The 115,343-nt window shown below is 60.8% G+C and carries 92 protein-coding genes and 4 tRNA genes (2 of these 96 only partly in view); 57 read left to right on the top strand and 39 right to left on the bottom strand.

Translation table 11 applies throughout. The features are described 5' to 3' along the window. The 3 genes from HB376_RS06560 to HB376_RS06550 form a co-directional block, all read right to left on the bottom strand. Positions 1-1,876 carry the 5' portion of an autotransporter outer membrane beta-barrel domain-containing protein gene (locus tag HB376_RS06560; protein WP_213762607.1) on the bottom strand. Its footprint begins 1,535 nt before the window's first position, so the window shows 1,876 of its 3,411 coding nt (coding positions 1-1,876); the start codon lies at positions 1,874-1,876; its stop codon lies beyond the left edge, outside the window. A gap of 414 nt (positions 1,877-2,290) precedes the next feature. Further along, complete coding sequence (locus HB376_RS06555) at positions 2,291-3,625, bottom strand: nitrate/sulfonate/bicarbonate ABC transporter ATP-binding protein (protein WP_213762606.1); 1,335 nt, start codon at positions 3,623-3,625, stop codon at positions 2,291-2,293. A gap of 84 nt (positions 3,626-3,709) precedes the next feature. After that, the gene (locus tag HB376_RS06550) at positions 3,710-5,497 is read right to left on the bottom strand and encodes an ABC transporter permease subunit (RefSeq protein WP_213762605.1); all 1,788 of its coding nucleotides are present in this window, start codon (positions 5,495-5,497) and stop codon (positions 3,710-3,712) included. 639 nt (positions 5,498-6,136) lie between these two features. On the opposite strand from HB376_RS06550, the gene HB376_RS06545 reads away from it, so the two are divergent. Then, positions 6,137-7,813 carry a sensor domain-containing diguanylate cyclase gene (locus HB376_RS06545; protein ID WP_213762604.1) on the top strand — a complete coding sequence of 559 codons (1,677 nt, stop codon included), beginning with the start codon at positions 6,137-6,139 and terminating at the stop codon, positions 7,811-7,813. Positions 7,814-7,947: 134 nt separating this feature from the next. Further along, positions 7,948-8,211: a hypothetical protein gene (locus HB376_RS06540; RefSeq protein WP_213762603.1), complete on the top strand. Its 264-nt coding sequence runs from the start codon at positions 7,948-7,950 to the stop codon at positions 8,209-8,211. Positions 8,212-8,324: 113 nt separating this feature from the next. On the opposite strand, the gene HB376_RS06535 is transcribed toward HB376_RS06540, so the two are convergent. Then, on the bottom strand, positions 8,325-9,677 hold the full coding sequence (locus HB376_RS06535) for an ATP-binding protein (protein ID WP_213762602.1): 1,353 nt from the start codon (positions 9,675-9,677) through the stop codon (positions 8,325-8,327). Then, on the bottom strand, positions 9,661-10,383 hold the full coding sequence (locus tag HB376_RS06530; protein WP_031362548.1) for a response regulator: 723 nt from the start codon (positions 10,381-10,383) through the stop codon (positions 9,661-9,663). Before HB376_RS06530 ends, HB376_RS06535 begins: the two co-directional genes overlap by 17 nt. Before the next feature lie 220 nt (positions 10,384-10,603). On the opposite strand from HB376_RS06530, the gene HB376_RS06525 reads away from it, so the two are divergent. After that, entirely contained in the window at positions 10,604-11,185 is a 582-nt protein-coding gene (locus HB376_RS06525) for a periplasmic heavy metal sensor (protein WP_213762601.1), read from the top strand. 345 nt (positions 11,186-11,530) lie between these two features. On the opposite strand, the gene HB376_RS06520 is transcribed toward HB376_RS06525, so the two are convergent. Next, a complete protein-coding gene (locus HB376_RS06520; RefSeq protein WP_213762600.1) occupies positions 11,531-12,229 on the bottom strand; it encodes a pirin family protein in 699 nt (232 codons plus the stop codon). A gap of 680 nt (positions 12,230-12,909) precedes the next feature. Between HB376_RS06520 and hisQ the strand changes: the two genes are divergently transcribed. The 4 genes from hisQ (at position 12,910) to HB376_RS06500 (ending at position 16,916) form a co-directional block, all read left to right on the top strand. Further along, positions 12,910-13,599 (top strand): histidine ABC transporter permease HisQ, encoded by a 690-nt coding sequence (gene hisQ / locus HB376_RS06515; protein WP_213762651.1) that lies wholly within the window; start codon positions 12,910-12,912, stop codon positions 13,597-13,599. A 122-nt stretch (positions 13,600-13,721) separates the two neighbouring features. Further along, positions 13,722-14,435 (top strand): ABC transporter permease, encoded by a 714-nt coding sequence (locus HB376_RS06510; RefSeq protein ID WP_213762599.1) that lies wholly within the window; start codon positions 13,722-13,724, stop codon positions 14,433-14,435. A gap of 32 nt (positions 14,436-14,467) precedes the next feature. Further along, the gene (locus HB376_RS06505) at positions 14,468-15,247 is read left to right on the top strand and encodes an ATP-binding cassette domain-containing protein (protein WP_213762598.1); all 780 of its coding nucleotides are present in this window, start codon (positions 14,468-14,470) and stop codon (positions 15,245-15,247) included. A 538-nt stretch (positions 15,248-15,785) separates the two neighbouring features. Next, positions 15,786-16,916, top strand: coding sequence for a porin (locus HB376_RS06500; protein ID WP_213762597.1), 1,131 nt, complete (start codon positions 15,786-15,788; stop codon positions 16,914-16,916). Between the two features lie 704 nt (positions 16,917-17,620). Here HB376_RS06500 and HB376_RS06495 read toward each other — a convergent pair. The 3 genes from HB376_RS06495 to zwf all read right to left on the bottom strand — a co-directional run bounded on the left by HB376_RS06495 (position 17,621) and on the right by zwf (position 21,906). After that, on the bottom strand, positions 17,621-19,549 hold the full coding sequence (locus HB376_RS06495) for a bifunctional transcriptional regulator/glucokinase (protein ID WP_213762596.1): 1,929 nt from the start codon (positions 19,547-19,549) through the stop codon (positions 17,621-17,623). Next, positions 19,527-20,249 (bottom strand): 6-phosphogluconolactonase, encoded by a 723-nt coding sequence (gene pgl / locus HB376_RS06490; RefSeq protein WP_213762595.1) that lies wholly within the window; start codon positions 20,247-20,249, stop codon positions 19,527-19,529. Before pgl ends, HB376_RS06495 begins: the two co-directional genes overlap by 23 nt. Positions 20,250-20,445: 196 nt before the next feature. Then, positions 20,446-21,906 (bottom strand): glucose-6-phosphate dehydrogenase, encoded by a 1,461-nt coding sequence (zwf, locus tag HB376_RS06485; RefSeq protein WP_213762594.1) that lies wholly within the window; start codon positions 21,904-21,906, stop codon positions 20,446-20,448. Between the two features lie 528 nt (positions 21,907-22,434). Here zwf and HB376_RS06480 point away from each other — a divergent pair. From HB376_RS06480 to ugpC, 4 genes are all read left to right on the top strand, one after another. After that, positions 22,435-23,688, top strand: a complete 1,254-nt coding sequence (locus HB376_RS06480; protein ID WP_213762593.1) for an ABC transporter substrate-binding protein — start codon at positions 22,435-22,437, stop codon at positions 23,686-23,688. A gap of 184 nt (positions 23,689-23,872) precedes the next feature. Then, positions 23,873-24,796 (top strand): sugar ABC transporter permease, encoded by a 924-nt coding sequence (locus HB376_RS06475; protein WP_346730451.1) that lies wholly within the window; start codon positions 23,873-23,875, stop codon positions 24,794-24,796. Then, positions 24,786-25,643 (top strand): carbohydrate ABC transporter permease, encoded by an 858-nt coding sequence (locus HB376_RS06470; protein WP_213762591.1) that lies wholly within the window; start codon positions 24,786-24,788, stop codon positions 25,641-25,643. The genes HB376_RS06475 and HB376_RS06470 overlap by 11 nt, the downstream gene beginning before the upstream one ends. A gap of 117 nt (positions 25,644-25,760) precedes the next feature. After that, complete coding sequence (gene ugpC / locus HB376_RS06465) at positions 25,761-26,879, top strand: sn-glycerol-3-phosphate ABC transporter ATP-binding protein UgpC (RefSeq protein ID WP_213762590.1); 1,119 nt, start codon at positions 25,761-25,763, stop codon at positions 26,877-26,879. 94 nt (positions 26,880-26,973) lie between these two features. Here ugpC and HB376_RS06460 read toward each other — a convergent pair whose 3' ends face one another. Both HB376_RS06460 and HB376_RS06455 read right to left on the bottom strand, forming a co-directional pair. Beyond that, complete coding sequence (locus HB376_RS06460; RefSeq protein WP_213762589.1) at positions 26,974-27,789, bottom strand: hypothetical protein; 816 nt, start codon at positions 27,787-27,789, stop codon at positions 26,974-26,976. Between the two features lie 313 nt (positions 27,790-28,102). After that, a complete protein-coding gene (locus HB376_RS06455; protein ID WP_213762588.1) occupies positions 28,103-36,829 on the bottom strand; it encodes an autotransporter-associated beta strand repeat-containing protein in 8,727 nt (2,908 codons plus the stop codon). Between the two features lie 892 nt (positions 36,830-37,721). Here HB376_RS06455 and HB376_RS06450 point away from each other — a divergent pair. Then, positions 37,722-39,845, top strand: coding sequence for a prolyl oligopeptidase family serine peptidase (locus HB376_RS06450; RefSeq protein ID WP_213762587.1), 2,124 nt, complete (start codon positions 37,722-37,724; stop codon positions 39,843-39,845). 180 nt (positions 39,846-40,025) lie between these two features. Here HB376_RS06450 and HB376_RS06445 read toward each other — a convergent pair whose 3' ends face one another. After that, complete coding sequence (locus HB376_RS06445; protein WP_213762586.1) at positions 40,026-41,249, bottom strand: Bcr/CflA family multidrug efflux MFS transporter; 1,224 nt, start codon at positions 41,247-41,249, stop codon at positions 40,026-40,028. Positions 41,250-41,663: 414 nt separating this feature from the next. Here HB376_RS06445 and hemL point away from each other — a divergent pair, with 414 nt between their 5' ends. The 3 genes from hemL to HB376_RS06430 are packed head-to-tail and all read left to right on the top strand — an operon-like array spanning position 41,664 to position 44,766. After that, on the top strand, positions 41,664-42,947 hold the full coding sequence (gene hemL / locus HB376_RS06440; RefSeq protein ID WP_213762585.1) for a glutamate-1-semialdehyde 2,1-aminomutase: 1,284 nt from the start codon (positions 41,664-41,666) through the stop codon (positions 42,945-42,947). Between the two features lie 11 nt (positions 42,948-42,958). Beyond that, entirely contained in the window at positions 42,959-44,095 is a 1,137-nt protein-coding gene (gene ribD, locus HB376_RS06435; protein ID WP_213762584.1) for a bifunctional diaminohydroxyphosphoribosylaminopyrimidine deaminase/5-amino-6-(5-phosphoribosylamino)uracil reductase RibD, read from the top strand. 29 nt (positions 44,096-44,124) lie between these two features. Continuing rightward, positions 44,125-44,766 carry a riboflavin synthase gene (locus HB376_RS06430; protein WP_213762583.1) on the top strand — a complete coding sequence of 214 codons (642 nt, stop codon included), beginning with the start codon at positions 44,125-44,127 and terminating at the stop codon, positions 44,764-44,766. 8 nt (positions 44,767-44,774) lie between these two features. Here the strand turns inward: HB376_RS06430 and HB376_RS06425 are convergent, their stop codons facing one another. After that, positions 44,775-45,995: an MFS transporter gene (locus tag HB376_RS06425; RefSeq protein WP_213762582.1), complete on the bottom strand. Its 1,221-nt coding sequence runs from the start codon at positions 45,993-45,995 to the stop codon at positions 44,775-44,777. A gap of 12 nt (positions 45,996-46,007) precedes the next feature. After that, positions 46,008-47,117, bottom strand: coding sequence for an alkene reductase (locus tag HB376_RS06420; protein WP_213762581.1), 1,110 nt, complete (start codon positions 47,115-47,117; stop codon positions 46,008-46,010). A gap of 152 nt (positions 47,118-47,269) precedes the next feature. On the opposite strand from HB376_RS06420, the gene HB376_RS06415 reads away from it, so the two are divergent. The 4 genes from HB376_RS06415 (at position 47,270) to HB376_RS06400 (ending at position 51,206) form a co-directional block, all read left to right on the top strand. After that, positions 47,270-48,154, top strand: coding sequence for a LysR substrate-binding domain-containing protein (locus tag HB376_RS06415; RefSeq protein ID WP_213762580.1), 885 nt, complete (start codon positions 47,270-47,272; stop codon positions 48,152-48,154). 252 nt (positions 48,155-48,406) lie between these two features. Beyond that, positions 48,407-49,543 (top strand): Gfo/Idh/MocA family oxidoreductase, encoded by a 1,137-nt coding sequence (locus HB376_RS06410; protein WP_255631181.1) that lies wholly within the window; start codon positions 48,407-48,409, stop codon positions 49,541-49,543. Positions 49,544-49,635: 92 nt separating this feature from the next. Next, complete coding sequence (locus HB376_RS06405; protein WP_213762578.1) at positions 49,636-49,935, top strand: helix-turn-helix domain-containing protein; 300 nt, start codon at positions 49,636-49,638, stop codon at positions 49,933-49,935. A 194-nt stretch (positions 49,936-50,129) separates the two neighbouring features. After that, positions 50,130-51,206 (top strand): alkene reductase, encoded by a 1,077-nt coding sequence (locus HB376_RS06400; RefSeq protein WP_213762577.1) that lies wholly within the window; start codon positions 50,130-50,132, stop codon positions 51,204-51,206. A 214-nt stretch (positions 51,207-51,420) separates the two neighbouring features. On the opposite strand, the gene HB376_RS06395 is transcribed toward HB376_RS06400, so the two are convergent. After that, positions 51,421-52,875 (bottom strand): MATE family efflux transporter, encoded by a 1,455-nt coding sequence (locus HB376_RS06395; protein WP_213762576.1) that lies wholly within the window; start codon positions 52,873-52,875, stop codon positions 51,421-51,423. Beyond that, positions 52,872-53,027 (bottom strand): hypothetical protein, encoded by a 156-nt coding sequence (locus tag HB376_RS06390; protein WP_213762575.1) that lies wholly within the window; start codon positions 53,025-53,027, stop codon positions 52,872-52,874. Before HB376_RS06390 ends, HB376_RS06395 begins: the two co-directional genes overlap by 4 nt. 174 nt (positions 53,028-53,201) lie before the next feature. Here HB376_RS06390 and HB376_RS06385 point away from each other — a divergent pair, with 174 nt between their 5' ends. Beyond that, on the top strand, positions 53,202-53,783 hold the full coding sequence (locus tag HB376_RS06385; RefSeq protein ID WP_213762574.1) for a TetR/AcrR family transcriptional regulator: 582 nt from the start codon (positions 53,202-53,204) through the stop codon (positions 53,781-53,783). A gap of 43 nt (positions 53,784-53,826) precedes the next feature. Here the strand turns inward: HB376_RS06385 and HB376_RS06380 are convergent, their stop codons facing one another. Then, positions 53,827-54,474, bottom strand: coding sequence for a TetR/AcrR family transcriptional regulator (locus HB376_RS06380; RefSeq protein ID WP_213762573.1), 648 nt, complete (start codon positions 54,472-54,474; stop codon positions 53,827-53,829). 184 nt (positions 54,475-54,658) lie between these two features. Between HB376_RS06380 and HB376_RS06375 the strand changes: the two genes are divergently transcribed. From HB376_RS06375 to HB376_RS06350, 6 genes are all read left to right on the top strand, one after another. Further along, complete coding sequence (locus HB376_RS06375) at positions 54,659-55,861, top strand: MFS transporter (RefSeq protein WP_213762572.1); 1,203 nt, start codon at positions 54,659-54,661, stop codon at positions 55,859-55,861. Positions 55,862-55,878: 17 nt separating this feature from the next. Beyond that, positions 55,879-56,991: an NADH:flavin oxidoreductase/NADH oxidase gene (locus HB376_RS06370; RefSeq protein WP_213762571.1), complete on the top strand. Its 1,113-nt coding sequence runs from the start codon at positions 55,879-55,881 to the stop codon at positions 56,989-56,991. 259 nt (positions 56,992-57,250) lie between these two features. Continuing rightward, positions 57,251-58,426 (top strand): bifunctional 3,4-dihydroxy-2-butanone-4-phosphate synthase/GTP cyclohydrolase II, encoded by a 1,176-nt coding sequence (gene ribBA, locus HB376_RS06365; RefSeq protein ID WP_213762570.1) that lies wholly within the window; start codon positions 57,251-57,253, stop codon positions 58,424-58,426. Between the two features lie 45 nt (positions 58,427-58,471). Beyond that, the gene (gene ribH, locus HB376_RS06360; protein WP_213762569.1) at positions 58,472-58,972 is read left to right on the top strand and encodes a 6,7-dimethyl-8-ribityllumazine synthase; all 501 of its coding nucleotides are present in this window, start codon (positions 58,472-58,474) and stop codon (positions 58,970-58,972) included. Then, positions 58,969-59,406 (top strand): transcription antitermination factor NusB, encoded by a 438-nt coding sequence (gene nusB, locus HB376_RS06355; RefSeq protein ID WP_213762568.1) that lies wholly within the window; start codon positions 58,969-58,971, stop codon positions 59,404-59,406. Before ribH ends, nusB begins: the two co-directional genes overlap by 4 nt. Positions 59,407-59,426: 20 nt before the next feature. Further along, positions 59,427-60,629 (top strand): pyridoxal phosphate-dependent aminotransferase, encoded by a 1,203-nt coding sequence (locus tag HB376_RS06350; RefSeq protein WP_213762567.1) that lies wholly within the window; start codon positions 59,427-59,429, stop codon positions 60,627-60,629. 178 nt (positions 60,630-60,807) lie between these two features. Here the strand turns inward: HB376_RS06350 and HB376_RS06345 are convergent, their stop codons facing one another. Then, entirely contained in the window at positions 60,808-61,977 is a 1,170-nt protein-coding gene (locus HB376_RS06345; protein WP_213762566.1) for a transglycosylase SLT domain-containing protein, read from the bottom strand. A gap of 661 nt (positions 61,978-62,638) precedes the next feature. On the opposite strand from HB376_RS06345, the gene HB376_RS06340 reads away from it, so the two are divergent. From HB376_RS06340 to HB376_RS06330, 3 genes are all read left to right on the top strand, one after another. Further along, positions 62,639-64,246 carry a UbiD family decarboxylase gene (locus HB376_RS06340; protein ID WP_213762565.1) on the top strand — a complete coding sequence of 536 codons (1,608 nt, stop codon included), beginning with the start codon at positions 62,639-62,641 and terminating at the stop codon, positions 64,244-64,246. Further along, positions 64,243-65,277 carry an asparaginase gene (locus HB376_RS06335; RefSeq protein WP_213762564.1) on the top strand — a complete coding sequence of 345 codons (1,035 nt, stop codon included), beginning with the start codon at positions 64,243-64,245 and terminating at the stop codon, positions 65,275-65,277. Before HB376_RS06340 ends, HB376_RS06335 begins: the two co-directional genes overlap by 4 nt. 111 nt (positions 65,278-65,388) lie before the next feature. Further along, entirely contained in the window at positions 65,389-66,066 is a 678-nt protein-coding gene (locus HB376_RS06330; RefSeq protein WP_213762563.1) for a LysE family transporter, read from the top strand. Between the two features lie 10 nt (positions 66,067-66,076). Here HB376_RS06330 and HB376_RS06325 read toward each other — a convergent pair whose 3' ends face one another. Together HB376_RS06325 and HB376_RS06320 are read right to left on the bottom strand one after the other, a co-directional pair. Continuing rightward, complete coding sequence (locus tag HB376_RS06325) at positions 66,077-67,042, bottom strand: threo-3-hydroxy-L-aspartate ammonia-lyase (protein ID WP_213762562.1); 966 nt, start codon at positions 67,040-67,042, stop codon at positions 66,077-66,079. Positions 67,043-67,270: 228 nt separating this feature from the next. Further along, positions 67,271-67,594 carry a hypothetical protein gene (locus HB376_RS06320; protein WP_213762561.1) on the bottom strand — a complete coding sequence of 108 codons (324 nt, stop codon included), beginning with the start codon at positions 67,592-67,594 and terminating at the stop codon, positions 67,271-67,273. Between the two features lie 779 nt (positions 67,595-68,373). Between HB376_RS06320 and HB376_RS06315 the strand changes: the two genes are divergently transcribed. The 5 genes from HB376_RS06315 to trmB all read left to right on the top strand — a co-directional run bounded on the left by HB376_RS06315 (position 68,374) and on the right by trmB (position 71,636). Beyond that, entirely contained in the window at positions 68,374-69,291 is a 918-nt protein-coding gene (locus HB376_RS06315; protein ID WP_213762560.1) for a DUF2520 domain-containing protein, read from the top strand. Between the two features lie 306 nt (positions 69,292-69,597). Beyond that, a complete protein-coding gene (locus HB376_RS06310) occupies positions 69,598-69,921 on the top strand; it encodes an EthD family reductase (protein ID WP_213762559.1) in 324 nt (107 codons plus the stop codon). Between the two features lie 111 nt (positions 69,922-70,032). After that, a complete protein-coding gene (locus tag HB376_RS06305; RefSeq protein ID WP_213762558.1) occupies positions 70,033-70,605 on the top strand; it encodes a YggT family protein in 573 nt (190 codons plus the stop codon). Between the two features lie 75 nt (positions 70,606-70,680). Next, positions 70,681-70,754, top strand: a tRNA-Gly gene (locus HB376_RS06300). A 114-nt stretch (positions 70,755-70,868) separates the two neighbouring features. Then, positions 70,869-71,636: a tRNA (guanosine(46)-N7)-methyltransferase TrmB gene (gene trmB, locus HB376_RS06295; RefSeq protein WP_213762557.1), complete on the top strand. Its 768-nt coding sequence runs from the start codon at positions 70,869-70,871 to the stop codon at positions 71,634-71,636. Between the two features lie 156 nt (positions 71,637-71,792). Here trmB and HB376_RS06290 read toward each other — a convergent pair whose 3' ends face one another. From HB376_RS06290 to HB376_RS06280, 3 genes are all read right to left on the bottom strand, one after another. Beyond that, entirely contained in the window at positions 71,793-72,626 is an 834-nt protein-coding gene (locus HB376_RS06290) for an undecaprenyl-diphosphate phosphatase (protein WP_213762556.1), read from the bottom strand. Positions 72,627-72,703: 77 nt separating this feature from the next. Further along, positions 72,704-73,291 (bottom strand): DUF1439 domain-containing protein, encoded by a 588-nt coding sequence (locus HB376_RS06285; protein ID WP_213762555.1) that lies wholly within the window; start codon positions 73,289-73,291, stop codon positions 72,704-72,706. 53 nt (positions 73,292-73,344) lie between these two features. After that, positions 73,345-73,638 carry a YkgJ family cysteine cluster protein gene (locus HB376_RS06280; protein WP_213762554.1) on the bottom strand — a complete coding sequence of 98 codons (294 nt, stop codon included), beginning with the start codon at positions 73,636-73,638 and terminating at the stop codon, positions 73,345-73,347. Positions 73,639-73,774: 136 nt separating this feature from the next. Here HB376_RS06280 and hemN point away from each other — a divergent pair, with 136 nt between their 5' ends. Continuing rightward, positions 73,775-75,148 (top strand): oxygen-independent coproporphyrinogen III oxidase, encoded by a 1,374-nt coding sequence (hemN, locus tag HB376_RS06275; protein ID WP_213762553.1) that lies wholly within the window; start codon positions 73,775-73,777, stop codon positions 75,146-75,148. Between the two features lie 119 nt (positions 75,149-75,267). On the opposite strand, the gene HB376_RS06270 is transcribed toward hemN, so the two are convergent. Continuing rightward, a complete protein-coding gene (locus HB376_RS06270) occupies positions 75,268-75,735 on the bottom strand; it encodes a DUF2442 domain-containing protein (RefSeq protein ID WP_213762552.1) in 468 nt (155 codons plus the stop codon). Then, on the bottom strand, positions 75,719-75,970 hold the full coding sequence (locus tag HB376_RS06265; RefSeq protein ID WP_158936452.1) for a DUF4160 domain-containing protein: 252 nt from the start codon (positions 75,968-75,970) through the stop codon (positions 75,719-75,721). The genes HB376_RS06270 and HB376_RS06265 overlap by 17 nt, the downstream gene beginning before the upstream one ends. Positions 75,971-76,368: 398 nt before the next feature. Here HB376_RS06265 and HB376_RS06260 point away from each other — a divergent pair, with 398 nt between their 5' ends. The 9 genes from HB376_RS06260 (at position 76,369) to HB376_RS06220 (ending at position 88,528) form a co-directional block, all read left to right on the top strand. Further along, positions 76,369-77,745 carry an amidase gene (locus HB376_RS06260; RefSeq protein ID WP_213762551.1) on the top strand — a complete coding sequence of 459 codons (1,377 nt, stop codon included), beginning with the start codon at positions 76,369-76,371 and terminating at the stop codon, positions 77,743-77,745. 132 nt (positions 77,746-77,877) lie between these two features. Then, entirely contained in the window at positions 77,878-78,390 is a 513-nt protein-coding gene (locus tag HB376_RS06255; RefSeq protein ID WP_213762650.1) for a disulfide bond formation protein B, read from the top strand. A 443-nt stretch (positions 78,391-78,833) separates the two neighbouring features. Next, positions 78,834-80,345, top strand: coding sequence for a xanthine dehydrogenase small subunit (xdhA, locus tag HB376_RS06250; protein WP_213762550.1), 1,512 nt, complete (start codon positions 78,834-78,836; stop codon positions 80,343-80,345). A gap of 28 nt (positions 80,346-80,373) precedes the next feature. Then, positions 80,374-82,806 carry a xanthine dehydrogenase molybdopterin binding subunit gene (xdhB, locus tag HB376_RS06245; RefSeq protein ID WP_213762549.1) on the top strand — a complete coding sequence of 811 codons (2,433 nt, stop codon included), beginning with the start codon at positions 80,374-80,376 and terminating at the stop codon, positions 82,804-82,806. Between the two features lie 18 nt (positions 82,807-82,824). After that, entirely contained in the window at positions 82,825-83,850 is a 1,026-nt protein-coding gene (gene xdhC, locus HB376_RS06240) for a xanthine dehydrogenase accessory protein XdhC (protein WP_213762548.1), read from the top strand. Positions 83,851-83,878: 28 nt separating this feature from the next. After that, positions 83,879-84,916, top strand: coding sequence for an adenosine deaminase (locus HB376_RS06235; RefSeq protein ID WP_213762547.1), 1,038 nt, complete (start codon positions 83,879-83,881; stop codon positions 84,914-84,916). 11 nt (positions 84,917-84,927) lie between these two features. After that, the gene (locus tag HB376_RS06230; RefSeq protein ID WP_255631180.1) at positions 84,928-86,289 is read left to right on the top strand and encodes an NCS2 family permease; all 1,362 of its coding nucleotides are present in this window, start codon (positions 84,928-84,930) and stop codon (positions 86,287-86,289) included. A 35-nt stretch (positions 86,290-86,324) separates the two neighbouring features. After that, the gene (guaD, locus tag HB376_RS06225) at positions 86,325-87,656 is read left to right on the top strand and encodes a guanine deaminase (RefSeq protein WP_213762545.1); all 1,332 of its coding nucleotides are present in this window, start codon (positions 86,325-86,327) and stop codon (positions 87,654-87,656) included. Positions 87,657-88,057: 401 nt separating this feature from the next. Continuing rightward, on the top strand, positions 88,058-88,528 hold the full coding sequence (locus HB376_RS06220) for a hypothetical protein (protein ID WP_213762544.1): 471 nt from the start codon (positions 88,058-88,060) through the stop codon (positions 88,526-88,528). A gap of 93 nt (positions 88,529-88,621) precedes the next feature. Here HB376_RS06220 and aepY read toward each other — a convergent pair whose 3' ends face one another. The 7 genes from aepY to HB376_RS06185 form a co-directional block, all read right to left on the bottom strand. Further along, entirely contained in the window at positions 88,622-89,797 is a 1,176-nt protein-coding gene (aepY, locus tag HB376_RS06215; RefSeq protein ID WP_213762543.1) for a phosphonopyruvate decarboxylase, read from the bottom strand. Continuing rightward, positions 89,794-91,494 (bottom strand): phosphoenolpyruvate mutase, encoded by a 1,701-nt coding sequence (aepX, locus tag HB376_RS06210; protein ID WP_213762542.1) that lies wholly within the window; start codon positions 91,492-91,494, stop codon positions 89,794-89,796. The genes aepY and aepX overlap by 4 nt, the downstream gene beginning before the upstream one ends. Beyond that, positions 91,491-92,258, bottom strand: a complete 768-nt coding sequence (locus HB376_RS06205; RefSeq protein ID WP_213762541.1) for a phosphocholine cytidylyltransferase family protein — start codon at positions 92,256-92,258, stop codon at positions 91,491-91,493. Before HB376_RS06205 ends, aepX begins: the two co-directional genes overlap by 4 nt. Positions 92,259-92,279: 21 nt before the next feature. Then, positions 92,280-93,287 carry a flippase-like domain-containing protein gene (locus HB376_RS06200; RefSeq protein ID WP_213762540.1) on the bottom strand — a complete coding sequence of 336 codons (1,008 nt, stop codon included), beginning with the start codon at positions 93,285-93,287 and terminating at the stop codon, positions 92,280-92,282. After that, a complete protein-coding gene (locus tag HB376_RS06195) occupies positions 93,284-94,102 on the bottom strand; it encodes a 2OG-Fe(II) oxygenase (protein ID WP_255631179.1) in 819 nt (272 codons plus the stop codon). Before HB376_RS06195 ends, HB376_RS06200 begins: the two co-directional genes overlap by 4 nt. Continuing rightward, on the bottom strand, positions 94,099-94,803 hold the full coding sequence (locus HB376_RS06190) for a CDP-alcohol phosphatidyltransferase family protein (RefSeq protein ID WP_213762539.1): 705 nt from the start codon (positions 94,801-94,803) through the stop codon (positions 94,099-94,101). The genes HB376_RS06195 and HB376_RS06190 overlap by 4 nt, the downstream gene beginning before the upstream one ends. A gap of 194 nt (positions 94,804-94,997) precedes the next feature. Further along, the gene (locus tag HB376_RS06185) at positions 94,998-95,744 is read right to left on the bottom strand and encodes a DUF4136 domain-containing protein (protein WP_213762538.1); all 747 of its coding nucleotides are present in this window, start codon (positions 95,742-95,744) and stop codon (positions 94,998-95,000) included. Between the two features lie 253 nt (positions 95,745-95,997). On the opposite strand from HB376_RS06185, the gene pepN reads away from it, so the two are divergent. The 5 genes from pepN to HB376_RS06160 all read left to right on the top strand — a co-directional run bounded on the left by pepN (position 95,998) and on the right by HB376_RS06160 (position 101,752). Beyond that, positions 95,998-98,706, top strand: a complete 2,709-nt coding sequence (pepN, locus tag HB376_RS06180; RefSeq protein ID WP_213762537.1) for an aminopeptidase N — start codon at positions 95,998-96,000, stop codon at positions 98,704-98,706. 216 nt (positions 98,707-98,922) lie between these two features. Next, a complete protein-coding gene (locus HB376_RS06175) occupies positions 98,923-99,948 on the top strand; it encodes a class 1 fructose-bisphosphatase (RefSeq protein WP_213762536.1) in 1,026 nt (341 codons plus the stop codon). 54 nt (positions 99,949-100,002) lie between these two features. Beyond that, positions 100,003-100,078: transfer RNA gene (locus tag HB376_RS06170), tRNA-Thr, on the top strand. Positions 100,079-100,733: 655 nt separating this feature from the next. Continuing rightward, positions 100,734-100,883: a hypothetical protein gene (locus tag HB376_RS06165; RefSeq protein WP_213762659.1), complete on the top strand. Its 150-nt coding sequence runs from the start codon at positions 100,734-100,736 to the stop codon at positions 100,881-100,883. A gap of 296 nt (positions 100,884-101,179) precedes the next feature. After that, positions 101,180-101,752, top strand: coding sequence for a chorismate mutase (locus HB376_RS06160; protein ID WP_255631204.1), 573 nt, complete (start codon positions 101,180-101,182; stop codon positions 101,750-101,752). On the opposite strand, the gene HB376_RS06155 is transcribed toward HB376_RS06160, so the two are convergent. Beyond that, positions 101,749-102,897, bottom strand: a complete 1,149-nt coding sequence (locus HB376_RS06155; RefSeq protein WP_346730448.1) for an exonuclease domain-containing protein — start codon at positions 102,895-102,897, stop codon at positions 101,749-101,751. The genes HB376_RS06160 and HB376_RS06155 overlap by 4 nt on opposite strands. Positions 102,898-103,261: 364 nt before the next feature. On the opposite strand from HB376_RS06155, the gene HB376_RS06150 reads away from it, so the two are divergent. Continuing rightward, positions 103,262-103,486 carry a hypothetical protein gene (locus tag HB376_RS06150; RefSeq protein ID WP_255631202.1) on the top strand — a complete coding sequence of 75 codons (225 nt, stop codon included), beginning with the start codon at positions 103,262-103,264 and terminating at the stop codon, positions 103,484-103,486. 555 nt (positions 103,487-104,041) lie between these two features. Further along, the gene (locus tag HB376_RS06145; RefSeq protein ID WP_213762533.1) at positions 104,042-105,193 is read left to right on the top strand and encodes a porin; all 1,152 of its coding nucleotides are present in this window, start codon (positions 104,042-104,044) and stop codon (positions 105,191-105,193) included. Positions 105,194-105,290: 97 nt separating this feature from the next. Here the strand turns inward: HB376_RS06145 and greB are convergent, their stop codons facing one another. Continuing rightward, positions 105,291-105,851 (bottom strand): transcription elongation factor GreB, encoded by a 561-nt coding sequence (gene greB, locus HB376_RS06140; protein ID WP_213762532.1) that lies wholly within the window; start codon positions 105,849-105,851, stop codon positions 105,291-105,293. A gap of 139 nt (positions 105,852-105,990) precedes the next feature. Here greB and HB376_RS06135 point away from each other — a divergent pair. Both HB376_RS06135 and HB376_RS06130 read left to right on the top strand, forming a co-directional pair. Next, a tRNA-Arg gene (locus tag HB376_RS06135) sits at positions 105,991-106,067 on the top strand. Between the two features lie 77 nt (positions 106,068-106,144). After that, positions 106,145-106,221: transfer RNA gene (locus HB376_RS06130), tRNA-Arg, on the top strand. Between the two features lie 147 nt (positions 106,222-106,368). On the opposite strand, the gene HB376_RS06125 is transcribed toward HB376_RS06130, so the two are convergent. The 5 genes from HB376_RS06125 to HB376_RS06105 form a co-directional block, all read right to left on the bottom strand. Further along, positions 106,369-106,860, bottom strand: coding sequence for a phage protein NinX family protein (locus HB376_RS06125; RefSeq protein ID WP_213762531.1), 492 nt, complete (start codon positions 106,858-106,860; stop codon positions 106,369-106,371). A 117-nt stretch (positions 106,861-106,977) separates the two neighbouring features. Then, positions 106,978-109,410, bottom strand: coding sequence for a bifunctional (p)ppGpp synthetase/guanosine-3',5'-bis(diphosphate) 3'-pyrophosphohydrolase (locus HB376_RS06120; RefSeq protein WP_213762530.1), 2,433 nt, complete (start codon positions 109,408-109,410; stop codon positions 106,978-106,980). A 62-nt stretch (positions 109,411-109,472) separates the two neighbouring features. Continuing rightward, positions 109,473-109,676, bottom strand: a complete 204-nt coding sequence (rpoZ, locus tag HB376_RS06115) for a DNA-directed RNA polymerase subunit omega (RefSeq protein WP_031359151.1) — start codon at positions 109,674-109,676, stop codon at positions 109,473-109,475. 57 nt (positions 109,677-109,733) lie between these two features. Beyond that, a complete protein-coding gene (gmk, locus tag HB376_RS06110) occupies positions 109,734-110,399 on the bottom strand; it encodes a guanylate kinase (RefSeq protein ID WP_213762529.1) in 666 nt (221 codons plus the stop codon). Positions 110,400-110,406: 7 nt separating this feature from the next. Then, a complete protein-coding gene (locus HB376_RS06105) occupies positions 110,407-111,339 on the bottom strand; it encodes a YicC/YloC family endoribonuclease (RefSeq protein WP_213762528.1) in 933 nt (310 codons plus the stop codon). Between the two features lie 348 nt (positions 111,340-111,687). Between HB376_RS06105 and rph the strand changes: the two genes are divergently transcribed. The 4 genes in view from rph to HB376_RS06085 are tightly spaced (at most 40 nt apart) and all read left to right on the top strand, a layout consistent with a single transcriptional unit that may run on beyond the window. Further along, positions 111,688-112,434, top strand: coding sequence for a ribonuclease PH (gene rph / locus HB376_RS06100; RefSeq protein WP_255631201.1), 747 nt, complete (start codon positions 111,688-111,690; stop codon positions 112,432-112,434). Beyond that, a complete protein-coding gene (rdgB, locus tag HB376_RS06095) occupies positions 112,427-113,056 on the top strand; it encodes an RdgB/HAM1 family non-canonical purine NTP pyrophosphatase (RefSeq protein ID WP_213762526.1) in 630 nt (209 codons plus the stop codon). The genes rph and rdgB overlap by 8 nt, the downstream gene beginning before the upstream one ends. Beyond that, a complete protein-coding gene (hemW, locus tag HB376_RS06090; protein ID WP_213762525.1) occupies positions 113,053-114,300 on the top strand; it encodes a radical SAM family heme chaperone HemW in 1,248 nt (415 codons plus the stop codon). The genes rdgB and hemW overlap by 4 nt, the downstream gene beginning before the upstream one ends. 40 nt (positions 114,301-114,340) lie before the next feature. Then, positions 114,341-115,343, top strand: partial view of an MFS transporter gene (locus HB376_RS06085; RefSeq protein ID WP_213762648.1) — the 5' portion only. 188 nt of this gene lie beyond the right edge of the window; 1,003 of the gene's 1,191 nt are visible here — the first part of the coding sequence; its start codon is at positions 114,341-114,343; its stop codon lies beyond the right edge, outside the window.

The following is a 115,343-nucleotide window of genomic DNA, read 5'->3' as shown; positions in this document are numbered from 1 at the left end:
CCGGCCCGGCGGCCATGATTGCCGATGACCCGCCACCGTTCCACGCAAGCGTGCTCGTCGAATCGATGCCGAGCACACCGGTTTGCGTCGCGGCATCGCCGAGCGTCAGGCCCTGGCCGTCGAGCGTGAGCCGGCTGGCGTTCGTCACCGCGATGCTTTCCCAGTTCACGAAACGGCTCAGGCCGCTGGCTTGCGTGTGATCGAACGTGAGGGTGTCGTGGCCTGCGCCGCCGTCGAATGTCGATAACCCGGCAAGGTTGGCATCGCTCAGATTCGACAACGTGGCGGTGACCGCGCCCGCTCCGAACGACACCGATCCACCGATCACGCCCCCGCCCAGCCATCCGAAGGTCGTGGTCCCGTCGCCTGATGCAAGACCCTGCGCAATCGATCCGCCCGTGACCGTGATGGCGTTCGTGCCGTTGCCAAGCGTGACCGTGCCGCCGATCGTCCCGCCCGATAGCGTCAACGCCGTATCGCCGGCACCTGCCGTCAGGTTTGCATCGAGCTGCCCTCCGGACATCGTGAAGGTATTGCTCGCGGCCGTCAGCCCCACGCTGCCAATGCGCCCGCCGGTGATCGTGACGGCGCCGCCGTTCGTCAGGCCACCCGTGACGACTCCGCCGTTCAGCGTGAAGCGCGGCTGCGGTCCGCCCTGATCGACGGAATCGACTTGGCCCGCCTGCATCACGAACGTGTTGACGCCGGCGCCTTGCCGGATCAGTCCGGTGACTGTGCCGCCGTCCATGTTGAACGTGTTCACGCCGGTATCGGTCCATACGGCAACGCCACCGCCGCCCGATATCTGGCCGGTATTCGTGATGGTGACGACGTACGGGCCCGTGGTCGAGATGCCGAGATTCGTGCCGCCCGCGATCACCCCGCTGTTCACGATCAGCGTGTTGCCCCCGACCACCGACATCCCTACGTTGCCGCCCGAGATGGTCCCGGCGTTGGTGAACGTGCCACCGCCGTTGGCGTCGATACCGTTGTCCTGATCGCTGGCAATACGTGCCCCCGCGGCGTTGACCAGGGTGACCGTGTTCGCGAGATATGCGCCGAGCGCGTTCGGCCCATGCGTCACGATCGAACCCGTGTTCGTGATGAGTCCCGGCGTGGCGTCGAGGGAGATGATGCCGTGGCCGTTCGGTCCGGATGTCTCGACGGACCCGTTGTTGGTCAACGTCGTTCCGACGCCGCTGCCGTTCGCGAAAAGACCATAAGAACTGGCTCCCGACGTCGTAATCGTGCCGTTGTTGACGATCGTGTCTCCGGAAGTCTCGGCGGCCATGCCGTAGGAACCGTCGCCGGAAGTGGTAAGCGCGCCGTTGTTGGTCAGCGAGCCGCCGCCGGCGTTGGAAAAGTCCAGCATGGCTGCCGCACTTGCACCGCCCGTGGAAATCACCCCGCCCGCGGCGTTCAGCATCCTCACCGCCGCCGATGTATTGAACATGCCCTCGGACTCCGCTCCGCCCGTCTGGATCGAGCCGCCGTTGGTCAGCGAGTTGTGCCCGAGGCCGTTTGCGCTTCCCCCGGACGAGATGGCATCGAACGTATCCCCGTTGATTTGCAGCGTTCCAAGGTTCGTCACGGTGCTCGAATCCCGAACGACGATGCCGTTGATATTGGTCACGCTGATGCCGGAGCCGGGCAGCACGACCACGGTGACGCCCGTGCTTCCGTTGGCGGCTACCACGGGCAGCGTCGATGGATTCGGCGCATTGGTGTTGCATGTGGTGGTTTCTCCGCTTGCGGGCGCCAGGTTGTCGCATACAGCGAGCGCAGACGGAACGCGCAGCAAACACGTCACGCCGATAGACAGGCGGGTTAGCCGAGCGGGTTTGAAGAGCCAGTTGGGCGGCAACAGCGAGCGCATCTTTTGTCTCCACGTTTCGGGCTGACGACGCGTCTGCCCTGCCGTGTGTGATCGTCCCGCGCCGGTTTTAGCCAGGCGTGTCGACGGGTGCGTGTCCGGTTGGGGATCAAAGCGTAATCCACGATTTCCGCTGGAGCAATCTTGCGCAAAGCGATTCAATGGCGCGGTATCGAAACGTTCGAAGCCATAATAGGCCTGGCTCTCAGCGCAATATGAAACAATCCTTCGGAGTCCTTCCATAACTGCATGCAATCACGCGCTTACCGGCCGGAAACCTCGTGATGACCGAACCAGAACCGCAGATCGATAACTAAAACAAAGACGTGCAAACGCAAAAAACGCGGCATCCGTTTCTGGATAAGCCGCGTTTTTTTTAAAAGCCGCACCGTTGAACCGGTGTTTTGTCTCCGTCCGTCAGGACTCGACATCCTCCAGGCTGAAAATCTCGGTCTGGTCGTTGTACGAGAAAATCTCGCCGTAACGGCCCCAGTTGATCACCGCGTCCAGCGTTTCCTCGGCGGCTTTATCGGAGAGGAAGTCTTCCAGTTCCTGCTCGAAGCGCACGCGCGGTGCACGATGCCCAGGCCGTTCGTTCAGCACCTTCTTGATCCGGGCTGCGAGCGGCACGTGCCGCAGCAAATGCTCCGCGAACATCATCTTGCGCTCCTGCGTACCAAACTCGGCGAACACGCGCGCCGGCGGCGTCAGGAAAATATCGCCTTCGCGCACGTCGGCGAAACCCAGATGCTGCAGCACTTCGGCCACTGGAAACAGATCGTCCACTTCCAGATGCAGCGACCGCGCGATTTCCGGCATGTCGGCGCGGCCGTGATACGGATCGGCGGCAAGCGTTTCGATCAGACCCGCCATCAGGTTGGTCGACACCTGCGGCAGCCAGCTGCTCAGTTCCAGGCCCTTTTTCTTCTCTTCGCCGAACTGCCGCGCGGTCATCTTGGCGTAGATGTCATCGACCAGACGACGGAACGCCGGATCAAGACGATTGCGCGGGTGCTTGAACGGCACCCGGATCTCAGCCATCACGCGCCCCGGATTCGACGACAACACGAGGATCCGGTCACACATGAACACCGCTTCCTCGATGTTATGCGTCACGATCAGCACCGACTTGATCGGCATCTTGCCCTGCGTCCAGAGATCGAGCAGATCGGTACGCAAGTTCTCCGCGGTCAGCACGTCGAGCGCGGAAAACGGCTCGTCCATGAGCAACAACGTCGGGTCGACGACCAGCGCGCGCGCAAAACCCACCCGCTGGCGCATGCCGCCCGACAACTCACGCGGATACGCGTTTTCGAAACCGTCGAGACCGATCAGGTCAATGGCGGCCAGCGCCCGCTCGCGCCGCAGCTTCGACGGCACGCCCTGCGCCTCCAGCCCCGCTTCCACGTTCTGCAGCACGGTCAACCACGGAAACAGCGCGAAGGTCTGGAAGACCATGGCCACGCCTTTGGCCGGGCCGTGCAGCGGCTCGTTCAGATAGGTGACCTCACCGCCTGTCGGCTCGATCAGGCCGGCGATGATCCGCAACAGCGTCGACTTGCCGGAACCCGAACGGCCCAGCAACCCGACAATCTCGCCTTCGTTGAGCGTCAGGTTCACGTCTTCGAGCACGAGCAGTTCGCCCTGCGTCTTGTTGAAGCCGCGACTGACTTTGTCGACGCGCAGGATTTCCTGGCCGAGGCGCGGCGGGATCGGCGGCGTTTGGGTGGTCGTATTCGTCTGCGTTGACATAGGCGCTCGCGTGTTGCTGATTACAAAAATTTCACGGTGTGGGCCGTTGGCGGCGGGCGTTCGGCCGGATGACGGGCTTCGGACTCAGTCCAGCCTCAGGCGCGCTTCAGCGAAAGCGAACAACGGCCGCCACAGGAGCCGGTTAAAGAGTGTGACGAACAGCGACATCACGGCAATACCGAGGATGATTTTCGGATAATCGCCGTCGGCCGTACTTTGCGCTATGTACGCGCCAAGCCCGTGGGCCACGATTTTCGTATGACCCCACGACACCGCTTCCGCCACGATGCTCGCATTCCACGCCCCGCCCGATGCGGTGATCGCGCCCGTCACGTAGTACGGGAAAATGCCCGGCAGGATGGCCTGGCGCCACCACTGCCAGCCTTTGATCTGGAAATTGGTGGCCGCTTCACGGTAATCGTTCGGATACGACGTCGCCCCGGCAATCACGTTGAAAAGGATATACCACTGCGTGCCCAGCACGATCAGCGGCGAGAGCCAGATATCCGGGTTCAGGTCGAATTTCACGATCACCACGACAAACACCGGGAACAGCAAGTTCGCCGGGAACGCGGCCAGGAACTGCGCGAGCGGCTGGATCTTGCTGGCCAGGGCGGGCCGCAGCCCGATCAGCACACCGATCGGAACCCAGATCACCGAAGCCAGCGCGATCAGCACCATCACGCGAAACAGCGTGATCAAGCCCAGCCAGAAGACGTGCCAGACTTCGCCCCACGTGACGCCGGTGCTCACGAAAACCGTCACTTTCCACACCAGGAACACCGTCAGCGCGAGGACGATGATCGCCCACGCGATATCGCCGGCACGGGACGGATTACGGGACTTGTTGCGCGCCGCGGGCGTCGGCCCGGACGCGCCTATCGGGAATTTCGGCAGGCGGCCTTGCAGCGACGGCAGCTTCAGCGGCACCCGCGCCATCTTGCCGATCATCCAGCCCGCCGGCACGAGCAACTGGTGAATCAAGCGCGTGCGGCGAATCAGGTCGAGCAGCCACGACTCCGGCACGTTGCCCGAACTCGTGTTTTCCATGCGGAATTTGTCGGCCCAGGCAACCAGCGGACGGAACATGAGCTGATCGTAGGCCAGGATCACAACGGTCATTGCCAGGATCACCCAGCCGATCGCGCCGAGATTGCGCTCGCCAATGGCCGTTGCCAGATACGCGCCGATACCCGGCAATACGATGGTGCGGTTACCGACCACGATCGCTTCGGAGGCGACGACGAAGAACCAGCCGCCCGACATCGACATCATCATGTTCCAGATGAGGCCGGGCATCGAAAACGGCACTTCGAGCTTCCAGAAGCGCTGCCAGTTGGTCAGGTGAAAACCGCGCGAGACTTCATCGAGATCGCGCGGCACGGTCCGCAGCGACTGATAGAAGCTGAACGTCATGTTCCACGCCTGGCTCGTGAAAATGGCGAAGATCGCCGCCAGCTCGGCGCCGAACACGCGGCCCGGGAACAACGCGAGAAAGAACGTGACCGTGAACGAGATATAACCGAGCACCGGCACCGACTGGAGAATGTCCAGGATCGGCACGAGCACGACGGACGCCCGCCGGCTCTTCGCCGCGAGCGTGCCGTAGATCAGCGTGAAGACCAGCGACGCCACCATGGCCGCAAGCATGCGCAAGGTAGTGCGCAGCGCGTATTCGGGCAGGTTCGCCGGGTCGAGCGAAATGGCCTGCGTTTGCAGTGTCGAGATGGGCGCCAACGTCTCGTGAAAGCCGACTACGGTGAGCGCAAGCACGCAGATAATCAGCGGGAACGCGACGAAGTCCCATCGATTAGGCAACAGACGCAACGCCGAAGCGTTCGCCGTTCGAGTCAGGTTAAAGCCGAAATCCATTCCACGCCCTTCCCGTTGAGGCTCGTTGCAGCAGGCCGCCGTTGCGCGAGGCAGCGTCCGGCGCCTGTGTTATTGCCTGTATTCTTGTTTCCCAAGCGGATACTCCGCCCTTCCCTCATCCGCCAGGCGCGGGCGCGGCCTGACCTCGCCTCTCCGTCAAACCAGCGGAGTCCTGCGCGTTCCAGGCAGAACCCGGCGCATGGTGGTGCGGTGCCATTGAACACTCGCCCACCCGGCCGACACACAACTTGACTATTTCGGAAACGCACGACACTACACCAACCTTTGTTTCACGCACAACCTCGGCCGGCGGGTCTGTTGCCGGTTTTCCTGATCCACCGCGCTCAGCACCGCCCCTGGGTTAAACGGCTGACCCGTGGCGAACGTGGACACACGGTTCAGAAACGCGCGCTCGTGCCGATAACACCTTGATGGCCGGGAGAAAACGTCGTCCAATCGAGGCGTGAAGGCGTGGGCCAAGTGGGTGAACCGGAGCGAACCTGGGCAAATCGGACTGCGGTTGGGCGAACTACCGATATACGCGCGGCTGCGCCCGGTAAGATGCTCATATGCCGGTAAAACACTCATAACATGCTCGTGACGCGCGGTCGCGCCACAGTCAGACAGGCCAGAGGATCGATGAACAAGACAACCTTCCACCGCGCCATCGCGACGCTCGCCTTCGCGTTGCTCGCATGCGTGTGCTGGGTTGCCGCCGGGATGGTGTCGGACCGAATGGTACAGCAAGAACTGACCGCGTCGGTACGCGTGGAGCAGCAAATGGCTGCGTCGATCGTCGACAACACCGCGCAGATCATTGCCAGCGACATCGCCATGTCCCGGGCGATTCCGGCCACTATCGCCGAAATGGACATGATCCAGCTGGCGCTCGCCCAATCCCACGGTTCCACGGAAGAAATCAGGCAAACCGAGCCCGAGCGGCGGGCAAAATGGCTCGCCGCGCCGGCGCTCGCCAAACTCGACAACTTCCTGCGCAACGCCCGCGGCTTCACGGGCCTCGACTATGTGTGGGTCGTCAATAGCGATGGTTTTTGCGTGGCGTCGAGCAACGGGAATGACTCGAACAGCTTCGTTGGCATCGACATGCGCATGCGCGGTTATATCCAGAAAGCGCTGCTCGGCGCGTTCAACGAAACTTACGGCGTCGGCCGGATGAACGGCGACCCCGGCATCTTCATCGCGACGCCGGTGTATCGCGACGGCTTCCTGGTAGGCGCGGTGATCGCCAAAGTGAGTATCGACCGCTTGCGCCACTGGGTAGCGCGCGCGGGCACATTCGTCACCGACAGCAACGGCGTGATCATCATGGCTCACGAAAGCCGGCTCGAAAACCGCGTGCTGCCAGATTCGCCCGTGCTGCAAATGTCGAGGGCGGAGCGGCTGGATGCGTATCGGCGGGTCGATTTCCGTACGCTGCCGCTGACCAACATTGGGGACCGCGTGCGGGCGGACGCGCCCTGGCTGCCGCCTTCGCTCGCACACTCGTTTTTCTCCTCCGGCGACAGCAACACGCCCTCTCTCTACGACGAACGCACCGGTCTGAACTCGGGGCTTGCCGCGCATATTGTCCATCCGCTGCCGAACTGGACGGAAATCGTGAGCAATCAACGTCGCGACAGGCTGCTGGTGTTCCTGACGACACTCGGCGTGAGCCTGCTGGCCATTGTGATCACCGTGTCATACCTGCGCGAACGGCGCTTGCACCGGGCCACGCGCCATCTGGCCAACCAGTTGCAGTCGGCCAATGCGCTGCTGTCCGCCGAAGCCCGGCACGACGCGTTGACCGGAGCGCTGTCACGACGTTATTTCCTCGATACCTTGCGCCGCGAAGTCGATCTGGCCCGCTCGGGGGGCATGCCGCTGTCAGTTGCAATCGCCGACCTTGACCACTTCAAGCAGGTGAATGACCGCTTCGGCCACGCCACCGGTGACCGCGCGCTCGAACATTTCGTGCGGATGTGCGAAGGGCAACTGCGCGCGAGCGACGGTGTCGGGCGCCTGGGCGGTGAGGAATTCGGTCTGCTGCTGCCGCATACCTCGCTCGCCGATGCCCACACGGTTCTCGAACGCCTGCGCAAGCGCTTCAACCAGGAGCATTGCGCTTATCTCCCCGACGACTCCACGCTGAGCGTGAGCATTGGCATCACGGAAATGAGCGACGGCGACACGGCCGAAAACCTGCTCAAGCGCGCGGATCTGGCGTTGTATGCGGCGAAATCGGGAGGGCGCGACCGCAGCGAAGTGCGCCCGGCCGATACCCGCCCCCCCATGCCGCTGCATCCTGAAACGGTCTGACGCAAAGTTAAACCGGCTAAAACGGCAATTTAGCGAGACGTTGGCTGAAAGGCGTGGTGCGGCAGCGGCACGACAGCAGGTATTATCGATCTTCGAGTTCGATATCTGCCGTTATCAAGAATCAGGAGGGGTGCATGAAGGGAAATCTGGTCATTGTCTGCCGCGATCAGGACGCTGAAGCGTTCGATCACTTGCTGGCCGAGTATGGTGCGTTCCAGACACGACTCTCTTCGACTGCCTGGTATTTGCGTCTTGAGGTCGCCCCCGAAGTGATCCAGGAGGAAATCCTGGCGCGGTTCGGCAAATACACCACGCACTATATTTTCGAAGCCGCGACCGTGACGTACAACACGGTCGACAGCGAAGCGGCTTCCGCGCTCAATACCTTGTTCGACTAGGGATTTCGCCTGACGCCAGGCTTGGGTTCGCTGGCGCTGCGGGGGTTTGGCGGCGGAGTTTTGGCCACGCGCGAAACCCGCCGCCCGAGGACGCCAAGCCCCGGGCTGGCCAATCACATCATGCGCGCTTCATGCAGCACGTCGCCATGCAGCATCTCGGCCGAGCGCGCCACCACATCGAAAGGAAAGGTCATCACGGCCTGCAGGCCGCCTTCGGGGCGATTGCCAATTTCGCATTCACCGCCCGCCCGCCGTACCAGCCGCTCAACAATCGCAAGCCCCAGCCCGCTGTGGCCACTGCCGCCGCGCGCCGGATCGAGCCTGACGAACGGCCGGCTCGCCTTCACCAGATCGTGTGCCGCGATCCCGCTGCCGCTGTCCATGACGCGCAAAATCCAGCCATTCGTCCCGCGCAACGTTTCGATCACGATCGGCGGTGCGCCGTACGCGTGAGCGTTATCGAGCAGGTTCGACAGCAAGCGGTCAAGCGTCGCCGCGGGCAACGCGAAATCCCGCCCCGCTGTAAGCCGGGTCTGAATAGACGGCGCGCCCACAGTGACAGCGCGATAACTGCGCGCAATGCGCTCGCACTGCTGATCAACTTCGGCTGGCTCGCTGCGATCGGCGCCGTCGTGTGCGAACACCAGGAACTGGTCGACGATATGCGCCATGGAATCCACGTCGCGCACCACGCCGTCCCGTAGTTTCGCTTCATCCATCATTTCAGCACGCAGGCGCAAACGCGCAAGCGGCGTCTTGAGATCATGGGCGACCCCAGCCAGCATGACCGCGCGGTCGCTTTCCGTCTGCTCCACTTCGCGCACCATCTGGTTGAACCCGTGGGTCAACTGCCGCAGCTCGCGCGGACCACGCTCGGGCACCGGCGGAGTAGGTTCACCCCGGCCGAAGCGGCCGACCGCCTGCGCCAGCGAACGCAACGGCGTCTGTAATTGCCACGCGGCAAAGAGTGCAGCCATCACCGCCGTGGAAAAAATAATCGCGAGCCAGAGCAGCATCCGGTCGCGCGAACGCGGCGGCCGCAAAGGCTGAACCGGCACGACAATCCAGCTGGCGTCCTTCGCGCCTCGCACCCACAGGCGCGGCGGGCCGCCCGGCTCGCCGATGCGGATGTCGGTGCCATCCGGCAAGCGATCCCGCAAGTCGTCGATAAATCGCCCGAACTGCGGCGGCACGCGGCTGCTGTCAGCGTCGGTGAAGGGTTTGGGAACTTCATGACTGTTGGGCTCAACCACGCTCACGCTCGACGGCAGCGGCTGATCCGGCGAATTCGCGATGTGCTGGCGCACGGCGTCGACCAGGAACGCGGCCTCTTCTACTGCGTAGCGAGTTTGCGTCTGATCCCGCTCGAGCCGGATGACCGTGAACCAGGCGACGTGCGACAACACCAGCACGCCGATGACCAGGACAACCAGCCGGCCGAACAGTGAATCAATGGGCCGACGCATTTTGCTCGCCGTCCGGCACGAACACATAACCGCGTCCGCGCACCGTCTGGATGAAGCGCGGCGTGGACGGATCGGTTTCGAGAATCCGGCGCAGACGCCACACCTGCACGTCGATACCGCGGTCGGTGCCGTCGTATTCGGGACCGTGCAGCAGTTCGAGCAGGCGCTCGCGCGTCAGCGTGCGCATGGGGTGATTAACGAAAATCTTCAGCAATGCGAACTCGCTGCCCGACAGCGTGAGCGGCGTTTCGTCCTGATGAAGCGTGCGCGACTGGAAGTCGAGCCGGAAACGCCCGAACGAAAACGGTTCGCGCTGCTCGGGCGCCGCCGACGGAATCGTACGGCGCCGGCGCAACACTGCCTGCACGCGCGCCAGCAATTCGCGCGGGTTGAACGGTTTGCCCAGATAGTCGTCAGCGCCAAGTTCCAGTCCGACGATGCGATCCACGTCGTCCGCGCGCGCCGTCAGCATGATCACCGGAATGTCGTCACCCGAAGCGCGCAACTTGCGCAACGCGGTCAGTCCGTCCACACCCGGCATCATCAGGTCGAGCACGATCAGGTCCGGGCGCTCGCGTTCGAGGCGCCGTTCGAGCGTACCCGCGTCATGCAGCACCGATACTTCGATGCCTTGCCGGACCAGGTAGTCGCGCAGGAGGTCGCGCAGTTCAGAGTCGTCGTCGACGACAAGTATTTGAGTAGCCATGCGACGCAGTTTAACGCCAGTCCGCGGCCTCCACGTTGCAAACACACTGGAAACGTTTACTGGGTGTTACCGCGAAAGGCGGAAGTAAACCGGCGTAATAACGAGGCCCCTGCTCGTAACACGCGCTTCGCGGCGACTGTCTACGCTGTGTCTTACCGAAGGCGCGACCACCGAAACGGCGCAGCCAGATCGGCTCTGGAAATCAAAAAAGGAGTAAACCATGTTGAAGCAGTCCCGATTCCTCGCCACCGCCGCCGCTGCGCTCGCCCTGTCGATCGGCGCGGTCAACGCCGCCAGCGCCGCCGCGCCCGACGCGCCGCCGCCCGGCGGTGCAGGCATGATGGGCGGTCCCGGAGGCCCGGGCGGGCATCATCGGGGAATGCAGATGAAGAAAGAGTTCGACAAGTTGCACAGTCAGCTCAATCTCAACGCAGACCAGGAAAAAGCGTGGCAGGCCGCGCTCAGCACCATGAAGCAGAATCATCAGGCCATGCGTGAGAGCCACAAGCAGATGCACGCACAACTAGCTTCAATGAAGCAGCAGCCCATTCTCGATCTGAACGCCATGTACGCGGCGCATCAGAAGATCGAGCAGCAGAATGCCCAGTTGCGCGACCAGACCAGCGCCGCGTGGCTGAACTTCTATAACACGCTGAATGACCAGCAAAAGACCACGGTCAGTACAGCGCTCAAGCAGCGCTTCGCGAGAATGGAAGCGCGCCGGGAAAAGATGCATGAGCGCTGGAGTCAGCATCGCGGCATGCACGGTGCGCCTGCTGGAGCATCGGCCGTTAATCCGTGAGCGCCGCCTGAGCATTGGCTGAGGTAGGCGCCCGGAGCCTGCGATTGAAGCGGCGTGGCCCGCCGGTTCAATCGCAGGGAGCCCGACAGGCCGTTCCGGCTGACGTTGGAACGGTTTTTTTGCATTGCCCGGATGTGACATTACTTTTAGCGTTGAAACGACGGGCGACGCGATTGATCGATACAAGCCAGTTCCGTGTTGGTCCAGCGGGCGCGCGGCGCGGTGTTATCCGGGCGCCTCCGGGAAATTCAAAGCGCGCTAACCAATACAAAAGGCCGCGGAATCGCTTCCGCGGCCTTTTCTCGTCCCTTCCCCCAAAGACGGGAAAGATCAGCAAGTAACTGTTTACGCCAGGTCGAACAGGATCACTTCAGCGCCGGCGCCCTGATCCAGCGTGACCTTCGACACCCCTTCCAGCTTCGCGGCATCGCCCGCCACCAGCGCTTCGCCGTTCACCGAAATCGCGCCCCGCGCCACGTGCACATACACTCGCCTCCCGGCCGGCACGTCGAATTCCGCGCATTCATCGCCGTCGAAAAGACCTGCGTAAAGCTCGGCATCGGCGCCCAGCTTGACCGCGCCGTCCCGTCCCTCCGGCGACGCGATCACCCGCAGCCGGCCACGCTTTTCAGCGTCGTCGAAACGCTTTTCCTCGTAGCCCGGTGCATTGCTCGCTGCGTCCGGGATGATCCAGATCTGCAGGAAATGCGCGGTTTCAGTGGCCGAGCCATTGAACTCGCTATGCCGCACGCCCGTGCCGGCGCTCATGCGCTGGACGTCGCCGGGACGGATGGTCGAGCCGTTGCCCATGCTGTCCTTGTGCGACAGTGCGCCCTCGAGCACGTAACTGATGATTTCCATGTCGCGATGGCCGTGCGTCCCGAAACCCTGGCCACCCGCCACGCGATCCTCGTTGATCACCCGCAGCGCGCCGAAATGCACGTGCTTCGGGTCGTCATAGCCGGCGAAAGAAAAGCTGTGATACGAATCAAGCCAGCCATGGTTAGCGTGGCCGCGTTCGTTGGCGCGTCGAATTTCAAACATATCGAACTCCCGGTGATATTGCGATGGAGAGAATGTAAGGGCGCTCACCACGCTAAACAATCGCCTGTGCAGGCACCACACCGTCCTGAAAATGCGTGCAATCTCGATAGTGCGCGGGCATTGCAGGGAAAATCGAGCAACGGGACGCTCGAACCGGCGCGCGGCGCGCGGCCTCGGGCACCGGTCGGCTTCGGGTAGAATACCGGCCTTTTCAAGGGTCAGCGGCCGCCTGAGATGTCGGCGCCCCGCCGGAAAGGCGCGCCGGGAAAGCCGCACGGTGCGTCCGCGGACTTTAGCCGAGGTCGCATATTTTCGGGCGAAAGGTCTTTGTCGACAAAACGCACCAATTTTGGACACCTAGAATAAGCACCGCCGAAGACGGTCGGTTGACAGCAGTCCCTCTGGGCGCGGTCGAAGCGGCGGTGACCGGACGTGACCGCAGTTTGTTTGCCGGGGAGCGGGCGAGAGGTAGAACGAAGCAGAAAGAAGCAGCGCGGCTGCTGACGGCGGGTGTAGATAAACCAGGAACCAAGCACGGCGAGAGGCCCGGGTTCACCGAACACCCGAAGCAGGCCGCGAGACAGCGGTTATGTGAATTCAGGAAAAAAAGCGCGGCTGAACAGGCAACAGCGAAAAAAAGCGAAGGCCACGGCACACGCGCACGTCATCAAGGAATCACCATGTTTCTGCAAGGCTACGGGCCGCTTATCCTCTCGGGCACATGGCAAACCGTCAAGCTGGCGGTCTTGTCGCTCGTGTTCGCATTCGTGATCGGGCTCCTCGGCGCGGCGGCGAAACTGTCGAGGAATCGCATTTCTTCGGGCGCGGGCACGATCTACACCACGCTCGTGCGCGGCGTTCCGGACCTCGTGCTGATGCTGCTCCTGTTCTACAGCATCCAGATCTGGCTCAATCACCTCACCGATTTCCTGGGCTGGGATCAGATCGATATCGATCCGTTCGTCGCCGGTGTCATCGTGCTCGGTTTCATCTATGGCGCGTATTTCACCGAAACCTTCCGCGGCGCGTTCCTCTCCGTGCCACGCGGCCAGCTTGAGGCGGGCGCGGCTTACGGCATGACCCCATGGCAAACCTTCTCGCGAATCATGTTCCCGCAGATGATGCGTTTCGCGCTGCCGGGCATTGGCAACAACTGGCAGGTGATGGTGAAAGCGACCGCGCTGGTATCGATCATCGGTCTGGCGGACGTGGTCAAGGCCGCCCAGGACGCCGGCAAGGGCACGTTGCGGTTCTTCTTTTTCACGCTGCTCGCGGGCGCGGTCTATCTCGTGATCACCACGATATCGAATCTCGTGCTGATGTGGCTTGAACGGCGGTACTCGTCGGGCGTGCGCAAGGCTGACCTCTAGCCATGAGCAACATGAGAAGCCGAAAGCAGTCGCAGCCGGCATGCGGCGCATGTGCGCCAAGCGCCCTCGCTTGAACCCAGACATTACCGGCAACCCCAGGTAACCCCCACGCGGCGGAATCCATGCTCGAAATCATCCAGGAATACTGGCGCAACTATTTGTTCACCGACGGTTATCGCATCACCGGCCTCGCTATCACCCTATGGCTGCTGGTTGTATCGATCGTGCTCGGCTTCTGCCTGTCGATCCCGTTGTCGGTCGCGCGGGTGTCGAAGAACAAGTTCCTGTCGCGCGGCGTCTGGGTCTACACGTATATCTTCCGCGGCACGCCGCTCTACGTGCAACTGCTGCTCTGCTACACGGGCCTCTACAGCCTGCAAGTGGTCCGCGATCACGTGCTGCTCAACCAGTTTTTCCGCGATGGCATGCACTGCACGCTGCTCGCGTTCACGCTGAACACCTGCGCGTACACCACCGAAATCTTCGCCGGCGCGATCCGGGCGACGCCTTACGGCGAGATTGAAGCAGCGCGGGCGTACGGGATGTCGTCGTTCACGCTGTACCGGCGCGTGATCCTGCCGTCGGCGTTGCGCCGGGCGCTCCCCTACTACAGCAACGAAGTGATCCTGATGCTGCATGCGACCACCGTCGCGTTTACCGCCACCGTGCCGGACATCCTCAAGATTGCCCGCGACGTGAATTCCGCGACTTATCAATCGTTCCAGGCGTTCGGCATCGCCGCCCTGCTCTATTTGTGCATTTCGTTCGCGCTCGTGTGGCTGTTTCGCCGTGCCGAGTATCGCTGGCTCGCCTACTTGCGGCCGCAGGGTAAATAAGCCTCAAGGAACAGGAACAGGATCGGCACCTCATGAACACACCGGCATCCAAGCTTTTCGTCGATAACCTGCACAAGCAGTACGGCGACAACGAAGTCCTCAAGGGCGTCTCGCTAAGGGCGAAAGCCGGCGATGTGATCAGCGTCATCGGCTCGTCCGGGTCGGGCAAGAGCACGATGCTCCGCTGCATCAACTTTCTGGAGCAGCCAAATCAGGGCCGGATTTTTGTCGATGGCGAGGAAATCCGCACGCTCAAGGACAAGTACGGCGCGCTGAAAGCGGCTGAACCCAAGCAGTTGCAGCGCATGCGCACGCGTCTTTCCATGGTGTTCCAGCATTTCAACCTTTGGTCGCACCTGAGCGTGCTGGAAAACGTGATGGAGGCGCCGCTGAAAGTGCTGGGGCTATCGAAGCAGGAAGCGCTTGAGCGCGCGCGCACCTATCTCGAGAAAGTGGGACTCGCGCCGCGGCTGGAACAGCAGTATCCGTCGCATCTGTCGGGCGGCCAGCAGCAGCGCGTGGCGATCGCGCGAGCGCTGGCGATGCACCCGGACGTCATGCTCTTCGATGAACCGACTTCGGCGCTGGATCCCGAGCTGGTGAGCGAGGTGCTGAAGGTCATGCAGACGCTCGCCGAGGAGGGCCGCACGATGATCGTGGTCACGCACGAAATGGCGTTCGCCCGCAACGTGTCGAATCACGTGGTGTTTCTGCATCAAGGACGGATAGAAGAAGAAGGACGTCCCGACGACGTTTTCGGCAACACCCGCAGCGAGCGGCTCAGGCAATTCCTGTCGGGCAACCTGAAGTAAAACTACAGACTGACCACGCCGCAAAACCGAAAGCGCCCCAAGGGGCGCTTTTTTAGTTGGTATATCTAAACAGACACGGGGTCTTTAAGCCCTCGGTGCATTAACCGCACGCGCATCGTCCGTCAATAGAGGCAATCCATAGCGTTAAGGGGCAAGATCACCCACACCCTTATCCCACAAGGGTTTGCGCCTTTTTTTGCCCACCTCGTGCAAACCCGCAACACACCGATCATTGCATTTTCGAGACAGAAAGTGGGTTGGCAACAATTTTCTTGGCGGCACAAAGGTATTTTGCTAAATTAGTAATCAAAGTACGGAAACGAAGTTCATTAAAAGTAGTTTTACTTCAAAAAGAACTGAGGAGACACCGATCCCAAGTCGGTTGTGACACGGGCAGCCACTCAACGTGGCATCCCGGACGTCACGGACACCCGTCCTTCGGGTGTCATCCCTCTAAATAGTTTCCGGTTCGGTGCGCTGGCGCCGGACCAATACCGCCGCTTTTAGGCTTCTATTTTTGACAGGGTTGGAGGAGATGATGAAGAAAGCTTTGCTCGCGGCTTCGCTGCTGACGGTCGGCGTTGTGGCGCACGCTCAAAGTAGCGTGACGCTCTACGGCCGGCTCGACGCCGGTCTGGAATACATGAATGGTGCCCCGACAGGCGGGGCCAATGGCGTTACCACCGGCAGCTCGAACCGTTTCCGCGCGGAAAGCGGCGACTGGGGTACGAGCCTGTGGGGCATGAAGGGCGTGGAAGACCTGGGCGGCGGCAACAAGGCCGTGTTCCAGTTGGAAGGCAGCTTCAGCACCACGACGGGCGCAGGTCCGGGCAACAACGAGATCTTCAATCGCTGGGCGACGGTAGGCCTCGCCAACGATCAGTTCGGTACCTTGTTGCTGGGTCGCGAACTGTTCATCGCCAACGGCGTGTGGGACTTTGACCCGTTCGGTCAGTCGAACTGGTCGTCGGCTTCGTTGGTGCGCGGTCGTAACTGGACGCAATCGAGCAACAACATTTCGTACCAGTCGCCGAAGTTCCAGGGCTTGGACTTCTACGGCCAGTACGCGTTCTCGAACGCGACGTCCTTCAACGGTAACGGCACGACGCCGCAAGGCCGCGAAGCGGGCGCTCAGGTCACGTACACGACGTCGCTGTTCCAGTTGCGCGGCATGTACGACGAAATCCGCGATCCTAGCAACGGCCAGCTGGACGGCACGGCATCCACGTCGAATTTCGGCGCGTTCTCGGCCTCGCGTGAATACACGGCGATGTTCAACGTGTTCCTCGGTCAGTTCAAGATCCAGGGCGCCTACCAGGCAATCCGTACCGCAGGCGCTGGTTCGTTGCCGCTTGGCACGCCGACCACTCTCGATCACGAATGGGGCGGCGTAACGTGGCAAGCAACGCCGGCAGCAGCGTTGATCGCAGCGGTCTATCACGTCAACGCCAACAACGGTGCCGGCAATGCGACCATCTATACGGTCGGCGGCTCGTACAACCTGTCGAAGCGCACCTTGCTGGATATCCAGGTCGCAACCACGCAGAACAGCAAGACGGCAAACTTTGGCCTGAACGCCAACAACCCGGGTAATACGGTTTCGACCGATAACCCGCTGCCGGGTCACAGCCAGAGCGGTGTGTACGCAGGCATCCAGCACTCGTTCTAAGCCGAACGAATCAGCCGGAGCAAGTACGACAGAGAGAGAGTTATAAGGTTTTCACGCTGCTGCGAGAGGCGCGTATCGGTGCGGTGTTCGAAAGGGCATCGCACCGTTTTTTATTGTTCGCACCGGTGGACGGGTTTTGGTCTTCTTTTAGGGGTGTGGGTTGTTTTAGATCTTCGGGGGTTGTGGGTTGAGATTGTTAGGTTTCCTCTCGACTGGTTGTGGTTGGTGGTGTTGGGGCTATGTCAGGTTGTTGGTGGTCGGGGTTTATGCTTTCGGTGTTAGTGGTCGGAGTCAGTGCCGGGTTGGTGCTTTCCGCCGTGGTGGCCTGCCTGAGTTGGATTTTCTCTTTATCACTATTAGCCACTGTGCGTGGCGGCACGTCATTTCTTTGTCCAAAGCGACAAAGAAACGAAGCAAAGAAAACGCTTTTAAACCACGCTACCCTAAGTGTCCACAGCGTGCAGTTTTGATTCATAGGTGCCCCAAAAGCACGGTGCTCGCCAGAGCGAAGGATATTTGAACCCCTCCTTCTCGCGAATCCTGACACGAACACGCTTCGCCCCCAACGCTCTCGGGCAAGCTCCTGCCCCCACGGATCAGCGCAGCCCTCAGTTATCCTTATCGTGCCGTGACCCCTAACTAAAAAGCCCCCGATGCAAACTTCGCATCGGAGGCTTTTTATCGCCACAGTCACTCATGCCCCACTAATCGCGGGCTATGCCTGCCGCGCCGTGACTCAGCCAGTCAAGCACCGCGCCCGTCTCGTCATCGCCCGCCTCCCGGACCTTCGTCATTGCTTCGCTCACGTCTGCGCTAGCGTCCGGTACCGCTCGGCGGATCGCCACGCCTACCGCAAGAATGTCGATCATCACCAAATGCAAAATGCGCGAAATCATCGACATCTGTGATTCGCGAATCTCAATGTGATCCGTCTCCAACGCGACAGTTGCACGCTTGGCCAACGGCGTGTTGCTCGACGTGATCGCCACCACCGTCGCGCCCTGCTGCATCGCAATTTCAAGCACACGCAACAACTCCGGCGCACGCCCCGACTTCGATACCGCCACAATCACATCGCCCTTGCCCAACAACGCCGCCGACGCCGCCTGCATGTACAGATCACCATAAGCAATGGTCGGGATGCCAAAACGGAAGAACTTGTAATGCGCATCCTGCGCCACGATGTTCGAATTGCCCAAGCCGTAAAACTCGATCCGCCGCGCACCATTCAAAATGTCAATCGCACGTTCCACATGGTCGAAGTTCAAATGCTCACGCAGTTGCAGAATCGCAGACACCGTGTTGTCCAACACCTTCGCGCCAAAATCAGTGGCAGTGTCGCCCAGATGAACCTGGCTGTGACTCACCGGGATCGTACCGGTCAAACCCGTCGCCAACTTCAACTTGAAATCCGATAGCCCCTGGCATCCCAACGACCGGCAAAAACGAATCACCGTGGGCTGGCTGACGTCGGCCTTGCGCGCAATATCGATGATCGGATCATTGATGATCGAACGCGGATGATTCAACGCAAGATCCGCCACGCGGCGCTCGGCAGGCGTCAACGCATCGCGCATCTGGCGAATCCGCTCGAATACCGCGGACGAACCGCCGTTCGCACGATTCGACAATTGCTCCGACAAAATGGCCGATACCCCAAGAAACGCCGGATATTCCGCCGTGATGATGAACGTGGGAACGCTCGACAAATACTGCTGGAAACGCCCCTTCGCCTCGAACCGCTCGCGAAACGGCGACTTCGTGAACAACTCGCCCAACTTCAACACCACCCCGCCGCCGATAAAAATCCCGCCCAACGCACCCAGCGTCACCGCAATATTCCCGGCAAACGTACCCAGAATGCCGCAGAAACAGTTCACGGCTTCAAGCGCCAACGCCTCGCCATCGTGAGCGCGCTGCGTAATGCTGGCCGACTCGAGATCGTCCGGCACCGTCACACCATCGCGTTCGGCAAGCGCCTCGTAAATCAGCAACAAACCCGGTCCCGCCGCCACGCGCTCAAACGACACATGCGGCCATTTCGTGCGCGCAAAACGCATCACCAGGTCTTCACGTTCGTTCGACGGCGCAAAGCTCGCATGACCGCCCTCGCTGCCAAGCGCAATCCAGCGGTCATCGGCGGGAATCAGGCCGGACACGCCCAGGCCCGTACCCGGCCCCAGCAAGCCGATCACGCTGTTCTGACGGCGCGAACCACCACCCACTTGCACACGCTGCGCGTCGGTCAAGCCGGGTAACGCCATCGCCAAGGCGGTGAAGTCGTTGACGACCAGCAAGGTGTCGAAACCCAGCGCCCGGCGCGTGGCTTCGATCGAAAAGCTCCAGTCGTGATTCGTCATCGAGACGTGATCGCCGTCCACCGGATTCGCAATCGCCACCGCCGCATGGTTGACGCGGCTCACCTTGATGTCCTTCAGATACTGCTGCATCGCCTCAGCAATGCCCGGATAGTCGCGGCCGGGATACACCCGTATTTCGCCAATCACGCCCGGCGCCATCTCAAGTGCAAACCGCGCGTTGGTGCCGCCAACATCGGCCAAAAGCCTGGGTCCGTCGGCGTGCTGACTTCCGGCCGCTACCGTTACGGCCTTACTTTGCACACCAGTAGACATCGAGCCTGACTCCCTGAGCATTTGCCAACGTGGAGATGGCGTTTTTTTGCGGTGCGGCAAGCGCAGCGTTCAGTACATCCAGCTTCTTCTGGCCACTAATGAACAGATAAAGCTGCTTGACACCCTTGAGCGCGGACATGGACAACGAAACACGCGCGTGCGGCGCGCTGCCCGGATGAACCGAGATGAACCGGTCAGCCGTCGATATGGCAAACGCCCACTCGGGGGCATCGGCGAAAATGGACGCCGTATGGCCGTCCTCGCCCATGCCGAGCACGGCGACGTCAGGCACCCGGCGCTGCGGATCGGCGTTCAGGTCCGCAATGTGCGCGTCCAGCGGCCGTGCCGTGTCCACCAGCGGCAGGAAATACGCGCCGCTCGCTGCGTTCTGCAACAGCGTTTCACGCGCGAAGCGCGCATTGCTTGCGCCGTCCGTCTCGGGCACCCAGCGGTCATCGACCAGGGTGACGTCGATATGCGCCCAGTCAAGCGCGCGGGTCGACAGGGTTTGCAAGAATGGCTTCGGGCTCGTGCCGCCAGATACAGCGAGCGTTGCGTGCTGGATGGGGTTGCCAGCCACAGCGGCATCAGCCGACGCCGCTCCGCGAGCCGCGAGCGTTGCGGTAAGCGCATCGCCTACCGCTTCTGCCAATGCGTCGGATTGGGCGCTTGGCTCATCAAAAGTATGAAGCTGGATCACTGCTCCTCCATGCTGCCTTGTTTTGGTTTCATTTCGCCCGTTACGACAACGCTTGAACCACTGCTTGAACCACTTTCAGCGTCGCGCAACAGGATTTGTCTCGGCTTTAATTGCAACATGTCTACAGCGCGTACGTCCTAGAACACGTTCCACCGACCCAGTACCACGGTCTGACTACTAATCTTGCTTCCCGGCTTCAATTCTCTTCTTCCAGCCAGCACGTTCCGTGCTGCGCCAGCATCGCGCTTGCGGCCGCCGGTCCCCAGGTGCCCGATGCATAAGGCTTCGGCGGTTTAGCAGACGCCGCCCATTCGTCCAGGATCGGCTCCACATAACGCCACGCAGCTTCCTGCTCGTCACGCCGCACAAACAACGCGAGACGCCCATTGATCACGTCGAGCAGCAAGCGCTGATACGCCTCCATCTGCCCTTCCTTGAAAAACTTGTCGAAGGCGAGATCCAGATGGACGCTCGCGAGATTCATGCCCTCGCCGGGCTGCTTGGCCAGGCAATACAAGCGAATGGTTTCGTTCGGCTGCAAGCGAATCACCAGCCGGTTCGCACCGGCACGCAATGCGTTCGCACCCAGCGCCGAATGCGGCACGGGGCGGAAGTTCACAACAATCTCCGCCGTGCGATCCGCCAGCCGCTTGCCTGTGCGCAGGAAAAACGGTACGCCAGCCCAGCGCCAGTTTTCGATTTCCACCTTCAACGCAACAAACGTCTCGGTATTGCTATCCGGACGCACGCCTTTTTCGGTCGCATACGCCGGCACCGATGTTCCCTTGATCACGCCAGCATGATATTGGCCGCGCACGGCAACCTTGCTGATGTCGCGCGGATCGACAGGTTTAAGCGCGCGCAGCACGCGCAGCTTTTCGTCCCGCACGGAATCCGAATCCATGGAATGCGGCGGTTCCATCGTCACGATGGAAAGCAGCTGCAGCAAGTGGTTCTGCACCATGTCGCGCAATGCGCCGGTGTTGTCGTAGAAGTCGCCGCGCGCTTCCACGCCAAGCTCTTCCGCAATCGTGATCTGGATGCTCTCCACCCACTCGCGGCGCCACAGCGGTTCGAACAGCGCATTGCCGAAGCGCAGCGCGAGCAGGTTCTGCACCGGCTCCTTGCCGAGGTAATGATCGATCCGGTAAATCTGTTCTTCCGCGAAGATCTCGCCCACTGCGTCGTTGATTGCCTTCGACGACTTCAAGTCGTAACCCAGCGGCTTTTCCAGCACGATCCGCGCGTTTTCGTTCAGGCCGACATCGGCGAGCGCCCGGCAGATCGGTACGAACAACGACGGTCCCGTCGCCAGATAAAACACCCGCGTGCCCTCGTGCTCGTTCACCGCATCGCGCAGCAACTTGAAGTCTTCCGGCTTGCCAAGGTCGAGACGAACGTAGACGAAACGCTCCAGGAAACGCTTCCACACGCTTTCGTCGACGCCATTCTTCGACACGTGCGGCTTGACGTGTTCTTCGACCCAATTCAAATACGCCTCGCGATCTTCGGCGGCGCGCGCCACCGCGACAATCTTGCCGCCTTCAGCGAGCATGCCGCCACGGTGCGCTTCGAACAGCGCCGGCAGGATCTTGCGCATCGACAGATCGCCTGTTCCGCCGAACAGAACAAAGGTGAAATTAGAGTCGTTTTGCATGTGTCTCCGCAGGGTTCAGGAGGACCGTAGTCCAATAAAATTTTTTTTGACACTGAATTGTAGTTTAACTACAATTCAAATCAAGGGGTAACGTGATCCCGGAAAAAAACACTTAGTCAATCAGAACATGCGTGTTTTCCCGGAGATTCATGTCTAGTTGCATGGTAATTGACCTCAGCCGATGACGCTTTTGCCAGATAGGCAACGGTGCGGCAAGGGACAAAAGCCGCTTGATGCAAAACCCCGGACGCACGCCGCGCTGGTTCATGCCAGTGTGAACGGGCAAAAATCAAAAGAGGAGACACAGTTGCGATTCGACACACTCATCTCTTGAGAGCCGTGCGGCCGTGGTTCGGTCTGCCGGCCAGGCTGGCGTGCCCAAGGTTCCTTGCCCTGGACAACGCTTGGCCTTTTCCCGCCGACACCGCCGATAACCGGCCACTTCAGTTTGTTCATGTTCCAGCCATCGCTTCCTGGCGGCATCAGGGGCCAATCGTTTTTTGTTCAGGTGTTCGGAGGAGATAAACAATGAAATTTCGCAAGCTCATCGGCGCGCTCGGCGCCGCAGGTCTGTTGTGCGGCGTGTCGGCGCAGACGGTTCAGGCGGCTGAATCCCTGTCGGTACTGCACTGGTGGACTTCCGGTGGCGAGTCGAAGGCTGTTGGCGTGTTGAAAGACGACATGACCAAAGAGGGCTACACCTGGAAGGACTTCGCCGTTGCAGGCGGTGCGGGCGCGGCGGCCATGACGGCGCTCAAGACCCAGGTCATCTCGGGCAACGCACCATCGGCAGCACAGATCAAGGGTCCGCTGATCCAGGAATGGGCTGAACAAGGCGTGCTCGTGCCGATCGACTCGGTTGCCGGCGACTGGAAAAAGAACCTGCCGCCCGAAATCGACAAGACGATTCGTGCCGATGGCCACTACGTCGCCGCGCCCTTCTCGGTGCATCGCGTGAACTGGCTGTGGATCAACAAGGCGGCACTGGACAAGGCAGGCGGCAAGGTTCCGACCACGTGGCCGGAATTCTTCGCGCTGGCTGACAAGATGAAGGCCCAGGGTATCGTTCCGGTGGCAGCAGGCGGCCAGCCGTGGCAAGACCTGACCTTGTGGGAAGACGTCGTGCTGTCGCAAGGCGCGGACTTCTACAAGAAGGCGATTGTCGACCTGGACCAGAAGACGCTGACGTCGGACCAGATGGTTGGGGTCTTCGACACGGTGCGCAAGATCGAAACGTATTTCGATAACGGCCGCACCGGCCGCGACTGGAACCTGGCGACCGCCATGGTCATCAACGGCAAGGCCGGCATGCAATTCATGGGCGACTGGGCCAAGGGCGAGTTCGCGGGCGCGAACAAGACCGCCGGTACGGACTATGTCTGCGCACCGGTGCCGGGCACCTCCAAGCAGTACACGTTCAACGTCGACTCGTTCGTGTTCTTCCAGCAGAAGGGCTCGAAGGAAGCAACGCCGGGACAACTGGCGCTCGCCAAGACCATCATGTCGCCTGCGTTCCAGGAACAGTTCAGCCTGTACAAGGGCTCGATCCCGGTTCGCCTGGGTGTATCGATGGCCAAGTTCGACGCCTGCGGCAAGCAGTCGTACGCCGATGAACAGACGGCCATCAAGGCCGGCGGTTATGTGCCGTCGCTGGCACACGGCATGGCGCAAGGCGACGCAACAGCAGGCGCGATCACTGACGTCGTGACGAAGTTCATGAACTCGACGCAGGATTCGAAGAGCGCAGTTGCCGCTCTCGCGAATGCCGCGAAGACGAAGTAACCGCGCGAAGTAAGCGAGAAGTAATCGTTTCGTTTGACACCGGGCGCGCGGCTTTTTAACCGGCCGCGCGCCCGGGCAAATCCCAAGCATGAGTTGGCGTAAAAACTGCTGTATCCCTGTTCCGGCCTGAGACTCTTGCCGGCAAATTTCCAGGAGTCGAGAAGTGGCTGCCTCCCCTAGCGGTATCGCGAGCAAGACATCGCGCACCCCGCCTCGCCGCACGTCGCCTCTGGCGGCGCTTGCCGATACATACATTCCGAAGCTCGTACTCGCGCCAAGCGTGCTGATTGCACTGGTGTTCGTGTACGGCTTTATCCTTATCACCGGCTGGCTTTCGCTGACCAATTCGCGATTGATGCCGCGCTATGAATTCACCGGCTTCCAGCGCTACACCGAGCTGTTCTCGAACGACGTCTGGTGGACGTCGGCTGCGAACCTCGGCTGGTTCGGCATTCCGTTCATTGCGATCTGCGTCGGGCTCGGGCTGTTCCTGGCCATCCTGCTCGACCAGAAGATCCGTAACGAAGGCGCGTTGCGCGCGATTTTCCTGTACCCGATGGCGTTGTCGTTCATCGTGACGGGTACGGCGTGGCAATGGATCCTGAATCCCGGCCTCGGATTGGAAAAGGTCTTCCACGACTGGGGCTGGACGAGCTTCTCGTTCGACTGGCTCGGCAACCCCGACAAGGCGATCTTCTGCGTGGTGATCGCGGCCGTGTGGCAATCCACCGGCTTCGTGATGGCCCTGTTCCTCGCCGGTTTGCGCGGCGTGGACGCGGAGATCTTCAAGGCCGCGCAGATGGACGGTGCATCGTTGCCGCGGATCTATCGCAAGATCGTGATCCCGAGCATGCGGCCCGTGTTCTTCTCCGTGCTGCTGATTCTCTGCCACATCACCATCAAGACCTTCGACCTCGTGGTTGCGATGACCGCGGGCGGTCCGGGCACGTCGTCTTCGCTGCCAGCCATGTTCATGTACACGTTTTCGTTTAACCGCGGGCAGTTGGGCCTGGGCGCCGCTTCATCCATGATGATGCTCGCCACCGTCGTCGCCGTGCTGGTGCCGCTCATGTATCTGGAATCGAGGAGCACGCGCAATGGAATCTAAGATGACGATCAGCCGCGCCGTCATCTATGCGGCGCTGGTTCTGTTTGCCCTGTATTTCCTGTTCCCGATCTACGTGATGCTCTCGACGTCCTTCAAGGACCTCGACCAGTTGCGCACCGGCAACCTGCTCACGCCGCCGACCTCGTTCACGTTCGCACCCTGGATCAAGGCGTGGTCGCAATCGTGTACCGGCGTGCGTTGCGACGGCATGGAACCGTTCTTCATGAACTCCGTGCGCATGGTGATCCCGGCCGTGCTGATCTCGTCGATAGTCGGCGCGTTCAACGGTTACGTGCTCACGCACTGGCGCTTTCGCGGCGCCGACGCCGTGTTCACCATGCTGCTGGTCGGATGTTTCATCCCGTTCCAGGCCATCCTTTTGCCGATGGCGCGTTTGCAAGGTTTGCTGGGACTCGCTAACACCACGACCGGTCTCGTGCTGGTGCACGTGGTCTACGGTATCGCGTTCACCACCATGTTCTTCCGCAATTTCTACGTGAGCATTCCGGCGGAACTGGTGAAGGCGGCACGTATTGACGGGGCGGGTTTCTTCACCATCTTCACGAAGATCCTGCTGCCGGTGTCGCTGCCTATTTTCATGGTGTGCCTGATTTGGCAATTCACGCAGATCTGGAACGACTTCCTGTTCGGGATCGTGTTCTCCGGCGTCGATTCAATGCCGATCACCGTCGCCCTGAACAACCTGGTCAACACATCGACGGGCGTGAAGGAATACAACGTCGACATGGCTGCCGCGATCATTGCCGCCCTGCCCACCCTGCTCGTCTACATGGTCGCCGGCCGGTTCTTCGTGCGTGGCCTGACAGCGGGCGCGGTGAAGGGCTGATTTCCGGGGCTGATTTCCGCGGAGCGCCTTCAGTTGCTGAACGGCGCTCGCGACAGAAGATCAACTGAAGCGCGGAAGAACATTAATTCGGCGCAGAGACATTAAAGGATTCACAGCATGGCAAGCCTTTCTATCCGTGACGTGTACAAGACTTATGCGAACGGCGTGCCCGTTCTGAAGGGCGTGAACATCGACATCGAGGACGGGCAGTTCCTGATCCTCGTGGGCGGTTCAGGCTGCGGCAAGTCCACGTTGCTCAATATGATCGCCGGGCTGGAAACGGTCACCAAGGGCGACATCATGATCGACGGCAAGACGGTGAACAACCTCTCGCCGAAGGATCGCGACATTGCGATGGTGTTCCAGTCGTACGCGCTGTATCCGTCCATGACGGTGCGCGAGAACATCTCGTTCGGCCTGAACATTCGCAAGGTGCCGAAGGACGAGCAGAAGGCGATCGTCACGCGCGTGTCGGACACATTGCAGATCCAGCATTTGCTCGATCGCAAGCCCGGTCAGTTGTCGGGCGGTCAGCGTCAGCGGGTGGCCATGGGGCGTGCGCTGGCGCGTGATCCGGTGATGTTCCTGTTCGACGAGCCGCTGTCGAATCTCGATGCCAAGCTGCGGATCGAGATGCGCTCGGAGATCAAGCTGCTGCATCAGCGTCTTGGAACGACGATTGTGTATGTGACGCACGATCAGATCGAAGCCATGACGCTCGGCGACCGGATCGCGGTGATGAAGGACGGCGTGGTGCAGCAGTTCGGTGCACCGCAGGACATCTATGATTCGCCGGCGAACTTGTTCGTGGCGGGTTTCATTGGCGCGCCGCCGATGAATTTTATCGATGGCAAGCTGGTCGATGCCGGATCGGGTGTCGGACTTGAGGTCGATACGGGCGTGACGCGCACCGTGCTGAACCTGCCGTTCGATGCCACGGCAATGCGCGGCAAGATCGGTCAGAACGTGATTCTTGGTTTGCGGCCGGAGCGGATTACCGATGCGCGCAGCGCGCATAACGTTGAAGACGCCCGGTTGCAGCCTATTGAGGTGAAGATCGATGTGATCGAACCTACGGGTCCGGATACGCTGGTGTTCACGCAGGTGAACGGCAAGCGCGTGGTGAGCCGCGTGCATCCGGCATCGAACCCGCAACCGCTGACGAACATGACGCTGTTGTTCGATGTATCGAAGGCGGTGTTGTTCGATTCGAAGAGCGAAGAACGGCTGGCTTGAGGTTGAACGTTTTGCTTGGAAAAAGCCGCTGCCCTCACGGACAGCGGCTTTTTGTTTTGGATGCCTGGCGTTCGCGCGCCCGTTACTTAATGGCTTACTGCCCTGCCCCACCCGCGTGATACTCAGCGCGCTGGCGCTCCAGGCTGCGGCCCAGATCGCCCTCGAACACGGCGGAGCCTTGATGGCTCAGATTCGATTTCGTATCGATGGCAGGCGTAATGCCGATCGCCGCACACCGCCGGCAAAACGCATAGTCCTCCGAAAGATAGCTCCCGGACTGCGGGTCGATCATGGTGTCGAAGAACGCGTAGTGGTTCCCGGCGATTTTCCCGGTCTTATGGTCCGGCCGATCAACCAGGTCAGCCCGGTAACGAAGCTCTGGAAAGCTGCTTGCGAGTTTCAAAAATACCTCGCGTTTGATGAGCATGAATCCAGTCGGTGCGTCGATGACATCGAGAAAACCGTTTTCGTCCGGTTCCAGTTCGGCCGAAACCGAGGTGGCCGGATAACGGGCAAAGCGCGCGCGGAAATCGACTTTCTTCGTGCCAGCCGGCAAAGCCTCGGGCAAACCCTCCGATGGCCAGCCATCGGTTTTCAGCGGATAGACGCCCGCCACCAAAGGACGATCTGCCTGAAGCAGCCGAACGACATCCGAACCCTTGAAACCGATATCGCCGTCGATCCACATCAGGTGCGTGAACCGATCGTCCGCAAGATATTCCGCGACCATCGTGTTGCGAGCACGCGTGATCAGGCTGTCGAAGCTATTGAAATTTACCCAAAGACCAAATCCGTGTTCGTCAGCGGTGTCGTACAGATCGAGAAGCCCATGGACATAGCTGGTGGTCACGACGCCACCGTAACTGGGCGTGGCCACAAATACATTGGCTTTGATTTTTACATCAGTCATCAAGCTTGCTCCAGATAGGGTGAGAATTTATGTCGGCCTGATGGTCCGAGAAGGGTCCGAGACCTCGATACGCTCCCCTGTTTCAATCAATGAAGCAGCGGGTTGCGAAGGCATCCTATCGGAATAATTCATCTCGAAAAACCAGCCCCGTGTGGCCCGTTTGGCCCGTGTGGCAATTCACCGGCTTTATGAGGGAGCGGTTCCGTGCCGATCCGCGTGGCGTGGTGCGGAGATTTTCCACGATATCGGGCCGATGAGATTGGGACGAGGATGCTTGCCTCGCCGTACGGGGCGGATCGCATGGTTTGACGCATCACCACGCGTACTTGAGGCCGAGACGCACGACATAGGCGTGGTAACTCTGCGCGCCCCATGCACCGCTTACATTGCTCCAGGCGCTCCAGTTCTTTCCGAGATCGCCATTCAGTCCGAGCTTCGCCTCATAACGATTGGCGGGGTACAAACTGCCCACCGACACTTGATCGAACGAGATGGTGCTGTCCGTGCTCGTGTGCCACCAGTTGGCCGTTGCATAGAACTGCACTTTCTTGCCCGCGCTGCGCTCGAAGGTGCGTTGCAGACGCAGCCCCAGCCGTGTGATGGCCCCGCTGGAACTGGCGTTATCCACCTGCGTGCCGTTCGGCTCGGTCAGCGAATTCTGGTGATAGTCCACGTAAAGCAACTGGCCTTGCGGCTCGAACACCCAGTCGTTGATCAGCGGGAACGCATAGCCCAACTCGCCCGATACCGCCCAGCCGTGCGCGTTGTAGTTCACCGTGGGCAACTCGTCGCCATCGACGCTGTTATTGAACCAGCCATACTGGAGCCAGGTGTCCGCGTAAGCGCCAAGCCGGCTCGCTTCATTCTGGTACCAGGTGCCATAGGCTCCGACGCTATAGCCGGCCACGTTGCCGCTTGCTTGCGCCGAGTTGCCGGCAGCCTCCACGTTGCTTCGGGCTGTCTCGTAAGTAGCCATCAGCCCGAGATGCAGAAGATCGGCATTGGAGATCAGCTTTTTCTGCGCCACCTCGCCGCCGCCTTGCATAAAGAACGAATCGGTGTTCACGTGGAAGGTGCCATCGCTGCTGTTGCTGCCTTCGTTACGTCCTTCCATCCGAAGCCAGACCGAACCTGGCCCGCTCGATCCGCTCCCGGAAGTCTGAGAGAGCCCACCGGTGCGGTCGTCCAGGCTGTGAACGAACATCTCTCCAGCCACATGCTGGTTAGCCAGGTAAGCCGCCACTTCTGGCCGAAACATTGGCTGCGGTGGTGCGGGAGGCTCAGGGGGTGTGGGCGGCGTGGGGGGCGTTGGAGGCGTAGGTTCAAGCTCGGTGCGCAAGTACCAGTTGCCGTCCGAACTCTGTACGCCCCCCTGGAACAGTTGATATTCATACGGACCCGCCACCGCCCGGCCGCTTAACGAGAAGGCGCCCGTTGCAGAATGCGTGGGGTCCTGAACCTGTACCACCATGATGCCGTTATCTACCGTCGTCGCCCCGGCGCCACCGACGTTCGTCACCACTAACTGCGTGGCGCCCTTCGCTCCAACCGCGGTGCCGCCCACCACCAGCAAATCGGAATTCGACGCGGCTCCGCCCTGGTTCAGGACAGTATCGATCAGGACTTTGCCGCCGTTCGAGGTATAGATGCCCCCCGTGAACATCCGGTCACCGGCGATACCGTTGGACATCGTCACGGTGCCGCTATTGTCGAGATTTCCCGCGATAGTGAAGCTGGCGTCCGGACCACTGGCGAAAGCCGGAAGCGCGTTACCTACGGCAATCACGCCGTTGTTGATCACGGACCCGGCGACCTTGCCATAACCACCCAGTGCGGCCGCAGCACCGACTGTGATCGACCCGCCGCCGGCTAATTCGGCGCCGGTATGGGATGCATCCCCGATCGCCAAGGTGCCCGCGTTGATGTTGGTCGTACCGCTGTAAATTTGCACGCCATTGAACAGCACCATGCCGCTGCCGGCTTGCGTTACCGATCCGGTGCCGCTAATGGTTCCATCGAAGGTCAGGTTGTCGGAGCGGTCGAATGCCAGCATTCCGTTGTTACTGACATCGCCGACGATGCCACCCGCCGTTCCGCCATTGCCGAGTTGCAGGGTGCCGGCGCTGATTGTCGTGCCGCCCGTGTAGGTGTTGTTGCCCGTCAGGATCAAGGCGCCACTGCCTTGTTGGGTCAACGAACCCGTGCCGCTGACCACGCCGCCATAGGTCGCGGTGTCGCTGCGATCAAACGCCAGCGCCGCGTTGTCCGTGATATCGCCGCTCACCGAGCCAGTCGTTCCGCCATTGCCGAGTTGCAACGTCCCCGCGTTGATGGCCGTGCCGCCGCTGTAGGTGTTGTCACCCGTCAAGACCAGGGTGCCGCTGCCTTGCTGGGTCAGTGAACCCGTGCCGCTGACTATTCCGCCATAAGTCGCGGTGTCGCTGCGGTTAAACGCTACTGCAGCGTTATCCGTGATGTTGCCGGCATAGCTGCCAGCGGTGCCGCCATTGCCGATCTGCAACGTCCCCGCGTTGACCGTCGTGCCGCCGGTGTAGGTGTTGTCGCCAGTCAGGATCAGCGTGCCGCCGTTGGCGTTCAGCGCGCCACTGGTGCCGCTGATAACGCCACTAAACGTACCGCCGTTGTCGATCGTCAGATTGCCGGCATCGATATTGAGGGCACCCGCCCCGCCGAGCGCGCCTATCGCCTGGGTCTTGCCGTTGATATCAGCAGTGGCGCCCGTACTCACGTCGAGTAAAGCGGTGTGACCCAGCGCGTTGTCGCTGCCGAGCAGGAGCGTGCCGCTATTGAGGGTGGTCGTACCGGTGTAGTCGTTGGTGGCGTTGGCGAGAATGGCGGTGTTGACTGCGTCGATGAAAAGGTTGCCGCTGCCGGTGATCTTGGCGATCAGGGTGTTGTCGACAGCGTTGGCGTTGGTCAGATCCAGCGTCTGGCCGGCTTGCAGGTCGAGTTGCAGAAGGTCATAACCGAGCCATACACCGGCGTTGGCGCCGGCCAGGACATTGGTGGCGTAGTTGTAGCTGGCTATCGCGACGGTCGCGCCATTTTCGCTCAGCGTGACGTTCTGCGGGGCGGCAACCGGGGAGCCGTCAAATTTAGTGAGTGCGAGCTGGGAGCCGGCTCCGGTCACGGTGCCGGTAGCGGCAATGAGTTGCAGCTGGATGTTGTCGTCCTGATCGAACAGCGAGGGTTGCGGGGGAAGCGCGTGGACCGGGAAGTCACTCGGGATGCCAAGGGCGACGGTGCCACCGGACGCAACGTTCAGGTCGCCAACAGTGAGTTTGCCGTCGGGGATAAAACCGGTGGCGGTGATCTGGAACGTGCCGCCGTTGAAGGTGAGGTTGCCAATCGTACGATTGGCGTTGATCTGCGCCAGTCCGCCGGTGTCCAGGCGCAGTGTGGTGCTGGGCATCGCGCTCTGGGCATTGTTGTCCAGGGTGAATGTGCCGCCGGAAACGGCGATGGTGCCGGCAAAAGCGCTGCCAACCGTATTGCTTAGGGTGAACGTGTCGGTGCCGTTGCCAAGCAAGACCTGCATGGTGCCGCTGCCGGTTAATGCGTTATTGAAGGTGTAGTTGCCGCTGGCCGGGTTGTTGATCAGTAAGGTACCGGCGTTGGCGAGATTGGCATTGCCGCTGCCGATGCTGCCCGCGCCGCTAAGTTCCAGCGTACCGGCGTTGACGTTGGTCCCGCCGCTGTAGGTGTTGGTACCGGTCAGGACGGTTGTGCCGCTACCTTGCTGGGTCAGTGAACCCGTGCCGCTGACTACTCCGCCGTAGGTCGTGGCGTCGCTGCGATTGAACACCAACGCGGCGTTGTCGGAGATGTCACCGGCCACTGAGCCGACGGTTCCGCCATTGCCGATCTGCAACGTGCCCGCGTTGATGGCCGTGCCGCCGGTGTAGGTGTTGTCACCCGTCAGGATCAAGGCGCCACTGCCTTGCTGGGTCAGCGAACCCGTGCCGCTGACCACGCCGCCATAGGTCGCGGTGTCGCTGCGATCAAACGCCAGCGCCGCGTTATCCGTGATATCGCCGCTCACCGAGCCAGTCGTTCCGCCATTGCCGATTTGCAACGTACCCGCGTTGATGGCCGTGCCGCCGGTGTAGGTGTTGTCACCCGTCAAGACCAGGGTGCCGCTGCCTTGCTGGGTCAGTGAACCCGTGCCGCTGACTATTCCACCATAGGTCGCGGTGTCGCTGCGGTTAAACGCTACCGCAGCGTTATCCGTGATATTGCCCGCATAGCTGCCGGTAGTGCCGCCATTGCCGATCTGCAACGTCCCCGCGTTGATCGTCGTACCGCCAGTGTAGGTGTTGTCGCCGGTGAGAATCAGCGTGCCGCCGCTGGCATTCAGTGCGCCACTGGAACCGCTGATAACGCCACTAAACGTACCGCCATTGTTGATCGTCAGATTGCCGGCATCGATATTGAGGGCACCCGCTCCGCCGAGGGCACCTATCGCCTGGGTCTTGCCGTTGATATCGGCGGTCGTTCCCGCATTCAGCGCCAGTAACGCGGTGTTGCCCAACGCGTTGTTGCTGCCGAGTATCAGCGTGCCGCCGCTGACGGTTGTGTTGCCGGTGTAGTCATTGGCGGCGTTGGTCAAGGTGATGCTGTTGGTGGCGTCGATGGTGAGCGCGCCGCTGCCAGTGATGCGGGCCTTCATGTCAGCCGCCCCGGCTGCGGCCGTGTCACCGGCGAGCGTGAGGGTCTGGCCGGTTTGCAGATCGAGTTGGCTAAGGCCGTAGCCCGCGTACAGGCCAGTGTTGGCCCCGGTGTTCAGCGTGAAGCTGTAGGTACCGATGGCAACGGTGTTGCCATTTTGAGCAATGTTCGCGGTTGTGCTGGTGAGCGAGTTCCCCGCCAGATCGGTGAGCGAGAGGTTGCTTACATTGCCGCTGACGCTGTTGGCGCTGATCAGTTGGGTGTTGGCGCCGTCATCCTGAGTGAGCAGGGATCCGGTTGGGTTGACGGCGCCAACGGGGTCGATGCGCACGGTGCCGCTATTGAGCGTGAGTGCCCCGGTGCTGAGCGTGCCGGAGGGCAGGTTAGCGAAGACCAGGGCATTGCCGTTCAGCGTCAGGTTGCCGATGGTTTGCGCGCCCGCGCCCACGGTGGTCGTGTTGCCGGCGTTCAGCTGCAGAGTCGCGTTCGTGAGTGCACTGGTGTTGGTGCCGGCAAGGCTGAAGGTGCTCTGGTTAAGCGTGACCTTGCCGGTGAAAGCACTGCCCGCAGCGGCGCCGAAGTTGAAGGTGTTGGTGGCGCTGCCGAGGGTGGCAGTCAGTAAGCCACTGCCGGTGAGGGCGTTATTGAAAGCGTAGTTGCCGCTGGCGGGGTTCAGCGCGAGCGTGCCCGTGCTGGCGATATTGGCTGGACCACTGCCGATAGTGCCCGTTCCGGTAAGTTGCACGGTGCCGGCGTTGACATTCGTGCCACCGGTGTAGGTGTTGGCGCCGGTGAGAGTCAGCGTGCCCGTGCCTTGCTTGGTGAGTGCGCCGGTGCCCGCGACCACACCGGAAAGCGTATCGGCATTGGCCTGTGTATCGATAGTGCCGGCGGCGGTGAGCGTGACCGCTCGAGCCGTGGTAAGTGCACTGGTGAACTGCAACGCCCCGCCATTGAAGCTCAGCCCGCCCGCCGCAACGCCGAGATTGGCGTCGGCGCCGATACTCAGAATGCCGGCATTGAGGTTGGTGCCACCCGCGTACGTGTTGATGCCGGTGAGGACGGTCGTGCCGCTGCCTGCTTGTGTCAGCGAGCCCGTGCCGCTGACCACTCCACCGTAGCTCACCGCATTCGAGCGATTAAAAATCAACGCGGCGTTATCGGTGATGTTGCCAGTGACGCTGCCAGTGGTGCCGCCGTTGCCTAGTTGCAAGGTGCCAGCGCTGACGGTGGTACCACCTGTGTAGACGCTGTCGCCCGTCAAGATCAGGGCGCCGCTGCCTTGCTGGGTCAACGAACCCGTGCCGCTGATCACTCCGCCATAGGTCACCGAATCTGAATGGTCAAAATTCAACGCGGCGTTATCGGTGATATTGCCAGTGACGCTGCCGGTGGTTCCACCATTGCCAAGTTGCAAGGTGCCAGCGCTGACGGTGGTACCACCCGTGTAGACGCTGTCGCCCGTCAAGATCAGGGCGCCGCTGCCTTGCTGGGTCATCGAACCCGTGCCGCTGACTACTCCGCCATAGGTCACCGCATCTGAGTGGTTAAAATTCAACGCGGCGTTATCAGTGATATTGCCAACCACGCTGCCAGTGGTGCCGCCGTTGCCAAGCTGCAAGGTACCGGCAGTGATGGTGGTGCCGCCCGTATAAGTGTTATCACCGGTCAGGATCGTTGTGCCCGTACCGGCTTGCGTAGCAGTACCCGTACCGCTGATCACATTGGCAAAGGTCACGACATCGGAGCGGTTAAAGTTCAGAGCGCCGTTGTCAATGAAATTGCCGGTAACGCTACCGCCAGCGCCACCGTTACCGAGATTCAGCACCCCGCCACTCTCGATAGTCGTGCCACCACCCGTGCCGCTATTGCTGATCTGGCCGGTTACGGTTAATGCGCCGCTGACGTCGAGCGTATTGGCTGTGGTGCCGATCAGGTTGATATGGCCGCCGAGAGTCCAGATGCTGCCTGTTGCGGCAGTCAAGCTGGAAAAGCCCTGCGTAGTTAAATTACCGCTCCCCAGAAAATCACCATTTTCGCTGCCTGTTTCTATCAGGGTAATGGTGTTACCGGTACCCGCGCTGATAGCGACTGCGTCAGTGCTCACCCCTGCAGCGAGAGAAGATGTTGTGCCGGTCCCTCCATGCAGATTTGAACCTGCACCTAACGTCAGCGAGTTGCCTGAGGTACCAAAGTAAAGGGCGGTACTTGTGCTGCCACCATAGATGGCTCCGCGATTGACGATATTGGCAATACCCGACTGTGACCATATCCCGGTCACAGCGGCGTTCAATCCCGTGCTCGCACCTATGGAACCGGTGTTGGTGATATTGGCAATGACTGAAGCACCGGTCACCTTGATGGCGGCCCCGCTTCCCTGTGTATTTATTATTCCATTATTAATGATGGTGCTGGCAGCAGCGCCTCCCCCGTCGACAACGACGTTATTGACCTCGCCCGGCCTGTTCGATACGCCTGTGCTACCGACCTGAAAAGTACTTCCGGCACTCATATGTATACCGGCACCAGCGTTCAGGACTCCATCCAATGTAAGGTTTCCGGCTATCGATACAATGTTCGACGTAGTGACTTGCGCGCCGCCGTTGATCTGGGAAAATGCACCACTGGCAACAGTTAGTGTGGTGGCATTGAACAGGCCACTTTGAGCAAAGTTCAAAGTTCCCGCATTGACGGAAACCGCTCCAACCGAGCTGCCTGCACCACTCAAAGTCAATGCATTGCTGCCTGTCTCAGTCAGCCCCCCTGTTCCACTAATCAGACCGCTGAAAGTCGTGTCGCTGCTGTTGTTGGCCGTCAGCGTTGCAGAACCCAAAGTGATAGAGCCAGCGCCGCTAAGGTTGTTGGCTGTCTGGGCGAAATTATTCAGCGCGAAGATAGCGCCACTGTTCACGGTTACCGCACTGCTATTGGCAAAAATATTAGCGATGCCTGCGGTGAGCGTCCCCGCCTCGATACCGGTTGCGCCGGAATACGTATTAGCTGAAGAAAGCGTCAGGTTACCCGTACCCGACTGGGTGAGCGAGCCGGTTCCGGAGATAAGCGCAGCATAACTAACTGCATCGCTGCGATCAAAGACGAGCGAGCCATTGTCAGCGATATTGCCAGTCACGCTGCCCGCGGTACCTCCATTGCCGACCTGTAGCGTGGCGCCCGAAGCGATAGTCGTGCCGCCCCCCGTACCACCGTTGGTGAGTGCACCAGTAAGGGTAAGGACTCCGCTTTGCACGTTGGTAGCGGTGGCGGTGATGCCTGTGGTCGAATTTGCACCGCTCAACGTCCAGGCAGTGCCGGACATGTTCAGGGTATTGAATCCCGTCAGATTGTTGCCCGCGCTGCCCGATCCTTGCAGGGTCAGCACATTGTTTGTGCCGGTGGCGGTCACAGCACCGTTCAGCACAGATCCCGTTCCGAGTACCAGCGTATTGCCACTCCCCGTGACAGAAACAGCCGTGCCACCGGTTCCGGTGATGGTGCCGGTGTTGGTCAGGGTAACGCCGCCGCTGCTTGCGAGCACAGCGCCAGTACCCGCGCTTAACAGGCCGCTGTTGCTGAATGCGCCCGTTGATGTCCCGCGAGTCCAGAAGGCGTAGGTTGTCGATGCCCCGTAAATCGTGCCGGCGTTAGTGCCCGCGACAGGCCCGGCGTTGAAAACGACACCATAGCCCGTGCCTCCATTCGTGCCAACCACGCCAGTTGCACTTTGAGTAAACGTTCCGCCGGAGTCGAAGTACACCCCGGAGAAACTGTTGCTGCCGCTTGTAATCAAGCCATCGTTGGTGACGGTACCGACAGCGCCCGAGATTCGAACGCCATCGGCGCCGCCCGCTATGGTTGCGCCTGCATGATTGGTCACCTGGCCGCCGTTGGACAGGTTGACACCCGTAGACGTTGTTCCCACGATTATGGAAAAATTGTCGAGGGTGACGCCATTGAGCGTGGCCGATGACAACGAGAACCCCAAGGCTCCGGTTATCGAGCCATGATTGGTGAGAACCCAGTTCTGGGCGTTGTTACCGTCGATGCCATCGCCCGACGCTGCATTGATCACCGTGCCCGCCGGCGCATCGAAGGTGGCCGAGCCCGGGCTCAGGGTTTGCAGCGTGACGGTAGTTGTAGCGCTGGGGATCGAAACGGTTTGCGCCTGTGCCTGACTAATGATCGCGCCAATACTGATTAACAGAATGCCGGCGCTAATGGGTGTCAGGCAGCTACGAGGACCGCCGGCAAAGGTTCGTCTATTTTTATAACCGAGGTGCAATTGGGCAAACACTGCTGCCATTTGCATGGAATCAAGCGCCCAATCCGGCGCGGCATAACGAATCCGGTTCATTTAGGGCCTCGCGCTAGATGCAATTACGTTACATGCCAAAAAATTCGAATCACCATCACGCCATTTCATTGAGCAACCTCATTGATATTTGGCATATGCGTCCTGCCGCATTTACGATCCCGATATACAGCAGGAACTCGTTGTTGATACAGATTTAATCGCCTGACGGATTCGCCGGATTATTGACAAGAAATGGAACGACACCGCCAATCCCCTCTATTTCAGTTACCACACCATGACAATGGGACATTCGCTCGATATCACTGACTGGATAAAGGATGGGGCATGGACGCCCGCTGCCCGAATTTTTATACGGATCACTGGATAGTTCAATTAGTGAGTATTTCGCTTTTACCGAATAATGACCCAAGCGTTAGCCGGGTTTGTACCTTAAATAAACCTGCTAGCCTTCGAGATCATCCTATCTTATGCGGGAGTGTCCGATTGCTTTATTTATTGTTTGATTCGTTTGATGTTCTCGCATTTTAATAAGTTTGCCGATTCAGATTCAATCTCCACGACATATACTATAAAACTTGCAACCAAATAAATAATCAATCTGATTTTGCATTCATGGCCTTGCAACGAAATATTCATCGAGCCTGATTTTTGCAAAAATTAATGTGCTTCGTTACGATCCTGATAAGACGAAGCTGGGCGTGATAATCAGCACAAATAGGCGAGAGCCCGGCCAGCAATAGCGAACTTGACGAGCGTGGTTAAGCGCCTAAATAGTGCCGCGCGCGGAAGTCGCAAAGGACCGCACGCAGCGCGAAATGAATTCGACCCAACGCGGCGTGATGCGACGCCGTCAGGCACAATTCCCCTTCCGAATTCCCGGTCAGGCCGGCTACGCGCTCTCCGGCAACCCAAAGCAGGCTCCCCTCCCGACATGACAGATTCCTTCCTCAGCCGACGCCCCGAACTCGAATGGCCTGTTGCCGACGGTCCCGATCCGTTTATCGAACTGGAAACGCTTGAAGACACCCGGGTCGACGCATGGGTCGGCGCGCAAAACGCGCGCACAACAGAAGCCTTCGGCAAGACCGCTGACACCGACACACTCACGAAGCGGCTGGCAAAGGCCTACACCTCGCAGGAACGCATCGTTTCATGTTCGCGTTATGGCGATTGGGGCTACAACACCTGGCAGGATGAGAAAAACCCGCTGGGCATAGTTCGGCGCACAGCCTGGCAAAAATGGCTCGCCGGCACGCCCGAATGGCAAACCATCCTGGACGTTGACCAGATCGACTTGAACACGAGCGCCGCCAAGGACGGCATCCGCTGGGCGCTGCACGACTTCGACATGCTCTACCCTACCTGGGACCGCGCGTTGGTGAGCTTGTCGCCGGGAGGCTCGGACGCGTGCATGGTCCGCGAATTCGATATCGAAACGCAGCGCTTCGTTGAAGACGGCTTCACGCTCCCCGATGTCGGCAAGCATGGCATCTCGTGGATCGATCGCGATACGGTGTACGTTGGCTGGGACGACAGCGCGCACAGCAAGAAGCCCGCGCTGACCACTTCCGGCTTTCCACGCCAGGCGCGCAAATGGAAGCGCGGCACGCCACTCGCCGATGCCCCCGTGGTCTTCGAAGGCAAACGGCGCGATGTATCGGCGGGCGTGGATTACGATCAGCTCGAAAAGCTCCATCTTGCTTCACGCGCGACGTCGTTCTTCGAGACGCTGCAATACTGGCTCGATGAAACCACGGGCGAGTGGCAGCAATACGATGTCCCGCTGCACGCGGAACTGGAGCATTGGAACGGCTGGTTGTTTGTCACGCCACGCGAGTCCTACGAATCGGGCGCAACGACCTACGCGAGCGGTTCGCTGCTCGTCATCCGCCGCGATGCCTTCCTGACAGGCGCGCGCAATTTCACCGTGCTGTTCACGCCGTCAGGCCGCAACGTTCTCGCCGATATCGACTTCACGAAGCATTGGCTGGTGGTGTCGCAGATGGACGATGGTTCGCCGCGCGTGGAGTTGCTTGGCCCCCCGGCTGGTCTGGAAGGCGAATGGACCCGCCGCGACTTCGCGTTGCCGGCCGCCAGCCAGTCGTACGTGGATTCCATCGACAGTGAACGCGACGACACCGTGCTCATTCACGTCGAACATTTCCTCACGCCGCCGTCGCTTTACTATGCCGATTTCGCGCAGCCGGAAAGCGAATGGCAACTGCTCGCGCGCCTTCCCGCTCAATTCGATGCGACCGGTCTTATCGCCGAACGTCGTCACGCGATATCAACCGATGGCGTCGCCATTCCCTATTGGCTGATCGGCCGTGAGGCGAACGTCAAGGGTCAGGAAACCGCGCCCTGCCTGCTCTACGGCTATGGTGGCTTCGAAGTCGCGCTCGACCCGCATTACGACGCGACCACGGGCATCGCGTGGCTCGAAAGCGGCGGGCTGTACGCGGTCGCGAACATCCGTGGCGGCGGCGAGTTCGGGCCGGAGTGGCATCAGGCGGCGCAGCGCGAGAAACGCCAGGTCGCCTTCGATGACTTCATCGCCGTTGCAGAAGCGCTGGTGGCGTCGGGCGTGACGACATCGAAACAACTCGCTATTCGTGGCGGCAGCAATGGCGGCTTGCTGACTGGCGTGATGCTGGTCCAGCGTCCGGAATTGTTCGGCGCAGTGTTGTCCGAAGTGCCTTTGCTCGACATGGCGCGCTTTCACTTGCTGCTGCAAGGCGCCTCGTGGATCGACGAATACGGCGACCCCGCCGATGCCCGCGACCTGCGCTTCCTGATGACGTACTCGCCGTATCAAAACGTGAAAGCCGATGCGGTTTATCCGCCGGCGCTGTTCACGTCGTCGGCGACCGATGACCGCGTGCATCCCGGCCACGCCCGCAAAATGGCGGCGCGGATGCAGGCGCTGGGACATGAACGCGTGTGGTATCTGGAGAACCGCGACGGTGGTCACGGCGCGGGCGTGGAGGCGGAAAGCATCGCTCGCGTGGAAGCGACGGCGTTCACGTTCTTGCAGCAAATGGTGGGCCGCGAGTGATGGTTAGCTGAACGAATGCGCGGACATGGCAACGCGCTTTCGTTCGCAGCTTGCGAACGCGCGTCGCTGCTCCAACGCGGCGGCACGGATATCCCCTTCCCGCCGCATCGTTCGAATTGCGCCAGCGTCACACGTCAACGCATCCGGCGCGCGAATGTGCCCGAAATAAGCGCGACTGCGTCAGCTCGCTCGACTCGCCCGCACGGGCGTGCCATGCCAGCGCAGCACCAGCGTCCGGCCGACGAACGTCAGCACGCCCGTCACCCCGATCACGATACCCATCCCCTGCGGCGTACCATCGTGGAACATCCCGACGGCAACGCTCGCCAGCGCGCCGAGCGCCAACTGCACCGCGCCGAACACCGCGGCTGCGGCGCCTGCGTTGTGGGGGTATCGATGCATCAAATCCGTCGTGCAGTTGGCCGATAACAAACCCACGACGCCGACCACGAAGAACAGACAGCCGACGATCGACCACAAGCCGCCAAAACCGGTGATACACACGAACGCCGTCGCCAGCGCCGCGATCACGCTGACAAACGACGCGATCGAAATCAGTTTCAGCGATCCCAGCGGCCCGACGAGCCGCGTGTTCGCCACGTTCCAGCCGATAATCCCGATGATGTTCAGCCCGAAGAAAAACCCGTAGTGCTGCGGCTTCACATGAAAGTAGTCGATATACACAAACGGCGTCGCGGTGATGTACGCGAACATCGATGCGAATGCCATGCCGCCGCATAACGTGTGGCCCCACGTGACGGGATCGGTGAGAAGACGCCCGTACGCCGCAAACGACCGCCCAAGCGCCGATGTCGCGCGTTTCTCGCGCGGCCAGGTTTCCGGCACGCGCAAATACGTGGTGACCGCGCATATCGTGCCGAATACCGTGAGCGTGACGAACACCGCACGCCAGCCCCCGAGCAGCAGCAACTGCCCGCCTATCAACGGTGCGAGCAGCGGGCCGATCGACGTGACAATGGCAAGCATCGACAGCACCCGGGCGGCATCCGACGGTGCGTGGGCATCGCGTGCAATGGCCCGCGCCAAAACCGACGCCGAACCCGCGCCGAGCGCCTGCAGGAAGCGCAGGATAACCAGCGAATCGATGGAAAACGACAGCGCGCACCCCACGCTCGCAAGCGTGTACAACACGATGCCGCCGAGCAGCACCGGCCGGCGCCCGTAGGCGTCGGAGAGCGGTCCGTACACGAGCATGCCGAGCGAAAAGCCGAGCATGAAACTGGTCAGCGTGATCTGCGCGGCGGCTGCGGTCGTGCCGAACGAAGCGGCGAGAGCCGGCAGGCTCGGCAGATACATATCGATGGAAAGCGGGCCGCACGCCGCCAGCGCACCGAGCAACAGGATCAGTCGGCGATCGGCACGGCGCTTGATGATTTCGGGCATGAGAGGCGAAAGGGAGCGTGAGAAAAAGGCGCGGTTTTCGGGGACTGGCGAGTGACGGGTAGCGAGTGACACGTGGCGAAACCAACCCGATACGAGGGCGAAAAACCTCGCAACGGCCACGTCCGGCATGCAAGCGAACGGCTTAAACAAAGCCTTAAAACAGTGTGCATTGTACGCGCCCCGCTTTCGCAAGCCGCGCTGGCGTCTTTTCGAAGGCAGCGCCAGACCGAGCGTCGCGGACTCGATGCAGACGACTCCGGTACAATTTCATCTTGATTTCCTGCAGCCGCGAGCCCCAGGCGCGAGACCCGGTCGGACCCCGCCCGATCCGATCCCGGCGCCCATCCAGGCTTGATAGAAGCCCGCGACCGCAGCCCTCTCCAGCCGAACCCGTCATCCAGTGCAGGCCCCGTCATGTCCAGAAATGAAGCTCTCTTCGAACGCGCCCAGAAAACCATTCCCGGCGGTGTGAACTCGCCGGTGCGCGCGTTTCGCTCGGTCGGCGGCACGCCGCGGTTCATCGAACGCGCGCAAGGTCCGTATTTCTGGGACGCCGATGGCAAGCAGTACATCGACTACATCGGTTCCTGGGGGCCGATGATCCTCGGCCACGTCCATCCTGAAGTGCTTGAAGCCGTGCAGCGCGTGCTCGCGAACGGGTTTTCGTTCGGTGCGCCGACCGAGTCCGAGATCGAGATCGCGGAAGAGATCTGCAAGCTGGTGCCGTCGATAGAACAAGTGCGCATGGTGTCGAGCGGCACCGAGGCGACCATGAGCGCTCTGCGCCTGGCGCGCGGGTTCACGAAGCGGGATCGGATCGTGAAGTTCGAAGGGTGTTATCACGGTCACGCGGACAGCTTGCTCGTGAAAGCGGGATCGGGTCTGCTGACGTTCGGCAATCCCACTTCCGCTGGCGTTCCCGCCGATACCGCCAAGCACACCACCGTGCTCGAGTACAACAACGTCGAGCAGCTTAACGAAGCGTTTGCCGCGTTCGGTGCGGAAATCGCGTCGATTATCGTGGAGCCGGTGGCCGGCAACATGAACCTCGTGAAAGCCACGCCCGAGTTCCTGCAAGCGCTGCGCGCGCGTTGCGACGAGTACGGCTCGGTGCTGATTTTCGATGAAGTGATGTGCGGCTTTCGCGTGGCGCTGGGTGGCGCGCAACAGGTCTACGGCATCAAGGCGGACCTGACGTGCCTGGGCAAGGTGATCGGCGGCGGCATGCCGGCTGCAGCGTTCGGCGGACGCCGGGACATCATGGCGCATCTCGCCCCGCTCGGCGGCGTGTACCAGGCGGGCACGCTGTCGGGGAATCCGGTCGCGGTCGCAGCCGGGTTGAAAACGCTGCAATTGATCCAGGCGCCGGAGTTCTACGACACGCTGACCAGGCAAACACGCCGTCTCGCCGATGGCCTCGCTTCGGTTGCAAAGGAAGCGAAGGTGCCCTTCTCGGCGGACGCTATCGGCGGGATGTTCGGGCTGTATTTCGCCGATAGCGTCCCGGGAAGCTTCGCTGAAGTCACGCAGGGCGACACGAAGCGCTTCAACGCGTTTTTCCACGAGATGCTCGATGTCGGCGTCTACTTCGCGCCATCGGCGTATGAAGCGGGGTTTGTCTCGATCGCCCACGACGACGGCGTTATCGACGCGACGCTCGACGCCGCCCGCGGCGCGTTCGCGCGCCTCGCCGCTTAAGCGCCGCCGCCATGTTCTCGCAGACCGATTTCTCGCACATGGAGCGCGCGTTGGCGCTGGCCGCACGCGGCATGTACACGACGACGCCGAATCCGCGCGTCGGCTGCGTGCTGGTGAAGGACGGCGATGTGATTGGCGAAGGTTTCACGCAGCCCGCCGGCCAGGACCACGCCGAGGTTCGCGCGTTGAAAGACGCGCGAGCGCGCGGCCACGATCCGCGGGGTGCCACCGCCTACGTCACGCTCGAACCATGCAGCCATTTCGGCCGCACGCCGCCGTGCGTGCACGCGCTGATCGACGCGCGGGTCGCCAAGGTGATCGCCGCGATGGAAGATCCGAATCCGGCGGTGTCCGGGCGCGGACTGGCGATTCTCCGCGATGCGGGTATCGATGTGCGCTGCGGCCTGCTGGCCAATGAAGCGTACGAGATGAACATCGGCTTTGTATCGCGCATGACGCGACGCCGGCCGTGGGTACGCATGAAGGTCGCCGCTACGCTGGATGGCCGCACGGGTTTGCCGACCGGCGAAAGCCAATGGATTACCGGTGAAGCCGCCCGCGCCGATGGTCACGCATGGCGCGCGCGGGCGTGCGCGATTTTGACGGGCATCGGCACCGTGCGCGAGGACGATCCTCAACTGACCGTGCGCGCGGTTGAAACGCCGCGCCAGCCGCAGCGGGTACTGATCGACAGCCGCCTTGACGTGCCGCTCACCGCGCGGATCCTGGAAGGCGCTCCGCCGTGGGTGTTTTGCGGCGCCGAGCCCGACCCCGCGAAAGCCGATGCGCTGCGCGAACGCGGCATCGAATTCACGCCATTGACGAACGAGCACGGCAAGGTCGATCTGCCCGCCATGCTGGGTATCCTTGCCGATCGCGGCATCAACGAACTGCACGTGGAAGCGGGTCACAAGCTCAATGGCTCGCTGCTGCGCGAGGGGTGTGTCGACGAATTGCTCGTTTATCTCGCGCCGAGTTTGCTGGGCAACGCGCCAGGCATGTTCGATTTCACGCCACCCGATACACTCGATGCCCGGCCGCATCTGCGGTTTCACCGGATTGACCGGCTGGGTGATGACCTGCGCATTCTGGCGCGCTTCGCGGTGGTGAAAGCCGATGCGCCCACGGACGCGAAACCGATTATCTAACGCACAACGTAACGTAAGGAAGCTCGACGATGTTCACAGGAATTGTCGCGGCGGTCGGCCGCATTGAAGCGGTTACGCCGTTGGGTTCATCCACCGATGCCGATACCGGCGTGCGCCTCACGGTGGCCTCCGGCGGGCTGGATCTCACGGACGTGGAGCTTGGCGACAGCATCTCGATCCAGGGCGCGTGCATGACCGTGATCGAGAAGTCGGCCGGGTCTTTTGCCGTCGATGTGTCACGCGAGAGCCTTAGCAAGACGGCAGGCTTGTCCGAATCCGGCGATGTGAACCTGGAGAAGGCGCTACGTGCGCATGATCGGCTGGGCGGGCATCTGGTGTCGGGACACGTTGATGGTCTCGGTGAAGTGACGCATTTCGCCCCTGTTGGCGAGTCACATGAGTTACGGATTCTCGCGTCTCGCGATATCGGTAAGTATCTGGCTTATAAAGGCTCGGTGACGGTGAACGGCGTGAGCCTGACGGTGAATACCGTGAACGACCGGCCCGATGGCTGCGAGTTTTCGATCAATCTGATTCCGCATACGGTGGAAGTGACCACGTTGCGGCATTTGAAAACCGGCGCGAAGGTCAATCTGGAGATCGATCTGATTGCGCGGTACGTGGAGCGGATTCTGTCGACGTCTAAGGACAATCACAAGCCGCTGCAATAACGGTTTTTTCAGGCGGCAGCGACAGTCAGCTTCTGCCCCCGCACCAAGAACTTGCGGATAAACACCGCCAGGACCAACGCTGCTACTTCGCAGGCGGCAGCGGCCCAGCCAAGATCGCTCACCGAGGTGAGACTCAAGGTAAGGGAACCGAGCGCGGCGCCGAGCGAAAAGCCGAGATACATGAACGAGGCGTTCAGTGACAGGACAATCGGCGTCCCGCGCAGGCCCGCGATGCTGATCAGCCCTGCTTGCTGCGCGGGGTAAAACGACCAGTGCGCCATACCCCAGGCCACCACGCCCAGCAGGACAGGGACCAGCGCCAAGCTTGCCGGCAACCAGTGCGCGCTCGCCGACAAAAGCGAGAAAGCGAGGATCGACACAATCAGGCAGGGGACGATCACGCGACGCGGGCCAACGCGATCCACCGCCTTGCCGCCGATCAACACACCTGCCGCTGCAGCAACACCCCACGTGAACAGGACGTATCCGATCTGCGCGCCATGCAACGGCGTCGTCTTGGCGATAAACAGCGCCAGGTAGGTATAGATCGTGTAGGCGCCCGTTGCCCACAGCGTAGTGACGAGCAAGGTCATCAGGATGACTGGCTGACGTGCGACATGGATGCGTTCGCGCAGCGTAGCGGTCGGCAATCCCGCGCCTATCGTGCGGGGCAGGCCGAACAGCAAGCCAGCCGTGGCCACCGCGGACAACGCGGCGACGCCCGCAAACGTCATGCGCCAGCCAAGCCGGTCACCAATCAACGCGCCCAGTGGCACGCCGAAGGCAACCGCGATCGTGATGCCACCGTTGACGATGGCCAGCGCCGTGCCGCGCCGTTCGGGACCAGCGATGGCACCGGCCAGCGCATTGGCGCCAGGAACGTACAGGCCGGCGGCGGCTGCAAGCAGGATGCGCGCCGCCATCAACTCCCAATAGTTCTGGGCGCCCCAGGCAATGATGTTAGCCAGCGTGAAGGCCGACAGCGACAGGATCATCAGCCTGCGTCGATGGAACGCGCCTGTCAGGGCCGTCAGGACCGGTGAGCTGAGTGCGTACGCCAAAGCAAACACCGTCACCAACTGGCCCGTGGCGACAATGCTCGTATGCAGGTCGGCGGCTATATCGGGCAGCAGGCCGGCGATCATGAAGCTCTCGGTGCCGACTGCGAACGTGCCAAGCGCCAGCCAGTACAGCGGCGCAAGGGAAATGCGCATGGTGGTGGAGTTCATCATGGGCTCCGCTTACGCTGCTACCGCGTCCTTGCGATAGAACGGATAGTCCGTATAACCGACGTCCGTGCCGCCAAAGAAACTGGGACGGTCATACGGATTCAAAGGCAACTGCAGGCGCAGGCGTTCGGGCAGATCCGGATTGGCGATGAAGTCGCGGCCAAATGCGACCAGATCGGCGTCACCCGCCTGCAAGATGGCTTCGGCTGTGTGGCCCTTGAAGCCGCCAGCGGCGATGATCGTTCCCTTGTAATGCTTGCGGATCAGTTGCGCGGCAACGGGGTTCTGATCCTTGCTGTCGTCATCGACGTTGCCGAGCACACGCGGCTCGATCAGGTGCAGGTAGGCCAGATTCAGTTTGTCCAGTTCCTCCGCTACGTAAGTGAAGAGCGCTTCCGGATTGCTGTCGGACATATCGCCCCAGGTGCCGCTCGGGCCGAGGCGCACCGCCACGCGTTCGCTGCCCCAGACCGAGATGACGGCCTGAGTCACTTCGATCAGGAAGCGGGCACGGTTTTCGAACGAGCCGCCGTAGATGTCGGTGCGTTTGTTGCTGCCGTCCTGCAGGAACTGGTCGAACAAGTAGCCGTTGGCGGCGTGCAGTTCAACACCGTCGAAACCGGCCTCCTTGCCGCGAATGGCTGCGGTGCGGAAACTCTCGACCAGATCGGCGATCTCGGGGACGGTCAGCGCGCGGCTGGGCGTGTTCGGGACCCAGCCCGCTTCGGTGTACGCGACGCCGCCATGCGGCACGGCGGAGGGTGCCACCGGCTGGGCGCCACCCGGCTGCAACTGGCTGTTGGACTGGCGGCCAGCGTGATAAAGCTGCAAGAAGATGCGGCCGCCTTTGGCGTGCACCGCGTCGGTCGCGAGCTTCCAGCCGGCAATCTGACTGTCGTCGTACAGGCCGGGCGCACCCAGGTAGCCGTTACCGTTGGGCGCGGCGATGGTGGCTTCGCCAATCAGGAAGCCGCCTTCTGAAGTGCGTTGTGCGTAGTACTCGGCCATCAACGGGCCCGGCTTGGCGCCTTCTTCGGCGCGCATGCGGGTGAGCGGCGCCAACACCACGCGATGGGAAAATTCGTAGGGACCGACTTTGACGGTGGAATGAAGTTTGGACATGATTTCCTCAAGATTCAGTGGCTGGTGAAGTTGGATCAACAGCGGGTTTTCGACCTTGAGGACAGTGTATGGACTGAACGGGAGAAGAAAAATAGGCTAAGGTTCCGAATATATCGGACACATATGTCTTAAATTGATCCCGGGACGCGGCGATGGATAGCCTCAGTGGCATTTCGATGTTTGTGCAGGTGGCAGAGACCCGCAGTTTTACCGAGGCGGGACGGTTGCTCGGCGTATCGTCCTCGGCGGTGGGCAAAAGCATTGCGCGTATCGAGGATCGCCTGGGCGTGCGGCTCTTTCACCGCAGCACGCGCAGCATCACGCTGACGGCCGAAGGCGCCTTGTTCCTTGAACGGTGCCGGCGCATCCTGGGCGAGGTCGAAGCGGCGGAAGCCGAACTGTCCGATGCCGCCGGCAACCCTCGTGGAAGGTTGCGGATCAGCACGCCGCAACTGTCCGGCCTGATCATGCCCGTGCTGGACGGCTTCATGACGAAATACCCGGAAATCGAGCTCGATGTCGATCTCTCCGATCGCATGGTGGATATCATCGAGGAAGGTTTCGATGCCGTCATTCGCACCGGTGAGCAGCACGACTCGCGGCTGGTATCCCGACGCCTGGGTTCCTGCGGGCAAGTGCTGGTCGCCTCGACCGGATATCTCAAGCGACACGGTGTTCCCACGCATCCTTCCGAACTCATTCGGCACGCCTGTTTGCTGCATAAATTTCCCGTCAGCGGCAAGCTGGAACGCTGGCCGTTCCAGCTCGTTGCATCGGAAGCGGAGCCGGAGTTACCGCAAACATTCGTCAGCAACACCATTGAAGTCCTGGGCTTTCTTGCGCTTCAGGACAAGGGCCTGGCCCTCCTGCCAACCTTCCTCGTGCGGGATGCTCTGGCGAGCGGTGCATTGCAGATCGTGCTGGATGATTTCATGGATCAGACCGTCACCTTCTGGATCTTGTGGCCGGCAAGCCGTTACGCCTCGCCCAAGCTGCGTGTTTTCATCGACTATGTCAGCGAGAATCTGCAAATCTAGATCGAGCAAGATGTGGCGCCAGGGGCGAGCTTCCGCGGCCGTCACATGGGCTGCATCGCGCATCGCCTGGAGGAACGGTGTCTGGTAGGTAGACCGCGCTCGCGGCGGCGGCGTGTCAAACCTGTCGTGGTAGCGGACTCAGATGTCCGAAATGATCGGAACCCAAGACCATTTATCTTCATTCCCACAAACTCTACTATTGCGATGTCGCTGAGCAGGGTCATCCGCACAGCCTTACATTGGGGAGTTCTCTTGAACAGCATCGCGACGCCAGCTACGGGCTCCGGCAAAATCAGGGTGGGTGTCATCGGCCTGGGCCATTGGTCAGAATATGGGCACCTCCCTTCGCTGAAACTGCTGCCGGAATATGAACTGACGGCGGTGTATAGCCGCAGCCAGGAAAAGGCGGCATCGCTGGTCGCCCGCCATGGCTTCAAATACGCGGCAGCATCGCTGCAGGAGCTGGTGTCGCATCCCGAAGTGGATCTCGTACTCGTGTTGACGCCCGCGTTCCAGCACGAAGAGGGCATCCGCGCTGCCATCGCGGCCGGCAAGGACATCTACTGCGAATGGCCCTTGACGCCGAGCACTGCGTTGTCGAGCGAGTTGCTCGCGTTGGCCGACAAGGCGGGCGTACGCACCATCATCGGTCTGCAGCGGCGGCTCAATCCGGGCTACCGTTATGTGCGCGATTTGCTGGACCAGGGCGAGATCGGCGAAGTACGTTCGGTGCGCCTGCATGTGAGCGTCGAGTACTTCCAGCGTGAACGGCCTGCGTCGCTTTACTACACGGTACCCGAAGAGAACTTCTCCAGCCTTCTGTCGATCTATGGCGGCCATTTCCTGGACGCTTTGTTCACGACGATGGTCGGCTATCCGCAGAGCCTGTCTGCGCTGACTGTCAATCAGTTCAAAGAAGTCACTCTGATAGAAACCGGAGAAACGCTGCCGCACACCAGCCCTGACCAGGTCGTGCTGGCAGGGACTTTCGCCAATGGCGCCGTGCTGACGGTCCATCTCGAGGCGGGAAAACGCAATAATTTCGGAGTACAGATCGATATCACCGGCAGCAAGGGCGATCTGAAAATCTCGAATACCACCAGCTTCGGCGACGCTTTCAACCGCATAGAAATCGCGCGAGGTGACGCACAGCCGCTAACCGCGCTGGCTATTCCGGTGGAGTATGAATGGCTGCCGCCGGGAAAACTCGGGGCGAGTGTTGTTGAATTGGCGAACCTGTACGCCGCCCATGCACGTGACGTAAAGACCGGTTCGACGCTTGCGCCGACTTTCGCGGACGCGATCCGCATGCATGAACTGATTGAACAGATCGTGGAATCGAATCGTGACGGCAAGCGCGTCCAGCTCTCCTTCAGCACGCCCGGTTAAGCCGGGCAGCCGGCCGAGCGCCCGTCCGCTCATGGCGGCCTAATCGGAGGTATATTTAGACGGTTGCCTAACTATCGTATTGAGAGCGAATCGTGAAACCATCCCGCCAGGCAAGGAGCGCTATAACTGAAAGACAGTTTGAGTTGATTGCTCAGGCTCTGGCGGCCCCACGGCGATATCAGATACTCAAGGAAGTCGGCTCCACGACCGGCGCATATCCGTGCACCGCGCTGCTTACCACGCATGGCGTGACAGCAGCCACACTTTCGCATCACATAAAGGAATTGGAACGTGCAGGGCTGATCGAGATAATCCGCGAAGGGAAATTCATGAACTTGAAGATCAAACGTGATGTCCTCCAGGCTTACCTCCATCAACTCTCGACAATCTAATTTCTTGCAGGCCTTGCATCTTCCATCTGCAAAGACAGCCTGATCAGCGTCGGCGGAAAATCCGTGGAAGTGGACTGACGAGTCCGGTATCACGGCCCGTGTACCCACATTGCCATCGATAGTTAGACGATTGTCTAACTATCGAATCGACAAGCGATGTGGATTTTCAATCTCTTCATTCTTGAACTTGAGTTATGACTACACTTTTTGATCCTATCAAGCTCGGTGATCTCGAACTGCCGAATCGCATCATCATGGCGCCCCTGACCCGTTGCCGCGCCGAAGACCGTGTGCCCAACGCGCTCATGGCGCAATACTATGCCCAGCGAGCGTCTGCCGGCCTGATCCTCAGCGAGGCAGTGTCGGTTACCCCGATGGGCGTCGGCTATCCCGATACCCCCGGAATCTGGTCGGAGGAGCAGGTGCTCGGATGGACCGAGGTCACCAAGGCCATCCACGATGCCGGCGGCAGAATCTTCATGCAGCTTTGGCATGTCGGCCGCATCTCTCACCCGACCTATCTCGATGGCCAGACGCCTGTCGCGCCCAGCGCAATTGCGGCACGGGGACATGTCAGCCTGATCCGTCCCAAGGTCGATTTTCCGGTCCCGCGTGCCTTGGAAACATCAGAAGTTGCTGGAATCGTCGAGGCTTATCGGCAAGGTGCAGATAACGCAAAGCGGGCCGGTTTTGATGGTGTTCAGGTCCACGGCGCCAATGGATACCTCCTGGACCAGTTCCTCCAGAGCAGCACGAACAAGCGTACCGATCAATATGGTGGTTCCCGCGAAAACCGTGCGCGACTGCTTCTCGAAGTGACTGACGCTGCAATCGGAGTGTGGGGGCCGGGCCGCGTAGGTGTGCATCTTGCGCCTCGCGCCGACGCGGGTGAGGACGGTCACGTCGATCACAGCATGGGGGACGATAACCTGCTCGAAACATTCAAATACGTCGCACGCGAACTGGGCAAGCGCAAGATTGCCTTTATCTGCACCCGCGAAAAAGAAGGTGAAGACAGCATCGGACCGCTCCTGAAGAAAGAGTTCGGCGGTATCTACATTGCGAATGAGTTGTTCACGCAGGAGAGCGCCAGCGCCTGGCTGGAAATCGGGAAGGCGGATGCAGTGGCGTTTGGCATTCCGTTCATTGCCAACCCTGACCTGCCGGCACGCTTCAAGGCAGGTGCTCCGCTGAATACGCCGCGCCCGGAACACTACTATGTACGAGGCCCGGTCGGGTACACCGACTATCCAGCAATGGAAGCGGCGTAACGATGTAATCCGCTCGTTGATCCGGTCTGATGCCAAGGATCAACGAGCGGCCTTTTATACATGGCAGGTAGTGTGACCGGGAAAATCTGGACCTGGCGCCGGTTACCTTGGTACCTGATGCGGCCCTATCCCACCCAGCGTGGGTAAAAACCAGGGTGTACTCGCCCTCGTTACGTCGTTACGAAGCCACCAAGGGTCCGGCGGCATCCGGGCTTCAGCTACGGTTAGGGCTCCATACTTTGCGCGAGGTCATCGCTATCGCCGTCACCAGCGTGTAAGCGGCGAGCGACGCAGCGACAATCGCCGCCAGTCCAGGCATGCCGGCCCCAAGGAACTTGACCGCTATCAAGCCAATACCCGCGGCTATGATCATCCGTAAGGTCGAGCCCAGGTACGGCCATAGAACATGGCCAGCGCCTTGCGCTGCAAAAGAGATAACAAAGCCAAATCCCAGAAGGCCATAGGCGGGAGCGACAATGTGCAGGTAGGTCATGGCAGGCGCCAGCACATTGGCATCGTGACTGAAGAGATGCAACCACGACAGTGGCCACAGGGCGACGATCAGACCGATCGTTTCAGTCAGGCCAACACCGACCGCGACAGACACCCACGCGATCTGTTTCGCACGCGCGACTTGTCCCGCGCCAATGTTGATGCCCACCATGGTGAGCACCCCGGACGACAATCCAAACAGGATCGGGATCATCACATAGTCGAGGCGCGACGCGATACCGTATCCCGCAAGCGCACTCGTTCCGAACAGGCCCACGGCGCCGGTGACGAGGATGACAGTCAGATTGGTCTGGACCGTATTGAGCGCGGCGGGCGCACCCACTTTGAGAATCGACGCAAAGAGCCTGCCCTCCAGCCGTGCGAATTTCAGCGTCAAACCGGAGCGACCCGACATCATGTAGCGCAGTAATACCAGCGTGGCGGCGCCGTAATAGATGGCAAACGCAAGGCCGGCGCCGCCGATTCCGAGACGTGGGATCGGACCGAAACCGAAGATCAGGATCGGAGAGGCCGGAATCATGACAAGCGCGCCGATCAATGTCACCGTGGCAGGAACGTTCACATTGCCCGATCCTCGTAGCGCGGCTGTGAGCAGGTTGACGATCCACACGGCAATCGATGCGGCGAACAAATTGTTCGAGTACTCGACGGCAGCATCCAGTGCGGCGTTCCTGCCACCGAGCGCACGGTACAACAGCGGGCCACACCAAAGGATCCCGAGCGTGAAGACGGCGCCAACGATAACTGCAAGGACAATGGCATGTAGAACAAGCGCGTCGGCGTCCTCCTGCCGCCCTGCTCCGACGGCTCGTGCCACGGCAGATCCCACACCGCTGCCCAGACCGCCCGCGGACATCGTCATCATCAGCATGAAGACGGGGAAGACGAGCGCGACGCCAGCCAGCGCACTCGTGCCCAGGAAGCCGACGTAGTAGGCCTCAGCGATATTGACCGCAGTTTGAGCCAGCAGAACGATCAGCGTTGGCAATGACAATCGAAGCAAGGTGGACAGAATCGGACCCTCAAGGATCGCCTTGCGCGCGGCCGCCTTGCGACTAGCGGCCGCCGTTCTGGGCGAGCCGGGATTGCCGGGATTGCCCGGACTGGCGACGACGCCTGCGTCGATATCTGCGGTAGCGGTAGACGATTCTGTCATGACGGATTCACCGTCGACAGCGGCGCTACCGAAAGCCTATAGATCGGCACGGCAGCGGGCGCCCCCGCATGCCCGCCGTCCGCGACGATCTCTGCGGCATGGATATGCGCCGCGTCTGCGGTGATAAGTGCAACCTTGTCTTGAGGTTTCATGCGAGTCCTTACGCTGGTTTATTGAATTACGATCGTACTTTTAAAGTATGAGTATAATCCTATACGCATGGACCGTATCAATTGATTCGGCGATTCCGCTCAACCCGGGGCGAACGACGCCAACGAGTCATGGGGAGTGCGGCGGCAGCGGCATTTGTTAAGGAGAAACCCACCATGCGATACGAAAAAGGACATAGCGACGTAACGCGGCAACACATCATTGATGTAGCTTCGCGACGGTTCCGTGAGCAAGGGGTCGCTGCCGCCGGCATCGCCTCAGTCATGTCCGATGCCGGTCTGACGAATGGCGCTTTCTATACGCACTTCGAATCAAAGGAAGATTTGTTTCGCCAGGTCCTGCTTGACGCGCTAGGCAAACGCAAGGAGCTGTTGGGCGGAGTAATCGATAGCGGCGCGGGTCTTGAGGGCGTCGTCCGAAACTACCTTAGCGCACGCCATAGGGATCATCCAGGGAAGGGCTGCACGACCTCGGCGCTCGCCGCGGAGGTCGCGCGCCACCCGAAATCTACTCGTGAGGTTTTCACCTCGAAGATTGATGAGTTCATTGAGCTGATGGCCGCTCAGTTCCCGGCGCCTTCGGCGCAGGCGCGCCGGCGTGATGCCATCGCTTTGTATGGAATGATGGTAGGAACGCTCCAGCTAGCTCGTGCTGTCAGCGACAAGAACTTTTCCGACGAGATTTTGGAAAGCGGCATCGAGGCTGCTATCGCATTTATCAACAGGGACGCTGGTTGACCGGATCGGGCGCAAGCCGTCGTCTGGCGATTTTGCCGGTCCGTTATTTCGTTCGCGAGCCCTCGGTCCGCTTCGCGGAGACCTTGGCCGCCGGTTTTCGAGGTGCCCGGCTGTTTGGATTCGGACGCGTCAAAAGCGAAAATGCGATTGAAAAGAAGTCGTCGAGCGGCTCCCGGCTATTGACGACTTTCATCCGTATCACCGCCCCTTCCCAGCTATTGGTCAAGAAGCGCGCCACCTTCCCGGCGTCGAGATCGGTAGTCACGCTGCCTTCCGACTGAGCCTCGCGAATGGCGACTTCTATGAGCTCACTCAATGCGGTGAGAGACTGATCGAGAGCCTCTCGGATCAGCGGCATGGTGTCCGACGTCTCGGCAGCAAAGTTGCAAATCAGACATCCCTTGTCATAACCGGAACGAGCAAACCGCGCCGCCATGAATTCGAAGTGGTTTCGAATACGATCGAGCGGCGCGAGGGTTTTGTCTGACAGCGTCTCTCTCTCGCAGTCTTTTCCGTAGACCTCCAGCACCTCCAGTGCCAGGAGTTCCTTTGCCTTGAAATAGTTATAAAACGTACCCTTCGGCAAACCGGCCTTGTCGACAATGTCCTGCACGCTGCACGCACTGAATCCGAGCGCGTGAAAGCGATCTACCGCAGCATCGACAATTTTCTCGCGCACTTTTGAAGCCATGAAATCCCTCAGATACCTGATTTATACGACCGATCGTATGTATTTTATCGGGTGAAGCAGGTTAGCCCATCGAGGGGCACTTAACGGTTGCGGTCGAATGAATTGGCGCCTGCTCCCACGCGATGGGTGTTGACGGATAATACGACTGGTCGTATTATCCGTCAACACCCATCGGAGTTCAGTCATGAACGGCACGCCGCGGCAACTCGGAAAGCGAGCCAGTTTCTGGGTCGCGGCGGCTATCGTTGCCCACACGCTCTGGACCAGCGCGGCGCCGGCGATGACCTATCGGCTCTACGCATCAGAGTGGGGCCTGAATACCACTACTACGACCGCGATCTTCGCCATCTATCCCATCGTGGTCGTCGGCGTACTCATATGTCTTGGCGATATCTCCGATCACATCGGACGCCGCGCCACGATGTTGCTCGGGCTTGCCGCTTCGCTGGTGGGCGTACTGCTGTTCGCTATCGCGCCGAATGTCTTCTGGATCTTCATCGGCCGGTCGTTCATGGGCCTCGGCGTCGGCTTGTCCGCTGGCCCATCGACTGCCGCGATGATCGAGTTCAGCGCAGCGGGCCAGGCGAAGCGCGCGAGTTCCATCACTACTGTCGCCCAGGCAGTCGGGTTAGCGGCGGCGACACTCAGCGCAGGCGCGCTGATCGAGTACGCCCCCTTTCCTACGCGCCTGAACTTCTGGGTGTTGTTTATTGTTCTTGTTGTGGTGTTCGTGGCCGCGTGGTTCTTGCCGCGCCACACATCGGGCGAAACTTCCGGACCTTGGCATTTCAAGGCGCCCAGCATACCCAAAGGCCTTCGCCAAGTATTCGCCATGTCGTCCGCGGCGATCCTGACCGCCTACGTCGTCGGTGCGCTGGTCCTCTCGCTTGGTGCTCAGATCGCACACGATCTCGTCGGCTCGGCAAACACACTGGTCGATGGCGCGGCGATCTCGCTGTTCGCCGTGGTGTGGGGCATATGCGGACTTCTGGCGAAGCGCCTTCCGTCCCGTTTGGCCATGACGCTCGGAGGATTCGCTTCCGCAATCGGGATGGCTCTCCTCGCGCTATCAGCTGACCAACACTCCCTGGCAATCTTTCTTGCGTCAATTGCAGTGACGGGAATCGGTTACAGCCTCTTGTTCCTCGGCGGTCTGAGCTTAATTAATACCTATGCGCCCGCTCATCATCGAGGCGGTACGTTTTCAGCCCTATACCTGGTCGCTTACCTGATGCAGGGGTTCGTTGCGCTCCTTCTCGGCGCCGCGGCCACTACCTGGGGGCTTGAAGTAGCGATTGATCTTGGTTCAACCGCCATAGCCATGTTTGCCATCATCGTCATCGTGCTTCCGCTTTTAATCACCCTACCGTCTCCTATCCCGGCTTAATTTTCTGGAAGACACTCATGAGTCAATTGTTTTCGCCACTGACGCTGCGAAGCTTGGTGATCCCCAACCGCATCGTCGTTTCACCCATGTGCCAGTACTCAGCCCAAAACGGCGAGGCCAATTCCTGGCACTTCATTCATCTGGGCAATCTTGCCCTTTCTGGCGCCGGCATGTTGTGCATCGAAGCCGCAGCGGTCGAACCGGACGGTCGCATCACGCCCGGCGACCTTGGCTTATGGGACGACACGACGGAGGCAGCGCTCAAGCCGGTATTTGCGGCGATCCGTCAGCATTCGAAGATCGCCGTGACGATGCAATTGGGACACGCGGGTCGAAAGGCGTCCAGTGCCGTGCCATGGAAAGGCGGCCAGTTGATCCCGGCGGCCAAAGGAGGATGGGTGACCCACGGTCCTTCCGCGCGAGCTCAGATGGAAGGCGAGGAACCGCCACTCGCCCTGGAACCTTCGGGCCTTGATCGAATACGAGAAGCGTTTGTCGCCTCGACAATACGCGCCGCACGGCTAGGAGTCGATGGCCTGGAAATTCATGCAGCGCATGGTTACTTGCTACATGAATTCCTGTCGCCGATCGCCAACCACCGGACTGATGCATACGGCGGCTCATTGGAAAACCGGATGCGCTTCCCGCTTGAAGTCTTCGATGCCGTACGTGCTGCATTTCCCGCTGAAAAGCCCATCGGTGTGAAGGTATCGGCGACCGACTGGATGGATGGCGGCTGGGACATCGAACAAACCATCGCATTCTCCAGGGAGCTAAAAAATCGCGGTGTCGATTGGATCGACGTGTCGTCGGGCGGCATCTCACCGCTACAAAAAATCACCGTAGGGGCGGGTTACCAGGTTCCATTTGCGCAGGCAGTAAAAGACGCTACTGGCGTCAACACGTTTGCGGTAGGCCTGATTACCGATGCTCGCCAAGCCGAAGAAATTATCGCGAGTGGCAAGGCTGACGCAGTCGCTCTTGCGCGCGCCATGCTGTATGACCCTCGCTGGCCGTGGCACGCGGCAGCGGAACTCGGGGCGGTCCTCGAAGCCCCTCCACCTTATTGGCGTGCCCCGCCGCATGGACAGGGCGCGTTGTTCGCCAACACGACGTATGGCGCGCGCTGAACGATTGAACTTTGGTCGGGGATCTGCCGGTCGTGAGACGACCGGTCTACCGAACCTGTCCCCCGAAGGCAAGGCGATTCTGGCGGGGAGGCATTTCTCGCAGATTCGCTTTCCTCTCGACCATGGCGCGACCGGCCGCCCGTGGATCCGGCTAATAACCGGCCGAACGGCCAACGCCAGCCCAAAACCGGCAAATCCCCCGCGTTGACATCGTCGGTGGCGTAAAATACGCCCTTTCTCGTACCGGACGACCACCGCAATGACGCTCGCCTCCACCCCAGAGATCATCGCCGAGCTGAAGGCTGGCCGGATGGTGATCCTCGTCGACGAAGAAGACCGCGAAAACGAGGGCGATCTCGTCATCGCCGCCGATTTCGTGACGCCGGAAGCGATCAATTTCATGGCGCGCTACGGCCGTGGACTGATCTGCCTGACACTGACGCAGGACCGCTGCCGCCAGCTGAACCTGCCGCTGATGACGCAGCGAAACGGCACCCAGTACGGGACGGCGTTCACGGTGAGTATCGAGGCGGCCGAAGGCGTGACCACCGGCATCTCCGCCGCGGACCGCGCACGCACCATTCAGGCTGCGGTCGCGCACGACGCGAAAGCCGAGCACATCGTCCAGCCGGGTCACGTGTTTCCGATCATGGCGCAACCGGGCGGCGTGCTGGTCCGCGCGGGACATACGGAAGCAGGCTGCGACCTCACGGCCATGGCGGGCCTGACGCCGGCATCGGTGATCTGCGAAGTGATCCGCGACGACGGCGAAATGGCCCGGCTGCCCGATCTGATCGAATTCGCGGAACTGCACGGCATTCGGATTGGCACGATCGCGGACCTGATTCACTACCGCTCGCGCACGGAATCAATCGTCGAGCGTGTCGCCGAGCGCACCATGCAGACGGCGCATGGGGCGTTTCGCGCGGTGCTGTATCGCGATCAGCCAAGCGGTTCGCCGCATATTGCGCTGGTGCGCGGCCAGCCGTCGCCGGAACGGGAAACGCCAGTGCGCGTGCATGAGCCGCTGTCGGTGCTGGATCTGCTCGAAGTGGACTCGTCCACGCACTCCTGGACCCTCGACGCCGCGATGAAGGAAATCGCCGCCCGCGACCTGGGCGCCATCGTGCTGCTCAATTGCGGCGACACGAAAGAACATCTCGTCGATGTATTCCAGGCGTTCGAGCGCGAGGACAAAGCGGCCGAACTGAAACGCCGCCCGATTGACTTCAAGACCTACGGCATCGGCGCGCAGATCTTGCGCGAATTGGGCGTGGGCAAGATGCAGGTGCTGTCGAATCCCCGCAAGCTTGGCAGCATGTCGGGCTACGGCCTGGAGGTGACCGGGTTCATCCCCATGCCGGGCTGCCCCGCCACGACGACCTCGACGGATTCGGTCGACCCCGCTTCCATCGCCCATTTACGCTCGGTCTGACCAGCGCCAATCACCACACTGCATCACACTGAAAACGGATAAATAATGGAAATCGGACAATATCAACCGAACCTCGACGGCGACGGACTGCGCATCGGCATCGTGCAATCGCGCTTCAATGAACCGGTCTGCAACGGCCTCGTGGACGCCTGCACGGAAGAACTCGAACGGCTTGGCGTGATCGGTGAAGACGTACTGCTCGTCACCGTGCCGGGCGCACTCGAAATTCCGCTGGCGCTGCAAAAGCTGGCCGAATCGGGTCAATTCGATGCATTGATTGCTCTTGGCGCGGTGATCCGCGGGGAAACGTACCACTTCGAGTTGGTATCGAATGAAAGCGGCGCGGGCATTTCCCGTATCGCGCTCGACTTCGGCACACCGGTCGCCAATGCAGTCCTGACGACCGAAAACGACGAGCAAGCCGTTGCCCGCATGACGGAAAAGGGCCGCGACGCAGCACGCGTAGCGGTGGAAATGGCGAATCTCTCGGTCGCGCTGGAACAACTCGGCGACGATGAAGACGAAGAAGACGAGGACCGCGCATGAAAAGCGCTCGACGACGCTCGCGCGAACTCGCGACACAAGGGCTTTATCAATGGTTGCTGTCGGGCGCGCCCGGCGGCGAGATCGACGCGCAGTTGCGCGGTGCGCAAGGCTTCGATAAAGCCGACCAGGAGCATCTGGACGCCATCTTGCACGGCGTGATCAAGGAAGCGGACATCATTTCCGCCGAATTGCAGCCGTGCCTCGACCGTCCGCTCGAACAGCTTTCGCCGGTCGAACGTGCGGTGCTGATGGTCGCTGCGTTCGAGTTCAAGCATCACCTGGACATTCCGTATCGCGTGGTGATCAACGAAGCAATCGAACTGACGAAGACCTTCGGCGGCTCCGACGGCCACAAATACGTGAACGGCGTGCTGGATAAACTCGCCGTCCAGTTGCGGCCGACGGAAGCGCAAGGCCGCGGACAGCGTAGCTGAACGAACGGTCTTCCCCATTCATGAACTTCGCAAAAGAACCGTTGAACGCAGCTATCCGATACGCCGCCCGCGTGGACGCCATCGAGCCGTTCTATGTGATGGAACTGGCGAAAGAAGCGCAGGCGCTCGAACGCGCGGGGCGCAACATCATTCACATGGGTATCGGCGAACCGGATTTCACGGCGCCGGAACCGGTGATCGCGGCCGCCACCGAGGCTTTGCGTCGCGGCGTCACACAATACACGAATGCGCTCGGACTGGCGTCGTTACGCGAGGCTATTTCCGGGCATTATCGCGACACATTCGGGCTCGATATCGACCCAGCGCGCATTGTGGTAACAGCGGGGGCGTCGGCCGCGTTGCTGCTGGCGTGCACCGCGCTGGTCGATCGCGACGACGAAGTGCTGATGCCTGACCCGTGCTACCCGTGCAATCGCCATTTCGTAGCCGCCACTGAAGGCCGTCCGGTCCTGATCCCAAGCGGTCCGGCCGAGCGATTCCAGTTAACAGCGGCTCAGGTCGAAGCGCACTGGACTCCTGCCACGCGCGGGGTGCTGCTCGCATCGCCGTCCAACCCGACCGGCACGTCCATTGAACCGGACGAACTGGCGAAAATTGTCGATGTGGTGCGTGCGCACGGCGGTTTTACGATCGTCGATGAAATCTATCAAGGCCTGAGCTACGACGCGAAGCCCGTGTCGGCGCTTTCGCTGGGCGATGACGTGGTCACGGTGAACAGCTTTTCGAAGTACTTCAACATGACCGGCTGGCGGCTCGGCTGGCTCGTGGTGCCTCCAGCAATGGTCGCCACCATGGAAAAGCTCTCGCAGAACCTGTTCATCTGCGCGTCGGCGCTTGCGCAGCATGCGGCGCTGGCGTGTTTCGAGCCGGCCACGCTCGCGATATACGAGTCGCGACGCCTTGAATTCGAGCGCAGGCGGGATTTCATCGTGCCGGCGTTGCGTTCGCTTGGTTTCGAAGTGCCTGTTGTGCCGGACGGCGCGTTCTACGTTTATGCCGATACGCGGCACGTCGCGCATCCGGCTGCCGGCGACAGCAATGCATTGACGCGTTCCATGCTGCATGACGCCGGGGTCGTTCTGGTACCCGGGACCGATTTCGGCTTCCATGCGCCGCAGGACTATATCCGGCTGTCTTATGCGACGGCGTACTCACAGCTTGAAGAGGCCGTGCAACGGCTGGGGACGCTATTTCGGGCTTGAACCGTAGATTCGAGGCGACCCCGATCTCTTAACGATCTCTCAGGAAAGCAGAAGCAAAAAAGCCGTTCCAACGCAAGTTGGAACGGCTTTTTTGTGCTTTTTTGTATTACCCGGCCTGCGATTAGCGGCTAACGATTAACAACTCAAGCATCCTGCTTTTGCTGCTAACGCATGGCCTTTACGCGCCAAACTCCGCCGAAGCTACGTGCTTCGCTTGCGCATCGGCGTCATCGGTACTGTTGTGGTCGCTGGCTTGCGGTTCAGACTTGGGCGGCACTGTAATGGCCGGAGCGCCGTCAAGCGTCACGTGCACACGCTTTTCGCCTGTTCCCGAGCTGGTGGGCGAAGCCGACGCCACCATCTGCTTGGGCGCAGGCGGCACTGGCGCTTGCGGCGTGACGATCGGCACATTGCGGCCCCGCGCTACATCGCGAAAACGTGAACGTTCGGCCAGCACCTTTGCACCGTAACCGCCGTCGTCCTGCGCCGTCGAACCCACGTAGAACTTCAATCCACCCGCCACCGAACCGCCACGCGCGATGCAATCCTTCAGCACCAGCGCGCCGACCTTGATGTTCGCGAGAGGTTCGAGCGCTGCGTGCGAACCACCGAAGTACTGGAATTTGTCGGAGTGAACCTTCGACATCACCTGCATCAATCCTTGCGCGCCCACACCGCTTTCAGCATACGGATTGAAACCCGATTCGATCGCCATGACGGACAGCAGCAGCAGCGGATCGAGGCCAACCTCCCGGCCGGTATCGAAGGCTGCTTTCACAAGCTCACCGACCGGCTCCTGCGCCACGTGGTAACGCCGCGCAATGAAGTTCGCCACCAGGTTCTGCTCACGATCCGACACGAGCACCCGATCGTCGCGGGCATCGGCGACAACCCGTTGCGACGAAATTGCACTGGCAAGCGTCGAAACGGTCGGCAACGTGCGGGGATCGAGCCCATTGGGCGACACGGCGAGACTCATGCCACCCGTGAGCTGACGGGTGCTGTCGTCGTCGCTGGCAGCGGCGCCGAGCGAAGTCGAATCGCCAGTACCCCCAGTCCCGTTACGCAGATCCTCTTCACGCTGATGACCCAGCGCGAAGGGAGGGAAAGGTTGTCCGGAGAGCAACCGGGCAGGACCGGCCTGTACAGCAGCCGAGACGAGGGGCATGAGTTTGGCGGCGAAAGAGCCGCGCCAGGCTGGAAGCAGCCAGAGCGCCAGCGCGGTCACTACAGCAGCACCACCGACCAGGCTAAAAATCGTCAGACTCATGTGTTTGGCGCGACGCAGCACAGCGCGTAGATGAAGCGCCAGGCGAGCGTCGGGACGCCACGACAACCAAGCATTCATTGGATGGATCTCCCAAATTGCATGATTTCCGCAGATGAAAACCGGAAAAACTGGTCCATCACGCAGAAATCGACACCGCCAGCCCTGGGTTAGCCACGAGCGGTATCGGGAACACGGCACAAACCGTTGGGGGAACCTGACCGGAACATTTCGTTTCCGGGTGCGCGCAGCACGAAGGACATGCCGGGGCGCGCACACAGGTCACCACGCGAAAAACCGGCGAAGAAGAGCGCCGGCAAGAAAACCAAAGCCTTGATTCGCCGTACTAATCCGGCGCAGGTGACGCGTCGCGTCGTTTCAAAAGACCTGAGGCAGTGGTAAAAAGTTTCAATTGGTGTTGTCAATGCCAAAGGATTCTAGCAGGCTCAAATGATCCGTCAATGCTGGTAAATGTAAAAGCTATTACTTTCAGTAATTATGAACACCGTTCAGAACGGCGAGAGCGGCCTGCCAAGCCACTTTCCAGCGGAAACCGCTGAATTGTGCCGTTGTGTGCTCTGACGTACCGACATCAACACAGGTAAAATCGACAATCGCCCGCGCGTGAAAGTTCCTCACAAGGGCTTGGACGCCGCTTGAACCGCAATTTCAGCCGTCGCGTCTGCTGTCCGTGCGCCTTTGCGCAGATCGCGCTTCCTGCAGGCCCCCTTCCCTTTAGCCGATGAAATACAAAGACCTGCGCGACTTCACTGCCCGCCTCGAAACGCTCGGCGAATTGCGCCGCATCAGCCAGCCGGTTTCGCCCGTCCTTGAAATGACCGAACTCTCGGATCGCGTGCTGCGTTCGGGTGGTCCGGCTTTGCTGTTCCAGGCGCCGGTGGGACACTCCATGCCCGTGCTGGCCAACCTGTTCGGTACGCCAAGGCGCGTGGCGCTCGGCATGGGTATCGAGACGGAAGCACAGGCGGCGGCCGATCCCAGTCTGCTCAGCGATAAAGCCGCGCTCGAGTCGTTGCGCGACGTTGGCCGGTTATTGTCGGCGCTCAAGGAACCCGAGCCGCCGAAGGGCCTGAAGGACGCGGGCAAGTTGCTGTCGCTGGCGAAAGCCGTCTGGGACATGGCGCCGAAAACGGTCGGCTCGCCGCCCTGCCAGGAGATCGTATGGGAAGGACAGGACGTCGATCTGGCGCGCCTGCCCATTCAGACGTGCTGGCCGGGCGATGCCGGTCCGCTCATCACGTGGGGACTCACCGTCACGCGCGGCCCGAACAAGACGCGGCAGAACCTTGGCATCTATCGGCAGCAACTGATCGGGCGCAACAAATTGATCATGCGCTGGCTCGCGCATCGGGGCGGCGCACTGGATTTCCGCGAGTTCGCACTCGCTAACCCTGGCAAGCCTTATCCGGTGGCGGTCGTGCTCGGCGCCGATCCGGCCACCATTCTCGGCGCCGTGACGCCCGTGCCGGACTCGCTGTCCGAATATCAATTTGCCGGTTTGTTGCGGGGCGCAAGAACCGAGTTGGCGAAGTGCCTTACGCCGGGTGTCGATACGTTGCAGGTGCCCGCGCGCGCGGAGATCGTGCTCGAAGGCTTCATCTATCCGCAGGACGGTCCTGCTGCGCCACTGCCCGCCGGCGCGCCGCCGCGGCCATCGAATAGTGCGTCGTCGAAGTACGAACACGCGCTCGAAGGCCCCTACGGCGACCACACCGGCTATTACAACGAACAAGAGTGGTTCCCGGTCTTCACCGTCGAGAAGATCACCATGCGCCGCGACGCGCTCTATCACTCTACCTATACAGGCAAACCGCCCGACGAACCGGCCGTGCTCGGCGTCGCGCTCAACGAAGTATTCGTGCCGTTGTTGCAAAAGCAGTTCTCCGAGATCACCGACTTTTATCTGCCGCCCGAAGGCTGCAGTTATCGAATGGCGATCGTGCAGATCAAGAAGAGTTATCCGGGTCACGCGAAGCGCGTGATGTTCGGCGTCTGGAGCTTCCTGCGGCAATTCATGTATACGAAGTTCATCGTGGTGGTGGACGACGACGTGAACATCCGCGACTGGAAGGAGGTGATCTGGGCGATCACCACGCGTATCGATCCGTCGCGCGATACGGTGCTGGTCGATAACACCCCGATCGATTATCTCGATTTCGCGTCGCCGAAGGCGGGGCTAGGATCGAAGATGGGGCTCGACGCCACCAACAAATGGCCCGGCGAAACGGACCGCGAATGGGGCCGGCCGATCACGATGGACGATGCAGTGAAGCGGCGCGTCGACGCGTTGTGGGACGAAATCGGCTTTTCCGGAGGGAAGCGCTCATGAACGTTGCGGCGACGGTGTATCGAGGGGATCTGGTTGAAAACACGCATGCCGCGCACGTGGCGGTCGTCGATGCCGAAGGCCGGGTGATCTACGCGTTCGGCGATCCGTCACGTTTGACGCTGGCGCGCTCGGCGGCGAAACCGGCGCAAGCGCTCGCGGTGCTGGAAACGGGCGCGCTGGACCGTTTCGGTTTCGACGACGCCGATCTCGCGCTGATGTGCGCATCACACAACAGCGAGCCGCGCCACATCGAACGCACGCGCGCGATGCTTGCGAAGGCGCACGTCACCGAAGCCGATCTTCGATGCGGCGGCCACGCCCCTTTGTCGGACGCGGTCTGGAAAGAATGGATCAGGCGTGACTTCACGCCAACCGGCGTATGCAGCAATTGCTCGGGCAAACATGCGGGCATGCTGGCGGGTGCGCAGGCGCTGGGGGCGGCCGTTCGCGACTATCACCTGCCCGAGCATCCGCTGCAGGTTCGGGTGAAACGCACGGTTGCCGAGCTCTGCGATCTGCCGGAAGACGGCGTGCAATGGGCTATCGATGGCTGCAATCTGCCTACGCCGGCCTTCCCTCTGGACAGGCTCGCCCGGCTGTTCATGAAGATGGCGGATGCCGATGCCGACGTTAATTCCGAAACCGCGCCGCGCTCGAAAGCTCTGGCCCGGATCTATCGCGCGATGACGACGTATCCGGAACTCGTCGCGGGCGAAGGCCGATTCTGTACCGCGTTGATGCAAGCCTTCGACGGCGATCTGGTCGGTAAAGTAGGCGCCGATGCAAGTTATGCGATCGGCGTGCGCGCTACCGGCACGCGCGGGTCGCTGGGCATCGCGATCAAGGTAGAAGACGGCAACACGGCCGTGCTTTACGCAATCGTCACGCATGTGCTCGGGCAACTCGACATCGGCCACGAAACGCAGCGCGCACAACTCGCCGCTTATGGAAACCCGCCAATGCGCAACACGATGGGTATAGAAACGGGACGGCTGGCGGTCTCGGTGCCGCTCGAACGCGTTCAGTTTTAGTACTTTAGTACGGGAGCATTTGTCCGGTTACCTCGCACGCCGCAGCATAAAAACGCGAAACCGGACAACCCGCTTCGCTCAATATAAAAAGATCAAAAAAGGAAAGTCGGGATGCACGTGTTGCCATTGCTGTCTGATGGATTTTTTCTGTCGTTGTCGCTGTGTCTGGATATTGGTATCGCAAACGTCGCGATCATCTCACTGACGCTTTCCCACGGTTTCAAGCCGGGCATGATGCTCGGTCTCGGCACCTGTTTCGGCGATCTCATCTACGCAGCGCTTGCGCTCGCGGGCATGGCGGCACTACTTCAGTTCGATACCGTGCGCTGGGTCGTATGGATAGGCGGCTCAATCGTGCTGCTTTTCCTGACCTTCAAAATGGCACGTGAAGCGCTATTTCCGGCGTCCGCGCCGCCGGTGGCGGGGGAACCCGATCTTCTCCCTACACCGCGGCCCTCTCACTTGCGCAGCTTCATGCGCGGCACCCTGCTCGCCGTGTCTTCACCCAGCGCGATCCTCTGGTTCGCGGCCGTGGGCGGCGCACTGATCGCGAAAGCCGGCGCAACGGGCCCGGGGAGCGCATCCGTGTTTCTCATCGGCTTCTTTTGCGGCGGGCTCGGCTGGACGCTTTTCATCTGCTCGCTCGCCAGCCACGGCCGCAAACGCGCAGGGACAGCATTGCTGCGCGCTTGCCACGTTTTATCGGCGGTGCTGTTTGCGTACTTTGCGTACAGCGTGATCGTCAACGGTTATCACGACCTGATCCTGAAGGGCGCGCAGACCTTATGACGGCACGCTATCAAGCGAGGAATTGAGCGAGCCGCGCGAGGTCGACATTGCCGCCGCTGACCAGCACACCCACCCGTTTGCCCTTCACCGGCACGATGTTCTGCAGCACGGCGGCCGCAGCCAGACAACCCGTTGGCTCGACCACCATCTTCATGCGCTGCGCGAAGAACTTCATGGTCTGCACAAGCTGGTCGTCGCTGACGGTGACGACCCGGTCCACATAGCGCTTCAGAATCGGGAAATTGTATTCACCCACGTGCGTGGATGCCGCGCCGTCGGCAATCGTACGTGGCACCTCTATATGAACGATCTCGCCGCGTTCGAGCGACTGCTGCGCGTCGTTGCCCGCCTCCGGCTCCACGCCGATCACCGTGCAGGATGGACTCAACTCGGCTGCCGCCAGCGCGCACCCGGCGAGCAAGCCTCCGCCACCCAGGCACACGAACAGATAATCCAGCGGCCCGGTTTCTTCGATGAGCTCTTTCGCCGACGTCCCCTGCCCCGCGATCACATGCGGATGGTCGTACGGCGGAATCAGCGTCATGCCGCGCTCTTGCGCGAGCCTCGCACCAATTTCCTCGCGATTCTCGGTGTACCGGTCGTACGTGATCACTTCGCCGCCGTAACCACGCGTGGCTTCCATCTTCGCGGCCGGCGCGTCCTCCGGCATGATGATTGTTGCCTTGATACCGGCGATGCGCGCCGACAGCGCGATTGCCTGCGCGTGATTGCCCGATGAATACGTCAGGACGCCGGCCTGGCGCTGGGACTCGGAGAAATGCGAGATCGCGTTGAACGCACCCCGAAACTTGAAAGCACCCATGCGCTGGAAGTTCTCGCACTTGAAGAACAGGTTCGCGCCGGTAAGCGCGTCGGCGGTGCGGGAAGTCATCACCGGCGTGCGATGCGCAGCGCCGGCAATACGTTCTGCGGCGTCGGCGACGTCGGCGTAGGTAGGTGCGGGAAGGATTGACATCGAAACCCAAGGGCGGCGGTTGAGGAGCCTCCATTGTCCCAGCATCGTGGAGCGTTTGGAAAGCTGGCCAAATAGCCAACGCCGCCGGCTGGCCCCAGCGCCGATAAAGCAAGAACCCCGGGCGCAAAATAAAACAGCGCAACCCGGCTCGACGCCAGCGTTGCGCTGTTTTGCAGCCAAACCCCATAGTCAAATGGTCAGTTAGCCGATCCGCTCAAGCGTGGAACTTCAATGACGCCAGCCGCCATAACCACCGTGATAGCCGCGATATCCACCATGGTATCCGTACCCGTAACCGCCGCGATAATGACCGCGCCAGTACGGGCCACCACCGTAATAGCCGCCCACCACAACGGGCCCCGGCGCGTAGACCACGGGAGGCGGCGCATAGACCACTGGGCCAGGCGCGTAATACACCGGCGGCGGCGGAGCTGCGTACACGGGATAAGCCGGCACCCCAATGCCAATACCCACCGAAACGTGCGCCTGCGCGGCGCTCACAAAACCCACGCCAAGCGCGGCAGCTGCCAGAACCTGCACTATCTTCTTCACTTTTATTCTCCGCGCTGCGGTCCTGTACACACGACCGGTTACCGCAACGACATGCATTCAATGTAGCTAAAAACCCTGAATCCCACCTTAAGCATTTGTTGCAAATTGCAATATCTACAGTCCTAAAAATGGGTTTTGTCTGCCGAATTTCAAGCAGGCGGACAACCGCGCTGGCCTTGGCGCAAAGGATTAACGAGATGGATTAAGGGTTTGCTGAGAAAGTCACCGCCTGGCTACGGTTGTCCGGAGCGTTATTCCCAATGTCACCAAAGTAATGATTCATTACACTTTGCTTTTAGCGCCCTAAAAATGGAAAGCCCCGCCGGCCAAGTAAGCGTCGAGCGGGGCATCTTCAAGCTGTGCTGTTTTTTCAGGCAAACGGTGCTCAATGCACCCGTTCAGCCCACCTTAACGTAAGCGAATTCGCGGGTGACGCTGGGTGGCACGTATGCCCCACTGATCCTGACCCGCGGCGTAAGCCGTTTGCGCTGATCCCACCACTGACGCCGGTGTGTGTGGCTGAGAAAACGCAGGTGTTTCCGATACGCAAAAATACTCATGGCGACTCCCGAACGTTGCAAAACAAGCACTGGCGCACATCGGCCAAAAAACCAACCCTGACTGTTCAGGCCCGGAACGCAAGTTTGCTCGAGCCTCGCAAAACCATTGGCGGCAGTGTTTCGCGCCGTTTTTATGGCGCCAACGCCGTTGCGCGATACTTCATCGTGCGCTGCGAACGCGAATCCGCGCATCGCAACAATTTCTATGGAGCAACAACCATGCCATTTTCAACGATGCCCCGCTTGGGCTTCGTCGGCGCCGGACGCCTCGCGCGTTGCCTGGCAGCCCTCTGGTCGCGCGCGGGCTACCCGGTCACCGCGGTATCAAGCCGATCGGCGGCATCGGCACGCGAATTCGCAGGCGAATTGCCGGCATGTCTGGTCGCCGACGACGCCAGCGCGGTCGCGCAACACGCCGATATCGTATTTCTAACCGTTCCCGACGATTCCATCGGTGCGACGGCGAACGCTTTGCGGCTGGATCCGCCCCTCGGTGACGCCAAGGCGGTCGTACATTGCAGCGGCGCCACGCCCGTCGACGTCCTCGCTGCTGCCCAGGCGCAGGGCGCGGACATCGGCGGATTCCATCCGTTGTTCCTGTTTGGCGGCCTGCCGAGCGACCAGACGCGCATTGCGGGCTGTTCAGTGACGATCGAAGCGAGCGGGTCCCTGCACGACACGCTGACCGCGCTGGTTCAGGCTCTGGGCTGCCATCCGCTATCCATCCCGCCAGGCGGCCGCCTGCTCTACCACGCGGCCGCGCACTACGCGGCCAGCTTTGCGCTGTGCTCGCTGTCGGAGACCGTGACGCTCTGGAAAGAGTTGGGATTCACCGAGGACGACGCATTGCGCGCCGTCCTGCCGATGCTCGCCGGCACCATCGAAACCGCGCGTGAAAAGGGTTTGCCGGGTGCGCTGGCCGGCCCGGTGTCGCGCGGCGACGCGGGTATTGTGATCAAGCAGCTGGCGCTGCTGCAAGGCCTCGGCGGCGATCACGCCGCGCTATATGCACTGCTCACGCGGCGCGCGGTCGCACTGGCGAAACGGCGGCCCTCGCCACCGCCCGCGGAAGCGCTGGACGCGATGTCACACGCTATCGAGCTCGTGCTGAACGGGACCGGGCCGCGCGACGATTGATTGCCCGATCCATTGCCCCGATCCGACACGGATAGCCGGCCATATGGGGGCACTCGTGTGCCGGCGTACGCCAAGCGGCACAAGGCGCCATCAAGCCATGCTATCGTGATGCCCGGCACGCCAGTGTGGCAAAGCCGCCGAGGGGTTCGGCCACCACGCCGGACGCCGGCAAAGATCGAGCAACGAGCGCTGCAATTCGCGGTTTGGAGTCTGGTTCAGGACCCGGACCGTGCGTTGAACCCACGCGAAGTTCCGGCTTCGGCCACCACCCTCGACGCCAACCCATTCCAGCTACGAGAACGAACAATGATCAAGGTGAGCTTTTTTTATCCGTATCGTGAGAATGCACCGTTCGACATCGATTACTACTGCACGAGCCATATGCCCTGGGTGGCCGGCTTGCTTGGCGGCGTATTAAGGGGCTGGTCGGCGGAAGCGGGCCTCGCGGGTGGCGCGCCGGGTTCGTCGCCCACGTATATCGCAGCGGGCCACCTGCTGTTCGATTCCGCCGATGCCTTCACGGCCGCGGTCGCGCCACATGCGAAAGCCTTCTCCGCGGACATCGTTAACTACTACCCCGACGGTGTTCCGCCGGTCGTACAGATCAGCGACGTCCGCGCCAGCAGCTGACTGGGAGTAACTGTTCCATGAAGCCGGGCGATTTCCGCTGCGGCTTTTCTTGCCCTGGTATCACTTCGCGCGGCCATGAGCGCCGCGCTTTTGCCTTGAAAAGGATTTGAGATGTTCGGCGAGATCGCCCGTTTTCTGCTCAACACAATCTTCACGCTGTTCGGCGCTGCCCTGCTGCTGCGCGCCTGGATGCAGGTCGTCCGCATGCCGCCGTACAACCCCGTGTCCAACGCGGTGATGCAAGCCACGAACTGGCTCGTCTTGCCGCTGCGCAAGATCCTGCCAGCGGCAAAGACCATCGACTGGGCGAGCATTCTCGCGGCTTTCCTCGCTGCGCTGGTGTTCGTGATCCTGCTGGTGCTGCTCGCGGGCGTCGATCCCGCCGGACTCGCACCCATGCTGCCCACACTGCTCGCGGTCGCGGTGATCACCGTCATCAAATGGGCGCTGAATCTCATCATCTGGATGACGATCCTGATGGCATTGCTGTCGTGGCTGAACCCGCAATCCCCGGCCATGCCGCTGCTGTACCAGCTCACGGCGCCGTTTCTCGAGCCGCTGCGGCGCGTGTTGCCGCGCATGGGCGGTATCGATTTGTCGCCTATCCTGTTATTCGTGATCGTTCAGGTACTGCTGATGATCGTGACGCGGCTGGCCGTGACCATGACCATGTTCGGGGTGTGAATTCCAGGGTTCAATCTCCGTCGATCCGCGTAAAGTTGCGGTAGACGGGGTATTTCGCGTAAAATCGCGGTCTCTGCGGGCGTCGTATAATGGTAATACCCTAGCTTCCCAAGCTAGAGCCGTGGGTTCGATTCCCATCGCCCGCTCCAGTTTTCCTGCGCAAAAAGCCGCCTTCGAAGGCGGCTTTTTGATTTACAGCAGCGCTAGATTTGCATCGCGTTTGCCGCAAGCTCCGCTCAACCCAGAACCCGCGTCCTTTTTCGATGATCCACGATCCCCCCCCCGACCAAGACGAGACCAACGAAAGCGACAATAGCGACGAGGTCAAAGACCACGAAGCGGCGGATGCGGCCGGCATGCTTCGTCATCGGCGGATTCGCAGCTTCGTCACGCGTGCGGGACGGGTATCCACAGGACAGCGTCGCGCGCTCGATGAATTCGGACCGCGCTTTGTCGTGCCCTACGCGCCGCAGCCGCTCGACTGGGACGCCGCATTCGGCCGTCAAGCGCCGCGCGTGCTGGAGATCGGCTTCGGCATGGGCGGGACGACTGCGGAAATCGCGTCAGCACGCCCCGCCGACGATTTTCTCGGCATCGAGGTCCATGAGCCGGGCGTGGGCGCGTTGCTGAAGCTGATCGGCGAACAGGCGTTGACGAACATTCGCGTCGTCCAGCACGACGCCGTGGAAGTGCTGGAACACATGATCGCGGCGGACAGCCTCGATGGCGTCCATATCTACTTCCCCGATCCGTGGCACAAGGCGCGTCACCATAAACGCCGGCTCATCCAGCCGAAGTTCGTTGCATTGCTCGTGTCCCGCCTCAAGCCGGGCGGGTATCTGCATCTCGCCACTGATTGGCAGAACTATGCCGAACAGATGCTCGAAGTGTTGTCGGCGGAACCGGCGCTGGAAAACACAGCCGGCTCGGATTACGCGCAACGTCCCGATTACCGGCCTGTGACCAAGTTCGAACGCCGCGGATTGAAGCTCGGTCATGGCGTTTGGGATCTCGTATTCAAGCGCCGCTGAAAGACAGCTAAACATCTGTCAGCCCAATACAAAAACAGGCCGTTCCAACCAACGTTGGAACGGCCTGTGTCGTATTTGCTTGCGGACTTCGAGCCTTGATTTTCAGTTTCAGCCAACACCGCCGCGCTGGCGAACGGCTCTAAAAACCGCGAATCATCACTCCGTCCAACTCAACCCGCCGCTATACCCGACAATCAGGATCAGCAGCCCGAAGCCGATCCGATACCACGCGAACGCCGTGAAATCGTGCGTGGCGACGTAACGCAACAGCCATCGGATACACACGAATGCGCTGACAAACGCAGCCACAAGCCCAACGATAAACAAGCCCAGCGAATCGACGGACAGCGTGCGCCACTCCTTCGCAAGTTCGTAAAGCGTGGCGCCGAAAATAATCGGAATGGCGAGGAAGAAGGAAAACTCGGTGGCGACTTTCCGTTCCAGCCCGAACAACATCCCGCCGATAATCGTCGACCCCGAGCGCGACGTGCCCGGAATCAGCGCGAAACATTGGGCGAGCCCGACCTTGAAGGCATCGGCGTAAGAAAGATCCTCCACCGACGTCACCCGTGGCGCGACATTGCGTTCGCGATGCCGCGCTTCCGCCCACAGGATCACGACCCCGCCCACGATCAGCGCGACGGACACCGGCACCGGCGCGAACAAGACGGCCTTGATGTGCTTTTCGAACAGCAAGCCAAGCACAACCGCCGGAATGGTCGCGATGATCACGTTCAGCGCGAACCGGCGCGCCTTGCGCTGCGTGGGCAACCCGGCGACGACCGAGCCGATCTTGCGCCGGTATTCCCAGACAATCGCGAGGATCGCGCCGAACTGGATCACGACGTCGAAGGTCTTGGCCTGGCCGTCCGTGAAATTCAGCAGACTGCCCACAACGATCAGGTGCCCCGTGCTCGATACCGGCAAAAACTCGGTCAACCCCTCCACCACACCCAGAATCAGCGCTTTGCAAAACAGGATCCAGTCCATCGCTCCGCCCTTTTGGCATAGTTTGGCCGTCGCCAGCCAAGCGTTCGGGCACGCGCGTACCGGATTGCGCCGAAAAACTACTTCTCGACGATCTGCACGCGTATGCCGTTTGTAAGGACGGTGATTGTACCGGGTTCGTAATTAACACCGGCAAACTGTAATTGTTCTAGCTTGAATGTGTAGATGGGATAACGGTCCAGGAACTGCGTCGCCATGACCGCGCCGACCGCGTTGATCTGCTGGGCGTATTGCGCAGCCTCGCCGGAGACCTGAACGTCGTCGACCGTCGGTGACATCAGGATCACCGAGTGGCTGGCGGCATCGTAGGAAAGTTGACTGGAAAGCGTAAACACGCCGGTGACCGGATTCGGCATGAACGGCGTCGCGAGCCGCGCGTCCAGCCGTACGGTTATCCGGTTGCGATCAGGCGCGAGGCCGACCAGCGGATTGCTCAGCGTGACATCGAAGATCTGCGAGGCCGTGCGTTGGAACGGAAACTTGCGCTGTACCGCGTCCTGGACCTGCGCCTGGCTGAACGTATAGTGATCGGGGATGAACGGAAATATCGATGCGGCGCATCCCTGGGTTCCCAGCGCCACCGCGCTCGCGCCGCCAAGGGCTACGAGCAGGAACCGGCGCCGCTTCGGCGCAACGGCTTGAGTCATGCGAAATTCTCCAGTGACTTGAACTTGAACTTAAGCGATGAGGATTCGACCGGCTAGGCGCGCTCAGGTTGCGTATCGATTTCGAGTTGCGTGAGCCAGGCCAGCGCGTAGGCACGCGTGTCGCCGCACATGGACGCCGATGGCTGCAAGCCCGAGCAACAGGCCGGCCTGCGCGGATCGCCGAAAATCGCACAGCGCAGATCCGCGCCGAGCTGGACGCAACGCACACCGGCCGGCTTGCCGTCGGGCATGCCGGGAATCGCGCTCGAAATCGATGGCGCGATACAGCATGCACCGCAGCTTTCGCGGCACGCGTGGACGGAGTTCGGGCGGGAGGCGGCAGACATCGGTTCGTACTGTTTGGGCAAATGGGGCGAATGGGGCAACCCGGCATTGTGCCACCGCACGGCTGCGGCGTTATCACGCAAGAACCAGGGGAAGGGGTCGGCTAGACTCGGAGCACCCTCCTCAAGTCTGTCCGCAATGTCCCTCTTTCGCCCCGATCTGCTCACCAAATACGACGCGGCCGGTCCGCGCTACACGTCGTATCCCACCGCCGTTCAGTTCACCGACACCTTCGATCCCGCCCACTACCATCGAGCCGCAGCGGACCCGGGAGCGGCATCGGCGGATCTTTCGCTGTACTTCCATATTCCATTCTGCGACACCGTCTGCTTCTATTGCGCCTGCAACAAGATCGCTACAAAAAATCGTGCGCACGCGCGTCCGTATCTTGATCGGCTGAAACGTGAAATTGCGTTGCAGGCAGCCTGTTTCGATACGACGCGCCCCGTCTCGCAATTGCATTGGGGCGGTGGCACGCCGACGTTTTTATCCCACGATGAAATGGCCGAGCTGATGACCGCGACCGCTGAGTCGTTTCGCTTGCTGCCCGACGCGCAGGCCGAGTATTCGATTGAAGTCGATCCGCGCGAGGCATCGGCGGAAACAATTGGTGTATTGCGCGATCTGGGTTTCAACCGGCTGAGCTTCGGCGTGCAGGACTTTGATCTGCGCGTGCAGCAAGCGATCAATCGCGTTCAGCCGCTCGAAACCACGCAGACGGTCATGTCGGCGGCACGGGCCGAGGGTTTCAAATCGGTCAGCGTCGATCTGATCTATGGCTTGCCGCATCAGAACGTGGAGAGCTTTAGCCGCACGCTCGACACGATTATCACGCTCGCTCCCGACCGGCTTTCCGTGTTTGGCTACGCGCATATGCCGAGCATTTTCAAGATGCAGCGGCAAATGGACGAAGCCACCTTGCCCTCGCCAACCGTGCGTCTGGCGATTCTGGAACGGGTTATCGAGAAACTGACCGAGGCGGGTTACGTGTATATCGGGATGGATCATTTTGCCCTGCCACACGATGAACTCGCTGTTGCGCAGCGAGCGGGCACGCTGCATCGAAATTTTCAGGGTTACAGCACCCAGGCGGATTGCGATCTGATCGGTTTAGGGGTTTCTTCCATTGGCAAGGTCGGCGATGTCTACGCGCAAAACGCCAAGGACATGGCCGGTTACGCCGCTGCGATCGATCGCGGTGAACTCGCGATTGCACGAGGCGTGCAGCTAAGCGCCGATGATCGGCTGCGGCGCGACATCATCACCGAAATAATGTGTCAGTTTTCGCTGCGCTTTGATGCGTTCGAAGCGGCTTATGGGATCCGGTTTGACGCTGCTTTTGCCAGTGAGCTGGAGCGCCTGAAATCGCTTGAAGCCGATGGCCTTGTCAAGGTGAACCGCGATGGGATTGATGTGCTCCCCGCCGGCCGCCTGCTCGTGCGTAACGTGGCGATGATCTTCGATCGGTATCTCGCCGGGAACGCCAGGCAGCGGTTTTCACGGACGATCTGATCGATAAGCCGCGGAGACATTCCCGCCGAGGTGGACCGCGCGCCTTGAATGCATCGCTGCGCCACGTAAGCTCGCTTTACGCACGAAGTTACGTTCGAAGTTACGTGATTAACCGCAGCTTATTTCTTCGTGAGCGCGGCACCACCCTCACGCTCCTCGCTGTCCACCGTGACCTTGCGCGGCCGGCCGCCACGCGCGCCGTTCGCGCGGGCCGCGGCCGCTTTGGATTCGCTGCGGCTGGCCCCGCCCTCCTTGCCCAGCCGCCTGGCCATGAACGATCGCGACCCCAGCACGCCAGCAAGTAACGGCGCCACGAGAATGTCGGCGTCGACGGTGGGGAAATACAGACCCGTGCCGGACGCCGTGATTTCGATCGTATTCAGGTCGCTGTCCGAAGCATTTTCCAGACCCTGAATAATCCGCGCGGGAATCGCGAACAACGCGCCATTCGACAGTTCGATAGCCACCCTGCCGTCCACCGGATTAAACGAGGCGGACAGGGCAACCGGATGTTCGGCAACGTGCTTGCTCATCCGCTCTTCGGCTTCGCGCATCTGGTGTTCGGTGATATCAACAAAAGCAGTCATGAAGTGTTTTCCATTCAGTGCACAGCGAGCCGACTACGTTTTGCATCCGGCGAGCGAAGGTATTTGCATCAACGTGCGAAAAACCGTGATTCTTTTGCAAGGTCGGCGGTCCGGCCGGACAGTGCAGGTTGAAAATGGCGTGTTGCTTGCCATCAAGGACATGCACGTGAGCAGGTTGATGGTCGTTTAAATAAATCACGACGCGGGCAGCGCCGATGCGGAAAATCGTTGGCATGTAGTCACTCTATCCGTTAGCTGCGTGCAAGTAAACCCAAACGCTTGGGTTTTTACAGGACTGTTGTTTGCCGCTGCAAAAGACCGCCTGCAGGAACCCGCCAAGCTTAGGCAGGAAGCAGTAACGGCGCTATCAGCCGAATGGCCGAGGGGCCCGGTTTATCGAGCGCCGCGCGCGCCGCGTCGAGTATTTATTACTGGGCTGGCTTAGAATGACAGCCACTTTTGGGCAAGTTACATCAGGCGTTTCATCGCGGCCTTCGGCACGGCAATGAGCAACGCCACGGTGCGAACGGATCACTCACCGCGCCGCATTCGCGCTCTGTGCAGAACGCCCGTCCTTGCCCCTTTTTGCAGCCCCTTTTACAGCCCGCCACGCCACCGGTTTCTCTCGACATCATGCCCATCACTTCGTCTCAGTTCGCGCCTCTCGCACAACTCGCCGCCGCGCTTCGTGACGGCAAAACCACCAGCCGCGAGTTGGTGGAGCAGGCGCTCGAACGCATTGCCGACCCTTCGGGGCAGGGAGCGGTTTCCTTCCTGCACGTCGATGCAGAGCGCGCCCGCGCCGCCGCCGACGCCCACGACGCGTTGCGCCGTGCGGGCACCGTCCTCTCGCCGCTGGCGGGCATTCCTGTGTCGGTCAAGGATCTCTTCGATATCGAAGGCCAGGTGACACGCGCCGGCTCGCGCGTACTGGCGGACGCACTGCCGGCAAAGGCCGACGCCGTCGCCGTTGCCAGGCTGCGGCGGGCGGGCGGCGTGATCGTCGGGCGCACCAACATGAGCGAATTCGCGTTCTCCGGGCTCGGGCTGAACCCGCACTACGGAACGCCGCACTCGCCGTATCGAAGCAATGTAGCGGGCGACGAGCGGATTGCCGGAGGCTCGTCATCAGGCGCTGCGGCGTCGGTGGCCGACGGCATGGCGGCCATCGCGCTCGGCACCGACACCGGCGGCTCCATACGCATCCCGGCCGCGCTCTGCGGGCTCACCGGCTTCAAGCCAACCGCTGCCCGCGTACCTACGCAAGGCGGCGTGCCGCTGTCCACCACGCTCGACTCGTTCGGGCCGATCGGATTGTCGGTGGCGTGCTGCGCGCTTGTCGACCGCATCCTGGCCGGCCGGGACTCCGGCGTACCCGCGACCCGTCCACTGGACGGCGTGCGTCTTGGCGTGCTGACGAACTACGTCATGGACGGTGTCGACGAAACGGTCGCCAGTGCCTACTCCGCGGCAATCGGACATCTGTCTGCGGCCGGTGCGCTGGTGGAAGACGTGCGTTTCGCGCCGCTCGATCGACTCGCCGAGGTCAATCGATTCAGCTTCGCGTCAGTCGAGGCTTATGCATGGCATCGGCCACTGCTGCACGCACACGCCGATCAATACGATCCCCGCGTCCACGTCCGGATCCTGAAAGGCCAACCCGCCAGCGCGGCTGATTACATCGACTTGTTGCAGGCGCGCGCCGTAATGATCGAGCAGGCGCGCGCGCTGTGGCAGCGGTTCGACGCCATCGTGTGCCCGACCGTGCCGGTCGTGCCGCCGCGCGTGGCCGACCTCGAACACGATGACGAAGCATTTGGCCGGACCAACGCGCTGATCCTGCGCAACCCCTCTGTTTTCAATTTCCTCGATAGTTGCGCATTGTCGCTGCCGTGCCATCCGCGGGGCGAAGCGCCGGTCGGCCTCATGCTGGCCGGGGCGCCGTTCAGCGACGACACGCTGCTCTCCATCGGTCGTGCCGTGGAAGCCGTACTCGAAACCACGCGCTAAGCCGTTCATGCCATGCCTGAAACCGCCTTGGGGCAGGGATCGCGATAGAATTCCGTCGCGGGACGTGCCCTTTCAGGTGTTTTTTTCTCGAACAATTCGAAAAATATGAACAACTCCTTGAACCATTTCACCATGCACCACGACGAGCGCGAGATTCGCCGCGAACGACGATTGCTGGTCTTGCTCGCTTTGATCTCTCTCGGGCTCGTGAGCGGAGCGCTCTATCTTCAGTTCGTCAAAGGTGAAGATCCCTGCCCGCTTTGCATCATTCAACGCTACTTTTTCGTGCTGATCGCGGTCTTTGCCCTGCTCGGCGCTTCGTTCCGGGGATGGAGCGGGATCGCGCTGCTCGAAACGCTGGTTGCGCTGTCCGCTCTCGGGGGCGTGGTAGCAGCCGGACGGCACGTTTATGTGCAGGCGCATCCGGGATTCAGCTGTGGGTTCGATGCCCTCCAGCCCGTCGTGGATTCTCTTCCGCCCGCGAAGTGGCTGCCTCAGGTCTTCAAGGTCGCAGGGCTTTGCGAGACGCCCTATCCGCCCATTTTCGGACTCTCGCTTCCGCAATGGGGCCTTATCGCGTTTGCGGTGATCTTCCTGGCCGTCGCCGGCAGTTTGTGGGGCAAGCGCAGGTTGCGCGCCGGTTGAATGGGGATGGCGTACGGTTCGGACCTTAGACCTTAGCCGAGTTGCCCTCGCTTTCGGCAAGAACTGGGGATCCGCGCTGTATGGCCGGCCTCAGGCTTGCCAAAGACGCTGTTGTCCAATCGTGCTTTTTTGTAGCGCCACCGCGCACGAACGTCTGTCACCGTTATCCGGTCCGCCGGACTTCGACACCAACGGCCCAAAAAGTCTCCTCTCGCTTCATCGCGGTCTGTCCCATCCCTCGGTGTTCTGGCGTTGTTTCCGCCGACCCTCATCCGGCTCTTCGCATAGTCTTGATACGTTCGCCGGAATATTTTTGAGATATTGCGGTGATATCGTTATCTTTGGATGGCGATCCACGTGCGCGCTTTCGGCCTGGTTTCTTTTGAATCCGACGCCGATTCTCGCGTAACGCGCGCCCGATCCGCAATGTCTCGGACTTATTTATGACAACGCAAACCATCCGGTTCTTCCAGCGCAACGCTGTGCGCGAAGTGCACGACGTACCCGCTTCCCGCACGGTGCTCCAGCATTTGCGCGAGCATGACCAATGCACCGGTACCAAAGAGGGATGCGCGGAAGGCGATTGCGGTGCGTGTACGGTGGTGATCGGCGAACTCGATATAGATGGCCAACCCGTTCTCAAAGCCGTCAATGCCTGCATCCAGTTCATGCCTACGCTTGACGGCCGAGCGCTCTTTACCGTGGAAGACCTGCGCGCCAGGGACGGCACGCTGCATCCGGTCCAGCAAGCGATGGTCGATTGCCACGGCTCGCAATGCGGCTTCTGCACGCCCGGTTTCGTGATGTCGATGTGGGCGCTGTATCAGAATCAGCCCGCCGACGCCGGCCTGCCCACCCGGGACGAAATCAACGCTGCCCTCTCCGGTAATCTCTGCCGCTGCACGGGCTATCGGCCGATCGTGGATGCGTCGCAGAAAATGTTCGAGTACCCTCGCGCGCCGCTTGATCGCGACACGCTCAAGCGTCAGCTCGACACCATCCAGCGCAAGGAAACGCTCGAATACTCCGCGCCCGACGCGCGCGGCGCCGCATTCGGCCACCCGACGTTCTTCGCGCCCGTCTCTCTCGCCGAATTCGCCCGCTTGCGCGCCGACCATCCGGACGCGCGCATCCTGGCCGGCAGCACTGACGTCGGCCTGTGGGTCACCAAGCAATTCCGCAATCTCGGCGACGTCCTGTATATCGGCAATGTGAACGACCTCAAGTCGATCACTCGCGACGGCCAATGGCTGAGCATCGGTGCAGCGGCCTCGCTGGAAGATTCATATGGCGCGCTCTCGGCTGTGTATCCGGAACTGGCGGAATTGTGGACGCGCTTTGCTTCGCGGCCGATCCGCAACGCCGGCACGCTCGGCGGCAACGTGGCGAATGGTTCGCCCATCGGCGATTCCATGCCGGCACTGATTGCGCTTGATGCCCAAATCGTGCTGCAGAAAGCCGCCAAGGTCCGCACGATGCCGCTCGATGCCTTCTATCTCGGCTATCAAAAATCCGCGTTGGAAACGGGCGAATTCGTCGCGGGAATTCGCGTGCCGTTGCCATCGACGAAACTGCGCTTCCGGACTTACAAGATATCGAAGCGATACGACCAGGACATCTCGGCTGTGTGCGCCGCGTTCGCCGTGACGCTCGACGGCAACCGCGTGGTAACCACACGTTTCGCGTTTGGCGGCATGGCTGCCACGCCCAAGCGGGCATCGAATGCGGAAGCCTTGCTGGTGAATGAAGAGTGGAACGAAGCGAACGTGCAAGCCGCCATGCGCGCGCTGGACGTCGACTTCCAGCCGCTCACGGACATGCGGGCGTCGAGCGCGTACCGTAGCAAGGTGGCGCGCAATGTGCTGTGGCGTTTCTTCCTCGAGACCCGTGAGGATTCGCCGCTCGCGCTCCGCGACGTCAACGCGTTCGCGTTCGATGTGCAATACGCGACATGACGCCACACCAAGCCCCAAGGACCACGCGATGAACAAGCGTACCGACCCACATCACATCGACCGTGCCGCCGCTGACGCGCTTGCATTACACGCGGCCGCGAACAAGCCGGAGCGCGCAGCGATCGGTGTCGGCTTGCCGCACGAATCGGCGACCCTGCATGTCAGCGGCGAAGCGACTTACGTTGATGACATCGGCGAATTGCGTGGCACGCTGCACGCGGCGCTCGGCCTGTCGCGGCATGCGCATGCGCGCATTGTCTCGATCAATCTCGATCTGGTTCTGGCCGCGCCCGGCGTGATCGCCGTGTTCACCGCCGACGACATCCCCGGCGAGAACAATTGCGGTCCCGTACTCCATGACGACCCGATCCTCGCGAAAGATGAAGTGCTGTATTTAGGACAACCGGTATTCGTGGTGATCGCGGAAACGCACGATCTCGCGCGCCGCGCGGCAGCGCTGGCAAAGAGCGAGGAAGTGATCCGATACGAACCGCGCGAAGCCATCCTGACGCCGCGCGACGCGAAAGCGAAACAGCAGTTCGTGCTGCCGCCACTGCATCTGAAACGCGGCGATCCAGACACAAAAATCGCGTCGGCGGCGCATCGGCTGCAAGGCGAATTCGAGGTTGGCGGCCAGGAACAGTTCTATCTCGAAGGGCAGATCGCGTATGCCATTCCGAAGGAACTCGACGGTTTGCTCGTCTACAGTTCCACACAGCATCCGAGCGAAATGCAGCATCTGGTCGCGCATATGCTCGACTGGCCGACGCATAACGTCATCTGCGAATGCCGCCGGATGGGCGGCGGGTTTGGCGGCAAGGAATCGCAGTCGGGCGTCTTCGCGTGCATCGCGTCGCTGGCGGCGCATCTGCTGCATCGGCCGGTGAAATTGCGCGCGGATCGTGACGACGACTTCATGATCACCGGCAAACGCCACGACGCGATCTACACCTACGAAGCCGGTTTCGATAACGACGGCCGCTTGCAAGGCGCGCGCGTGGAAATTGCGTTGCGCGCGGGTTATTCAGCGGATTTGTCGGGCGCGGTGGCCACGCGCGCCGTCTGTCACTTCGACAACGCGTATTACCTGCAGGACGTCGACATCACCGCGCTCTGCTGCCGCACCAACACGCAGTCGAACACGGCGTTTCGCGGCTTCGGCGGTCCGCAAGGCGCGCTGGTAATGGAAATCATGATGGATGAAATCGCGCACCGGCTGAAACGCGATCCCGTCGATATCCGCCGCGTGAATTACTACGGCATCACCGAGCGCAACGTGACGCCGTACGGCCAGACCGTGGAAGACAACATCATCGCGCCGCTAACTGACGAACTGCTGGCATCGAGTGCTTATGTGCAGCGGCGCAACGCGATTGCTTCGTTCAATAAAGCGAGTCCCGTGCTCAAGCGCGGCATCGCGTTCACGCCGGTCAAGTTCGGCATCTCGTTCAACGTGCCGTTCCTGAACCAGGCCGGCGCGCTCGTGCATGTCTACAAAGACGGCTCCGCGCTCGTGAATCACGGCGGCACCGAGATGGGCCAGGGCCTGAACACCAAGGTCGCGCAGGTCGTGGCGAATGCGCTGGGCGTGCCGTTGTCGCGCGTGCGGGTGACCGCCACCGATACCTCGAAGATCGCGAATACGTCGGCCACGGCCGCATCCACCGGCAGCGACCTGAACGGCAAGGCGGCCGAAGCCGCCGCGCTCACCATTCGCGGACGCCTTGCAGAACTCGCCGCGAAGCAACTCGGCGGACGCGCGGAAGACGTGCGTTTTCACGATGGCGTCGTCGAGTCGAACGGCGGCCAGATGCCTTTCGACCAATTGGTCGGGGCGGCCTATCTGGCGCGCGTGCAGTTGTGGTCGGATGGTTTTTACGCCACGCCCAAGGTCAACTGGGATTCGAAAACGCTGACCGGCCAGCCCTTCTACTACTTCGCGTATGGCGCGGCGATCTCGGAAGTGGTCGTGGATACGCTGACCGGCGAATGGCGGCTGTTGCGCGCGGACATCCTCCACGACGCGGGCCAGTCGATCAATCCCGCGCTCGATATCGGCCAGGTGGAAGGCGGTTTTGTCCAGGGCATGGGCTGGCTGACAACCGAAGAACTCTGGTGGAATCGTGATGGCCGGCTGATGACGCACGCGCCGTCGACGTACAAGATTCCATCGGTGAGCGACATTCCCGCTGCGATGAACATCGCGCTCTACGATAACCAGAACGTCGAGCCAACCGTGTTCCTGTCGAAAGCCGTGGGCGAACCGCCGTTGCTGCTCGGTTTTTCGGTGTTGCTGGCGATCCGTGCCGCGGTGGCGTCGGTCGCGCCTGATTCAACCGATGCCCCCGTACTGCGCGCCCCGGCCACACCCGAATCGATCCTGAATGCACTGGACGCGCAGGCCGTGAAAGCGCTCGCCCCAACGGCCGCAGACGTCGCGCAGCCTGTGTCAGTCAACTAATAAACCGGAGCCTGTTCGATGCCAGCCTGGCTACACGATCTGCAACACCTTCTCGCACACGGCGACGCCGTCGTGCTGGTGACGGTCGCGCGCGTGGAGGGCTCGGCGCCGCGCGAAGCGGGCACGAAGATGATCGTCACGCGTGACGATGCACGCCACACCATCGGCGGCGGCCATCTGGAATGGAAGGCGATTGAAACCGCGCGACAGGTGCTCAAAGACGGCGCGCGCAGTCCGCACATGCGGCGGCTCGAGCGTTTCGCGCTCGGCCCAAGCCTCGGTCAATGCTGCGGCGGCGCGGTCGTGCTGGCGTTCGAGCGGCTGGATGTAGGCGATCTCGGCTGGGTCACATCGTTGAATAAACGCATGGCGCAGGGACTATCCACGGTGCGCAGCGTCGGCTTCGGCCCGGTCCCGGATAGCGTGATGATCTCCGACCCGGAACCGGGCGTAGCCGGCCCCGATTGCCTGCTCTGGGACGGCGCGGGTTTCGACGAAAGCGGTTCGTTGCTGACCGAAACCATCGCAGTGCGCGAGTTTCCGGTGGTGCTGTTCGGTGCCGGCCATGTGGGCGCGGCGATCGTCAGGGTGCTCGCGAATCTGCCGTGCCGCGTGGTGTGGGTCGACGAGCGCGATGAAACCTTCCCGCCCATTGACCGGCTCCCCGACAATGTCACGATGGACGCCAGCGGAATCCCGGAAGCCGCTGTGGACGAAGCACCGGCCAACAGCTATTTCCTCGTGATGACGCACGACCACGCGCTCGACCTGACGCTCGCCGAACGCATTCTCCGGCGCGGCGATTTTGCGTTTTTCGGCATGATCGGCTCGCATACGAAGAAGGTGCTGTTCGAGCGCCGACTGACTTCACGGGGCATAGACCCCATGCGGATCAAGCGCATGACGTGCCCGATCGGCGTACCCGGCATTGACGATAAAGCGCCGGAAATGATAGCAGTATCGGTGGCAGCGCAGTTGCTGCAGAAGGTCGAGGAACGCGCCGCGCACAGCTACAATTCGGCGCAGCATCCGCAAACCGCGTGATCCAGACCTTTTAAAGCACAAAACAAGCATGAATCCCACTCTCGCTGACAAGATCGCCCGCGCGCCCAAGGCCGAACTCCACATTCACATTGAAGGTTCGCTCGAACCCGAGCTGATCTTCGAACTCGCCAAACGCAACGGCGTGACGCTCGCGTACGACTCCATAGACGCATTGCGCGCGGCCTACGCGTTCACCGACCTGCAATCGTTTCTCGACATCTACTATGCGGGCGCGAGCGTGCTGCTGCACGAGCGCGATTTCCACGACATGACCCTAGCATACGTTGAACGCGCGCTCGCCGATCATGTCACGCACACCGAAATTTTCTTCGATCCGCAGACGCACACCGAACGTGGTGTATCGATTGCGACGGCGGTCGCGGGTATCGAAAGCGCGCTGGCTGAAGGTGAGCGTCGCGGTTTGACGAGCAAGCTGATCCTGTGTTTCCTGCGCCATTTGCCGGAAGAAGACGCGCTTAAAACGTTCGATGAAGCGCTGCCTTTGTTCGATCAATACAGGCACCGGCTGATTGGTGTCGGGCTGGATTCGTCGGAACGCGGCCATCCGCCTTCGAAGTTCGAACGCGTGTTCGCGAAGGCGCGCGAGAAAGGTCTGAAGCTCGTGGCGCACGCAGGCGAGGAAGGGCCGCCCGCGTACGTGTACGAAGCGCTCGACCTGTTGAAAGTGGATCGCGTGGATCATGGTGTGCGCAGCATGGAAGACCCGGCGCTGGTCGCCCGTCTCGCCGATGCCCGTATCGCATTGACCGTCTGCCCGCTGTCGAACCTGAAGCTGCGCGTGTTCGACGACATGGCGAAACACACGCTCAAGGCGCTGCTGGATCAGGGCGTGGCCGTGATGATCAACTCCGACGACCCCGCGTATTTCGGCGGCTACGTGAACGCCAACTATTTCGCGATTCTCGATGCATTGAATCTCAATGACGCCGAGTGTTACACGCTGCTGAAGAACAGCCTGGAAGCGTCGTTCGTGACGGACGCCGAACGCGTTGCGATGGTAGCCAGACTCGATGCCTATTGGCACAACTCGCACGCGGCGGCATGAGCGAGAACGCCATGGCTACGATCACCAACGATACAACCACGCTCGAGCGTTTCTTCGGCATCCGCGCGGCGGGTTCGCGCACGAAAACCGAGATTGTTGCGGGCATCACGACCTTCCTCACGGCGATGTACATCATCGTCGTCAATCCCGGGATTCTGTCGCAGGCAGGCGTCCCCTTCCCTGCCGCGCTGACCGCCACCGTGATTGTCAGTTTCCTCGGCAGTTGCGCGATGGGGCTCTACGCGCGCAACCCGGTGCTGGTTGCGCCCGGCATGGGCATGAACGCGCTGTTCGCTTTCGTGATGGTTCACAGCGGCAAGATGCCGTGGCAGACCGCGCTCGGCTGCGTGTTCTGGGCCGGCGTGATCTTCGCGGTGCTAGCGGCGTTCAACGCGCGCAAGCTGGTCGTCGATGCGATTCCCGCGAACCTGCGTCATGCCGTGTCGTGTGGCATCGGCCTGTTTATCAGCCTGATCGGACTGGTCAACGCGAAGTTTGTCATCAGCGATCCCGTGACGATCGTGCATTCGGCATCGCTGAATCCGGTGGTGATCACCTTCCTGATCGGCCTCGCCGTGACCACTATTCTGGTTGCACGAAAGATGACCGGCGCGTTGATGATCGGCATCATTTTCACGACCGTGATCGCAATTCCCATCGGCCGCTTCTGGGGCGACGGCACCGCTTACTGGCCCGCCGCCATTGCCACGAAAACGCTCGTCAACTGGAATGGTTTGTTCTCGGCGCCGGACTTCTCGGCGGTCGGCCAACTGGACCTGCTCGGCTCGCTGAAGGTGATCTACTGGCCGTTTATTTTCGTGATGCTGTTCACGTCGTTTTTTGACGCGCTGTCCACGTTCATGGCGATTTCGGAAGCCGGCAAGCTCTACGATAAAGACGGCAACCCGCGCAATATCCGCCAGTCGATGATGGTCGATTCCTTCGCCGCGCTGGTTTCCGCGCCGCTTGGCACGAGCCCGGCAAACGCGTACATCGAATCGGCAGCAGGCATTTCAGCGGGCGGCCGCACGGGACTGGTCGCGGTCGTGGCCGGTTTGTGTTTCCTGCCCTTCCTGTTCCTCTCGCCGCTGCTTTCGCTGGTGCCTGCCATTGCGACCGCGCCCGCGCTGGTGCTGGTCGGCGTGTTCATGATGGAGTCGATCACGAAGATTGAATGGGGCCGCTTCGACGAAGCCATTCCCGCCTTCCTCGCCATGATCCTGATCCCGCTGACGTATTCGATCACCGACGGAATAGCGTATGGGTTCCTCGCGTTTGTCGTGATCAAGTCGTTCACCGGCCGCAGAAAAGAAATCAAGCCGGCGATGTGGATTGTCGCCGCGCTGTCGTTGCTGTTATTGACACAGCTATAAGGGCGTTGACCCGCTTTACTGGAGACGTTTCACCCATGACTCAGACCGCTTACCGCGCACAGCTACTCACGTTCCGCGACGACCCCGCATTCTCCGACGACAACGCCGTGCATGAAACCGACGGCCTGTTGCTGGTGGAAGATGGCCGCGTGGTGGCAGCGGGCGCATATGCGGCGCTGCGTGAGACCATCGCGCCCGATGCAATCGTTAAGGACTTGCGGGAGAAGTTGATCGTGCCGGGTTTCATCGACTCGCACATTCACTATCCGCAGACCGACATGATCGCCTCGCCTGCGCCGGGTCTGTTGCCATGGTTGAACACGTACACCTTTCCGACCGAACGCAAGTTCGAGGACCCGGCGTACGCACGGGAAACGGCGAGCTTTTTCATCGATGAACTGCTGGCCTGCGGCACGACCACGGCGCTCGTGTACTGCACGGTCCACAAGCAATCCGCCGATGCCTTCTTCAGCGAAAGCGAGTCACGCAACCTGCGCATGATCGCGGGCAAGGTGCTGATGGATCGCAACTGTCCGGAGTATCTGCGCGACACGGCGCAATCGGGCTACGACGACAGCGCTGAACTCATCGCGCGCTGGCACGGTCGCGGGCGGCAGGAATACGCGCTGACGCCGCGTTTTGCGCCCACTTCGACGGAGGCGCAACTCGAAGCCTGCGCCGTGCTCGCGCGCAAGCACCAGGACGTGTATATCCAGAGCCACGTCGCCGAAAACACCGACGAGATCAAGTGGGTCGAAAGCCTGTTTCCGGGTCATCGGAGCTATCTGGATATCTACGATCACTACGACTTGCTGCGTCAGCGCGCGGTGTATGGCCACTGCATCTATCTCGACGATACCGACCGCCAGCGCATGGCTGAAACCGGCGCGGTGGCGTCGCATTGCCCGACATCGAATCTGTTCCTGGGAAGCGGCTTGTTCGATATAGAAAAGGCCGGCGCCGCGAAGATGCCAGTGGCACTTGCAACCGACGTAGGCGGCGGCACCACGTTTTCGATGCTGCAAACCATGGGCGAAGCGCACAAGATCGCGCGTCTGACGGGACACCATCTGACCGCGGCGCGCATGTTCTGGCTGGCGACCACGGGCGCGGCTCAAGTGCTCGATATGGCGGACCGTGTCGGGACGCTGCAGCCCGGCAGCGAGGCGGATTTCGTTGTGCTGGACCCGGCTGGTACGCCTCTGCTTGATCGCCGGACTTCGCGGGCTGAATCGCTGGAAGAACTGCTGTTCGCGTTCGCGATGCTCGGCGACGACCGCGCCGTGTTCGAGACGTATGCGGCGGGGAAATGCGTGCATCGGAGAGGGACGCGGCGCGGGACGGTGGCGGAGTTGGCGGCGGCTTGAAGGGGTTGTGGCCCGGTAGCCTGAGCGTACGATCGGGCCGCGCGCGCGCCGGACGCCGCCTTAATAACTTGAGCACGCCGAGCAAATTCGGCGTGTTCGCGGCCTTCAGCGCTGAAGCCTCCTTACGCACCTTGATTTTGCTTAACTATCCTTAGCGACGGGGCAGTTCAAGCACGCCTCAAACCCATTTGCACAGCTCACCTTAATTCTGCTGAGGATTACTCGCCGTCAGATTCCACAGTCGGGCGAGCGTGACGGCCCCCGCAGCGCCCCGCCAGACGGGCTCTAAGCACTTGTTTAAGCGCACTTTCCAGCTTCCCGCTAAAGTCTAGGCTTTTCGCAACGCCGTGTGCGTACTCACGTCGCGTCCTTCACGGGCGCGTGGGTTGGAACAAACAAACATGAAGCCACTCGTACCAGCCGTCCGCATCGGCTTATTCATGCTCATTGCAGTACTGTCCGCGCAAGCTTCGGCCTATGCGCTGGATGCTCAACTCGACTGCAAGTCGACCGCGCACGCGTTCATCGCGCCGCTTCAGGAAAATCACGCGATAGAAACGACCCCCATGCGCGTGGAGCCCAATTCAATCAACGCGTTTAAACCAACGCGCGATAGTCATCTCACCGCGTTCGACTTCGGCGTGTTCGCGGTAGTTGGGTTCCAGAAAAATGACGCGATTTTCAAGCAGGGCAACGGCGATCCTATCGCCGACTCGGCTTATGGCGCTGTTGTGATCGGCGGGGAAGATTCGGTCAAGCAAAAAGTTCGCGCGGCTGGCAGCGACGCCGTTATTCGTCGCGTCGCGCCTTTTATCACCGCGATCTTCTGCAAGCCCGATTCACCACAATTGGCCACGGTCACCCACGATTAACACGCGCCCACCAAGCCAAAGGCCGCGCCAACATCGGTTGGTGCGGCCTTTGGGTGAACAGCGTGGCATTCGAAGCAAGATCAGCGCGACAGCCTAGCGTCCAATATGCGTTTGCAGCCGGCGACGCACATCTTCCGGCGTGATCGACGGGCGCGGCAGGTCGCTCGGCGTGCCGGTGTTGATCGACAGCCGCGCGAAACGCACGCCATCGACGTCCTTCGCGTCGAATAGCCGGTCGATGATCGAGAGGTCATCGCCGTCCAGCGCCAGCGCGTACCCGCACGCCGAAGCGATCCGCGCGAACTCGATGCCCTGCGACACCGTCGCCTGACCGCCGGTCGACTCATGCGCGCCGTTGTCCAGCAGCAAGTGCGTGAGGTTGGCCGGCCCATAAGCGCCGAGCGTCGCGAACACGCCCATGCGCATCAGCGCGGCGCCGTCGCCGTCGAGCGCTACTACGTTCAGGTCAGGCCGCGACAGCGCGAGGCCGAGCGCCATAGGCGTCACGCATCCCATTGATCCAACCAGGTACACCTGGTTCTCGCGGTCATCGATAGCGTAAAGCTCCCGCCCGCAAAATCCCGTCGATGCCAGCACGACCGTCGACTCTTTCGGCGTATGCGCGATCACGCGTTCCAACGCGTCGTGGCGTGACACACGCTCGCTTGCGCCTTCAAACGACTGAACCTTTGCCCGCTCGTTCAACGCGCGCTGACGCACACCGCTCAAGCCTTTCTTGTTCAACTTGTACGGCGCGACGCTGCCCTTCTGCATCACCAGCGCGTACGGGCGCCCTGTGCTGTCCATATGCGCGGTCGCGCGATCGAGCGCGGGTCCGATCGCATCGGCTTCCGTAGGAAACAGCTCCCATGGAATCTCCATGGTGTCGAGCATGGCCGGCGTGACCGGTCCCATCAGCGCGTGCTGCGGTTCATCGGCGACGCCCGGTTGACCGCGCCATGTAACGATCAGCAATTGCGGCAGCCTGAACGTCCACGTGAGCGAGGTCAGCGGGCTCACCGCGTTGCCGAGCCCGGAGTTCTGCATCATCGAAATGCCGCGACGCGCCTTGTGCACGCCCGACGCGCCAAGCGCCACGCCCGCGATCAACGCGACGGCGTCGCCCTCATTGGCCGCCGACACGTAATTCAGCGTCTCGTCCTGCAGCACGTAATTGATGAACGGCGTCAGATACGAGCACGGCACGCCCGCGTACCAGTCGAAACCGCGCTCGCGCGCGGCTTCGACAAATTGTGCAGCTTCGATCACGCGCCGGCCTCCGAGGAGCCCGAGCCGTTCGATCCGTACGGCGCCTGACCGTGTGCAAAATCGCCGGCTTGACGCAACTCGTCGAGGTCGTTCACGCCGCGCCAATGACCGTGCACGTACTGCACTTCGATCTTTTCGTCCGCAGCCACCAGCGCGTTGAGCAGCGCGGCCATGTCGAGCTTGTCGAAGTCATCGCGTTGCTGCAGTTTTTCGAGCATGGCAACCAACCGCTCCCGGCCTGCGCCGCGCACGTTCAGAAGGCCCATCCAGCGGCCTTGCGGCGTCTTGGAATTTGCCGGACCCGCCGAGCTCGTCACGCTTTCGAGCCAGACCTTTTGGCCGAACAACGCGCGATCGTCAGCGGTCGAGCAATACGCAAAATCCGTCGATGCCACGCCAGCCGCCGGCGTCTGCGATGAATCCACGACCACGCAGAAATCGCTGTCCGACTCCACCAGATCGCGAAGAATGTAGCTGCGGAACAAGAGGTCGCCGTAGGAGATCACGGTGTCGGCGGTGAACGATTTCGCGGCGCATGCCAGCGACGCCAGCTCGCCCGTTTGCGCGTGCTTCTCGTTCACGACCAGCCGGATCCCCGATGTATCGATGGCATCGGCGCGATAACCGCCCACCACCGTAATGTCGTTGATCCCTTCTTTCTTGAACGCTTCAACCAGACGGCGCAGCAGCGGCTTGCCCGCAATCGGCAGCATGACCTTGGGTTTATCGGCGGTAACGGCTTCCAGCCCCGCGCCCCGGCTTGCCGCCAGCACGACCGCGTTACGCGATGCACTCGCCGACGACAGATACACGCTTTCAGCGGTCGAATATTCCTCGGCGTCCTGGAGACGGAAGATTTCGTTGACCGTCGCCACGCGGTCTTCCACGTTCACGAGCGTTTCGCTGCTGTGGATTTCCTTGGCGATCGCCTGCATGGTCGATGCCGCGCCGCGCAGCAAATGGTTCGCCCAGATCACGGTGCTGATGCCGGCCTGGCGGAACACATCGGTCGGCGTGCTGTAGTACTTGGTCGGCACGATCACGAGCGGACCGCGGCCGGCCCATTCGCGCGCAAACGTGAGGATTTCGTCCGGCTTGGACAGCTTGCTGTGGATCAGGATGGCGTCGGCGCCGGCCTGGCGATAAGCCTCCGCGCGCTTCAACGCTTCTTCCATGCCCCAGCCCGCGATCAACGCTTCCACGCGCGCAACGATGGAGAAATTCGGATCGCTCTGCGAGTCCTTGCCGGCCTTGATCTTGCCGCAGAACTCGTCCATCTCGGCGAGCGGCTGACGCTCGCCGTTAAGAAAACTATTGGTCTTAGGAAACTGCTTGTCTTCGATACACACGCCGGCAATGCCGCGCTGCTCCAGCTTCTTCACCAGCCGGCGGACGTTATTGAAGTTGCCGTAGCCAGTGTCGCCATCGAGCAAGATAGGCAGGTCGCTCGCGTCCGCCATGAACTCAAGCGTGTCGACCACCTGGGTCCAGCTCGCTTCGTTGTTGTCGCGTACGCCGAACTGCGCGGAGATCGTGAGACCCGACCCCCAGATCGCCTTGAAACCGGCTTCCTTCACAATGCGCGCGGACAAGCCGTTATGCGCTTCCATCAGGAATTCGAGCTGATTGCTCTGCAGCATCTCGCGCAGGCGAAGGGAGCGGGCATACGCCGCGGGTAGTTGATACGGTGCGTTCATCGTAGGGCTCCTGCAAGCTGACGCAGTTGCGGCAAGACTTCGTCGGCCGCGCGTTTAACGTCGTTCTGAAAATCGATTTCTATCCAAGGCGCGCCGGTTACGTCGGCCACGTCGAATACCTGGCTGCGTTCCAGCAGCAAATCGCGTACGGCTTCCTCGTGCGGCAAGTTGGCACGGCCCGTCGCTACATACCCGGCGACGAGTTCGGCCAGACGCCGCGCCGCCGTTTCGTCGAAGCGGAAAAATCCCACCGACTCGCCGATCACGTCGAATTGCAAATCCGCCAGCACTTGCTTGCGCAATTCCACCGGCACGCCATTCGCCACGCAAAGCTTCACGGGTTCATCGCCGGCTTCGAAATCACGGTCGATCAGCAGACGATTCACCGGTCCTGCGCCCGCCACCAGCGGCTCGAGAATACGTTCGTCGTAGAGCACGTCGGCGTCCATCAGCAGCACGTCACCGCCGCGTGTCAGCGCTTCTGCCGCCGTGTGGACGGACAGCACGCTGCCGAGCGAAAACTCGCGGTTCACGACCACTTCGGTATGCGGTTTCCAGTCGATCGCAGCCAATTCGGCTTCCACCTGTTCATGCTTGAAGCCGAGCACAAAGACGATTTCATCAACGCCCGCCGTCTTCAGCAATTGAAGATGGCGTTCGAGCAGCGACGACTCGCCGAAACGCAGCAGGCACTTCGGCTTTTGCTGTCCTTCCGGCTGAACCAGGCGCAAACCCATCCCGGCGGCAAGAATAATTGCGCGCATGTTGATCCTATCGGTGATGCTTTATTCGATTTCCGGCACGCGCGCGAGACGACGGCGCTGCCAGCCCTTTTCAGCGAAATGCAGATAAACGATACCCGGCAGGCCGAGCAGCAATTCCCGCGCGCGCTTCGCTAACGAAAGCGCAAGCGCGGCCTCCGGCGGCAAGCCGATCAGACGCGCGAGCAGCAAATAGCCGCCCTCCTGCACACCGAGCGAACCCGGAATGAAGAACGCCGCGCCCCGAATGGCCTGGCCAAGACTTTCCAGCATCAGCGCTTCAGCCCAGCCGACCGGCGAGCCCAGCAAATGCAACGCAAGCCACACCTCGCCGGTGCCCACGATCCAGCCCAGCAGGCTCAGCGCGAAACTCGCGGCGACCGGTCCGGGCTTTTTGTAGAGTTCGAGCACGGCGGTATCCACCGCTTCCGCGCGCGACACCAGCGACGACCAGTCGCGCTTCTTCGAAAAGCGCGCCGCGAATTGCGAGGCAAACCGCGTCGCGCGGGCGAACAAACCCTTGCGCTGCGCGAAGAAGAACCCAACGACCATCAGCGAGCACACCACGATCACGATCAGCACCGGCAGCAGCATGCCCACGCCCGACGCATAACTGCTCAGCAATGCGAGACCGATCATCGCGAAGATCATTTGTCCGACGGATTGCATGGTCGTGCTGACGGTGATGACTGCCGCGGCGTCGCGCGCCCGCATGCCGCGCTGCGAGAGATAACGCACCATCAGCATCGGGCCGCCGATCTGTCCGGCCGGCATCAGGCTATTCACCGATTCACCGGTCCAGCGCGCGAACAGCGCGTCGCGGAAGCTCACATCGCGTTCATGGCGGGGAAAGAGCGTTTCGATAGCCAGCGCGTCGATCACGACAGGCAGCAGATGGAATGCCGCCACCGCGAGCAGGCCCCAACCCGCGGCCGCGAGCGCGGTCGCTACGGAACCGAAGCCCTGCCAGCCCAGCAGCGCGATGAACAACACCACGCCGAGCGACAGGAGGATCGTTCCGGCGCGGCTCATGCGGCGCCGTTCTTCCCGCCTTTGCGGCGGAAAACCTGTCCGAAGCCGAAGTACGCAACCGAGTCCTTCATGTTCGAGATAAACCGCTGCCACGGCCGCATGTTCGGATTCGTGACGTACTCGAATGTCAGCGACACACGGAATTCATTCGCGCGAGCCGGCGTGACGCGATGACGCAGCTTGTCGCCATCGAAGAAAACCAGGCCGCCCGGCGGTATCTGCACCGAACCCGGCTGGTCGGGGATCTCTGGCGAACGCGTGTGCAACTCGTAGTCGAGACGGCACGATGAATCGTCCATCACGCCGAGCAGCAGCGTATAACGGCGGCCTTCGTAGTACGACGTATCGTAGTGCCAGCCGATATGGTCACCCGGCTTCGTATAGAAATACAGCGCGTACGCGTGCGGATCGTCGGCGGGCGACTCCTGGAGCGTGTCGCCGCTGATTTTCTCCAGCCAGCTGATCAGCGCCGGCGACCGGTACAACTCGGCGATGAACGGCGCGAGTTCGTCAATCGCGTGACGGCTGACGCTGCCGCCCTGCTTGTGTCCCGGCAGGTAATTGCGGTTGATGGCGGGCATGACCGCGTGGACAGCCGCGACCAGCTTCTCGGTGAACTCACGCGGCAAAAAGTCGTCCAGATACAGGAACGCGCCCTGGTTATCGAAGGTTTCGTGCAGCTTCGCGGTCTGGCGCTCGGGAGACAGGCGCTGAAGATGCGCGTCCAGGGTTTCGTCGAGAGCATGAAGGCTCTTGCGATCAGCGGGCTTGCCGCCAAACGCACGCGTGGATAGGGAATCGACAGATGAATTCATTGAACAGCCTGCAAATCTTGATCTTGACCATCAGAGTCTTTGTTACGCGCCGTGGCCCGGGCGAAACGCCGCAGCGCGCGTTGGTAATCCACGACAACCCAGACGGCAAATAGCGGAGCACCAATGGAAGCAGCCACCAGGAACGGCGTCATGCCGTTGAGCAGCGTCACCACCGGCAGTAAATACAGGACGTCTTCGGTCTCGAAACCCGCCATGGAGGCCTGCTTCGTGCCGCTCTTGCCCGCCATCGATTCGATCCGCATGCGCAGGAAGAAGATCAGCGCGACGGCGACGCCCGCAATCCCGCCAAGCCATTCGGCCGACACGATCATGGCCGGATGATGCACGTTCACATAAAACCCGAGGCCCACGAACAGCAGCACGGTCACCACGGAATCGCACGCGAGATCGTAAAAATGACCGATTTTGCTCGATTGCCCGCTGATTCGCGCGAGCTCGCCATCTGTATGATCGACGAAATTAGAGAGCGCGATCAGCAAGGCGCCCAGGCTGCACGACCAGAAGCTGCCGACCGACAGGTAATAAGCGCCGGCAATGCCAATCAGCAAGCGCAGAGTGGTCAGGTGATTCGGGGTAATCGGCGTGCCGATGAGCGGTGTAACGAGGCGCCGAGCGAGCCGCGCATCCCAGGTTGCGGGCTCAGGAACGGCATGGTGTTTAGCGTTGCGGGGTTTGTTCATCCTCGAAATATATCTCGTTTCGAATTTAATTGCATACAAGGGCACTCCGCCATAAACCTGTAAGAAGGCGGATTTTTAATCGAAATTCGAGCGTTTCGCGGACTGCAACAAAGGCGGCGGCCGGATCAAACGACCGGCCTCCATAGCGGTAAATTTTTCTCAGACGGGGCCCAACAACTGCGCCGGCTTGACGGCTATTGCACAGGAACCGGCGTGGGAGCGGGCGCCGGGACAGCGCTCTTCTCGTTTGCTCCCACCGCAACCGGCGCTTCGTTACTAATACCGCCCGTTTTATCGAACGGGATTTTCACCGTGCGCACGGTGCCGTTGCCCAACGGAAAATCCGTGAGCGCGCTGCGCACTAGATAAGGCATGGCCCGGACCAGCGACGATTCGCCGCCTGAATTGCTCGCGGTCACTTTGTACACCTCGCGCCCGCTTTCACGTTCGGTCATGCGGATCTGCAGCGAGTGGACGAAGATCGGGTAGCTTTGGTCGACATAACCCGCCGGTCCCATATCCCACCCTCCCCATCCTCCCCAGCCGCCGTAGCCACCCCATCCGTACGGCCGGCCGTACCAGCCGCCGTACATGGGCCATGGATCGTAATAGACGGGCTGGCGCACGGTGACCATGTCGCCGCGAATGGAGTACGACAATTCCACGAGATAACGCGCGCTGGCGTCGGCAACCTGCTTGAACGAATGGGTGGCGAGCTCGTTTGCGGCGAGCACTTCATACGTCTCCTGTTCAATGCTGTTCTGCTGCGGCGCCGAGCGCACGAACGCATAGGTCCGCGTGGCGTCGGTCCCGGACCAGTCGGAGAACGCCGCCACCTGCGTCTGAACATAGGTGGTACAGCCCCCGAGCAGCGCGAACCCGGCGATCAGCACCACGCGCGCCGCACCCTTCAATTCCCCGTACAACCGTCCCAACGTCATGGCCGACCTCATTTGTCTTGTTGATCTTGTTGCGATGTCATGTGTAAAACAGCAACCGCGAAGTGTCGCATGCACCGCACGAAAACCGCCTGATTCCACCTGTTTAAAGACTGTCGCAGACAGGTGAAGTTCGGGAAACAGGCCGTTCGGCCGACCCCGAATCGAGCACACAATCCCGCGAGCCTTTGTACAATGATCCGACACAAGGCCGCCTCGAAAGCAAAGGCACCCGCTCAACTCAATCAGAACCGCCATGTCCAATTCGACCGCACCTGCCGTAATCCGCCGCGCTGACTACACGCCGCCCGCATTCCTGATTGATACCGTCGCGCTCGAATTCGACCTCGTCCCCGAACGCACGGTAGTGCGCAACACCATGCGCCTGCGCCGCAACCCGGACGCCGCGCCTGCGGCGACGCTGGAGTTGCTCGGTGAGCAGATGGAGTTCATTGGCGCAACGCTCGACGGGCGCCCGCATGCGGATGTCCGCGTTACTGAGAACGGTTTGTCGGTGAGCAATATTCCCGACGCGTTCGAATTGACGCTGGAAAGCGTGTGCAACGCTGCCGCGAACACGACCTTGTCGGGCTTGTACGTGTCCGGCGGCAATTTCTTTACGCAATGTGAGGCCGAGGGCTTTCGGCGCATCACCTATTTCCTTGACCGCCCCGATGTCATGGCGACCTACACGGTCACGCTGCGGGCGGACAAGAAAGCGTACCCAGTGCTGTTGTCGAACGGCAACCTGATCGAAGAAGGCGATCTGGAAAATGGCCAGCACTTTGCGCGTTGGGAAGACCCGTTCAAGAAACCAAGCTACCTGTTCGCGCTGGTGGCCGGCAAGCTCGTCAAGCTCGAGCAGCGCATGAAGACAGGTTCGGGGAAGGAAAAACTGCTGCAGGTCTGGGTCGAACCTCACGATCTCGACAAGACACAACACGCCATGGATTCGCTGGTTCATTCCATCGAATGGGACGAACGCCGCTTTGGGCTGGAGCTCGACCTGGACCGTTTCATGATTGTTGCCGTGAGCGACTTCAACATGGGCGCGATGGAAAACAAGGGCTTGAACATCTTCAATACGAAATACGTGCTCGCGAATCCTGAAACGGCTACGGACGTGGATTTCAGCAACATTGAAGCGGTGGTCGGCCATGAGTACTTCCACAACTGGACGGGCAACCGCGTGACCTGCCGCGACTGGTTCCAGTTGAGCCTGAAGGAAGGGCTGACGGTGTTCCGCGACCAGGAATTCTCCGCCGACATGGCCGCTGGGCTCGAACCAGGCGCAGCCAGCGATGCAGCGCGCGCGACCAAACGGATTGACGACGTTCGCGTACTGCGCCAGATGCAGTTCGCCGAGGACGCGGGTCCCATGGCGCACCCGGTGCGCCCGGAAAGTTACGTGGAGATCAACAACTTCTACACGATGACCGTCTATGAAAAAGGCTCGGAAGTCGTGCGCATGTATCAGACACTGCTCGGGCGTGACGGTTTCCGGCGCGGCATGGACTTGTATTTCCAGCGCCACGACGGCCAGGCAGTCACCTGCGACGACTTCCGCCACGCAATGGCCGACGCAAACGGCCGCGACCTGGCGCAATTCGAACGCTGGTACAGCCAGGCGGGCACGCCGCGGATCACGGTACGCACGCGCTACGACACAGCCACGAAGCGTTACACGCTGACGCTCACGCAAGGCTACGGCGAAGCGTCCGAGGCCGCGCGTGCAACGCAAAAGGGTCCGCTGCTGATTCCGTTCTCGGTCGGCCTGATCGGCAAGAGCGGCGCCGACCTGCCACTGAAACTTGAGGGTGAGAAAGAACCGCAAGGCACCACGCGCGTGCTGGAATTCACGGAACAGGAACAAACCTTCACGTTTGTCGATGTCGCTGAAGAGCCGTTGCCCTCGTTGCTGCGCAACTTCTCGGCGCCGGTGGTGGTGGATTACGACTACACCAATGAGCAGTTGGCCTTCCTGCTGGCTCATGACAGCGACCCGTTCAATCGATGGGAAGCCGGCCAGCGCCTCGCCACGCGCGAACTGCTTGCGCTGGCGGATCGGGCATCGAAAGGAGAGGAACTGACGCTCGACGACCAGGTGGTATCCGCATTCGCCCAGGTACTCGACGACAACACGCTCACGCCGGCATTCCAGGAACTGGCGCTGATGTTGCCGTCCGAGGGATATCTTGCGGAACAAATGGCTGTGTCGGACCCCGCCGCCGTGCACGCGGCACGTGTGTTCGTTAGCCGCCGCCTCGCCACGGGCCTGCGCGAGCGTTGGCTCGCCGTGTACGAAGCGAACCGCACGCCGGGCGAATATCGCGCGACGCCGGACGACGCAGGCAAGCGCGGGCTGAAGAATCTCGCCCTCGCCTACCTGAGCCAGCTCGACGACCCCACCCGCGCCATCGAACTGGCAAGCGCCCAGTACGATGCCGCGAACAACATGACCGACCGGTCGGCTGCGTTGTCCGCGTTGCTGACGGCGGGCGCGTCAGGTTCCGTCGATACCACCGTCGCCGACGCCGCGCTCAGCGATTTCTACCAACGTTTCGAGAAAGAGCCGCTTGTGATCGACAAATGGTTCGCGCTGCAGGCTACGCAACGCGGCGGACCGAAGCGCAATGTGCTCGACATCGTGCGCAAGCTGATGCAACACCCAGCGTTCACACTGAAAAATCCGAATCGAGCCCGCTCGCTGATTTTCAGTTTCTGCGGTGCGAATCCGGCGCAATTCCACGCCGCCGATGGTTCCGGGTACGCGTTCTGGGCTGAACAGGTCGTGGCGCTCGATGCAATGAACCCTCAGGTGGCTGCGCGCCTTGCTCGCACGCTCGAGCAATGGCGCCGGTACACGCCCGCCTTGAGCGAGAAGGCGCACGCGGCGCTGGAACGGGTGGCGTCGAAGGTGAAATCGCGCGATGTACGCGAGATTGTGGAAAAAGCGCTCGGCTAAGCGTTTAATCCTCTGAGCCTTTGGGCCCCTTCCTCGGGCTCATCGGAAACCGGCGCTTCGGCGCCGGTTTTTTTATGCTCGCATATCCCGAAAATCAGCCAGCGTGAGACTCGAAGAGACTCGCCGAACCGGCACCCCATTCCTGTGACATCGGGAGACACATTCCGAGCGGGTAGAATCTGAGGCATTCGTCTAACGCTCCCGGAGCCCAACGCAATGTCGACCCCCTCATCCATTTCCCGTCGCACGACGCTGACCAAGTATCTGATCGAGCAGCAGCGGGAACATCAAAACCTTCCCGCCGATCTGCGGCTGTTGATCGAAGTGATCGCACGTGCATGCAAACAGATCGGCTATCAAGTGAGCAAGGGCGCGTTAGGTGAAGCGCTGGGTACTGCCGGCAGCGAGAACGTTCAAGGCGAAGTGCAGAAGAAACTCGACATCCTCTCGAACGAAATCCTGCTCGAAGCCAACGAATGGGGCGGCAACCTGGCCGCGATGGCGTCGGAAGAAATGGAAAAGATCTTCCCCATTCCGAACCGCTATCCGAAGGGCAACTATTTACTTACGTTCGATCCGCTCGACGGGTCGTCGAATATCGACGTGAACGTGTCAATCGGCACGATCTTTTCAGTGCTTCGATGCCCGGACGGCGCGGAGCCGAGCGAACAGGCATTCATGCAGCCGGGCTCGGCCCAGGTCGCGGCAGGTTATGCGGTCTATGGTCCGCAAACCGTGTTCGTCCTGACCACCGGCCACGGCGTGAACTGCTTCACGCTCGATCGCGAGCTGGGTTCATGGGTACTCACGCACAGCAACATGCAGATTCCCGCCGACACGCGCGAGTATGCAATCAACGCATCGAATAGCCGTCACTGGTACGAACCGGTGCAAAAGTATGTGAACGAGCTGAACGAAGGCAAGGACGGCCCGCGGAAGGACGACTTCAACATGCGCTGGATCGCGTCGATGGTCGCGGACGTGCACCGCATCCTGAACCGCGGCGGCGTGTTCATGTACCCCGCCGACAAACGCACGCCCGATCGTCCGGGCAAGCTACGCTTGTTGTACGAAGCGAACCCGATGGCGTTCATCGTCGAACAGGCCGGCGGCGCTGCGACGGACGGCGAGCAGCGCATCCTCGACATCGTTCCGACCAACCTGCATCAGCGCGTGCCGGTCTTCCTCGGATCGAAAAACGAGGTCGAACGGGTGACACGCTATCACTCGGAAATTAATTGATCGTAGGGTGTTGCCAAACTCGCCGGAAGGTCCTTATAATCTCGTTTCTCTGATGCCGGAATAGCTCAGACGGTAGAGCAGCGCATTCGTAATGCGAAGGTCGGGGGTTCGATTCCTCTTTCCGGCACCAAGCTTCATTTCAAGAAACCCGCATCGCCTCCAGGCTTCGCGGGTTTTTTAATTTTTCGGCCTCATCTCAAAATTGATCTTCAAGATCAATCGGTAAGTTCATGTACTTAAAGTGAAACTTTAAGTGAGCGTAATTCATAAACTTCCCGTCGTTTCCCCGATGCTTTCTTCCCGTGTGATTTGCGAACATTCGTTTGCATGAATACGTGCGCTTTCAGACACGGCAAAGTGTTAAATTTTTTTAAAGATAGGTAAAACGGTCAACCGCAACTGAATCGTGCCGTTATCACTATTAAGGAGACTCGCTTTTTAAGCAACGACTCGCATTTTCGAACACAGAAAACAGCCCGGCAGTCAGCCATGTACTTTGAAGTAAATTGCGAAATATTTGCCGCTGCGGCCGCCAGGTGTCGGAAAGATCAGCAATAAGCGGGGGACGAGTTAATCAGGCGGAAGTGGTCGAAAAACAAGTTGGCGAACGAATCCTGAGGCAGGGAAAAATATCGGCTGCAGCGCGATGAATTATCACAGCCTTAAGTCACGCCAAGGGTGTTCCGTTAAAGCAACACAGAAACGTGGAAATGCACGAGCCGCGCATTCGACGCTAGCGCGAAGCCAGAGTCGAGATTGATAATCGACCTATACAAGGAGAGAAAATGATGGACGCCAAGCCGACGAAAATCCCGACGCCCGACAAGGTGCAATGTCCGGATCAAGAACCGGTCGGGGTCGAATTCCTCGCAGAGTTGCCCGAATACGTGCAGGCATTCTTCGACGAACAACGTAACCTGTGCGACCCGAAGTAATTGCTGAAATGCGCAGTACGCCCACGGTGTTTGCAGATGTTATGCAAGCCGCGGTTTCTGCACACTTGATCGTTGCAGCATGCCTTTGCAGCAGCGCCGGATTCGCACGCGGGTATTAATAGCACGACCGGAATTGCCCGACCGGTTCACCTAATAACGCCACGAGCGTGGCGCGTTTCACGATCGCTTCATCAATTGCCATACGCGCGCCCCGCGCGTCATACGTTAAGCTGCGGCTTTCTCGCTCTGGCTCCGTATTCATGCTTCGCCATTCCCTTCTGCAAGTTCTCCGCGCCATGGCTTCCATGGCTGCTTTTGTTATTGCCATCACCGCTTGTTCCTCGGCGGCTCTCGCTGATGGCGACGACACGCCCTTCACGAATCTCATTGCGTTGTCGTCACAACGGCTGGCGCTCGCCGAGCCGGTCGCGCGCTGGAAATGGGCGCATCACGAGCCCATCACCGATCAACCCCGTGAAGCCGCGTTGCTGGCCGTTATCGATAGCCGCGCGAAATCCGCCGACATCGATCCGGCGTTTGCACAAGCTTTCTTTCGTGATCAGATCGAGGCGAGCAAGGACGTGCAGAACGCCCTCTTCGATAACTGGCGGAAATTGCGTGCGCCAGAAGGGACACCACCGGACCTCGCCCGCGAGACCCGGCCGAAGCTCGATCGCGTGACCAACGCGTTACTGTCCACGTTAGCGGGCGTGGAGCCGTTGCGCCATGCCGATGACTGCCCGGTGCGGCTGGCCGACAGCATCGCGCGCTGGAAACATCTCACCCGCTACGATTCCGCCCAAAACGCACCGCTCGCACGCGCGTTGTCGCATGTGTGCGCGTCAGGTGGCGTGGGTGCGGTCGGCTAGACCGGCTCGCTTGACAGGCACGCGGTGGCTGCAAGCGGCACGATTGTCAGTCCGCGCGACAAACGTTCGCTGAGAATGCGATACGTCGATAACTCGAAGCATGCCGCAGGCGCTGCCGCGCGCAGTTGCGCGGCTTCGTCGAGCGACCCGGCCATGCCGAAATACTGCCAGGCATCGACGACATGCCACACCCGCGCGCTGGTCGTCGCATCCGTTTCCTCTATCGCGATGGCGCCAGGATATGTCCAGGGCGCGTGACTCGGGTCGTCGCGACGCGCTTTGGACAGCCGGTTATGTGCAGGACGCAACCGTGCAACCGAGCGCCCTTCCACCAGCATCGCGCCGATCTCGCCGCCCGTCGCGGTCCACTCCACACGCCGGATGAGCTCCGCGAGGCGCAGATCCTTGGCCGAACGTTTCACCCCCGACAGATGCGCACGCACGCGCTGGCGCAAGCGCACGCTTCGTCCAACATACAGCGGCACGTCGTCCTCGCCATAAAACACGTAGATGCCGCAGCCGGCCGGAATCTGTTCGATGGTGTCCTCGTCAATATCTCCAGCAAGCCGGAAACGCCGGGCAACCTGTTCTATATAGCCATGCAGGGCATCGGCAGAAAATGCGCGATGCAGGTGCTGCCAGAATTGCCAGAGCAGGTCAGCGTCGGCAAGCGCGCGGTGGCGCGCCGCAGGCACGAGCGCGTGCCGTTCGATCAGTGCATCGAGCCCATGCCTACGTTGCGCCGGATAGATGGCGCGCGACAACTGGACCGTGCACAACACGTCGGGCTGGAACTTGATGCCGGCCCGCTTGAACTCGCTGCGCAGGAAGCCGTGATCGAACCGCGCGTTGTGGGCAATAAACAGCCGCCCGTCGAGACGGGCCAGCAAATCATGCGCGATCGCTTCGAACGTCGGCGCGTTGCGCACCATCGAATCGCTGATCCCGGTGAGTTGCTGGATAAAGAACGGAATCGGCTGCTGCGGATTGACGAGCGAACTCCACTGCGTCACGCCGGCCGGTCCGACCTCGACCACGCCTACTTCAGTGATGCGATCCACGCCGAAGGCGCCGCCTGTGGTTTCGAGATCGACGAAAACCAGCGGTTCTGAGCTAACACTATTAGTAGTAACGATTGGGAGCACGGCGCTGACCGCTAAAAGAGGAATGGAAGCGATCCGCGCAGGAAAAGGCGTATCGATCGGCCATTTTAGCTCACGTCCGTTCAGGCACCCGGTTCCGGGCCGGTTCGACGCAAGGAAGGAGCATCGAACGCTAGTACGCATGCGCTCTTGAATCACGACGGCTGAAAAGAGAACAATCCGACGTAATAATTCCAGATTAAACCGTCCATATCTGGCAGAAGGAAATATTTACTCAACTTGTAACTATTTTTATCGAATCGTAAGCGTTTACGAGTCTTGTTACCGAAATGGGCTGTCGGCATCATAAAAGCGTACCGCAAGCACTTTAAAGGAGGTCATTGCTGTGACGACCGAACTCAAAAGCATGTTTTCGTGGATCAGGACGTTGGTAGCGTCCCAGGCAGTATTGGAATCGCATTCAGCTCTGGATTTCGACCCGGCATGGCATGGCGATCATTGGCAGAACCTTCTGTCCTCGCCAATGGACGCACGCCGTTATGTGATGGAAGACTGGACGATATCGAGTCCGCTGATATTTGATAGCAACGACGAAGCGATGCGGGAAGAAGTACTTGAAGCGGCTAATTAACTAAGTAAAAAGTGCCCCGGAACAGGCTTCGGGGATTGAGCCCGTTCAGGCAAAAAAAAAGCGCGACTGGGAAGTCGCGCCGACAAGGTTTGGAGATCTTTTCCGTCAACGAAAAAGTCTGCCTCGGAAAGCAGAGATTTGAGTATAACGGCACGCCTTCTCGTAATCACCAACAGATCCGGCAATCATCTATTGCTGTTCCGTCAACAATCGACATCTAGGATTATTGGCGTTGTATTTTAACGATCGCGCATGTAGCAATTGCGCAACGAACCCCTGTTGACACTGCGCATTCAACCCCGCCATTCCCCCGCAAAGCCTTGCCAGCAAAGGCTTAGATTACATTTATCAATCATTGCCGATCGCAGAATACTTTATTGCGTAAATCGGAATGCCAGTGCTGTAACGCCGTCTTTACACTTCGTCTGGTCCGGAAACGACTGTGTCTTTTGTTGGCACATGAAATCACCTGATAGCGCCTCTCGCAGCGCGTCGGAGTGAAAGTTTCCTTCAAGCCTGGGTTGTCAGACCCAAACTGCTCTCGGAGTTACAAAGATGAAAAAGACTCTCATGGTCGCCGCCCTGTCGGGCGTATTTGCAACCGCCGCTCACGCTCAAAGCAGCGTGACACTTTACGGTTTGATCGACGCTGGCCTGACGTACACGAACAACCAAGGCGGCGATCACAACTTCAAGATGACGAGCGGCGCGGTGAACGGCAGCCGTTGGGGCCTGCGCGGGTCTGAAGACCTCGGTGGCGGCCTGAAGGCAATCTTCACGTTGGAAAACGGTTTCAGCATTGCTAACGGCACGCTGGGTCAAGGTGGCCGCGAATTTGGCCGTCAGGCCTTCGTTGGTCTGTCGAGCAACCAGTACGGCGCCGTCACGTTGGGTCGTCAGTATGACTCCGTGGTCGACTATCTCGGCCCGTTAGCTCTGACCGGCACGCAATACGGTGGCACGCAGTTCGCACACCCGTTCGACAACGACAACCTCGACAACTCGTTCCGTGTCAACAACACGATCAAGTATCAGAGCGCGAACTACGCCGGCTTCAAGTTTGGCGCAATGTACGGCTTCTCGAACCAGGCTGACGGATTCTCGAACAACCGGGCTTACAGCGCGGGCGCATCGTACAACTACGGTCCGTTGAATATTGCTGCTGCTTACTTGCAACTGAACAACTCGGTGACGGGTGCTGGCACTGCTGCAGCAATCTCGAACACCGGCGGTGCTGTCGCGACTGACAACACGTTCGTGGCTGGCCTGCAGCGCACGTTCGGTGCTGGCTTGAACTACGCGTTCGGCCCGGCAACCGTTGGCTTCGTGTTCACGCAAACGAAGCTTGAAGACGCAGCAGCCATCACGGCTGGCGCGACCGGCGGCGCAGGCGTTGCTCTGTCGGGCGGCTACGCTCGTTTCAACAACTATGAATTGAACGGCCGTTACGCGCTGACCCCGGCATTGAGCCTGGCTGGCGAGTACACGTACACGGACGCACGTCTTGACGGCGAGAAGCCTTCGTTCCACACGTTTGCCCTGCAAACAGCTTATTCGCTGTCGAAGCGCACCGACGTGTACCTGCAAGGCGAATACGTTCACGCGATCGATCTGGGCGATGGCCTGGGCGCTCCGATCACGGGCGTAGGCATGTCGTCGACCCCGAACCAAGTCTCGGCAACGGTTGGCATTCGTCACCGCTTCTAAGCCTTGTTCAAGGTTGTACCGATGTGAAAAAGGCGCCGCTTGCGGCGCCTTTTTTTCGTCCTGAGGTTCCTGACGTTATTGCGTCAGATGAAGCGCCTCAGACCTTCGGCGGATAACGCACGTCGAGGATATCGATTTGCTGGACGCCTGCGGGCGTGTGCAGCGTGACCGTATCGCCGACCTTGGCCTTGAGCAAGGCACGGGCGATAGGCGAGATCCAACTCACGTGCCCGACATCGAGATTCACTTCATCTACGCCCACGACGGTCACCGTATGCACTTCTCCATCGTCGCCGGCGTAATCGACCGTTGCGCCGAAAAACACCTGATCGACGTTTTCCTGCCGGCTGCTGTCCACCACTTCCGCCTTGTCGAGCCGCTTGGTCAGGAAGCGAATCCGCCGGTCAATCTCACGCAGGCGCCGCTTGCCGTAAATGTAGTCGCCGTTCTCCGACCGGTCGCCATTGGACGCCGCCCAGGAAAGCAGTTTCACGACATCCGGCCGCTCGACGTCCAGCAGATGCAGCAGTTCGTCACGCAGACGCTGGTGCCCCGCGGGCGTGATGTAGTTCTTGGTGCCAGGGGGGACGCCGGCGGGTTGCTCAAGGTCGAGATCGTCGTCGCTCTCGTCCGATTCCTTTACAAATGCTTTGTTCATGGTGCAAACCGCTCAAAATAACGTGAAGAGGAGCGAGATAGCTCCTGTGCACGGTAACACGAAGGAGATCGGTATTACAGAAATCGAGGCGTAACCCTTCCTTTTTTGGGAGAGCTTGGCTATACTCTTGGTCTCGCGTGCGGCTGTAGCTCAGATGGATAGAGTACTTGGCTACGAACCAAGGGGTCGTGGGTTCGAATCCTGCCAGCCGCACCACTTCTTCAAAGCGTTTAGTTGTTTTGTTTCAAGCAAGCGTTTCCTGCATCAGCTTTTTGTATTACCCTGTTTCATGCGCGGCTGTAGCTCAGATGGATAGAGTACTTGGCTACGAACCAAGGGGTCGTGGGTTCGAATCCTGCCAGCCGCACCAGTTTTAAAAGGGCCTTCCTCACGGAAGGCCCTTTTTATTTGTGCGGGCGTTTGCGCGAGCGAAATCTGCCCGCCGGTCTGGCGATTTCCCCAGGACGTGCGCTGGACTGGACCCTCTGACCAAGGCGCGCGAGGCGCAGCAACCTGCTTACTGCCGCGCAGTCGACCCGATATCGCCTATCCGTCCGTCCGGCAACGGTGCATCTTCAACCGTCGCCGCTGCGCTCTGCTCGCCCAGCAGTTCCGCCCGTTCCCCGAGCAGCATTTGCGAACGATGCGGGAATTCATCGTCCACCGTGTCTCCGAACGCATGCAGCAGAAACGCTCGCAGCAATGCAATACGCAACGACGGTCCGCGCCCCTCCACTTGCGCACCGGCCTTGCCGAATATCGCCGTGCACACGACTTCGCCCCGTCCGTGGTCGTTCATCTCCAGCCGGCACGCGCGCTCGAGGACCACTGATGCCGCTTCCCACGACGTCGACGGCAGGAAGCGCCCGTCCCATGCGCGGCCACGGTCATTGCCGCGAATGGACAGCGTCTGGCCGCCATCGGTGAAATGGATTTCGCGGATGAAGTCATGCAGCCCGCGCGCGACCCAATAGTCGAGCTCGGCGCCTTCCAGTTCTGATGTTTTCATAAGTGCCCCTGTGTACGCAGAATGGGTACAGGCACGCAGGTCGCGTTTCAGCGGCGGCGGTTCAGACTCAGACTCAGAACTCGCCAGCCGCTCTCGCCAAGAGGCGAACGCCAGGCGTTAATAATCGCCCCGTTCGCGATCGATCCGCATGCCGCCTTCGGTATTGCGATGATGCGGCTCGTCACTCGGCCGCTCACGCGCGATGCGCATCACGTCCGGGTTCGTGCGCACGCGCCGCATGACGTTCGCCAGGTGCACGCGATCGCTGACCTGGATGACGAAACGCAGCACGGTGGATTCCTGCGTCACGTCCTCGTCCATGGCGATGTGGACAATGTTGGCATCGGCGGACGTAATGTCAGCCGCTACACGGGCGAACACGCCCTTCGACGTGCTGACGAGCACCTTGATGGCTACATCGAATAGACGGCCCGGCTGCGGCGCCCAGGCCACGTCAATCCAGCGACCCGGATCGCGCTTGTGAATCCGCTGGGCCACACGGCATTCGGTAGTGTGAATCGCCATGCCCAGCCCGATGCCGATGTAACCCATGATGTCGTCGCCGGGAATCGGGCGGCAGCAGGCAGACAACTGAACCGACATACCTTCAGTGCCCGTGATCACAACCGGCGGCGCGGTATTCGTGCTGAAGCTCTCGCGCGGGGAATCGTCGTCATCGCGACCGGTCATCAGCACTTCAATGCGCTTCGCCATCACGGCGGCTACGCGCCGGCCCAGGCCGATATCCGCGAAAATTTCCTGACGGCTCTTGTTGCCGGTCCATTGCGCCAGCTTTTCCCAGGCTTCCGGCGTCACTTCCGACAACGCCAGGCCATAGCCCTTGAGGCTTTGATCGACGAGCCGTTCGCCCAGTTGAACCGATTCGTTCAACCGCATGGTCTTGAGATAGTGGCGAATGGCCGAACGCGCCTTGCCGGTACGCACAAAACCGAGCCACGCGGGATTCGGCTTCGAATAAGGCGCCGTGATCACTTCCACGATATCGCCGCTCTTCAACTCGGTGCGTAGCGGCAGCAACTCGTTATTGATCTTCACCGCGACGCATTGATTACCGAGATCGCTGTGAATGGAATACGCGAAATCCAGCGCCGTCGCGCCGCGTGGCAGCGGCATGATTTTCGACTTTGGCGTGAACACGTAGACCGCATCGGGGAACAGATCGATCTTGACGTGTTCAAGAAATTCGCTCGAGTCTCCGGCTTCGCTTTGAATGTCGAGCAGCGACTTGAGCCACTGATGCGCGCGCTTTTGCACATCGTTCAGGTCAGCGCCGCCATTCTTGTAAAGCCAATGCGCGGCTACGCCCGCTTCGGCGATTTCATGCATCTTGCGCGTGCGGATCTGGAATTCGATAGGCGCACCAAACGGACCGACGAGCGTGGTGTGCAACGACTGATAGCCGTTCACCTTCGGAATGGCGATGTAATCCTTGAACTTGCCCGGCACCGGTTTGTAGAGCGCATGCAGCGCGCCAATGCACGTATAACATTCGAGCGCGGTATCCACGACCACGCGAAAGCCATAGACGTCGAGCACTTGCGAGAACGACAACTGCTTGTCGCGCATCTTCTTGTAAATGCTGAAGATGGTTTTCTCGCGGCCGGTCACGTCGGCCTTGATTTTCGCGTCCGCAATTGTGCGCTGGACCGCTTCAAGGATCTTGCCCACCACCTCACGCCGGTTGCCGCGCGCGGCCTTCACGGCGCGCTCGAGCGTGGCGTACCTATGCGGATTGAAGTTCGCGAAGCTCAGGTCCTGCAGCTCGCGATACGTGTTGTTCAACCCAAGCCGATGCGCAATAGGCGCATAGATGTCGATGGTTTCACGCGCCACGCGACGCCGCTTTTCCGGTGGCACCGCGCCCAGCGTGCGCATGTTGTGCAGCCGGTCCGCCAGCTTGACGAGAATCACACGGACGTCGCGCGCCATGGCGAGCAACATCTTGCGGAAGTTTTCCGCCTGCGCTTCTTCGCGATTGCGGAACTCCATCTTGTCGAGCTTCGACAAGCCATCGACAAGTTCTGCAACCTTCGGCCCGAAACGTTCCGCAATCTCGGTCTTAGTCACGCCCTGATCTTCGATCACGTCGTGCAGCAACGCCGCCATGATCGATTGATCGTCGAGTTTCCAGCTGGCGCAGATTTCCGCGACCGCAACCGGATGCGTGATGTACGGCTCACCGCTCTGACGATATTGCCCGAGATGGGCTTCATCGCTGAAATGGAAAGCCTGCTTGACCTGCTTGATTTCTTCCGGCGAAAGGTACGCGGCCAGCTCGGTGGTCAGTTTCGCGATGGAAACTACGTCGTGGCGGCGCGGCTTTTCCGGCGTGGCAGTCGGCCCGAACAAATGGCGAAACGATTGTTCGAGGACTGCGTCGATGTACTTGCGCGCCGCCGAGGGCGAATCGGCATCATGAGCGTTGTCATGATCGAGCGCGTGGTCTTCGGAATGAGCCCCGGAGTGAGACTCTGTGCTGAGGACGTCGTTATGCGGGTCCACAGAGACGGACGATGGAACAGGATTCATGGTCGCCTCCGTGATTTGCTGACGCGGTTAGTGACAAGGCGCGTAGACGTCCGGGCCCGTAATCAGACCGGAACCTTCTTCAACATCTCGACGCCGACCTGGCCGGCTGCGATTTCGCGCAGCGCAACAACAGTCGGTTTGTCGCGGCTTTCGATCTTCGGCGTATGGCCTTGAGCGAGCTGGCGCGCGCGATACGTTGCTGCGAGCGCGAGCTCGAAGCGATTGGGGATCATTTTCAGACAGTCTTCGACGGTGATGCGGGCCATGGTTGATTCCTTCTCGATATGTTCTTCATTCTACCTTATGTGACCGGAAAGCCCCGTTCACTCGGCGTGCGGCGAGTGTATGCCTAACTCGACAAACAACTGCGTATGGCGGGCGTACTGTGAACCGAAACGTAGCCGTGTGGCAGCAACGAGACACTGCAATTCGCCGAGCGCGCGCTCGAAGTTCTCGTTGATCAGCACATATTCCGCTTCCGGCGCATGCGCCATCTCGCTGCCGGCCGCCAGCAAACGGCGCACGATCACGTTCGGCGCATCCTGGCCACGCTTTTTCAGGCGCTCTTCCAGCGCATCCAGCGACGGCGGCAAGATGAAGATTTCCACCGCATTGCGAAAGCGTTTCTTGACCTGCTGCGCGCCTTGCCAATCGATTTCGAGCAGCACGTCGTGGCCGCTTTTCATCTGCTCTTCAATCCACACGCGCGACGTTGCGTAGTAGTTGCCGTGTACTTCCGCGCTTTCGAGGAACTCGCCGGCGGCGTGGCGCGCCATGAAGTCATCGACGGAAGCAAAATGGTATTGAACGCCGTTTTGCTCGCCCGGACGCGGTTCGCGCGTGGTGTACGACACGGACAGGCGGATCGCTTCGTCCTGCGCGAGCAGCGCGTTGACCAGCGTCGACTTGCCCGCGCCCGACGGCGCCACGACCATGAACAGGTTGCCCGGATAAACACCGGCGTAGGTGTTGCGTTGTGCGTCGGTCATAGCGGCGTTACTCCAGGTTTTGCACTTGCTCGCGCATCTGTTCGATGAGCAATTTGAGTGTCATCGACGAATCCGCGAGTTCTTTCGCCGCCGCCTTCGACCCAAGCGTGTTCGCTTCGCGATTCAGCTCCTGCATCATGAAGTCGAGCCGCTTGCCCACTTTGCCGCCCTTTTGCAGCACGTGGCGTGTTTCCGCCAGATGCGCGGAAAGACGCTGCAATTCCTCGGTGATGTCGATACGGATGCCGTAGATAGTCACTTCCTGGCGAATCCGTTCCGCGATTTCCTCGCGCGGAATGCTGGTTTGCGTGCCTTCCGGCGACGCAATCCCTAATGCGTCCTGCAAACGCTCGACAATTTTCTGCTGATGCTTCGTGATCAGTTCCGGCACGAGCGGCGTGACCTTCGCCACGATCGCTTCCATTTCCGTCACGTTCGCGATCAGCACGGCGGCGAGTGCGGCGCCTTCACGGGCGCGGACATCGATGAGTTCGGTAATCGCCTGTTTGCCGCACGCGAGGACCGCGTCGCGCAACGTTTCCGCCGATACCCCGCTCTCCGACAAAATGCCCGGCCAGCGCAGGATTTCACCGGTGCGCATGCGTTCGGCATCGGGGAAGATATCCAGCACCGAGCGCTCGAGCGCGGCGAGTTGCGACAGCGCATCGCGATTGAGCACGCCGGCAATGGTCGTCTGCTCCGCACGATTCAGGTTGATGCGGATATCGACCTTGCCGCGCGAGAGCTTGTTCATCAGCATTTCGCGCAATTGCGGCTCGCAGACGCGCACGTCTTCGGGCATGCGGAAATTCATGTCGAGGAAGCGCGAATTCACCGTGCGCAATTCCACCGATACCCCCACGCCCGAGCCATTGGCGCCCGCGCCGTCCGACGCTACTTCGCGCGTAGCGCTGGCGTAGCCTGTCATGCTGTAGATCATTGTCGCGTCCGTGATTGAAGGCCGTGGCGGCTTTGCTGCTTATTGCTTGCTGCTTGCGCGGCACGGCCAGTTCGCTTCGAAACGCCCGGTATGAAGCTGCGCGAGAATGGCAGGCAATGTTGGCCGGGCGAGGAAGCTGGCATTATCCCATTTTTGCCGATCCCGCCCGTGGAAACGCGATGCCGCAATGCGGCGCGCGCGGATAAACACGGGACGCCGCACCGGACGCCCACTCCGATTACGGATAAAATTCGAACCTTGGCGCGATTTTTTCGCTTTTTTTACCGTAAGCCCAAGCTCCTTTCACTGCGTTTCTTTCACTTTGCCGCCTCCATGACCGACTCCACGCTGAACCCGTCCGCCCCGTTCATCCGCCCGAGCGGCCGTACCGTGGGCCAATTGCGCGACGTGCGTATCACGCGGCACTACACGAAGCATGCGGAAGGGTCGGTTCTCGTCGAATTCGGCGATACCAAAGTGATCTGCACCGCGAGCATTTCCGAGCGCGTGCCCGAATTCCTGCGCGGCCGTGATCAGGGCTGGCTCACCGCCGAATACGGCATGCTGCCGCGTGCCACCAACACCCGTAACGACCGTGAAGCTGCACGCGGCAAGCAAACCGGACGCACGCAGGAAATCCAGCGCCTGATCGGGCGCGCGCTGCGCTCCGTGTTCGATCTGAACAAGCTGGGCGCGCGCACGCTGCATATCGATTGCGACGTGATCCAGGCCGACGGCGGCACGCGCACGGCAAGCATCACGGGCGCGTTCGTCGCGGCCCACGATGCCGTCACCAAGCTGCTGGCCGCCGGCAAGATTGCGGAATCACCGATCAATCAATTCGTCGCGGCGATCTCGGTGGGCGTGTACAACGGCCAGCCGGTGCTCGATCTCGACTACGACGAAGACTCGCAGTGCGACACCGACATGAACGTCGTGATGACCGGCGCTGGCGGTTTCGTGGAAGTACAGGGAACGGCCGAAGGCGTACCGTTCACGCGCGCCGAAATGAACGCGCTGATGGATCTGGCGCAAAGCGGTATCGAAACGTTGATCGCGAAACAAAAGGTCGCGCTGGAGCTGCTCGGTGTCTGATTCCGCTTCCGATAACGCGTTGAAACGCGTTGTACTCGCGTCGAATAATCCCGGCAAATTGCGCGAGTTCGCAGCGCTGCTGAGTACCGCCGGTATCGATCTCGTGACGCAAGGCGAGCTGGGTGTGTCCGAGGCCGAGGAACCGCATGTGACGTTCGTCGAAAACGCGCTGGCGAAGGCGCGGCATGCATCGGCGGCGACGGGAATGCCCGCGCTCGCCGACGATTCCGGCCTCTGCGTGCATGCGTTGCGCCGCGCACCGGGCGTGTATTCGGCGCGTTATGCGCAATTGCTCAACGGTGGAGAGAAAAGCGATGCCGCGAACAATGCGCGGCTCGTCGCCGACCTCGCCAACGAAACCGATCGGCGCGCATATTTCTTCTCGGTCCTCGTGCTGGTGCGTCATGCGGCAGACCCCGAACCGCTGATTGCGGAAGGCCGCTGGCACGGCGAAGTCATCGATACCCCGCGCGGCGCGAACGGCTTCGGCTATGACGCGCATTTCCTGGTGCCGTCGCTCGGACAAACCGCCGCCGAACTCGATCCCGCCGTGAAAAACGCCAGCAGTCATCGGGCGATTGCGCTTCGCCATTTGCTGGCGCGGTTGAAGGAAGGTTCGTGACAAATAGCTCAAGCGGTCCTCAGACGATCAACGTGGTCAAGGCGTTCACGTCGCCGGGCAGTATCCGGCTGACGTCGCTGCCGCCGTTGTCGTTGTACGTGCATTTCCCGTGGTGCGTGCGCAAATGCCCGTATTGCGATTTCAACTCGCACGAGTGGAAAGGCGAGACGTTTCCCGAGGACCGTTATCTCGATGCATTGCGCGCCGACCTTGAGCGCGCGTTGCCGATGGTCTGGGGCCGGCAGGTGCACACTATTTTCATCGGCGGAGGGACGCCCAGTTTGCTGTCGGCGAAAGGGCTGGACCGCCTGCTCTCCGATGCCCGCGCGCTGCTGCCGCTCGATGCCGACGCCGAAATCACGCTCGAAGCCAATCCCGGAACATTCGAAGCCGCGAAGTTCGCGCAGTTCCGGGCGAGCGGCGTGAACCGTTTATCGATAGGTATCCAAAGTTTCAACGAGCAGCATCTCAAAGCGCTCGGCCGGATTCACGATGCAACGCAAGCGCGTCAGGCCGTTGAAATAGCGGCCAGGAACTTCGATAACTTCAACCTCGACCTGATGTTCGCGCTGCCCAGGCAAACGTTGGATGAATGCCGGGCGGATATCGAAACGGCTATCAGCTTTGCGCCGCCGCATTTGTCGCTGTATCACCTGACGCTCGAACCGAACACGATGTTCGCCAAGTACCCGCCGCCCGTTCCCGATGACGACGCCTCAGCCGACATGCAGGACTGGATTCACGAGCGCACGGCTTCGGCGGGATATGAGCGCTACGAGGTGTCGGCCTATGCGAAGCCGCACAGGAAGAGCCGGCACAACCTGAATTACTGGCGCTTTGGCGACTATCTCGGCATTGGTGCGGGCGCGCACACGAAGCTGTCGTTTCCGCAGAAAATCGTGCGTCAGGTGCGATACAAACATCCGGGAACGTACATGGATGAAGCGCTCGGCGGCGCGGCGGTGCAGGAAGAGCACGAGGTTGGGCCGCGCGACCTGCCATTCGAATTCATGCTGAACACGCTGCGTCTTGTGGAAGGGTTTCCGGTGCATTCGTTCAACGAACGAACCGGGCTTGCGATGTCCGCGATCGAACCGGGACTGGTTGAAGCGGAGCGTCGTGGCTTGATCACGCGCGATATTGAACGCATTGCGCCCACGCAGCGCGGACAGGATTTTCTCAACGATCTGCAAGCGCTCTTTCTTAGGGACACGCCCTCGATAAAAATCAAGGAAGAGCGTTAAATTGGACGCACCCGCCCCTAGTCTGACCACCGGCTCCGTGATGCGCCACCGTCCCTTCGCGCTCTTCTGGAGCGCGCGGGTGATGTCATCGGTTGCGTTCCAGATGATGTCAGTCGCAATCGGCTGGCAGATCTACTCGATCACGCACAGCGCGTTCGCACTCGGGCTCGTCGGCCTCTCGCAATTCCTGCCGATGTTCATGCTCACGCTGGTGGTGGGCCATGTCGCCGACCGCTACGACCGGCGCACGATCGCGTTCATCTGTCAGGCGATTCAGGGCGTGGCCGCGTTGACGCTGTGCGTGGCGACGTGGCGCGGGATCACCAGCCAGGGGCTGATCTATTTGATCGCTGCCATTGCCGGATCAGCACGCGCGTTCGAGTCGCCATCGATGGCCGCGCTCTTGCCCAACCTGATTCCGCGCGCCCAGTTACAGTTCGCGACCGCGTGGTCGACATCGGCGAACCAGACAGCACAGATTCTTGGACCGGCAATGGGTGGTCTGCTCTACGGGCTCGGGGCGCTTACGGTATATGGCGCGGTGGCGGTGGCGTTCATCGGGGCGGCGATCGTGCTGTCATCGATAAAGATCGAACAGGTGGTGCGCATGCGCACGCCGCTGACATTCGAATCGCTCTTCTCCGGCATCGCCTTCATTCGACGCAAGCCCGTGATCCTGGGGGCGTTATCGCTGGATCTGTTCGCGGTGTTGCTCGGCGGCGCAACGGCATTGCTGCCCGTTTTCGCCCGCGATATCCTGCACGCCGGGCCGTGGGCGCTCGGCGTCCTGCGCGCAGCGCCTGCGGTCGGCGCGCTGGCCGGATCGATTTATCTCGCGCATTTTCCGCTGCGGCGGCGGGCCGGGACGGCGTTATTCGGCGGCGTAATCGCGTTTGGCATTGCCACGATCGTGTTTGGGTTATCGCGGAACCTCTACGTTTCGCTGATCGCGCTGGCCGCGCTAGGCGCCTCCGATGTAATCAGCGTCGTCGTGCGTATGTCGCTCGTGCAGTTGCAAACCCCCGACGATATGCGAGGACGCG

It is taken from the genome of Caballeronia sp. dw_19 (assembly GCF_018449515.1).
Lineage (GTDB): Bacteria > Pseudomonadota > Gammaproteobacteria > Burkholderiales > Burkholderiaceae > Caballeronia.
Note: the sequence above shows the minus strand (reverse complement) of the source record. Positions and strands in the feature narration are given on the sequence as shown.

What these genes read in the sequence shown, in the direction of transcription:
- HB376_RS06555 (WP_213762606.1), bottom strand. Translation starts at nt 3,625, where the DNA reads ATGTCAACGCAGACGAATACGACCACCCAAACGCCGCCGATCCCGCCG.
- HB376_RS06550 (WP_213762605.1), bottom strand. Translation starts at nt 5,497, where the DNA reads ATGGATTTCGGCTTTAACCTGACTCGAACGGCGAACGCTTCGGCGTTG.
- HB376_RS06545 (WP_213762604.1), top strand. Translation starts at nt 6,137, where the DNA reads ATGAACAAGACAACCTTCCACCGCGCCATCGCGACGCTCGCCTTCGCG.
- HB376_RS06540 (WP_213762603.1), top strand. Translation starts at nt 7,948, where the DNA reads ATGAAGGGAAATCTGGTCATTGTCTGCCGCGATCAGGACGCTGAAGCG.
- HB376_RS06535 (WP_213762602.1), bottom strand. Translation starts at nt 9,677, where the DNA reads ATGCGTCGGCCCATTGATTCACTGTTCGGCCGGCTGGTTGTCCTGGTC.
- HB376_RS06530 (WP_031362548.1), bottom strand. Translation starts at nt 10,383, where the DNA reads ATGGCTACTCAAATACTTGTCGTCGACGACGACTCTGAACTGCGCGAC.
- HB376_RS06525 (WP_213762601.1), top strand. Translation starts at nt 10,604, where the DNA reads ATGTTGAAGCAGTCCCGATTCCTCGCCACCGCCGCCGCTGCGCTCGCC.
- HB376_RS06520 (WP_213762600.1), bottom strand. Translation starts at nt 12,229, where the DNA reads ATGTTTGAAATTCGACGCGCCAACGAACGCGGCCACGCTAACCATGGC.
- hisQ (WP_213762651.1), top strand. Translation starts at nt 12,910, where the DNA reads ATGTTTCTGCAAGGCTACGGGCCGCTTATCCTCTCGGGCACATGGCAA.
- HB376_RS06510 (WP_213762599.1), top strand. Translation starts at nt 13,722, where the DNA reads ATGCTCGAAATCATCCAGGAATACTGGCGCAACTATTTGTTCACCGAC.
- HB376_RS06505 (WP_213762598.1), top strand. Translation starts at nt 14,468, where the DNA reads ATGAACACACCGGCATCCAAGCTTTTCGTCGATAACCTGCACAAGCAG.
- HB376_RS06500 (WP_213762597.1), top strand. Translation starts at nt 15,786, where the DNA reads ATGAAGAAAGCTTTGCTCGCGGCTTCGCTGCTGACGGTCGGCGTTGTG.
- HB376_RS06495 (WP_213762596.1), bottom strand. Translation starts at nt 19,549, where the DNA reads ATGTCTACTGGTGTGCAAAGTAAGGCCGTAACGGTAGCGGCCGGAAGT.
- zwf (WP_213762594.1), bottom strand. Translation starts at nt 21,906, where the DNA reads ATGCAAAACGACTCTAATTTCACCTTTGTTCTGTTCGGCGGAACAGGC.
- HB376_RS06480 (WP_213762593.1), top strand. Translation starts at nt 22,435, where the DNA reads ATGAAATTTCGCAAGCTCATCGGCGCGCTCGGCGCCGCAGGTCTGTTG.
- HB376_RS06470 (WP_213762591.1), top strand. Translation starts at nt 24,786, where the DNA reads ATGGAATCTAAGATGACGATCAGCCGCGCCGTCATCTATGCGGCGCTG.
- ugpC (WP_213762590.1), top strand. Translation starts at nt 25,761, where the DNA reads ATGGCAAGCCTTTCTATCCGTGACGTGTACAAGACTTATGCGAACGGC.
- HB376_RS06460 (WP_213762589.1), bottom strand. Translation starts at nt 27,789, where the DNA reads ATGACTGATGTAAAAATCAAAGCCAATGTATTTGTGGCCACGCCCAGT.
- HB376_RS06455 (WP_213762588.1), bottom strand. Translation starts at nt 36,829, where the DNA reads ATGAACCGGATTCGTTATGCCGCGCCGGATTGGGCGCTTGATTCCATG.
- HB376_RS06450 (WP_213762587.1), top strand. Translation starts at nt 37,722, where the DNA reads ATGACAGATTCCTTCCTCAGCCGACGCCCCGAACTCGAATGGCCTGTT.
- HB376_RS06445 (WP_213762586.1), bottom strand. Translation starts at nt 41,249, where the DNA reads ATGCCCGAAATCATCAAGCGCCGTGCCGATCGCCGACTGATCCTGTTG.
- hemL (WP_213762585.1), top strand. Translation starts at nt 41,664, where the DNA reads ATGTCCAGAAATGAAGCTCTCTTCGAACGCGCCCAGAAAACCATTCCC.
- ribD (WP_213762584.1), top strand. Translation starts at nt 42,959, where the DNA reads ATGTTCTCGCAGACCGATTTCTCGCACATGGAGCGCGCGTTGGCGCTG.
- HB376_RS06430 (WP_213762583.1), top strand. Translation starts at nt 44,125, where the DNA reads ATGTTCACAGGAATTGTCGCGGCGGTCGGCCGCATTGAAGCGGTTACG.
- HB376_RS06425 (WP_213762582.1), bottom strand. Translation starts at nt 45,995, where the DNA reads ATGAACTCCACCACCATGCGCATTTCCCTTGCGCCGCTGTACTGGCTG.
- HB376_RS06420 (WP_213762581.1), bottom strand. Translation starts at nt 47,117, where the DNA reads ATGTCCAAACTTCATTCCACCGTCAAAGTCGGTCCCTACGAATTTTCC.
- HB376_RS06415 (WP_213762580.1), top strand. Translation starts at nt 47,270, where the DNA reads ATGGATAGCCTCAGTGGCATTTCGATGTTTGTGCAGGTGGCAGAGACC.
- HB376_RS06400 (WP_213762577.1), top strand. Translation starts at nt 50,130, where the DNA reads ATGACTACACTTTTTGATCCTATCAAGCTCGGTGATCTCGAACTGCCG.
- HB376_RS06395 (WP_213762576.1), bottom strand. Translation starts at nt 52,875, where the DNA reads ATGACAGAATCGTCTACCGCTACCGCAGATATCGACGCAGGCGTCGTC.
- HB376_RS06390 (WP_213762575.1), bottom strand. Translation starts at nt 53,027, where the DNA reads ATGAAACCTCAAGACAAGGTTGCACTTATCACCGCAGACGCGGCGCAT.
- HB376_RS06385 (WP_213762574.1), top strand. Translation starts at nt 53,202, where the DNA reads ATGCGATACGAAAAAGGACATAGCGACGTAACGCGGCAACACATCATT.
- HB376_RS06380 (WP_213762573.1), bottom strand. Translation starts at nt 54,474, where the DNA reads ATGGCTTCAAAAGTGCGCGAGAAAATTGTCGATGCTGCGGTAGATCGC.
- HB376_RS06375 (WP_213762572.1), top strand. Translation starts at nt 54,659, where the DNA reads ATGAACGGCACGCCGCGGCAACTCGGAAAGCGAGCCAGTTTCTGGGTC.
- HB376_RS06370 (WP_213762571.1), top strand. Translation starts at nt 55,879, where the DNA reads ATGAGTCAATTGTTTTCGCCACTGACGCTGCGAAGCTTGGTGATCCCC.
- ribBA (WP_213762570.1), top strand. Translation starts at nt 57,251, where the DNA reads ATGACGCTCGCCTCCACCCCAGAGATCATCGCCGAGCTGAAGGCTGGC.
- ribH (WP_213762569.1), top strand. Translation starts at nt 58,472, where the DNA reads ATGGAAATCGGACAATATCAACCGAACCTCGACGGCGACGGACTGCGC.
- nusB (WP_213762568.1), top strand. Translation starts at nt 58,969, where the DNA reads ATGAAAAGCGCTCGACGACGCTCGCGCGAACTCGCGACACAAGGGCTT.
- HB376_RS06350 (WP_213762567.1), top strand. Translation starts at nt 59,427, where the DNA reads ATGAACTTCGCAAAAGAACCGTTGAACGCAGCTATCCGATACGCCGCC.
- HB376_RS06345 (WP_213762566.1), bottom strand. Translation starts at nt 61,977, where the DNA reads ATGAATGCTTGGTTGTCGTGGCGTCCCGACGCTCGCCTGGCGCTTCAT.
- HB376_RS06340 (WP_213762565.1), top strand. Translation starts at nt 62,639, where the DNA reads ATGAAATACAAAGACCTGCGCGACTTCACTGCCCGCCTCGAAACGCTC.
- HB376_RS06335 (WP_213762564.1), top strand. Translation starts at nt 64,243, where the DNA reads ATGAACGTTGCGGCGACGGTGTATCGAGGGGATCTGGTTGAAAACACG.
- HB376_RS06330 (WP_213762563.1), top strand. Translation starts at nt 65,389, where the DNA reads ATGCACGTGTTGCCATTGCTGTCTGATGGATTTTTTCTGTCGTTGTCG.
- HB376_RS06325 (WP_213762562.1), bottom strand. Translation starts at nt 67,042, where the DNA reads ATGTCAATCCTTCCCGCACCTACCTACGCCGACGTCGCCGACGCCGCA.
- HB376_RS06315 (WP_213762560.1), top strand. Translation starts at nt 68,374, where the DNA reads ATGCCATTTTCAACGATGCCCCGCTTGGGCTTCGTCGGCGCCGGACGC.
- HB376_RS06310 (WP_213762559.1), top strand. Translation starts at nt 69,598, where the DNA reads ATGATCAAGGTGAGCTTTTTTTATCCGTATCGTGAGAATGCACCGTTC.
- HB376_RS06305 (WP_213762558.1), top strand. Translation starts at nt 70,033, where the DNA reads ATGTTCGGCGAGATCGCCCGTTTTCTGCTCAACACAATCTTCACGCTG.
- trmB (WP_213762557.1), top strand. Translation starts at nt 70,869, where the DNA reads ATGATCCACGATCCCCCCCCCGACCAAGACGAGACCAACGAAAGCGAC.
- HB376_RS06290 (WP_213762556.1), bottom strand. Translation starts at nt 72,626, where the DNA reads ATGGACTGGATCCTGTTTTGCAAAGCGCTGATTCTGGGTGTGGTGGAG.
- HB376_RS06285 (WP_213762555.1), bottom strand. Translation starts at nt 73,291, where the DNA reads ATGACTCAAGCCGTTGCGCCGAAGCGGCGCCGGTTCCTGCTCGTAGCC.
- HB376_RS06280 (WP_213762554.1), bottom strand. Translation starts at nt 73,638, where the DNA reads ATGTCTGCCGCCTCCCGCCCGAACTCCGTCCACGCGTGCCGCGAAAGC.
- hemN (WP_213762553.1), top strand. Translation starts at nt 73,775, where the DNA reads ATGTCCCTCTTTCGCCCCGATCTGCTCACCAAATACGACGCGGCCGGT.
- HB376_RS06270 (WP_213762552.1), bottom strand. Translation starts at nt 75,735, where the DNA reads ATGACTGCTTTTGTTGATATCACCGAACACCAGATGCGCGAAGCCGAA.
- HB376_RS06265 (WP_158936452.1), bottom strand. Translation starts at nt 75,970, where the DNA reads ATGCCAACGATTTTCCGCATCGGCGCTGCCCGCGTCGTGATTTATTTA.
- HB376_RS06260 (WP_213762551.1), top strand. Translation starts at nt 76,369, where the DNA reads ATGCCCATCACTTCGTCTCAGTTCGCGCCTCTCGCACAACTCGCCGCC.
- HB376_RS06255 (WP_213762650.1), top strand. Translation starts at nt 77,878, where the DNA reads ATGCACCACGACGAGCGCGAGATTCGCCGCGAACGACGATTGCTGGTC.
- xdhA (WP_213762550.1), top strand. Translation starts at nt 78,834, where the DNA reads ATGACAACGCAAACCATCCGGTTCTTCCAGCGCAACGCTGTGCGCGAA.
- xdhB (WP_213762549.1), top strand. Translation starts at nt 80,374, where the DNA reads ATGAACAAGCGTACCGACCCACATCACATCGACCGTGCCGCCGCTGAC.
- xdhC (WP_213762548.1), top strand. Translation starts at nt 82,825, where the DNA reads ATGCCAGCCTGGCTACACGATCTGCAACACCTTCTCGCACACGGCGAC.
- HB376_RS06235 (WP_213762547.1), top strand. Translation starts at nt 83,879, where the DNA reads ATGAATCCCACTCTCGCTGACAAGATCGCCCGCGCGCCCAAGGCCGAA.
- HB376_RS06230 (WP_255631180.1), top strand. Translation starts at nt 84,928, where the DNA reads ATGGCTACGATCACCAACGATACAACCACGCTCGAGCGTTTCTTCGGC.
- guaD (WP_213762545.1), top strand. Translation starts at nt 86,325, where the DNA reads ATGACTCAGACCGCTTACCGCGCACAGCTACTCACGTTCCGCGACGAC.
- HB376_RS06220 (WP_213762544.1), top strand. Translation starts at nt 88,058, where the DNA reads ATGAAGCCACTCGTACCAGCCGTCCGCATCGGCTTATTCATGCTCATT.
- aepX (WP_213762542.1), bottom strand. Translation starts at nt 91,494, where the DNA reads ATGAACGCACCGTATCAACTACCCGCGGCGTATGCCCGCTCCCTTCGC.
- HB376_RS06205 (WP_213762541.1), bottom strand. Translation starts at nt 92,258, where the DNA reads ATGCGCGCAATTATTCTTGCCGCCGGGATGGGTTTGCGCCTGGTTCAG.
- HB376_RS06200 (WP_213762540.1), bottom strand. Translation starts at nt 93,287, where the DNA reads ATGAGCCGCGCCGGAACGATCCTCCTGTCGCTCGGCGTGGTGTTGTTC.
- HB376_RS06195 (WP_255631179.1), bottom strand. Translation starts at nt 94,102, where the DNA reads ATGAATTCATCTGTCGATTCCCTATCCACGCGTGCGTTTGGCGGCAAG.
- HB376_RS06190 (WP_213762539.1), bottom strand. Translation starts at nt 94,803, where the DNA reads ATGAACAAACCCCGCAACGCTAAACACCATGCCGTTCCTGAGCCCGCA.
- HB376_RS06185 (WP_213762538.1), bottom strand. Translation starts at nt 95,744, where the DNA reads ATGACGTTGGGACGGTTGTACGGGGAATTGAAGGGTGCGGCGCGCGTG.
- pepN (WP_213762537.1), top strand. Translation starts at nt 95,998, where the DNA reads ATGTCCAATTCGACCGCACCTGCCGTAATCCGCCGCGCTGACTACACG.
- HB376_RS06175 (WP_213762536.1), top strand. Translation starts at nt 98,923, where the DNA reads ATGTCGACCCCCTCATCCATTTCCCGTCGCACGACGCTGACCAAGTAT.
- HB376_RS06165 (WP_213762659.1), top strand. Translation starts at nt 100,734, where the DNA reads ATGATGGACGCCAAGCCGACGAAAATCCCGACGCCCGACAAGGTGCAA.
- HB376_RS06160 (WP_255631204.1), top strand. Translation starts at nt 101,180, where the DNA reads ATGGCTTCCATGGCTGCTTTTGTTATTGCCATCACCGCTTGTTCCTCG.
- HB376_RS06150 (WP_255631202.1), top strand. Translation starts at nt 103,262, where the DNA reads ATGTTTTCGTGGATCAGGACGTTGGTAGCGTCCCAGGCAGTATTGGAA.
- HB376_RS06145 (WP_213762533.1), top strand. Translation starts at nt 104,042, where the DNA reads ATGAAAAAGACTCTCATGGTCGCCGCCCTGTCGGGCGTATTTGCAACC.
- greB (WP_213762532.1), bottom strand. Translation starts at nt 105,851, where the DNA reads ATGAACAAAGCATTTGTAAAGGAATCGGACGAGAGCGACGACGATCTC.
- HB376_RS06125 (WP_213762531.1), bottom strand. Translation starts at nt 106,860, where the DNA reads ATGAAAACATCAGAACTGGAAGGCGCCGAGCTCGACTATTGGGTCGCG.
- HB376_RS06120 (WP_213762530.1), bottom strand. Translation starts at nt 109,410, where the DNA reads ATGAATCCTGTTCCATCGTCCGTCTCTGTGGACCCGCATAACGACGTC.
- rpoZ (WP_031359151.1), bottom strand. Translation starts at nt 109,676, where the DNA reads ATGGCCCGCATCACCGTCGAAGACTGTCTGAAAATGATCCCCAATCGC.
- gmk (WP_213762529.1), bottom strand. Translation starts at nt 110,399, where the DNA reads ATGACCGACGCACAACGCAACACCTACGCCGGTGTTTATCCGGGCAAC.
- HB376_RS06105 (WP_213762528.1), bottom strand. Translation starts at nt 111,339, where the DNA reads ATGATCTACAGCATGACAGGCTACGCCAGCGCTACGCGCGAAGTAGCG.